Annotated in this window: 98 protein-coding genes and 1 pseudogene (2 of these 99 running past the window's edge); 55 read left to right on the forward strand and 44 right to left on the reverse strand. The window is 70.2% G+C overall.

Annotation, left to right across the window (positions count from 1 at the left end; all coding sequences use genetic code 11):
* A protein-coding gene (gene trpA / locus AMYBE_RS0102340; protein WP_020657723.1) for a tryptophan synthase subunit alpha crosses the window boundary here: on the forward strand, positions 1–193 show its final stretch. It extends 599 nt beyond the left edge of the window; only the last 193 of its 792 coding nucleotides appear in the window; its start codon lies off the left edge, out of view; it ends in the stop codon at positions 191–193.
* 151 nt (positions 194–344) lie between these two features.
* Positions 345–1,004, forward strand: a complete 660-nt coding sequence (locus tag AMYBE_RS0102345) for a peptidoglycan recognition protein family protein (RefSeq protein WP_027927307.1) — start codon at positions 345–347, stop codon at positions 1,002–1,004.
* 48 nt (positions 1,005–1,052) lie between these two features.
* On the opposite strand, the gene AMYBE_RS0102350 is transcribed toward AMYBE_RS0102345, so the two are convergent.
* A complete protein-coding gene (locus tag AMYBE_RS0102350) occupies positions 1,053–2,423 on the reverse strand; it encodes a type I glutamate--ammonia ligase (protein WP_020657725.1) in 1,371 nt (456 codons plus the stop codon).
* A 227-nt stretch (positions 2,424–2,650) separates the two neighbouring features.
* On the opposite strand from AMYBE_RS0102350, the gene AMYBE_RS0102355 reads away from it, so the two are divergent.
* The 3 genes from AMYBE_RS0102355 (at position 2,651) to lgt (ending at position 6,038) form a co-directional block, all read left to right on the forward strand.
* Complete coding sequence (locus AMYBE_RS0102355) at positions 2,651–3,772, forward strand: amidohydrolase family protein (protein ID WP_020657726.1); 1,122 nt, start codon at positions 2,651–2,653, stop codon at positions 3,770–3,772.
* Positions 3,769–4,965 (forward strand): M20 metallopeptidase family protein, encoded by a 1,197-nt coding sequence (locus AMYBE_RS0102360; RefSeq protein WP_020657727.1) that lies wholly within the window; start codon positions 3,769–3,771, stop codon positions 4,963–4,965. Before AMYBE_RS0102355 ends, AMYBE_RS0102360 begins: the two co-directional genes overlap by 4 nt.
* A 68-nt stretch (positions 4,966–5,033) precedes the next feature.
* Positions 5,034–6,038, forward strand: coding sequence for a prolipoprotein diacylglyceryl transferase (gene lgt, locus AMYBE_RS0102365; protein ID WP_020657728.1), 1,005 nt, complete (start codon positions 5,034–5,036; stop codon positions 6,036–6,038).
* 127 nt (positions 6,039–6,165) lie between these two features.
* On the opposite strand, the gene AMYBE_RS0102370 is transcribed toward lgt, so the two are convergent.
* Positions 6,166–6,996 carry a hypothetical protein gene (locus AMYBE_RS0102370; RefSeq protein ID WP_020657729.1) on the reverse strand — a complete coding sequence of 277 codons (831 nt, stop codon included), beginning with the start codon at positions 6,994–6,996 and terminating at the stop codon, positions 6,166–6,168.
* A gap of 21 nt (positions 6,997–7,017) precedes the next feature.
* Positions 7,018–8,085, reverse strand: a complete 1,068-nt coding sequence (locus AMYBE_RS43215; protein WP_020657730.1) for a hypothetical protein — start codon at positions 8,083–8,085, stop codon at positions 7,018–7,020.
* A gap of 510 nt (positions 8,086–8,595) precedes the next feature.
* Between AMYBE_RS43215 and AMYBE_RS43220 the strand changes: the two genes are divergently transcribed.
* Entirely contained in the window at positions 8,596–9,456 is an 861-nt protein-coding gene (locus AMYBE_RS43220; protein WP_154676105.1) for a hypothetical protein, read from the forward strand.
* On the opposite strand, the gene AMYBE_RS0102385 is transcribed toward AMYBE_RS43220, so the two are convergent.
* Entirely contained in the window at positions 9,375–9,716 is a 342-nt protein-coding gene (locus tag AMYBE_RS0102385) for a hypothetical protein (protein WP_020657731.1), read from the reverse strand. The genes AMYBE_RS43220 and AMYBE_RS0102385 overlap by 82 nt on opposite strands.
* Before the next feature lie 416 nt (positions 9,717–10,132).
* Here AMYBE_RS0102385 and gltB point away from each other — a divergent pair, with 416 nt between their 5' ends.
* The 3 genes from gltB (at position 10,133) to AMYBE_RS0102400 (ending at position 17,794) form a co-directional block, all read left to right on the forward strand.
* A complete protein-coding gene (gene gltB / locus AMYBE_RS0102390) occupies positions 10,133–14,674 on the forward strand; it encodes a glutamate synthase large subunit (RefSeq protein ID WP_020657732.1) in 4,542 nt (1,513 codons plus the stop codon).
* Between the two features lie 68 nt (positions 14,675–14,742).
* Positions 14,743–16,251, forward strand: coding sequence for a glutamate synthase subunit beta (locus AMYBE_RS0102395; RefSeq protein ID WP_020657733.1), 1,509 nt, complete (start codon positions 14,743–14,745; stop codon positions 16,249–16,251).
* Between the two features lie 151 nt (positions 16,252–16,402).
* Positions 16,403–17,794: a class II 3-deoxy-7-phosphoheptulonate synthase gene (locus AMYBE_RS0102400; RefSeq protein WP_020657734.1), complete on the forward strand. Its 1,392-nt coding sequence runs from the start codon at positions 16,403–16,405 to the stop codon at positions 17,792–17,794.
* A 57-nt stretch (positions 17,795–17,851) separates the two neighbouring features.
* Here the strand turns inward: AMYBE_RS0102400 and AMYBE_RS0102405 are convergent, their stop codons facing one another.
* The 5 genes from AMYBE_RS0102405 to AMYBE_RS0102425 all read right to left on the reverse strand — a co-directional run bounded on the left by AMYBE_RS0102405 (position 17,852) and on the right by AMYBE_RS0102425 (position 23,706).
* Positions 17,852–19,132, reverse strand: coding sequence for a wax ester/triacylglycerol synthase domain-containing protein (locus AMYBE_RS0102405; RefSeq protein WP_084469856.1), 1,281 nt, complete (start codon positions 19,130–19,132; stop codon positions 17,852–17,854).
* Between the two features lie 103 nt (positions 19,133–19,235).
* Positions 19,236–19,928 carry a hypothetical protein gene (locus AMYBE_RS0102410; protein WP_020657736.1) on the reverse strand — a complete coding sequence of 231 codons (693 nt, stop codon included), beginning with the start codon at positions 19,926–19,928 and terminating at the stop codon, positions 19,236–19,238.
* Entirely contained in the window at positions 19,928–21,415 is a 1,488-nt protein-coding gene (locus tag AMYBE_RS0102415; protein ID WP_020657737.1) for an SPFH domain-containing protein, read from the reverse strand. The genes AMYBE_RS0102410 and AMYBE_RS0102415 overlap by 1 nt, the downstream gene beginning before the upstream one ends.
* Before the next feature lie 54 nt (positions 21,416–21,469).
* The gene (locus AMYBE_RS0102420; protein WP_020657738.1) at positions 21,470–21,679 is read right to left on the reverse strand and encodes a hypothetical protein; all 210 of its coding nucleotides are present in this window, start codon (positions 21,677–21,679) and stop codon (positions 21,470–21,472) included.
* Positions 21,676–23,706, reverse strand: coding sequence for a Stk1 family PASTA domain-containing Ser/Thr kinase (locus AMYBE_RS0102425; RefSeq protein ID WP_020657739.1), 2,031 nt, complete (start codon positions 23,704–23,706; stop codon positions 21,676–21,678). Before AMYBE_RS0102425 ends, AMYBE_RS0102420 begins: the two co-directional genes overlap by 4 nt.
* Before the next feature lie 92 nt (positions 23,707–23,798).
* Between AMYBE_RS0102425 and AMYBE_RS45380 the strand changes: the two genes are divergently transcribed.
* On the forward strand, positions 23,799–24,167 hold the full coding sequence (locus AMYBE_RS45380) for an Rv2175c family DNA-binding protein (RefSeq protein WP_020657740.1): 369 nt from the start codon (positions 23,799–23,801) through the stop codon (positions 24,165–24,167).
* Here the strand turns inward: AMYBE_RS45380 and AMYBE_RS0102435 are convergent.
* Positions 24,136–25,290, reverse strand: a complete 1,155-nt coding sequence (locus AMYBE_RS0102435) for an MFS transporter (RefSeq protein ID WP_034287784.1) — start codon at positions 25,288–25,290, stop codon at positions 24,136–24,138. The genes AMYBE_RS45380 and AMYBE_RS0102435 overlap by 32 nt on opposite strands.
* A 22-nt stretch (positions 25,291–25,312) precedes the next feature.
* Here AMYBE_RS0102435 and AMYBE_RS0102440 point away from each other — a divergent pair, with 22 nt between their 5' ends.
* Entirely contained in the window at positions 25,313–25,861 is a 549-nt protein-coding gene (locus AMYBE_RS0102440) for a CGNR zinc finger domain-containing protein (protein ID WP_020657742.1), read from the forward strand.
* A gap of 150 nt (positions 25,862–26,011) precedes the next feature.
* Here AMYBE_RS0102440 and AMYBE_RS0102445 read toward each other — a convergent pair whose 3' ends face one another.
* The 4 genes from AMYBE_RS0102445 to merB all read right to left on the reverse strand — a co-directional run bounded on the left by AMYBE_RS0102445 (position 26,012) and on the right by merB (position 30,206).
* Positions 26,012–26,926 carry a phytoene/squalene synthase family protein gene (locus tag AMYBE_RS0102445; RefSeq protein ID WP_020657743.1) on the reverse strand — a complete coding sequence of 305 codons (915 nt, stop codon included), beginning with the start codon at positions 26,924–26,926 and terminating at the stop codon, positions 26,012–26,014.
* A complete protein-coding gene (gene crtI / locus AMYBE_RS0102450; RefSeq protein ID WP_020657744.1) occupies positions 26,923–28,398 on the reverse strand; it encodes a phytoene desaturase family protein in 1,476 nt (491 codons plus the stop codon). Before crtI ends, AMYBE_RS0102445 begins: the two co-directional genes overlap by 4 nt.
* Positions 28,398–29,489: a polyprenyl synthetase family protein gene (locus AMYBE_RS0102455; protein WP_020657745.1), complete on the reverse strand. Its 1,092-nt coding sequence runs from the start codon at positions 29,487–29,489 to the stop codon at positions 28,398–28,400. The genes crtI and AMYBE_RS0102455 overlap by 1 nt, the downstream gene beginning before the upstream one ends.
* A 72-nt stretch (positions 29,490–29,561) precedes the next feature.
* Positions 29,562–30,206, reverse strand: coding sequence for an organomercurial lyase (gene merB, locus AMYBE_RS0102460; RefSeq protein WP_020657746.1), 645 nt, complete (start codon positions 30,204–30,206; stop codon positions 29,562–29,564).
* A gap of 92 nt (positions 30,207–30,298) precedes the next feature.
* Here merB and AMYBE_RS0102465 point away from each other — a divergent pair, with 92 nt between their 5' ends.
* The 3 genes from AMYBE_RS0102465 to AMYBE_RS0102475 all read left to right on the forward strand — a co-directional run bounded on the left by AMYBE_RS0102465 (position 30,299) and on the right by AMYBE_RS0102475 (position 34,181).
* Entirely contained in the window at positions 30,299–31,183 is an 885-nt protein-coding gene (locus AMYBE_RS0102465; RefSeq protein WP_020657747.1) for a methylenetetrahydrofolate reductase, read from the forward strand.
* Positions 31,184–31,225: 42 nt separating this feature from the next.
* Positions 31,226–32,905, forward strand: coding sequence for a DUF885 domain-containing protein (locus tag AMYBE_RS0102470; RefSeq protein WP_020657748.1), 1,680 nt, complete (start codon positions 31,226–31,228; stop codon positions 32,903–32,905).
* Between the two features lie 346 nt (positions 32,906–33,251).
* Positions 33,252–34,181 (forward strand): DMT family transporter, encoded by a 930-nt coding sequence (locus AMYBE_RS0102475; RefSeq protein WP_020657749.1) that lies wholly within the window; start codon positions 33,252–33,254, stop codon positions 34,179–34,181.
* On the opposite strand, the gene AMYBE_RS0102480 is transcribed toward AMYBE_RS0102475, so the two are convergent.
* Both AMYBE_RS0102480 and AMYBE_RS0102485 read right to left on the reverse strand, forming a co-directional pair.
* Positions 34,120–34,692, reverse strand: coding sequence for a GNAT family N-acetyltransferase (locus AMYBE_RS0102480; protein ID WP_020657750.1), 573 nt, complete (start codon positions 34,690–34,692; stop codon positions 34,120–34,122). The genes AMYBE_RS0102475 and AMYBE_RS0102480 overlap by 62 nt on opposite strands.
* A complete protein-coding gene (locus tag AMYBE_RS0102485) occupies positions 34,689–35,213 on the reverse strand; it encodes a YbaK/EbsC family protein (RefSeq protein WP_020657751.1) in 525 nt (174 codons plus the stop codon). Before AMYBE_RS0102485 ends, AMYBE_RS0102480 begins: the two co-directional genes overlap by 4 nt.
* 211 nt (positions 35,214–35,424) lie before the next feature.
* Here AMYBE_RS0102485 and AMYBE_RS45990 point away from each other — a divergent pair, with 211 nt between their 5' ends.
* From AMYBE_RS45990 to AMYBE_RS0102500, 3 genes are all read left to right on the forward strand, one after another.
* On the forward strand, positions 35,425–36,801 hold the full coding sequence (locus AMYBE_RS45990) for an SAV_6107 family HEPN domain-containing protein (protein ID WP_020657752.1): 1,377 nt from the start codon (positions 35,425–35,427) through the stop codon (positions 36,799–36,801).
* A complete protein-coding gene (locus AMYBE_RS0102495; RefSeq protein WP_020657753.1) occupies positions 36,791–37,558 on the forward strand; it encodes a maleylpyruvate isomerase N-terminal domain-containing protein in 768 nt (255 codons plus the stop codon). The genes AMYBE_RS45990 and AMYBE_RS0102495 overlap by 11 nt, the downstream gene beginning before the upstream one ends.
* 615 nt (positions 37,559–38,173) lie before the next feature.
* Positions 38,174–38,518: a VOC family protein gene (locus AMYBE_RS0102500; protein ID WP_020657754.1), complete on the forward strand. Its 345-nt coding sequence runs from the start codon at positions 38,174–38,176 to the stop codon at positions 38,516–38,518.
* A 75-nt stretch (positions 38,519–38,593) separates the two neighbouring features.
* On the opposite strand, the pseudogene AMYBE_RS45995 reads toward AMYBE_RS0102500, so the two are convergent.
* Positions 38,594–38,770, reverse strand: a pseudogene (locus AMYBE_RS45995) (UTRA domain-containing protein); the annotation flags it as partial.
* Positions 38,771–39,116: 346 nt separating this feature from the next.
* On the opposite strand from AMYBE_RS45995, the gene AMYBE_RS43225 reads away from it, so the two are divergent.
* Positions 39,117–40,598 (forward strand): GNAT family N-acetyltransferase, encoded by a 1,482-nt coding sequence (locus tag AMYBE_RS43225; protein WP_020657755.1) that lies wholly within the window; start codon positions 39,117–39,119, stop codon positions 40,596–40,598.
* Here the strand turns inward: AMYBE_RS43225 and def are convergent.
* From def to AMYBE_RS0102520, 3 genes are all read right to left on the reverse strand, one after another.
* A complete protein-coding gene (gene def, locus AMYBE_RS0102510; RefSeq protein ID WP_020657756.1) occupies positions 40,531–41,031 on the reverse strand; it encodes a peptide deformylase in 501 nt (166 codons plus the stop codon). The genes AMYBE_RS43225 and def overlap by 68 nt on opposite strands.
* Positions 41,032–41,277: 246 nt before the next feature.
* Positions 41,278–45,939, reverse strand: coding sequence for an ATP-dependent helicase (locus AMYBE_RS0102515; protein ID WP_020657757.1), 4,662 nt, complete (start codon positions 45,937–45,939; stop codon positions 41,278–41,280).
* A 78-nt stretch (positions 45,940–46,017) separates the two neighbouring features.
* Positions 46,018–47,226, reverse strand: coding sequence for a glycosyltransferase family protein (locus AMYBE_RS0102520; protein WP_020657758.1), 1,209 nt, complete (start codon positions 47,224–47,226; stop codon positions 46,018–46,020).
* Positions 47,227–47,367: 141 nt separating this feature from the next.
* On the opposite strand from AMYBE_RS0102520, the gene AMYBE_RS0102525 reads away from it, so the two are divergent.
* The 4 genes from AMYBE_RS0102525 (at position 47,368) to AMYBE_RS0102540 (ending at position 51,485) form a co-directional block, all read left to right on the forward strand.
* Positions 47,368–49,191 (forward strand): Hsp70 family protein, encoded by a 1,824-nt coding sequence (locus AMYBE_RS0102525; protein WP_020657759.1) that lies wholly within the window; start codon positions 47,368–47,370, stop codon positions 49,189–49,191.
* Positions 49,192–49,225: 34 nt separating this feature from the next.
* On the forward strand, positions 49,226–49,420 hold the full coding sequence (locus AMYBE_RS0102530) for a DUF3046 domain-containing protein (RefSeq protein WP_020657760.1): 195 nt from the start codon (positions 49,226–49,228) through the stop codon (positions 49,418–49,420).
* Between the two features lie 229 nt (positions 49,421–49,649).
* The gene (recA, locus tag AMYBE_RS0102535) at positions 49,650–50,693 is read left to right on the forward strand and encodes a recombinase RecA (protein WP_020657761.1); all 1,044 of its coding nucleotides are present in this window, start codon (positions 49,650–49,652) and stop codon (positions 50,691–50,693) included.
* Between the two features lie 246 nt (positions 50,694–50,939).
* Positions 50,940–51,485 (forward strand): regulatory protein RecX, encoded by a 546-nt coding sequence (locus tag AMYBE_RS0102540; protein ID WP_020657762.1) that lies wholly within the window; start codon positions 50,940–50,942, stop codon positions 51,483–51,485.
* A gap of 61 nt (positions 51,486–51,546) precedes the next feature.
* On the opposite strand, the gene eda is transcribed toward AMYBE_RS0102540, so the two are convergent.
* Together eda and edd are read right to left on the reverse strand one after the other, a co-directional pair.
* The gene (eda, locus tag AMYBE_RS0102545; RefSeq protein ID WP_020657763.1) at positions 51,547–52,173 is read right to left on the reverse strand and encodes a bifunctional 4-hydroxy-2-oxoglutarate aldolase/2-dehydro-3-deoxy-phosphogluconate aldolase; all 627 of its coding nucleotides are present in this window, start codon (positions 52,171–52,173) and stop codon (positions 51,547–51,549) included.
* Positions 52,170–54,110, reverse strand: coding sequence for a phosphogluconate dehydratase (gene edd / locus AMYBE_RS0102550; RefSeq protein ID WP_020657764.1), 1,941 nt, complete (start codon positions 54,108–54,110; stop codon positions 52,170–52,172). The genes eda and edd overlap by 4 nt, the downstream gene beginning before the upstream one ends.
* Positions 54,111–54,450: 340 nt before the next feature.
* Here edd and AMYBE_RS0102555 point away from each other — a divergent pair, with 340 nt between their 5' ends.
* Entirely contained in the window at positions 54,451–55,299 is an 849-nt protein-coding gene (locus AMYBE_RS0102555; protein WP_020657765.1) for an SAM-dependent methyltransferase, read from the forward strand.
* A gap of 158 nt (positions 55,300–55,457) precedes the next feature.
* Here AMYBE_RS0102555 and AMYBE_RS0102560 read toward each other — a convergent pair whose 3' ends face one another.
* Complete coding sequence (locus AMYBE_RS0102560) at positions 55,458–55,787, reverse strand: DUF6401 family natural product biosynthesis protein (protein WP_020657766.1); 330 nt, start codon at positions 55,785–55,787, stop codon at positions 55,458–55,460.
* An 811-nt stretch (positions 55,788–56,598) separates the two neighbouring features.
* On the opposite strand from AMYBE_RS0102560, the gene AMYBE_RS0102570 reads away from it, so the two are divergent.
* The 8 genes from AMYBE_RS0102570 (at position 56,599) to AMYBE_RS0102605 (ending at position 63,682) form a co-directional block, all read left to right on the forward strand.
* Complete coding sequence (locus AMYBE_RS0102570; RefSeq protein ID WP_020657768.1) at positions 56,599–56,937, forward strand: helix-turn-helix domain-containing protein; 339 nt, start codon at positions 56,599–56,601, stop codon at positions 56,935–56,937.
* A 1,190-nt stretch (positions 56,938–58,127) separates the two neighbouring features.
* Positions 58,128–58,331, forward strand: coding sequence for a cold-shock protein (locus tag AMYBE_RS0102575; protein ID WP_020657769.1), 204 nt, complete (start codon positions 58,128–58,130; stop codon positions 58,329–58,331).
* Between the two features lie 229 nt (positions 58,332–58,560).
* Complete coding sequence (locus AMYBE_RS0102580; RefSeq protein ID WP_020657770.1) at positions 58,561–59,019, forward strand: DUF6292 family protein; 459 nt, start codon at positions 58,561–58,563, stop codon at positions 59,017–59,019.
* 475 nt (positions 59,020–59,494) lie between these two features.
* Complete coding sequence (locus AMYBE_RS0102585) at positions 59,495–59,785, forward strand: hypothetical protein (protein ID WP_020657771.1); 291 nt, start codon at positions 59,495–59,497, stop codon at positions 59,783–59,785.
* On the forward strand, positions 59,782–60,612 hold the full coding sequence (locus AMYBE_RS0102590; RefSeq protein ID WP_020657772.1) for a hypothetical protein: 831 nt from the start codon (positions 59,782–59,784) through the stop codon (positions 60,610–60,612). Before AMYBE_RS0102585 ends, AMYBE_RS0102590 begins: the two co-directional genes overlap by 4 nt.
* Positions 60,613–60,668: 56 nt before the next feature.
* Positions 60,669–62,585, forward strand: coding sequence for a fumarate reductase/succinate dehydrogenase flavoprotein subunit (locus tag AMYBE_RS0102595; protein WP_020657773.1), 1,917 nt, complete (start codon positions 60,669–60,671; stop codon positions 62,583–62,585).
* Complete coding sequence (locus tag AMYBE_RS0102600; protein WP_020657774.1) at positions 62,582–63,334, forward strand: succinate dehydrogenase/fumarate reductase iron-sulfur subunit; 753 nt, start codon at positions 62,582–62,584, stop codon at positions 63,332–63,334. The genes AMYBE_RS0102595 and AMYBE_RS0102600 overlap by 4 nt, the downstream gene beginning before the upstream one ends.
* 15 nt (positions 63,335–63,349) lie before the next feature.
* Positions 63,350–63,682 carry a VOC family protein gene (locus AMYBE_RS0102605; RefSeq protein ID WP_020657775.1) on the forward strand — a complete coding sequence of 111 codons (333 nt, stop codon included), beginning with the start codon at positions 63,350–63,352 and terminating at the stop codon, positions 63,680–63,682.
* Positions 63,683–63,902: 220 nt separating this feature from the next.
* Here AMYBE_RS0102605 and AMYBE_RS0102610 read toward each other — a convergent pair whose 3' ends face one another.
* The 4 genes from AMYBE_RS0102610 to AMYBE_RS0102625 form a co-directional block, all read right to left on the reverse strand.
* The gene (locus tag AMYBE_RS0102610; protein WP_020657776.1) at positions 63,903–64,808 is read right to left on the reverse strand and encodes an amino acid ABC transporter permease; all 906 of its coding nucleotides are present in this window, start codon (positions 64,806–64,808) and stop codon (positions 63,903–63,905) included.
* A complete protein-coding gene (locus tag AMYBE_RS0102615) occupies positions 64,805–65,491 on the reverse strand; it encodes an amino acid ABC transporter permease (RefSeq protein WP_020657777.1) in 687 nt (228 codons plus the stop codon). The genes AMYBE_RS0102610 and AMYBE_RS0102615 overlap by 4 nt, the downstream gene beginning before the upstream one ends.
* Before the next feature lie 73 nt (positions 65,492–65,564).
* Positions 65,565–66,407 carry a glutamate ABC transporter substrate-binding protein gene (locus AMYBE_RS0102620; protein WP_027927311.1) on the reverse strand — a complete coding sequence of 281 codons (843 nt, stop codon included), beginning with the start codon at positions 66,405–66,407 and terminating at the stop codon, positions 65,565–65,567.
* A 27-nt stretch (positions 66,408–66,434) separates the two neighbouring features.
* On the reverse strand, positions 66,435–67,163 hold the full coding sequence (locus AMYBE_RS0102625) for an amino acid ABC transporter ATP-binding protein (protein ID WP_211226909.1): 729 nt from the start codon (positions 67,161–67,163) through the stop codon (positions 66,435–66,437).
* 282 nt (positions 67,164–67,445) lie between these two features.
* On the opposite strand from AMYBE_RS0102625, the gene AMYBE_RS0102630 reads away from it, so the two are divergent.
* Entirely contained in the window at positions 67,446–68,114 is a 669-nt protein-coding gene (locus AMYBE_RS0102630) for a response regulator transcription factor (protein WP_027927312.1), read from the forward strand.
* A 3-nt stretch (positions 68,115–68,117) separates the two neighbouring features.
* The gene (locus AMYBE_RS0102635; RefSeq protein WP_020657781.1) at positions 68,118–69,518 is read left to right on the forward strand and encodes a sensor histidine kinase; all 1,401 of its coding nucleotides are present in this window, start codon (positions 68,118–68,120) and stop codon (positions 69,516–69,518) included.
* Between the two features lie 30 nt (positions 69,519–69,548).
* Here the strand turns inward: AMYBE_RS0102635 and AMYBE_RS0102640 are convergent, their stop codons facing one another.
* The gene (locus tag AMYBE_RS0102640; RefSeq protein WP_027927313.1) at positions 69,549–70,466 is read right to left on the reverse strand and encodes a TAXI family TRAP transporter solute-binding subunit; all 918 of its coding nucleotides are present in this window, start codon (positions 70,464–70,466) and stop codon (positions 69,549–69,551) included.
* A 23-nt stretch (positions 70,467–70,489) separates the two neighbouring features.
* Positions 70,490–71,236: a heparin lyase I family protein gene (locus tag AMYBE_RS0102645; protein WP_020657783.1), complete on the reverse strand. Its 747-nt coding sequence runs from the start codon at positions 71,234–71,236 to the stop codon at positions 70,490–70,492.
* A 668-nt stretch (positions 71,237–71,904) separates the two neighbouring features.
* Here AMYBE_RS0102645 and miaB point away from each other — a divergent pair.
* Both miaB and AMYBE_RS0102655 read left to right on the forward strand, forming a co-directional pair.
* On the forward strand, positions 71,905–73,386 hold the full coding sequence (gene miaB / locus AMYBE_RS0102650; RefSeq protein ID WP_020657784.1) for a tRNA (N6-isopentenyl adenosine(37)-C2)-methylthiotransferase MiaB: 1,482 nt from the start codon (positions 71,905–71,907) through the stop codon (positions 73,384–73,386).
* Positions 73,383–73,859, forward strand: a complete 477-nt coding sequence (locus AMYBE_RS0102655; protein ID WP_020657785.1) for an Rv2732c family membrane protein — start codon at positions 73,383–73,385, stop codon at positions 73,857–73,859. The genes miaB and AMYBE_RS0102655 overlap by 4 nt, the downstream gene beginning before the upstream one ends.
* Before the next feature lie 131 nt (positions 73,860–73,990).
* Here the strand turns inward: AMYBE_RS0102655 and AMYBE_RS0102660 are convergent, their stop codons facing one another.
* Positions 73,991–75,304, reverse strand: coding sequence for a DUF349 domain-containing protein (locus AMYBE_RS0102660; protein ID WP_020657786.1), 1,314 nt, complete (start codon positions 75,302–75,304; stop codon positions 73,991–73,993).
* 222 nt (positions 75,305–75,526) lie between these two features.
* Between AMYBE_RS0102660 and miaA the strand changes: the two genes are divergently transcribed.
* Both miaA and dapF read left to right on the forward strand, forming a co-directional pair.
* Entirely contained in the window at positions 75,527–76,447 is a 921-nt protein-coding gene (gene miaA / locus AMYBE_RS0102665; RefSeq protein WP_034286713.1) for a tRNA (adenosine(37)-N6)-dimethylallyltransferase MiaA, read from the forward strand.
* Positions 76,448–76,456: 9 nt separating this feature from the next.
* Positions 76,457–77,284 carry a diaminopimelate epimerase gene (gene dapF, locus AMYBE_RS0102670; RefSeq protein ID WP_020657788.1) on the forward strand — a complete coding sequence of 276 codons (828 nt, stop codon included), beginning with the start codon at positions 76,457–76,459 and terminating at the stop codon, positions 77,282–77,284.
* On the opposite strand, the gene valS is transcribed toward dapF, so the two are convergent.
* On the reverse strand, positions 77,285–79,786 hold the full coding sequence (gene valS / locus AMYBE_RS0102675) for a valine--tRNA ligase (protein WP_020657789.1): 2,502 nt from the start codon (positions 79,784–79,786) through the stop codon (positions 77,285–77,287). It lies immediately after the preceding gene.
* Positions 79,787–79,795: 9 nt separating this feature from the next.
* A complete protein-coding gene (locus tag AMYBE_RS0102680; RefSeq protein ID WP_027927315.1) occupies positions 79,796–81,049 on the reverse strand; it encodes an MFS transporter in 1,254 nt (417 codons plus the stop codon).
* 62 nt (positions 81,050–81,111) lie between these two features.
* On the opposite strand from AMYBE_RS0102680, the gene AMYBE_RS0102685 reads away from it, so the two are divergent.
* The 3 genes from AMYBE_RS0102685 to AMYBE_RS0102695 are packed head-to-tail and all read left to right on the forward strand — an operon-like array spanning position 81,112 to position 84,177.
* On the forward strand, positions 81,112–81,618 hold the full coding sequence (locus AMYBE_RS0102685; protein WP_027927316.1) for a winged helix-turn-helix domain-containing protein: 507 nt from the start codon (positions 81,112–81,114) through the stop codon (positions 81,616–81,618).
* Between the two features lie 43 nt (positions 81,619–81,661).
* Positions 81,662–83,107: a GTPase HflX gene (gene hflX / locus AMYBE_RS0102690; RefSeq protein ID WP_020657792.1), complete on the forward strand. Its 1,446-nt coding sequence runs from the start codon at positions 81,662–81,664 to the stop codon at positions 83,105–83,107.
* A 56-nt stretch (positions 83,108–83,163) separates the two neighbouring features.
* On the forward strand, positions 83,164–84,177 hold the full coding sequence (locus tag AMYBE_RS0102695; RefSeq protein WP_020657793.1) for a hypothetical protein: 1,014 nt from the start codon (positions 83,164–83,166) through the stop codon (positions 84,175–84,177).
* Between the two features lie 245 nt (positions 84,178–84,422).
* On the opposite strand, the gene lexA is transcribed toward AMYBE_RS0102695, so the two are convergent.
* Positions 84,423–85,082 carry a transcriptional repressor LexA gene (lexA, locus tag AMYBE_RS0102700; RefSeq protein WP_027927317.1) on the reverse strand — a complete coding sequence of 220 codons (660 nt, stop codon included), beginning with the start codon at positions 85,080–85,082 and terminating at the stop codon, positions 84,423–84,425.
* A 454-nt stretch (positions 85,083–85,536) separates the two neighbouring features.
* Here lexA and AMYBE_RS46000 point away from each other — a divergent pair, with 454 nt between their 5' ends.
* The 4 genes from AMYBE_RS46000 (at position 85,537) to AMYBE_RS0102720 (ending at position 91,208) form a co-directional block, all read left to right on the forward strand.
* Positions 85,537–86,640, forward strand: coding sequence for a LysM peptidoglycan-binding domain-containing protein (locus AMYBE_RS46000; RefSeq protein ID WP_020657794.1), 1,104 nt, complete (start codon positions 85,537–85,539; stop codon positions 86,638–86,640).
* Between the two features lie 473 nt (positions 86,641–87,113).
* The gene (gene nrdR / locus AMYBE_RS0102710; protein WP_020657795.1) at positions 87,114–87,605 is read left to right on the forward strand and encodes a transcriptional regulator NrdR; all 492 of its coding nucleotides are present in this window, start codon (positions 87,114–87,116) and stop codon (positions 87,603–87,605) included.
* Between the two features lie 35 nt (positions 87,606–87,640).
* On the forward strand, positions 87,641–90,445 hold the full coding sequence (locus tag AMYBE_RS0102715; RefSeq protein WP_020657796.1) for a vitamin B12-dependent ribonucleotide reductase: 2,805 nt from the start codon (positions 87,641–87,643) through the stop codon (positions 90,443–90,445).
* A gap of 175 nt (positions 90,446–90,620) precedes the next feature.
* Positions 90,621–91,208 (forward strand): TetR/AcrR family transcriptional regulator, encoded by a 588-nt coding sequence (locus AMYBE_RS0102720; protein WP_027927318.1) that lies wholly within the window; start codon positions 90,621–90,623, stop codon positions 91,206–91,208.
* A gap of 5 nt (positions 91,209–91,213) precedes the next feature.
* On the opposite strand, the gene AMYBE_RS0102725 is transcribed toward AMYBE_RS0102720, so the two are convergent.
* From AMYBE_RS0102725 to AMYBE_RS0102735, 3 genes are read right to left on the reverse strand one after another with little or no spacing between them, the layout of a single operon-like run.
* On the reverse strand, positions 91,214–91,594 hold the full coding sequence (locus AMYBE_RS0102725) for a tautomerase family protein (RefSeq protein WP_020657798.1): 381 nt from the start codon (positions 91,592–91,594) through the stop codon (positions 91,214–91,216).
* 11 nt (positions 91,595–91,605) lie between these two features.
* A complete protein-coding gene (locus tag AMYBE_RS0102730; RefSeq protein ID WP_020657799.1) occupies positions 91,606–92,136 on the reverse strand; it encodes a DUF4865 family protein in 531 nt (176 codons plus the stop codon).
* 13 nt (positions 92,137–92,149) lie between these two features.
* The gene (locus AMYBE_RS0102735) at positions 92,150–92,704 is read right to left on the reverse strand and encodes a TetR/AcrR family transcriptional regulator (protein ID WP_027927319.1); all 555 of its coding nucleotides are present in this window, start codon (positions 92,702–92,704) and stop codon (positions 92,150–92,152) included.
* 69 nt (positions 92,705–92,773) lie between these two features.
* Here AMYBE_RS0102735 and AMYBE_RS0102740 point away from each other — a divergent pair, with 69 nt between their 5' ends.
* Together AMYBE_RS0102740 and AMYBE_RS0102745 are read left to right on the forward strand one after the other, a co-directional pair.
* Entirely contained in the window at positions 92,774–93,316 is a 543-nt protein-coding gene (locus tag AMYBE_RS0102740; RefSeq protein ID WP_020657801.1) for a hypothetical protein, read from the forward strand.
* Between the two features lie 53 nt (positions 93,317–93,369).
* Positions 93,370–93,930 carry a hypothetical protein gene (locus AMYBE_RS0102745; protein WP_020657802.1) on the forward strand — a complete coding sequence of 187 codons (561 nt, stop codon included), beginning with the start codon at positions 93,370–93,372 and terminating at the stop codon, positions 93,928–93,930.
* Here the strand turns inward: AMYBE_RS0102745 and AMYBE_RS0102750 are convergent.
* On the reverse strand, positions 93,927–95,936 hold the full coding sequence (locus AMYBE_RS0102750) for a prolyl oligopeptidase family serine peptidase (protein WP_020657803.1): 2,010 nt from the start codon (positions 95,934–95,936) through the stop codon (positions 93,927–93,929). The genes AMYBE_RS0102745 and AMYBE_RS0102750 overlap by 4 nt on opposite strands.
* Before the next feature lie 108 nt (positions 95,937–96,044).
* On the opposite strand from AMYBE_RS0102750, the gene AMYBE_RS0102755 reads away from it, so the two are divergent.
* The gene (locus AMYBE_RS0102755; RefSeq protein ID WP_020657804.1) at positions 96,045–96,950 is read left to right on the forward strand and encodes a neutral zinc metallopeptidase; all 906 of its coding nucleotides are present in this window, start codon (positions 96,045–96,047) and stop codon (positions 96,948–96,950) included.
* Here the strand turns inward: AMYBE_RS0102755 and AMYBE_RS0102760 are convergent.
* A complete protein-coding gene (locus AMYBE_RS0102760; RefSeq protein WP_020657805.1) occupies positions 96,943–97,521 on the reverse strand; it encodes a TIGR03086 family metal-binding protein in 579 nt (192 codons plus the stop codon). The two genes, AMYBE_RS0102755 and AMYBE_RS0102760, sit on opposite strands and share 8 nt — an antisense overlap.
* A gap of 81 nt (positions 97,522–97,602) precedes the next feature.
* Between AMYBE_RS0102760 and pdxR the strand changes: the two genes are divergently transcribed.
* Both pdxR and AMYBE_RS0102770 read left to right on the forward strand, forming a co-directional pair.
* Complete coding sequence (pdxR, locus tag AMYBE_RS0102765; RefSeq protein WP_020657806.1) at positions 97,603–99,021, forward strand: MocR-like pyridoxine biosynthesis transcription factor PdxR; 1,419 nt, start codon at positions 97,603–97,605, stop codon at positions 99,019–99,021.
* A gap of 132 nt (positions 99,022–99,153) precedes the next feature.
* On the forward strand, positions 99,154–99,585 hold the full coding sequence (locus AMYBE_RS0102770) for a CBS domain-containing protein (RefSeq protein ID WP_020657807.1): 432 nt from the start codon (positions 99,154–99,156) through the stop codon (positions 99,583–99,585).
* A gap of 4 nt (positions 99,586–99,589) precedes the next feature.
* On the opposite strand, the gene AMYBE_RS0102775 is transcribed toward AMYBE_RS0102770, so the two are convergent.
* Positions 99,590–101,110, reverse strand: coding sequence for a DUF4139 domain-containing protein (locus AMYBE_RS0102775; protein ID WP_020657808.1), 1,521 nt, complete (start codon positions 101,108–101,110; stop codon positions 99,590–99,592).
* A gap of 50 nt (positions 101,111–101,160) precedes the next feature.
* Here AMYBE_RS0102775 and AMYBE_RS0102780 point away from each other — a divergent pair, with 50 nt between their 5' ends.
* Entirely contained in the window at positions 101,161–102,966 is a 1,806-nt protein-coding gene (locus tag AMYBE_RS0102780; RefSeq protein ID WP_084469859.1) for a Xaa-Pro dipeptidyl-peptidase, read from the forward strand.
* Here the strand turns inward: AMYBE_RS0102780 and AMYBE_RS0102785 are convergent.
* Together AMYBE_RS0102785 and AMYBE_RS0102790 are read right to left on the reverse strand one after the other, a co-directional pair.
* On the reverse strand, positions 102,942–103,583 hold the full coding sequence (locus tag AMYBE_RS0102785; protein WP_020657810.1) for a response regulator: 642 nt from the start codon (positions 103,581–103,583) through the stop codon (positions 102,942–102,944). The two genes, AMYBE_RS0102780 and AMYBE_RS0102785, sit on opposite strands and share 25 nt — an antisense overlap.
* Entirely contained in the window at positions 103,580–104,707 is a 1,128-nt protein-coding gene (locus tag AMYBE_RS0102790) for a sensor histidine kinase (protein ID WP_020657811.1), read from the reverse strand. The genes AMYBE_RS0102785 and AMYBE_RS0102790 overlap by 4 nt, the downstream gene beginning before the upstream one ends.
* 92 nt (positions 104,708–104,799) lie before the next feature.
* Between AMYBE_RS0102790 and AMYBE_RS0102795 the strand changes: the two genes are divergently transcribed.
* Together AMYBE_RS0102795 and AMYBE_RS0102800 are read left to right on the forward strand one after the other, a co-directional pair.
* Positions 104,800–105,651: a M23 family metallopeptidase gene (locus tag AMYBE_RS0102795; RefSeq protein ID WP_020657812.1), complete on the forward strand. Its 852-nt coding sequence runs from the start codon at positions 104,800–104,802 to the stop codon at positions 105,649–105,651.
* A 225-nt stretch (positions 105,652–105,876) separates the two neighbouring features.
* Positions 105,877–107,016: a DUF4192 domain-containing protein gene (locus tag AMYBE_RS0102800; RefSeq protein WP_020657813.1), complete on the forward strand. Its 1,140-nt coding sequence runs from the start codon at positions 105,877–105,879 to the stop codon at positions 107,014–107,016.
* A gap of 141 nt (positions 107,017–107,157) precedes the next feature.
* On the opposite strand, the gene galE is transcribed toward AMYBE_RS0102800, so the two are convergent.
* From galE to AMYBE_RS0102815, 3 genes are all read right to left on the reverse strand, one after another.
* Entirely contained in the window at positions 107,158–108,138 is a 981-nt protein-coding gene (galE, locus tag AMYBE_RS0102805) for a UDP-glucose 4-epimerase GalE (protein ID WP_020657814.1), read from the reverse strand.
* An 87-nt stretch (positions 108,139–108,225) separates the two neighbouring features.
* Positions 108,226–109,410 carry a galactokinase gene (gene galK, locus AMYBE_RS0102810; protein WP_020657815.1) on the reverse strand — a complete coding sequence of 395 codons (1,185 nt, stop codon included), beginning with the start codon at positions 109,408–109,410 and terminating at the stop codon, positions 108,226–108,228.
* Complete coding sequence (locus AMYBE_RS0102815; protein WP_020657816.1) at positions 109,407–110,129, reverse strand: iron-dependent transcriptional repressor DtxR; 723 nt, start codon at positions 110,127–110,129, stop codon at positions 109,407–109,409. Before AMYBE_RS0102815 ends, galK begins: the two co-directional genes overlap by 4 nt.
* 110 nt (positions 110,130–110,239) lie before the next feature.
* On the opposite strand from AMYBE_RS0102815, the gene AMYBE_RS0102820 reads away from it, so the two are divergent.
* The 3 genes from AMYBE_RS0102820 to AMYBE_RS0102830 all read left to right on the forward strand — a co-directional run.
* Positions 110,240–111,079, forward strand: a complete 840-nt coding sequence (locus AMYBE_RS0102820) for a sulfurtransferase (protein WP_020657817.1) — start codon at positions 110,240–110,242, stop codon at positions 111,077–111,079.
* Between the two features lie 747 nt (positions 111,080–111,826).
* Positions 111,827–112,999: an acetoin utilization protein AcuC gene (locus tag AMYBE_RS0102825; protein WP_020657818.1), complete on the forward strand. Its 1,173-nt coding sequence runs from the start codon at positions 111,827–111,829 to the stop codon at positions 112,997–112,999.
* A 168-nt stretch (positions 113,000–113,167) separates the two neighbouring features.
* Positions 113,168–113,816 carry the 5' portion of a bifunctional acetate--CoA ligase family protein/GNAT family N-acetyltransferase gene (locus AMYBE_RS0102830; RefSeq protein ID WP_020657819.1) on the forward strand. It continues 2,213 nt past the right edge of the window, so 649 of the gene's 2,862 nt are visible here — the first part of the coding sequence; it begins with the start codon at positions 113,168–113,170; its stop codon lies beyond the right edge, outside the window.

The following is a 113,816-nucleotide window of genomic DNA, read 5'->3' on the forward strand; positions in this document are numbered from 1 at the left end:
GCACACGGAGCTGCCGATCGGCGTGGGCCTCGGAGTCCGCTCGCGCGAGCAGGCCGCGCAGGTGGCCGGGTTCGCGGACGCGGTGATCGTGGGATCCGCGCTGGTCACCGCCGCGGCGGACGGTCCGGCTGGCGTGGCGAAGCTGGCTGGGGAACTGGCGGAAGGCGTTCGCGGGGCAGTAGCACCCGCCTGATCTTCAGGTCCGTGAAGGGCCCCTTGCGGGACTTGGATTCCCTCAAGGTCCCCTTCACAGACAGCGCACCGGCTCCCGCCGACCGACCGGGGCTCCCGCGTGACCGGCCGGTTGTACGCATCGTGTACGCGGTCCGCGCACGCTGCCGCGCATGGCTTTCGACATCGGACACCTGCCCCGGAGGACATTCCTGCGCGGAGCGGCCGGCTTGAGCGCTGCCGCGGCAGCGGGGCTCCTGCTGCCCGGCCTCTCGCAGGCCGCGACCGCGCCGCGCATCTACAGCTGTGCCGAATGGGGTGCGCGCCCGCCCGCGGATCCGCTCACCACGCTCGACCATCCAGCCAACCGGGTGCTCGTGCACCACATCGACTGTCCCAACAGCACCGATTACTCGCTCCAGCACGCGTTCCAGGTCGCGCGCGACGACCAAGCCGACCACATCGACAACAACGGCTGGTCTGACACCGGCCAGCACTTCACGGTCTCCCGCGGTGGCTACACGATGGAGGGTCGGCACGGCAGCCTCGACGCGCTGCGCAGCGGCAAGAAGATCGTCCGCGCGGCGCACTGTCCCGGCCAGAACGACAACGCGATCGGCATCGAGAACGAGGGCACTTACATGCAGGTCGCCCCGCCGAAAACGCAGTTCGACGCGCTGGTCGTGTTCGTCGCGTACGTCTGCGGCCAGTACGGCATCCCGGTCACGGAAATCAAGGGACACCGCGACTACTACAACACCGACTGCCCCGGCGACAAGCTGTACGCGATGCTTCCCGAGCTGCAGTCCCGGGTCGCCGCGCTGCTCGGCTGACCTCGTGCGAACGGGCCTTCTCCGCCAGCGGAAGGCCCGTTCGCACGGTCAATGCAACCAGCGCATCACTCGGCACAACTCCGCGTCCGGCAACGCCCCCAGTTCCGCCGCTTCGGCGCGCCGGACGTCCAGCAAGGTGGTCCCCAGCTCCTCCCCGAACGCTTTCGGCAAGACGTCGTCCGCCTCGAACGCGGCGATCGAATCCGGCAGCGACGTCGGCAACCGCACTACTCCCGCCGCGGCGGCCTCGTCCGGGGACAGCGAACCCGGATCGACGTCGATCGGGGGCGGCAGCCGCTCTTCCGCGTCGATGCCGGCAAGTCCGGCGAAGATCAGCCCGGCCAGCACCAGGTACGGGTTGGCAGTGAGGTCGAAGCACTTCACTTCCCAGTTCGCCGCCGTGCTGCGCTGCCCGGCCGCCCCGCGGATCAGCCGCAGCTGCGTTTCGCGGTTTTCGCAGCCCCACGCGGTGAAAACGCCGGCCCAGTGATGCGGCGTCAACCGCAGATAGCTGATCACTGACGGGGCGCCTACCGCGAGCAGCGCGGGCAACCGCCGGAGAATGCCCGCCCCGAACGCTTCCCCGGCTGGGGTGAGCTGGAAGGGGCCGTTCCCGGCGGAGCAGAGCGGCTGGTCGCCGTGCCACAGGCTCAGGTGCACGTGCCCGCCGTTGCCGACGCCACCGGGCTGGAACTTCGGCGTGAAAGACGCGCGCAACCCGCACGCTTCGGACACCCGTCGCACGGTTTCCTTTGTCAGTACGGCTAAATCCGCCGCACGCACCGGATCAGCCGCCGCCACCGACAGTTCGAACTGGCCCGCCGCGTACTCCGGGTGGATCTGCTCCACCTCCGCCCGCTGACTGTCCAAAGCAGACACCAGCTTGCGCAGATAGTCGTGGTGCCTGCTCAACCGCGCGTATCCGTAGGCGGGGCCAGGTACTGGCACTTCGTCCGGGTCAGTCACGACCCATTCCAGCTCGAACGCCGCCCGCACGCTCAGCCCGCGCTCGGCGAGCTGTCCGACCGCCGCCGCGGTGAGCGCGCGCGAGTCCTGTGGGTGGGCACGTCCGTCCTGGTCGTATCGCCATGCCGGCGCCCACGCCCAGCCCGGCTGGGCCGCCAGGACGGTGAGCGCGTCGAGGTCGGGGTGCAGCCGGAGGTCGCCGACCGGGCCGAGGGAGTGCGCGCCGCTGGCGATCGAGTCGGTGGCGAGGAAGAAGTCGAACGAGTTCGACGCCCCGACGCCCCACGCCGCGACCGACGCCAGCTTTCCGGCCGGGACCGCTTTGACCCGCGAAATGCCCGAGTTGTCGACGAAACTCAGCGCGACCAAGTCCACCCCCGCCCGCAGCAGCCGTTCGGCCGCCGCCGCGCCGAGGTCGGCGAGCCGCTCCCGGTCGAGCCGCGTGGAGAACATTTCGGGATGAGCCTGCACGAGCCTCTCCTCTCCTCCGCTGGAGTCCGTGAAGGGAACATTGAGGGACTCCGATTCCCTCAAGGAGCCCCTCACGGACTCCAGCATCGCGTACCGCGTGCCCTCGAGATAGCGGGCGGGCGTCCGTATCCACCGCACTTGGTCGTCGCGATGGAGGAGCCGGATTCCGTGTCTATTCTCGACCCGTCGGGACGAGCAGAAGGAGGGGCATGACCGCACTGCTGGATTTCGTCGCCGAGCTGCCGCTGGTCGACCACCACTGCCACGGCGTGCGGATCAGCGGCCTCGACCGGCTCGGCTTCGAGCAGCTGCTCACCGAAGCGGACACTGTCTCCCCGCTCGGCACCTCGCTGTTCGACTCGCTCATCGGCCTGGCCGTGCGCGAACGCTGCGCACCGCTTCTCGACCTGCCGAAACACGTACCGGCGGACGAATACCTCCAACGCCGCGCGGAACTCGGGGCAGCCGAGGTGAACCGGCGCTTTCTCCGCGGTACCGGCATCACCGACTACCTCCTCGACGGCGGCTTCCTCCCTGAATCCCTCACCGCGACCCCCGAGTTCGCCGAGCTGTCCGCCGCTCGCGCGCACGACATCGTCCGGCTGGAACAGGTCGCCGAGGACGTTTTCCGCGCCGGAACCACCGGCGCCGGATTCGCCGCCGACTTCGCGGCCGAGCTGGACCGGCGCACTGCCACCGCGGTCGGCGTGAAGTCCGTCGCGGCCTACCGGGTCGGTCTCGAACTGTCCGGCGACCGCCCCGGCCCCAGCGAAGTGACCGCGGCCGCCGGCCGCCAGCTGGCCCGGGGCGAGCCGTTCCGGCTGGCCGACGAGGTCCTGCACCGCCACCTGATCTGGGCCGGCCTGGACCGGCGGCTGCCGGTGCAGTTCCACGTCGGCTACGGCGATTCCGATGTCGATCTGCACCGCTGCGATCCGTTGCGGCTCACCGGTTTTCTGCGCGCGACTCGCGATCTCGGCGTCCCGGTCCTGCTCCTGCACAACTACCCGTTCCACCGCAACGCCGCCTACCTCGCGCAGGTTTTCGAGCACGTCTTCGCCGATGTCGGCCTGATCACGCACAACGCGGGCCTGCGTGCTCCCGCGATCCTGGCCGAAACTCTGGAGCTGGCCCCGTTCGGGAAGCTGCTGTTCTCCACCGACGCGTTCGGCCTCGCCGAGCTGTATCACCTGGGTGCGGCGCTGTTCCGGCAAGGACTGTCCGACTTCCTGCGTGCCGGGCTCGCCGCCGACGCGCTGTCCGAAGTGGACGCGGTCCGGCTGGCGGCCTTGGCCGGACACGAAAACGCGACGAGGATCTACCGGTTATGAACGATCTCGCACAGCAGTGGCGCGCGGCGCTGGCCGACGAACTCCCGGATGCGATCGAGCTGCGGCGGCGGATCCACGCCGATCCCCGCGGCTCCGGCGACGAGGACGACACCGCCCGGCTGGTGGCCGGCGCGATCGGCGCCGGCGAGGGGGAACGGGTCGCGCGAACCGGACGGCTGATCGAGTTCCCGTCCGAGCACCCCGGTCCGGCCGTCGCGCTCCGCGCGGAACTCGACGCGCTGCCGATCGTCGAGCGGACTGGCGTGCCGTGGGCGTCGGCCAACGGGCTGATGCACGCCTGCGGCCACGACGTCCACCTCGCCGCGCTGACCGCGGTCTGCCGGGCCGCGCGCCGGGTCGGCCTCCCTCGGCCGCTGGTCGCGATCCTGCAGCCGCGCGAGGAAACGTCGCCGTCCGGAGCGCTGGACCTGGTCGAATCGGGCATTTTGGAAGACCTGGCAGTGGACACGGTGATCGGCGCGCACGTCCAGCCGCGGCTGCCGTACGGCGTGGTCTCGGCCGCGCCCGGCCCGGTGAACGCCTCGACCGACGAATTCGAGGTCGTGCTGCACGGGCAGGGCGGGCACGCCGGGTATCCGCAGCTGCTGCGCGACCCGGTGCTGGCGATCAGCCAGCTGGTGGTGAGCCTGCAGCAGATCGCGAGCCGCCGGATCGACCCGGTGCACGGAGCGGTCTGCACGATCGGACGGCTCCGCGCGGGCAGCGCCGCGAACGTGGTGCCGAACAGCGCGTCGGCGTTCGGTTCGCTGCGGCTGATGCGCGCCAGTGACCGGGACAGCGCGCTCGCCGTGCTCGACGAGATCGTGCACGCCACCGCCCGCGCCTATGGCTGCACCGCCGACCTGCGGATCAGTCCGTGCGAACCGGTGCTGGTGAACGATCCGGCGCTGGCCGCGGCCGCGCAGACCTGGCTGGTGCGCGGCGACGCGGACGTCGACGTCGATTTCCGGTCGTTCGGCGCGGACGATTTCGCGCACTACTGCGGCAGCGGCAGGCGAGGCCTGATGCTGTTCGTCGGCCTCGGCGAAACGGCCGGCGCCTCCAGCCTGCACGACGAGATCTTCCTGCCCGAGGACGACGCGGTCGGCCAGGTCGCGCATGCGCTGCTCGCCGGATACCTGGCCGCGGTGTCCGACGCGGAGTACCCGGAGACCGCCGTGACCGGGCTGTGACCAGGTCTTGACTAAGGGTTCGACGGCACCGCGGCCACGGCGGACCCGCGACGCGCTACGGTGGCCGCGTGTACTCCGCAGCATTCCTGGCCACGATCCCGAGCCCCGACCAAGGCGTCTGGCACTTGGGCCCGATCCCGATCCGGGCATACGCGCTCTGCATCATCGCCGGCATCATCGTCGCGATCTGGTGGAGCGAGCGGCGCTGGGAGGCGCGGGGCGGCACCAAGGGAGCCATCCTCGACGTCGCGGTGTTCGCGGTGCCGTTCGGCCTGGTCGGCGGCCGGCTCTACCACGTGATCACCGACCCCGAGCTGTACTTCACCGAGGGCAAGAACCCGTGGAACGCGTTCGCCATCTGGGATGGCGGGCTCGGCATCTGGGGCGCGGTCGCGCTCGGCGCGGTCGGCGCGCTGATCGCCTGCCGCCGCAAGGGGATCCCGCTGCCCGCGGTGGCCGACGCGATGGCCCCCGGCATCATCACCGCACAGGCGATCGGCCGGGTCGGCAACTACTTCAACCAGGAGCTCTACGGCGGGCACGCCGACCTGCCCTGGGGCCTGGAGATCTACCAGCGCTTCGACCCGGCCACCGGCGCGCCGGACGCACTCGGCGGCGTCGCCACCGGGCACATCCCGCTGCCGGACAGCCCGGTGCACCCGACGTTCCTGTACGAGCTGATCTGGAACCTGCTGATCGCGCTGCTGGTCGTCTGGGCGGACCGCAAGTTCAAGCTCGGCCACGGCCGTGCGTTCGCGCTCTACGTCGCCGGTTACACGGTCGGCCGCTGCGGCACCGAACTGCTGCGCAGCGACCACGCGAACCACATCCTCGGCCTGCGGGTGAACGTCTGGGTGTCGATCCTGGTGTTCCTCGGCGCGATGGCGTACCTGATCCTCGCTGCCCGGCGCGGGCCGCGGGAAGCGCCGGAGACATTGCGCGGCAAGGACGCGGTGGTCGTGGAGTCCACCTCGGACGTTGCGGGACCGGCGGCCGGGGAGAAGCAGGCCGACGCGGAGGAGACGGTCGACGCCGGGGTGCCGGGGGAGAACGGCAAGTCCGAGAAGTCCTGACCTGAGCTGAACGAACGGCTCCTGCCCGGGTGGGCAGGAGCCGTTCGTCGTCGCCGGGACTGTTCGGCCGCCGAACGACGAGAGGTCCCCGCCGCACCGGGCAGGGACCTCTCGTCGTGTTTCGAAGCTACCGGAGGAACGACCCGCCGAAGTAGTCGTCGTCCTCACCGGGCTCGTCGCGCCGGGCACGACGGCCGGACGACGGCGGAGCGGACCGGGGAGCCGACGGGGGCTCCGGTCGCGACTGGCCGCGATCGGTCAGCGGATTCGCGAAGTCGTCCTCCACCTCCTCCGCGCGGTGGCGCGACGCCCGCGGCGCGGCCGGCGGCACCTCCGGTTTGGCAGGCGGCTCCTCCTCTTTCTCCTCCTTCGGCGGCTCCGGACGCGGGTCGCGCACCGCGAGCGGGTCGTCGTTCGAGTACTCGGCGGGCTCCGGCTCGGCCGGGGCCGGGTACGCCGGGCTGCTGCTGCTCGCCAGCGGGTCCGCCGACGAGTAGCCGGCGGGCTCGTCCTGTGCGGGGGCCTGGTACGACGATCGCCCGTTGTCGGCCAACATGCTGCCGCTGCCGCCGGTGCGGGCCTCGAGAATCTCGTCCGGGGACTGGCCCTCTTCGAGTTCCTCCATGATCTCTTTGGCCTCGCCGAGCTTCTCGTCGGCGAGGGCACGGACGTCCGGATCGGCGAAGGCTTTTCCGGAGGCGACGTCCTCCCAGGTCAGCTTGCCTTCGTCGACCTTCTTCTTGATCAGCCGCAGCTGAGCGGGCGCGTCCGGCTTCGCCGCGGCCTTCTTGATGGAGTCGATCCGTGCCTGGATGTCGACCTTGGGCAGCGGCGGGATCTTGATCTTCTCCAGATCCTTCAGCAGCTGCTGGGACTTGCGGACGGTCCGGTCGAGAGCGGCCTCGGCCTCCCGCAGTTCCGGCGTCTTCCACGAGTCGTCGTCGATCGGAGTGGACATCTCGGTGCTTTCTCCTCAGGCCTACAGGTGGCCGTGAATAGTGCCGGTGCGGTGATGCCGCGGGAACGGCCGCGTCGGGTCGTGCGGCTCGGTCGGCGGCTGGCTCGGCGGCGGGGTCCGAGGCGGCGTCGGCGGAGTACGCGGCGGAGGCGGCGTCTGCTGCTCCGGCGGGCGCGGCGGCCGGTTCGGCGGCGTCGACGGCGGCTGCGACGGCCGGGGCGGCGTCGTCGGCGGCGTCTGCTGCTGCGGCGGCTGCTGCGGGTGCTGACCATTCTGGTCGGTCCGGTGGTGCTCCTGCTGGTTCCCGCCGTTGTCCTGGCCGTGGTGCGACCGGTTGTCCTCGGCGCTGGACGAGCTGGTGCTCTCGTCACCCTCGTGCGAGTGCCGGCCTTGGTTGTGCGCGTCCTTCGCGCCCTCGACGCCGTCCTTGGCCGCGCCGACCGCGTCCTTCGCGTCCTGGCCGATGCCCTTGGCGTTGTCCTTGATGTCGCCGACGTCGCCGCCGACGTTCTTGGCGATGTCCACCAGGTCGCCGATGCTGCCGACGTCCTTGATCTTCTGCAGCTGCGACCCGATGTCCTTGATCGAGTTCCAGATCGCCTGGACCTTGCTGATCACGTCCTGGACCAGCTCGACGATCGAGATCAGCGCGTCGATCAGCGGGATGATCGTGCTGACCGCGGTGATCGCGTCGGCGACCCATCCCGCGATCGGGACGCACGCCTCGGCAGCCATCACCAGCAGCCGGTCGATCAGCTTCTTCAGCAGTTCGAGCGCCTTGTGGGCGAGCTTCTTCGACGTGTCGGACAGCACCTCGAAGCCCTTGGCGATGAGCTTGGCGATGCCCGCCTCGGCGGCGAGCCCAGCGCGCCAGCCTGCCTGGACGTACGCCTTGTGCTCGAGCGAGGCAAGGCCGTCCCAGGACGAGCTGATCGCCTTCTCGTTGGCGACCATCACCTCGGAGAACGCCTTCATCGCGTCGGCGATGTAGCCCCATGCCACGGCGTCGGCGGACATCTTCGAGAAGTTGCCCGTCAGCGGCTCGATGAACTGCTGGGTCAGCGTGGTCCCGGTGATCTTCTGATACACCCACTCGACCGCGTAGACCTCGGCGCCGACGTCCTTGGCCAGGTCGATGGCGTCCGCGCCGGAGGTGTCCTCCGGCTGCTGGAGGGCCTCGACGATCGATTCGCCGGTGTCGAAGTCGCCGGTGTCGGCGCCGCCGGAGTTGGAGTCGCCGCCGGTGGAGCCGGAGTCGCCGCCGGTGCCGGACGGGATGGTCGTGCCGGGATCGCCGGGGGCTTGGCCTCCGTCGCCGCCTTCTCCGCCGTTCCCGGAGTCGCCTCCGTCGCCCCCGCCGCCGTCGGGACCGTTGCCGCCTCCGCCGCCGCCGTCGGGGCCGTTGCCGCCTCCTCCGCCGCCGTCAGAGCCGTTGCCGCCGCCGCTGTCGGAGCCGTCGCCGCCGTGGTCTCCGCCCTTGTCTCCGCCCTTGTCGCCGCCGCAATTGCCGTTGCAGTTGTCGTCGTCACAGCAGCGGCCGTTGCCTTTGCCCTCTCCGCCATCGGGCGGATTGCCGTTGCCGCCTCGGTGCTCGCCGCCGTGGTCGCTGCCGCCTTCTCCGCCGTGCTCGCCGCCGTGGTCGCTGCCGCCTTCGCCGCCGCCGTGCTCGCCGCCGCCTTCGCCGCCGCCTCGGCGGTCGTGTCCGCCGTCGCCGCCGCCGTGGTCGCCGCCGTGCTCGCCGCCGTGGTCGGTGCCGCCTTCGCCGCCGCCGTGCTCGCCGCCGCCTTCGCCGCCGCCTCGGCGGTCGTGTCCGCCGTCGCCGCCGCCTTGCGGGTCATGTCCGCCGTCGTTCGGAGGCTGGGGTCCTGGGTGCGGACCAGGACCAGGGTGCGGGCCGGGGCCGGGCTGGGGTCCGGGCTGCGGGCCGGGGCCGGGGTGTGGGCCGGGCTGGGGTCCGGGGTGTGGTCCGGGGTGTGGGCCGGGCTGGGGTCCGGGGTGTGGGCCGGGCTGGGGTCCGGGGTGTGGGCCGGGCTGGGGTCCGGGGTGTGGGCCGGGCTGGGGTCCGGGGTGTGGGCCGGGCTGGGGTCCGGGGTGCGGTCCGGGCTGGGGTCCGGGGTGCGGGCCAGGCTGGGGGCCCGGGTGCGGTCCGGGCTGCGGTCCGGGGTGCGGGCCAGGCTGGGGGCCCGGGTGCGGGCCGGGCTGAGGTCCGGGGTGCGGGCCAGGCTGAGGACCGGGATGCGGACCCGGGTGCGGTCCAGGGTTGTGCGGTGGGTTGTGCGGCCCCCCGTTGTGCGGTGGGTTGTTATGCGGGCCCCCGTGGTTCCCGCCGCCGCCTCGCCGTGCCATGTCTTATTCCCCCTTGCCAGAAACGTGGTGGCTCATCGACCCGACGATCCGGAGTCGATGCCTTCGAACTCGGCGATGAACTTCTCCAGCAACTTCGCGGAGTTCGCGTCGTGATTCGTGTACGCCTCCGCCGCCTGCTTGACGCCCTCGGTGAGCGACGTCAGCCGCGAGTGGCCGAACTTGAGCGTTTCGCCGTACAGGTTCGAGACGAGGTCCACCACCGGCTGCAGCACGATGAACAGTCCGGTGAATCCGGTCTTGTCGCACGCGGTCGACTTCATGTAGTCGTCGATCTTGCTGATCTTCTCGTGCAAGCCCTCGAGCGTCGCGGCGTACTGATGCAACTGCTCCGTGCTGACTTTTATGCTGGACATGGCGGTGCGCCCTCCCCGTCGTCATGTGGTTGCCGAACACTATGGCAACTGACGATCACCGACGGTGGGTGGTTCCCGGAAATTTCCGCCTCGACCTGCGGATATCGGACTAATAAGCCCTAATCGGGCAAACGTTCGCCGCGGCCTGCCGGCCGACTGCGTCACGTGACGGTGCGCGGGGCCGCTTCCGGGCTTATGCTTCGAAGACCGAAGCATCTCGGAACCCATCCGGAACTATGTCGTTCCGCGCTGCCGGATCGTTACCGTTCCTCCCTGTTCAGGGAGCTCCAAGGCGCTGCTGGGGTGTTTCCCAGGTGTTAAAGTCGCGCTAACAAGCGGGCCATCGTCGTCCCGTGCGCTCCCCTCGGCCGGTTCGCCGGCCACCGCACGAAAACGACGAAGGAGGTCCCTTCTTCATGATCTTCTCCGCCATCCCCGGCAAGCAGGGTCTGTACGACCCGGACACCGAGCAGGATTCCTGTGGTGTGGCCATGGTGGCCGACGTCCTCGGGCGTCGCACGCACGGCATCGTCGCCGATGGTCTCGCCGCGCTGACGAACCTCGACCACCGCGGTGCCGCAGGGGCCGAGCCGACCAGCGGCGACGGCGCCGGGATCCTCCTGCAACTGCCCGACGAACTGCTGCGCGCCGAGGCCGGCTTCCCGCTGCCGGAGGACGGCCGGTACGCCGCCGGTCTCGCGTTCCTGCCTGCCGACGCCGAGCAGCGCCGCAAGGCGGTCGGGCTCGCCGAGCAGATCGCCGCCGAAGAAGGCTTGACGGTGCTCGGCTGGCGCGAGGTCCCGGTGGACACCGACGGCGCGGAAATCGGTCCCACCGCCCGTTCGGTGATGCCGCACTTCGCGATGCTGTTCGTGTCCTCGCCCGGCGGAGAGACCGGCCTGGAGCTGGACCGGCTGGCGTACTGCCTGCGCAAGCGCGTCGAGCACGAGAGCCTCGCTTCCGGCTGCGGCAGCTACTTCCCGTCGCTTTCCGCGCGCACGATCGTCTACAAGGGCATGCTCACCCCGGAGCAGCTGCCGCGGTTCTTCCCGGACCTGCGCGACTCCCGGCTCGTCAGCGCGATCGCGCTCGTGCACTCCCGGTTCTCCACCAACACCTTCCCCTCGTGGCCGCTCGCGCATCCGTTCCGGTTCGTCGCGCACAACGGCGAGATCAACACGATCCGCGGCAACCGCAACCGGATGCGTGCCCGCGAGGCGCTGCTCGAATCCGACCTGATCCCCGGCGACCTGACCCGGCTGTTCCCGATCTGCTCGGCCGACGCGTCCGACTCGGCGTCCTTCGACGAGGTGCTGGAGCTGCTGCACCTGGCCGGCCGCTCGCTGCCGCACGCGGTGCTGATGATGATCCCGGAGGCGTGGGAGAACCACGCCACGATGGATCCGGAGCGGCGTGCGTTCTACCAGTTCCACGCGAGCCTGATGGAGCCGTGGGACGGCCCGGCGTGCGTCACCTTCACCGACGGCACGCTGGTCGGCGCGGTGCTGGACCGCAACGGTCTGCGCCCGGCGCGCTGGTGGCAGACCGCCGACGGCCGTGTCGTGCTGGCCAGCGAGGCCGGCGTGCTCGACGTTCCCGCGGGCGAGATCGTCGCGAAGGGACGGCTGAAGCCGGGCCGGATGTTCCTGGTGGACACCGCCGCCGGCCGGATCGTGGACGACGAGGAAGTCAAGTCCGCGCTGGCGCGCCAGCAGCAGTACGGCGACTGGCTGCACGCCGGCCTGCTCAAGATCGCCGAGCTGCCCGACCGCGACCACGTGGTGCAGAGCCACGATTCGGTGCTGCGCCGCCAGCTCGCTTTCGGCTACACCGAAGAGGAACTGAAGATCCTGCTCGCGCCGATGGCCGCGAACGGGGCGGAGCCGATCGGCTCGATGGGCTCGGACACCCCGGTCGCCGTGCTGTCGAAGCGGTCCCGGCTGCTCTACGACTACTTCATGCAGAACTTCGCGCAGGTCACCAACCCGCCGCTGGACGCGATCCGCGAAGAGCTGGTCACCTCGATGAGCCGGATCATGGGGCCGGAGCGCAACCTGCTCTCGTCCGGTCCGGCGTCCTGCCGGCACCTGAACCTGCCGTACCCGGTGATCGACAACGACGAGCTCGCCAAGCTCATCCACATCAACGACGACGGCGACCTTCCCGGCTTCGCCTGCAGTGTCCTTTCCGGACTGTACGAAGTGGACGGCGGAGCGGAGGCGCTGGCGACGGCGATCGAGCGGGTGCGCCGAGACGCGTCCGAGGCGATCGCGGCCGGAGCGCGCACGCTGGTGCTGTCCGACCGCGATTCCGACCACCGGATGGCGCCGATCCCGTCGCTGCTGTTGGTTTCCGCGGTGCACCACCACTTGGTGCGTACGAAGGAGCGGCTGCGGGTCGCATTGGTCGTGGAGACCGGCGACGCCCGCGAGGTGCACCACATCGCGCTGCTGCTCGGCTACGGCGCGGCGGCGGTGAACCCGTACCTGGCTTTCGAAACGATCGAAGACATGATCAGCCAGGGCGCGATCACCGGCATCGAGCCGGGGAAAGCGGTCCGCAGCTACGTGCAGGCGCTCGTTAAGGGCGTCCTGAAGATCATGTCCAAGATGGGCATCTCCACGGTGGGCGCCTACACCGCGGCGCAGGTCTTCGAATCCCTTGGGCTGAGCCAGGATCTGCTGGACGAGTACTTCACGGGCACCTCGTCGAAGCTGGGCGGCGTCGGGCTGGAAGTGCTCGCCGAAGAAGTCGCGGTGCGGCACCGCCGTGCCTACCCGGACAACCCGACCGACCGGGTCCACCGCGGGCTCGAGACCGGCGGCGAGTACGCGTACCGCCGCGAAGGCGAGCTGCACCTGTTCACGCCGGAGACGGTGTTCCTGCTGCAGCACGCGTCGAAGACCGGCCGCGACGAGGTGTACCGGCAGTACCGCGACGAGGTGCACCGGCTTTACCGCGAGGGCGGCACGCTGCGCGGGCTGTTCAAGTTGCGCGACGGCGTGCGCGAGCCGATCCCGCTGGACGAGGTCGAGCCCGCGTCGGCGATCCTGCGCCGATTCAACACCGGGGCGATGTCGTACGGCTCGATTTCGGCCGAGGCGCACGAAACCCTGGCCATCGCGATGAACCGGATCGGCGGCCGGTCGAACACCGGCGAAGGCGGCGAGGACCCGGAGCGGCTGTACGACCCGCAGCGGCGCAGCGCGATCAAGCAGGTCGCCAGCGGCCGGTTCGGCGTCACCAGCGAGTACCTGGTGAACGCGGATGACCTCCAGATCAAGATGGCGCAGGGTGCGAAGCCGGGCGAAGGCGGTCAGCTGCCGCCGAACAAGGTGTACCCGTGGATCGCGCGCACCCGGCACTCGACGCCGGGCGTCGGGCTGATCTCGCCGCCGCCGCACCACGACATCTATTCCATCGAGGACCTGGCGCAGCTGATCCACGACCTCAAGAACGCCAACGAGCGGGCCCGCATCCACGTGAAGCTGGTGTCCTCGCTCGGCGTTGGCACGGTCGCCGCGGGCGTGTCGAAGGCGCACGCGGACGTGGTGCTGATTTCCGGGTACGACGGCGGCACCGGCGCTTCGCCGATGAACTCGCTCAAGCACGCCGGCACGCCGTGGGAGATCGGGCTGGCCGAGACGCAGCAGACGTTGCTGCTGAACGGTTTGCGCGACCGGATCACGGTCCAGGTGGACGGTGGGATGAAGACCGGCCGCGACGTGGTGGTCGCGGCGCTGCTCGGTGCCGAGGAGTACGGGTTCGCCACCGCGCCGCTGGTCGTCGCGGGCTGCGTCATGATGCGCGTGTGCCACCTGGACACCTGCCCGGTCGGCGTCGCGACGCAGAACCCGCTGCTGCGCAAGCGCTACACCGGGCAGGTCGACCACATCGTGCGGTACTTCGAGTTCGTCGCCGAAGAGGTGCGCGAAACCTTGGCACAGCTGGGTTTCCGCACCATCGACGAAGCGGTCGGGCACGCCGAGATGCTGGACACCGACGAGGCCGTCCAGCACTGGAAGGCGTCCGGGCTCGACCTCCGGCCGGTTTTCGACATGCCGGAGGAGACCCCGTACGGCGGCGCGAAGCGGCGGGTCCGCGAGCAGGACCACGGCCTGGAGCACGCGCTGGACCGCACGCTCGTCCAGCTTTCCGAAGCGGCGCTGGAAGACGCGCACCCGGTGCGCCTGGAACTGCCGGTGCGCAACGTGAACCGCACCGTCGGCACACTGCTGGGCTCGGAGATCACCCGCCGCTACGGCGGCGAGGGCCTGCCGGACGGCACCATCCACGTGACGCTCACCGGTTCGGCCGGGCAGTCGCTCGGCGCGTTTCTCCCGCGCGGCATCACGCTGGACATGGTCGGCGACGCGAACGACTACGTCGGCAAGGGCCTGTCCGGCGGCCGGATCGTGGTCCGCCCGGACCCGGCCGCGAAGTTCGTGGCCGAAAAGCAGACCATCGCGGGCAACACGCTGGCCTACGGCGCGACGTCCGGCGAGATGTTCCTGCGCGGCCAGGTCGGCGAGCGGTTCTGCGTCCGCAACTCCGGCGCGACGGTGGTGGCCGAGGGCGTGGGGGACCACGCGTTCGAGTACATGACCGGCGGCCGCGCGGTGGTGCTGGGCCGGACCGGCCGGAACCTGGCGGCAGGCATGTCCGGCGGCCGCGCGTACGTGCTCGACCTGGACCGGGCGAAGGTCAACCTGGACATGGTCGACCTGCTCCCGCCGGATCCGGAGGATCTGGCCTGGCTCAAGCAGATCGTGCAGCAGCACTACGACCTCACCCGCTCGTCGGTGGCCGCGTCGCTCCTTGGCGACTGGACGCGGCGCTCGGCGGCGTTCACCAAGGTGATGCCGCGCGACTACCAGCGGGTCCTCGATGCGGCCAAGGCAGCGCGCGCTGCCGGCCGCGATGTCGACGAAGCGATCATGGAGGCCGCTCGTGGCTGACAATTGGCGGAGCCCCGGCCGCGAGTGCCGACTGGGCGCGGGTATCCCGCAGAACACGGAGGCCGCTCGTGGCTGACCCGACCGGTTTTCTCAAGTACCAGCGGCAGGAACCGAAGAAGAAGTCTTACGAGGAACGGCTTTCCTCGTGGGGCGAGGTTTATGCCGAAGTCGACCCGGCGGAGCGCAACGAAGCGGTCCGCGTCCAGGCTTCGCGGTGCATGGACTGCGGCATCCCGTTCTGTCATTCCGGTGCCTCGGGCTGTCCGCTGGGCAACCTGATCCCGGAGTGGAACGACCTGGTCCGTCGCGGCGACTGGGCGGCGGCCAGCGACCGTCTGCACGCCACCAACAACTTCCCGGAGTTCACCGGGAAGCTGTGCCCCGCGCCGTGCGAGGCGGGCTGCGTGCTGTCGATTTCGCCGCTGTCCGGCGGGCCGGTGGCGATCAAGCGGGTCGAAGAGACGATCGCGGCCCAGTCGTGGGAAGCCGGTTATGTGCAGCCGCAGGTGTCCGAGGTGTCGTCCGGTCGCAAGGTGGCCGTCGTCGGCTCCGGCCCGGCTGGTCTGGCCGCCGCGCAACAGCTGACCCGCGCCGGCCACGAGGTGACCGTTTTCGAACGCGATGACCGCCTCGGCGGCCTGCTGCGGTACGGCATTCCCGAGTTCAAGATGGAAAAGAAGGTCTTGGACCGCCGCCTCGCCCAGTTGCGCAAGGAAGGCACCAAGTTCGTCACCGGCTGCGAGGTCGGCGTGGACTTGTCGGTGGAAGACCTGCGCGCGCAGTACGACGCGGTGGTGCTCGCCGTCGGCGCCCTGCGCGGCCGGGACGACCGCACCACGCCGGGCCGTTCGCTGGACGGCATCCACCTGGCGATGGAACACCTGGTGCCCGCCAACAAGTTCGTGGAGGGCGCCGGCCCGTCCCCGGTCGACGCGAACGGCAAGCACGTCGTCATCATCGGCGGCGGCGACACCGGCGCGGACTCCTACGGAACCGCGACCCGGCAGGGCGCGCTGTCGGTCACGCAGCTCGACCAGTACCCGATGCCGCCGCAGACCCGCGACGACGAGCGGTCGCCGTGGCCGACCTGGCCCTACCTCCTGCGCACCTACCCCGCGCACGAGGAAGCCGGCGAACGGAAGTTCGCGGTGGCGGTTCGCCGATTCGTCGATGACGGCAACGGCCGGGTCAAGGCGGTCGAGCTGCAGGAAGTCCGCGTGCAGAAGGACCCGGCAACGGGCCGTCGCGAGGTGCGGCCGGTCAACGACCACGTCGAGGTGCTGCCCGCGGACCTGGTTCTGCTGGCGATCGGGTTCGAAGGCGTGGAGGAAATGCCGCTGCTGGAAGACCTGAACCTGACGCTGACCCGCCGGGGCACCCTGTCGTGCGGCGCGGACTGGCAGACCGAGACCCCCGGAGTCTTCGTCTGCGGCGACGCGCATCGAGGCGCTTCGCTGGTGGTGTGGGCGATCGCGGAAGGCCGCTCGGTCGCCGCGGCGGTGGACGCGTTCCTGACCGGCGCTTCGGACCTGCCGGCACCGGTGCACCCGACGGCGCTGCCGCTCGCGGTGGTGTGACCCGCCGCTGATCTCCGGCCCCGGCGCAATGGCGCGCCGGGGCCGGCTTCTTTTCCCGCCCGCGGCGCCGTCGATCACCCGAACGACACCGAAGCGTGACCCTGCCCGCCCACGCCCCCGTCCACCTGTCGGAACGCCTATCCTGAACCTCGTGAACTGGACAGTCGACGTTCCCGTAGACACGCTTCCCGAACTGCCGCCGTTGCCCCCTGAGCTTCGGGAGCGCCTCGACACGGCTCTGGCGCTGCCTGCCGCGCAGCAGCCGGAGTGGCCGGACGTCGCGCTGGCGCAGCGGGTGCGCGGGGTGCTGGAAAGCGTGCCGCCGATTACCGTTCCCGCCGAGATCGACCGGTTGAAGAACCGGCTCGCGATGGTGGCTCGCGGCGAGGCGTTCCTGCTGCAGGGCGGCGACTGCGCGGAGACCTTCGAGTCCAACACCGAACCGCACATCCGGGCGAATCTGCGCACGCTGCTGCAGATGGCTGTCGTGCTCACCTACGGGGCCAGCCTGCCGGTGGTGAAGGTCGGCCGGATCGCCGGGCAGTACGCGAAGCCGCGCTCGTCCGGCACGGACGCGCTCGGGCTGCCGGTCTACCGCGGCGACATCATCAACTCGCTGGTGCCCAAGCCGGAGCTGCGGGTGCCGGACCCGGGCCGGATGATCCGCGCCTACGCGAACGCCGGCGCGGCGATGAACCTCGTCCGCGCGCTCACCGGGGCCGGGATGGCCGACCTGCACCAGGTGCACGACTGGAACAAGGACTTCGTGTCCTCCTCGCCCGCCGGGGAGCGGTACGAGGCGCTCGCCGCGGAGATCGACCGCGGGCTGCGGTTCATGAACGCGTGCGGGGTCACCGACGCGTCGCTGCAGTCGACTGAGATCTTCGCCAGCCACGAGGCGCTGCTGCTCGACTACGAGCGCGCGCTGCTGCGTCTCGACAGCTCGGACTCCGCCAACCCGAAGCTCTACAACCAGTCCTCGCATTTCCTCTGGATCGGCGAGCGCACCCGGCAGCTGGACGGCGCGCACATCGCCTTCGCCGAGCTGCTGGCCAACCCGATCGGGCTCAAGATCGGCCCGACCACCACCCCGGAGCAGGCGCTGGAGTACGTCCAGCGGCTCGACCCGCGCAACGAACCGGGCCGGCTGACGCTCATCTCGCGGATGGGCAACGGCAAGGTCCGCGAGGTGCTGCCGGCGATCGTGGAGAAGGTCGAATCGTCCGGGCACAAGGTCATCTGGCAGTGCGACCCGATGCACGGCAACACGCACGAGGCGTCCACCGGCTACAAGACCCGGCACTTCGACCGGATCGTCGACGAGGTCCAGGGCTTCTTCGAGGTGCACCGCAAGCTCGGCACCTACCCGGGCGGCATCCACGTGGAGCTGACCGGCGAGGACGTCACCGAATGCCTCGGCGGCGCGCAGGAGATCTCCGACGTCGACCTGGCCGGTCGCTACGAAACCGCCTGCGACCCGCGGCTCAACACCCAGCAGTCGCTGGAGCTGGCGTTCCTGGTCGCGGAGATGCTGCGCGGCTGACTTGCCGCTCAACGTCCGGGCAGAGCCTCAAGGGGCCCTGCCCGGACGTTGACGCGGTTACGAAGCGAGCAGGAGTTCCGCTGCCGACTTGGCTACCGCGTCGCGCAGCGAGCCCAGATCGCCGACCGCCTCCGCGTTGGCTTGCAGTCCGATGTGGACCGAGTCGCGATAGGGCGCGATCGCGATGCCGACCGCTTGGCGCGGAGCCAGCGGCACGAACGGGTACACCTGCGTCAGCGGCGCGCCGTCGAGCTCGAGCCGGGCGGGCGGTACCGGCACCGTCGTCACGACCAGATCGAACAGCAGGGGTGCGGCCAGCCCGGCCGTCCGCGTGCCCAGCCGGTGCAACACCGTCGGCATGCGATCGGCCAGCAGCGGGAAGGCGCCCGCGCCGCGGGCCGGTCCCGCCGCCTTGTTGCGCGCCATCGCGGCCTTCACCACGGCGAGCCGCCGTACCGGATCGTCGACGCCGACCGGCAGATCGCACAGGTAGCCGGACAGCTTGTTCCCGCCCACCTGCTCCGCTGCCCTGCCGCGCACGCTGACCGGGATCAGCGCGCGCAGCGACCGCCCGTCCGGCCGGACTCCGCGGTTGACCAGCCAATCCCGCAACGCGCCGGACAACACCGCGAGCACCACGTCGTTCGTCGTACCGCCATGGGCGCGGCGGATCTGTCGTAGGTCAGCGGCGCACAGCCGGGAGAATCCGAGGGACCGGCCAGCGGTAGCGGGCGCGGACAGCGGCGTCCAGGGCGGCCGGGCCGCACGTACGACCGACGAAGCGATCCCGGCGGTCTCCAGTGTGTCGCGCATGGTGCTCAGCGGAGTTCGCGGCCGGGGGACTGCCGGAGCAAGCGGCCGGGCCGCGATGCCGTCGAGCAACCCGACGGCCACGGCGTAGGCACCGGCTCCGTCGGTGAGCGCGTGGTGAAGCTTCAACAACACCGCGAAGCCGCCGTCCGGCAATCCGGTCACCACAGTGAGCTCCCACAGCGGCCGGCGCGGGTCCAGCGGTTCGGCGATCCACCGCGCCGCGAACTCCGGCAGCGGGTCCGGGTCGTACAACGTGCTCAACCGGTGTTCGTGAATGTGTTTCAGGGCAGCGAAATCCGGGTCGCGCACCCATTCCGCGGACCCGGGCGGGAACAGTCCGGCGCGGATTTTCCGGCGCAGCTGCGGGATTTTCTCCGCGCGGCTCGCCAGCAGTGCGGTCAGCCGCGCCGGATCGACCGGCCGCTCCGGCGCGAAAATCAGCACCGCGCCCATCTGCATCGGCGAGGTTTCCCTGGAAAGACAGAGAAAAGCGACATCGAGGGAGCTGAGCGGCGTACGCGTCATGGCGGGCCTTTCGCGGACGGCTGCGAGGGAGACAGTCACCACACCACTCCGATATGACCGGTGGGTGGTCGCTGTGTTTCGCGGGCGCTAACTACCCGCGGTTTCACTCGCCTGGGGCACGCCGGGGGAGCCGCTGCGGCAGTTCGCTCGCCCCGTTGTGCTCGGCCGCGCTGATGTCCGCGGCGACCTGCCGCATCGCGACGCCGTTGCCCGGCCGCTTCGGCAGGCCCGGCCACAGCTCGCCGGCTTCGAGCGAGGCGGCGCGGAGCAGGGCTCCGTCGAGCTTGGTGTGCGTTTCCTCGATGCCGCGGTCGAGCCACTGCACGATCAGCTTCACCGGACCGGCGCTGGGCAGCGGCCAGACGAACACCGGGTGCTCCTGGTGGAACGCGGAACCGGTGCCGTCCCCCACGCGCAGCACCGGTTCGTGCGGTTCGCCCGCGGTGGGCACCGAAATCGTCTCCGAGCTGGCCCGGCTCCCGTCCGGGAACAGCACCCCGACCAGCAGCGCGTTGTAATCGGGGATGCGCCGGTGCGCGACCAGGGGACCGTGGTCCATCCGGTCTCGCGAGTACACCGCGATCCGCAGCGTCATCGCCTCCGGCCACACTTCCACGCCGCGCAACGCGACGATGGTGCGCTCGGACCGGCCGAGCGGCATCGCCCACGGCAGCAACGCCGGCACGATGTGCTCGTTCGGCGGGCCTGTCCACGGACGGCCCTCATAGCCGAACAGCTCCTGTTCCCGGACCGGAAACAGGGGGCGTTCGCGAGGACCGTCCGTGAAGAAGCTCATCAGTCCTCGCGCGGGGCCAGGCCACCGTCGGACTCGGACGAGGAACCGGACTGCTTCGGCCCCATGGCGTCCATCAGCTGGCGCGCCAGGCCGAGGCCGGTGCCGCCGAGGGACAGCGCCTTGGTGAACATGTCCGACATCCCGTCCGCGCCGTTCAGGACCACCATGTGGTCGATGTTGCCGAATGCCTGTGCCCCGGCTTCGACGATTTCCGGCCAACGCTCAGCCAACTGCTGTGCTACCACAGCTTCCTGGTTCTCCGCCAGTGCGGCGGCCCGCGCCTTGATCGCCTCAGCTTCGGCGAGACCCTTCGCCTTGGCCGCTTCGGCCTCCGCGAGCCCCTTGGCCTTCGCCGCTTCGGCCTCCGCCAGGCCCTTGGCCTTCGAGGCCGCCGCTTCGGCCTCACCGGTGGCCTTGGTCGCGCTCGCGCTGGCTTCCGCCCGCGCCTTGGTGGCCTGCGCTTCCGCGTCGGCGGCGGTCTTCACGCGGGTCGCGTCCGCGCCTGCCCGAAGCTCGGTCTCCTTCGCCTGGGCCTGCGCGCGGGCGATCTGCGCGTCGCGCTCCGCGTCCGCGGTCGTCCGGGTCTCGTACGCCTTCGCGTCGGCCGGCTTGCGGACCTGGGACTGCAGCCGCTGTTCGGACAGCGCCGCTTCCAGTTCGGCCGCGCGCGTCTCCTGGACCACGACCTCCTGACGCGCGGTGGCCTCGGCCAGCGGACCGGACTGGCTTGCCTTGGCCTTCGCCTGGTCGACCTCGGCCTGGTAGCCGGCCTGCTGGATCTGGCTCTCCCGGATCGCGCCCGCCTTGCGCGCGGCGGCGACCTGCTCGGCCTCGGTGGCCTCCTGGTCGCGCTGTGCTTCGGCGATCCGCGCGGACGCGGCGATGGCGGCCGCGTGCGGCTTGCCCAGGTTGAGGATGTAGCCGGACTCGTCGTCGATCTCCTGGATCTGCAGCGAGTCCACGATCAGCCCGAGCTTGATCATCTCGGTCGCCGACGACTGGCGGACCTCGCCGGTCAGCGCGTCGCGGTTGTGGATCATCTCCTCGATGGTCAGCCCGCCGACGATCGAGCGCAGGTGCCCGGAGAACAGCTCGTGGATGGTGTCGTTCATGCCCTTCTGCTGGTCGAGAAACCGGCGGGCGGCGTTGGCGATCGAGGCGTAGTCGTCGCCGACCTTGTAGATCACCACCGCGCGCACGGTGACCGGCAGCCCCTGCTTGGTCACGCACGAGACCTGCAGGTTCACGCCGCGGGTGTCCAGTGACAGCCGGCGCGCGGTCTGGAAGCCGGGAATCACGTTCACCCCCCGGCCGGTGACGATCTTGAACCCGAGACTGTCCGCGGTCTCGGTCCGCTCCACGCGGATGCCCCATCCGGAGATGATGAGGGCCTCGTTGGGCTCGGCGACCCGGTACAGGATCCGCAGCAGCCCGAACAGCAGGATCACGGCAACGACCGCGATCACCACGATGACCCAGATTTCCATTGCCCCTCGCAGGTGTCAGCACTCGACTGGCATTCAGTCGACACTGCGACGCGCTCAGGCGCGCAGCGGTTGCCACCTTTCCACGTAGACCGTGCGCGGAGGCTCGAAATCGACCACCAGAACGGGGGTGCCGACGGGAAAACTGGTTTCCGGGTCGGCCGGATAGGCGTAAAAGGCTTCCGTGCCGCCGCGGACGCTGAGCAGCACCTCGCCGATCAGCCCGGGCCCGACCGTGCCGGTGACCCGGCCGCGGTTGCCGATCATCCGCCGATCCCCCGAATCTTCACCTTGGTGCCCTTGGGCACGAACGACCCCGGTGCCGGGTCCTGCTGCATGACGAAGTTGATCCCGCCGTGCCCGTGGTCGCCGCCCTTGCGGTCGACGTCGAGCCCGGCCGCCTTGAGGATCTGGGTCGCCTCGTCGAACTGCCGGAACCGCACGTCCGGCACCTGGACCGCGTTGGAGACCCAGACCTTGACCGTCTTGGTGCCCGGCGAATTGGCGGGCGGGTCGGTGCGGGTGACCAGGCCGGCGGCGACCGAGGGCGAGAACTCCTCGCCGCCGTCCACCGGTTGGAAGCCGGCCTGGCGCAGCAGCTGGAACGCCTGGTCCTTGGGCTGCCCGGTGACGTCCGGCACCGCCGGCAGCGGCTCGGGTCCCTTGGACAGCACCAGCGTCACCTGGCCGCCGATGTCCAGCGGGGTGCCCGCGCCGGGGCTGATCCGCACGACGGTGCCCTCGGCCGCCTTGTCGTTGTACTCCGGCGGGCCTTGGACGACGGAGAGCTGCTGGGCCTGGATCGCCTTGGTGGCCTCGTCGAGCGTGGCGCCGACCCGGATGTTCGGCACCGTCGGCTTGCCCTTGGACACCACGACCGAGACGGTGGCGTCCTGCTCCAGCTTGGTGCCCGCCGGCGGGTCCACCTTGATCACCCGGTTCGCGGCGACCGTGTTGCTGAACTCCTGGCTGTACTTCGGGGTCAGCTTCGCCGCGCGCAGCTGGTCGCCCGCCTCGGCCTGGGTCACCCCGGCGAGGTTGGGCACGGTCGTCGTGGTGCTCTTGGTGTCGGTGAGGATGAAGGCGAACGCGCCGATCAGCCCGCCCAGCACCAGCACGCCGGCGACGGCGAGCGCGATCAGCTTCCGCTTGTCGCGCGGCTTCGGCGGCTCGTTCGGCTTCGTCGGCCCTGGGGTGGGAGGGAGCGCCGTGGTCGGCGGACCGGCGGGCAGCGCCGCCGCCGGGGTCGCCCGGGTCATCGCGCGGGTGCCGCGCGGTCCGGCCGGCGGCACTGGCGGCACCTGCTGGGTCTGCGCGGCGTCGGCCGGAACAGCCGGGATGTTCGGCAGCGTCTGCTCCACGTCCGACACCCGATCGCCGTCCGGCGGCGGAGGCACCGGGATCGCGACCGGCCGCAGACCGAGTTCGCCGGCCACGCCCTGCAGTTCGGCGAGGAACTCGCCGGCGTCGGCCGGCCGCTGCTCCGGGTCGCGCCGGGTGGCGCGGAAGATCAAATCGTCCAGCGCCGACGGCAGATCCGGGCGCTTCTCGCCGGCGCGCGGCACGTCGTCGTTCACGTGCCGGTAGGCGACCGAAATCGCGGTGTCGCCGGTGTAGGGCAGCTCGCCGGTGACCATCTCGTACATCAGGACGCCCGCCGCGTAGACGTCGCTGCGGGCCGTGGTGTCGCCGGTGGCGACCTGTTCCGGGGCCAGGTAGCCGACGGTGCCGAGGATGACGCTGGAGCTGGTGGTGCCCGGGCTGGCCACCGCCCGGACCAGACCGAAGTCGCCGACCTTCACCACGCCGCCCGCCAGCTGGCCGCTGCGGCCGATGAGCACGTTCTCCGGCTTCACGTCGCGGTGCACCAGCCCGGCCGCGTGCGCGGCGGCCAGCGCGGCCAGCACCGGCTCGGCGACGCTCAGCGCGAGCGAGACGTCCAGCTGGCCCTGCTCCTCCAGCAGGTCGCGCAGGGTGCCGCCGTCGACCAGCTCCATCACCAGAAAGGCGAGGCCGGAATCCTGGCCGGCCGGGGTGTCGAAGCCCTGGTCGTGCACGGCCACCACGTTCGGGTGATGCAGCTGTGCGGCCGAGCGCGCTTCGCGCACGAACCGGTCGACGAACGACCGGTCGTCGGCGAACCGCGGATCCATGATCTTGATCGCGACCGCCCGGTCCAGCCGGGTGTCCACGCCCCGGTAGACGGCCGACATCCCGCCCCGGGCTAGCAGCCGGTCCACGCGGTAGCGGCGTTCGAGCAGGGCGCCGACGAGACTGGGCTGGGTGCGGGTCACAGTCGGCAATCGTAGAAGAAGGGTGCCCCGCCGGGGCGGGTCACCCGTGCGTACCAGCGAGCGCGCCGGACGAATGTGGCACAGTGTCACGTGTGAGTGGGATTCCTGTCGCCGACGACATCCTCGAAGCCGCGGTCGCGGTCCTGCCGTTGCCGAAGGTCGCGGCCGCGTTGGGCGTGTCGGCAAGCAAGGTGCGCCAGATGCTGAGGGACGGCCAGCTGATCGCCGTGCGCCGTGACGGAGAGTTGTGCGTGCCGAGCGACTTCTTCGTCAAGGACGGCATCGTGAAGGGGCTGACCGGCACCATCACGGTGCTCGCGGACTCCGGGTTCAGCCGCACCGAGATGCTGCGCTGGCTCTTCACCGCCGACGACACGCTGCCCGGCTCGACCCCGATCAACGCCCTGCGCACCTCCCACGGCACCGAGGTCAAGCGGCGCGCTCAGGCGATGGCTTTCTGACGCTCCACCACGGATGCGCGACTGCCGCCAGCAGTTGAATCCCCGCCGCCGCGGCCAGCCCGGCGGCGGGGGAGTGCCCGGCCAGCGGCCCCGCCAGCGCGGTGCCGAGCGCCATTCCCGCGATCTTCACGCTCGCCGCGGTGGTGAACACCTGTGCGCGCACGGCCGGCGGAGCTTCCCGATGCCGGACCGCGAACAGTGCGGCCAGCTGCGGCCCGTCGCCGATCCCGGTGATCGCTGCGGCGGTGACGAGCAGCACCGCGTTCGGCGCCACGGCGGTGCCGGCGAAGCCGAGCGCCAGGACGACGGTGCTGAGCCGGATGACGAGGTCCGGGCTCCACGTGCGCTTGGCGAGCACTGCGTTGGCGGCGAAAGAAGCGATCGACGACGCGACCAGCAGCAGCGTTCCGTAGCCCGCGCCGCCAAGCCGTTGCTCGCCGATCAGCGGGTAGCAGACGAACGCCATCCCGATCCCCGCGAACGACAGCGTGGAGGTCGCCGTCGACTGGCGCAGCGCCGGATTGCGGAGGAGGACCGTGGCTGCGTCGCGCATTCGCGGCCGTTCGGTGCGTTCTTGCTCCGGAAGTCGCCACGCGAACGGCACCGCCACCAGTACGAGTCCGGCGGCGGCGACCATCGCCGTTTCGGCACCGGCGCCCGTCGCCAGTGCTCCGGCCAGCCCAGGCCCGGCAAGGGCGGCCACCGTGAACGTCATCGCGTCGAGCGTGCTGGCCCGCGCTAGCTGTCCGGTCACCGAGGGCACCTGCGCGGTCCATCCGCCCGCGATCGCTGGCCCGAACAGCCCGGTCGCGATCACCACTGCTACCACCAGCGCAAATGGTGCCGTCTTGGCCAGTGCGGTCACCATCGCCAGCCCCGTCGCGTACCCGGCGAGCGCGATCGCGAGCACCCGGCCCGGCCTGCGGGACCGGTCCAGCACCGCGCCCAGCCACGGTCCGCCGACCGCCGCCGCGGCGGTGAGCCCAGCGAGCAACGTCGACCCCGCGACCGCCCCCGCCGCAGTGATGCCGAGCAGCAGCAACGCGGGCCCGGACGCCTCGTCGCCGATGCGTGCCGCGGTCGCCCCGGTGAGATAGGCCGCCAGCCTGTAACGGCTTGTCATCATCTAGATGTTACAGTGGGCTATGCCTGGAACGCAGCCGGATTTCGCGGGCCGCTCCGCTCGGGACGCGGTCCGGCGCGCCGTCGCGCTCCTGGACGTGCTGCTGGCTGAGGCACCGGCTGCGGGTTCGGTAGCCGCGGTCCTGGTCGAACACGGCGAACCGGAGCCCCGGCTTTCCCCGGAAGAGGTCGCCGAACTGCAGGACGCCGCTCGGAAACTGCGCGAGGTTTTCGCCGCTCCGGATATCGCGGCAGCAGCTTCGGTGCTCAACGCGCTGTTCGCGCAGTACGCCGGACCGCCGCGGCTGACCGCCCACGACGACGCGTTCGGCTGGCATCTGCACGCGGACTCGGCGGACGACGGGCCGTGGGGTGCCTGGCTGATCACCTCGTCTGCCTTGGCCCTCGCGACCCTGCTAGCCGACCGGCAGGAGGTGCCCGGCGGCTTGTGCGCTTCCGCTTCGTGCGGCAGGCCATTCGCGCACCTGGGCGGCGGGAGCCCGCGTCGCTACTGTTCAACCCGTTGCGCGACAAGGGAACGCGTCGCCGCTCACCGGGCGCGGAAGGGATGAGGGGAGATCTGTCCGTGAAGGGCCCCTGCACGGACTTGGATTCCCTCAACGGGCCCTTCACGGACAGATCGGCACACACTGGCCGCCGGCCGCCCAGGCGTCACGACAACACCCGGTGCGACCTGCTCTGAGTTCAGCCGGTACCCGGGCTTACTTCCCGCGCCGGGCCAGCACCGCGATCAGACCCGGCAACGCGACCGCTGCCCGACGAGCCTTCCCGACGACGGCGCGCCGGTTGAGCACGTCGTAGTCCATCGCGACGATCTCGTCCAAGATGCCCTCGTACAACGTGATCGCCGTCCGCACGCAATGCCGCGATTCCGGCCGCAGCAACGGAATCCCCGCGTCCGCCCGCCGGTACACCGCCCGGGTCCGCGAAACCGCCACCGCCAGTGCCGCTCGCACTCGCGGGTCCGGCCGGTCGCGTCGGCGCGCCTCGACCAGCCGTTCCCGGTCCACGCCGAACGCGGCCAGTTCCGCGGTCGGCAGATACAGCCGTCCCCGGTCGAGGTCCTCGCCGATGTCGCGCAGGAAATTGGTCAGCTGGAACGCTTCTCCCAGCGCCGCCGCGCTCGGTTCGGCCTCCGGCAGCGGCACCACGGTGCCGAACACCGGCAGCATCTGCAGCCCGATCACGCACGCCGAACCGTAGACGTACTCGGCGAGATCGGCGTACGTCGCATACTCGGTGACCGTCAGGTCCATCCGCATCGAATGCAGGAACGCATCCACCAATTCCCGGCGGATCTCGTAGCGCCGCACGGTGTCCGCGAGCGCCGCGAGCACCGGATCGGCCGGCGCGCCGCCGCCGTAGACCTCGTCGACGAGCCCGGCGACCTTGTCCAGTGCGACGGCCGGATCAGTGCCGGGCTCGGGGTTGTCGACCAGTTCGTCGGCCATCCGCGCGAAGCCGTACAGCGCGTGCGCGAACGGCCGGGCCCGGGCCGGCAGCAGCCGGGTGGCGAGGAAGAACGTGCGGCCGTGGTGCGCGTTGATGCGACGGCATTCCGTGTAGGCAGCCCGCAGCGCCGGCTCGGCGATGCCGGCCGCGTCGAGTTCGGTCACCGTCCGGTGATCCTTTCCGCAGCGAGTCGTCCGGAGATCAGCACCGGCGGAATGCCGACGCCGGGGGTGGTCCCGCAGCCCGCGAGCACCACGTTGTCCGCTGCCCGCACCAGGTTCGCGGGGCGGAACGGGCCAGTTTGGCGGAACGTGTGCGCGAGCGAGAACGGCGTGCCGGCGGCCAGCCCGCGCGCTGCCCAATCCGCGGGCGTGAGCTGTTCGTCCACCACGAATTCGTCGCCGAACCCGGTGAGCCCGCGCGATTCCAGGGTTCGCAGCAGTTCTTCGCGGTAGGCCGGGCCGACCCGCTGCCAGTCGATCGGGCCGGTCCTCAGGTTCGGGGCCGGCGCGAGCACGGACACGATCTCGCCGCCGTCGCCGGCTAGCGTCGGCTCGGTCGCGGTCGGCCGCGTGACCAGCAGCGACGGATCGCTCATCAGCTTGCCTTCGCGCACGATCTCGGCGAACGTGCGTTCCCACGCGTCGCCGAAGAAGATCGTGTGGTGGTCCAGTTCCGGCCACGAGCGGTCCGCGTGCCCGTGCAGCACGAAGGCAGACGGCGAGTACTTCAGCGGCACGACGCGGCGTGGACGCGCACCGATCAGCCGGTACGCCGCCGAAAGCTCGGTCGCGAGCACCACGGCGTCACACTCAATACGCTCCCCGGCGCGCGTGCGTACAGCGCGTACGCGCTGCGACACTCGCTCTAGCCAAGCGGCCTCGGTACCGAACCGCAGTTCGGCACCGGCGCGCGTTGCAGCGTCGCTCATCGCACGGGCGATCGCGCCCATGCCGCCGCGCGGGTAGTACACGCCGCCGACGGTGTCCATGTACGCGATGACGCCATACGCGCCGAGTGCGCGCGTGGGATCGAGACCGGCATACAGCGCTTGGAACGAGAAGAGCCGCCGTACGCGCTCGTCGCGCAAGAAGCTGGCGACGCGCGGCCCAAGCCGTCCGAAGCCGCCTAGCGCGGCAAGCTTCGCCAACTCAGGACGAAGCAGGTTCAGCGGCGAGTCGAAATTCGCGCCGATGAAGTGGTCCTTTTGCGCCGCGTACAGGTCGGTGAGCCACTGCCGCAGCCGACGGTACCCGGCAGCTTCTCGCGGGCCGGAGAACTCGCGAATCTCGGTTTCCATCGCGTCGCCGTCGGTGTGCACCGCGAGCGAGCTGCCGTCCGCGAAACGGGCGCGGTAAGCCGGATCGAGCCTGGTCAGCGGCACCGTGGCGGCCAGCGATTCGCCGACCGCGTGCAGTGCTTCGTCCACCAGCTCCGGCATGGTCAGCACGCTGGCCCCGGTGTCGACCGCGTTCGCGCCGAAATCCTGCTGCCCGGCTCGCCCGCCGGGCATCTTCTGCTGCTCCAGCAACGTCACCCGGCGGCCGGCTCCGAGCAGATGCAGCGTCGCCGACAACCCGGCCAAGCCCGCGCCGACGACCACGACATGGTCGGCATGCCCGTTGACAGTCCGCATCAGAAGGTCCGCTGAGTCGCCAGCCGGATCAGTTCGGTCAGCGCCGACGGGGCAGGCTCGGCCAGGTGCGCGCGCTCCAGCGCGACCTCGGCGGAAGCGGTCAACTCGTCGATCTGCTGCTCGACCGCCGCGACCGCGCCGACCGTGGTCAGCGCGTCACGGACGCGGTCCACGGCGGCACCGGCCAGGTCCGCGGCTCCGATCGCGTCGGCGATCACCCGCGCCGCGGCGGCGTCGCCGCGCTCGGCGGCCAGCTGCAGGCCCAGCGCCACGAGCAGAGTGCGCTTGCCCTCGCGCAGGTCGTCCCCGGCCGGCTTGCCGGTGACCGACGGGTCGCCGAACACCCCGAGCAGGTCGTCGCGAAGCTGGAACGCCACGCCGACGTCGCCGCCGAACTCCAGCAAGGTGGCGATCAGCTGCTCGTCCGCCCCGGCGAGCGCGGCACCGAGGTGCAGCGGCCGCTGGACGGTGTACGCGGCGGTCTTGAGCCGGTCGATCCGCAGCGCGGCCTCCGGCGAAGCGTCGCCGACCGCTTGCGTCCGCACGTCGAGGTACTGCCCGGCGAGCACCTCGGTGCGCATCGCGCGCCAGGCCGGCCGGGCGGCGGCGAGCGTGGCGGCGGGCAGCGGGGCGTCAGCGAACATGTCATCCGCCCAGGCCAGCGCGAGGTCTCCGACCAGTACTGCGCTCGCCAGCCCGAACGTCGCCGGCGAGCCGAGCCAGCCGTGGTCGGCGTGCAGCTTCGCGGACGCGACGTGCACCGTCGGGTTGCCGCGGCGCGAGTCGGAGGAATCGATGAGGTCGTCGTGGATCAGCGCGCACGCCTGGATCAGCTCGAGACTCGACACCACCTGCAGCGCGCCCTCGGCGAGCGGACCGGACGCCGCGCCGCCCGCGCCGCGCCAGCCCCACCAGGCGAACGTGGGCCGGAGCCGCTTTCCCCCGCCCAGCACGAAGCCGGACAGCAGGTCGATGCCTGCCTTGACGCTCGGTTCGACGCGCAGGATCTCGCCGGAGGCCCGGCCGAGGAAGTCGGCCAGCGCACGCTCCACGTGCACGGGGAGATCGGCGTCGAATCCGGGCGCGTCCATGCCGCCCATCCTCCGGGACGCCTGCGTCCGAGGTCACGCCGGGTGCCCCCGGATGTGGCGCACCAGACGTGCTCAGCCGCTCCGAAACGCGCCAGCCTGCCCCTTCGCGACGAAATACTCCTTGGCCGCGGCCGGTCCGCGCATCCGGTAGCCCGGCTCGAGACAGCCCGCGTACCAGTCCTTCGCCAGCTCCCACAACGGCTCGAGCCCGAGCGTGGGCCCCGGACTGTCCACACAGGACTCGCTGCAGTACAACCGCTGCTTGCGCCGGTCTTCCGCCAGCAGGTGCGGCGCGGCCGGGAAGTACGCGACGTGCGATCCCTGCGGCGGCTTGTCCCGCCGCACGACCAGCGCGGACGGCTCGCCGCAGCCAGGGCAGCGCGTCGCCACCAGCACCTCGGGTTCGCCTTCCACCAGGTGCGGGATCGCGAACGAGTCCCAGGCACAGCCGCCCCACCACATGGTGTGCTCGCCCATCACCGCGAACCCGAGCGGGACCGCGGCGAACGGCGCGGCCAGCGCCACGTGCTCGCGGTCGTCCAGCCACAGCCACCTCGGGTCGGCCATCCGGTGCAGTGCCTGCTTCGCCACCGCCAGCGACCCGTGCGCGGCGTCCGCCAGTTCGGGCGCGGTGGGCGGGCGGCCGCGGGAGGAGAACGCGCGGTAGACCGCGAGGCGCACGTCTTCGTCCCAGGCCAGATCGTCGTCACTGCTCATGGCGCGGTACCTCCGTCAATCGACGGTACGCGCGGCCGGGCCTGCCGGACAGCTCTGCACTGCTTTGAGGTGAGGCCACTACGATTCAAGGCATGACGTCGGTGATCGAGCGGCTGCGAGGGGACGCACCCGCGTTCTCCGTCGAGTTCTTCCCTCCTCGCGACGAAGCAGACGAATCCGTCCTGTGGCGGTCGATCCGCGAGCTCGAGCAGCTGGACCCGGCATACCTGTCGATCACCTACGGTGCGGGCGGTTCCAGCCGCGACGGCACGATCCGCAGCATCGCCCGGGTCGCCACCGAGACCACGCTCTGCCCGATGGCGCACCTGACGGCGGTGGACCATTCGGTGGCCGAACTGCGAAACGTGATCGGCTGGTACGCGGCAGTCGGCGTCCGCAACATCCTCGCTCTGCGCGGCGACCCGGCCGGCGACGTCTACGGCGACTGGGTGCCGCACCCGGACGGGCTGACCTACGCCGAGGAGCTCGTCGAACTGGTGCGGTCGCTCGGCGATTTCTGCGTCGGCGTCTCGGCGTTCCCGTACGGCCACCCGCGCTCGGCCGACCTCGAAACGGACACCAAGTACCTGGTGCGCAAGTTCCGGGCGGGTGCCGATTTCGCGATCGCGCAGCTGTTCTTCGAGGCCGAGGACTTCCTGCGGCTGCGCGACCGGGTCGCCGCGGCGGGCTGCGACGCGCTGGTGCTGCCCGGCATCATGCCGCTGACCACGTTGCGCACCCTGCACGCCACCATCAAGCTCTCCGGCGCCCCCGCGTCGCAGCGGCTGCTGGACCGGCTCGAACCGCTGTCCGAGGACCCCAAGGCGTTCCGTGCGGCCGGCCTCGACTGGGTCACCGAACTGTGCGAGAAACTGCTCGCCGAAGGGGTGCCGGACCTGCACTTCTACACCTTCAACCGGGCCAAGGCGACGCGCGAGGTCGTCACCCGGCTCGGACTGGTGCCCGCCCGCGCGTAACTCCGTGGGCTCCGGGCAGCTCCGGCCGGTAGCGTGCCGGACATGGCATCCACCGAACAGAGCGTGCCGGAAATCTGCGACCGGTACGTCGACGACTACGTGGCCGTGGACCCGGTCGCGGCCACCATGCTCGGCGTCGCGGGCTACGACGACCAGCTCACCGACTATTCGCCGGCCGGCCACGCGGCCCGCGCGGACCTGGCGCGCAGCGCGCTGGCCGCGGTCACCGCCGCGGAACCGGCGAACGCGCAGGAACAGGTCGCGAAGGCCGTCTTCACCGAGCGGATCGGCCTCGAACTGGAGATCCACGACGCGGGCCTCTTCGAGTCCTCGCTGAACGTGATCGAAAGCCCGGTACAGGGCCTGCGCATGGTGTTCGACCTGATGCCGACCGACACCCCGGACGACTGGGCGAACATCGCGGCCCGGCTGCGCAAGGTGCCCGAGGCACTGGACAACGTCCGCGCGTCGCTGCTGGCGGCGGCTGGCAAGGGACGCGTTTCGGCGCTGCGGCAGGTTTCGAAGGTCGCCGAACAGTGCGATACCTGGGCCGGCCTCAAGGACGGCCCCGGCTTCTTCGCGACCCTGGTGGCGGACGCCGGCGTCCAGTCGCTGAAGGACGAGCTGTCCGCGGGTGCGCGGATCGCCGAGGAAGCGTTCGCGGAGTTCGCCGGCTTCCTGCGCGCCGAACTGGCCCCGAAGGCGCCGGCGAAAGACGCTGTCGGCGAAGACGTGTACCGGCTGTGGTCGCGCTACTTCATCGGTGCGGAGCTCGACCTGCACGAGGCGTACGAGTGGGGCTGGAACGAGTTTTCCCGGCTGGAAACGGAAATGCGCGCGGTCGCGAACCGGATCCGTCCGGGCGCCACCCCGGCCGAAGCCGCCGCCGTGCTCGACGCCGACCCGCGCTACCGCGTCCAGGGCCGGCCGCAGTTCGAAGCTTGGATGCAGCAGCTGTCCGACGACGCACTGAAGTCCTTGCGCGGCAAGCACTTCGACATCCCGGACCGGCTGATGGCGCTGGAGTGCCGGATCGCCCCGCCGGGCGGCGGTGTCGGCGCGTACTACACCGGCCCGAGCGAAGACTTCTCCCGTCCCGGCCGGATGTGGTGGTCGCTGCCCGCGGACAAGAACGAGTTCACCACGTGGCGCGAGGTCTCGACGGTCTACCACGAGGGCGTTCCGGGTCACCACCTGCAGATCGCGACCGCGGTCAACCAAGCGGAGACGCTGACGAAGTACCAGCGCCTGATGACGTTCATCTCGGCGCACGGCGAAGGCTGGGCGCTGTACTCGGAGCGCCTCATGCAGGACCTGGGCTACCTCTCCGACGACGGCAACCTGCTCGGGATGCTGTCCGAGCAGCTGTTCCGCGCCGCCCGCGTGGTGGTCGACCTGGGAATGCACCTGGAACTGGAGATCCCGAAGGGAACCGGCTTCCACGAGGGCGAGCGGTGGACGCCGGACCTGGGCCTGGAGTTCATGCTGACCCGCACGATCACCGACCAGGCACACGTCCACGACGAGATCGACCGGTACCTGGGCTGGCCGGGCCAGGCCCCCGCGTACAAGCTCGGCGAACGCCTGTGGCTGGCCGCGCGGGACGAGGCGCGGGAACGGCAGGGCGCGGCCTTCGACATCAAGCAGTTCCACACGAAGGCCCTGCAGATGGGCGGAATGGGACTGGACACCCTGCGGGAGCAGCTGGCAAAGCTCGACTGACCGTTCGCGCGCCACCGCGCCGTTGTTCCGTGAAGGGAACATTGAGGGACTCTGAGTCCCTCAATGTTCCCTTCACGGCCGGGCGGCCGGGCGGTCGCGCGGTCGCGCGTGGTCGCGGCGCCGCCCACGGCGCGGCGCAAACCCGTTGGCCGATCCCATTCCTCCGGCTAAACTCCCGCCCGTGCACCGGATCTTCCTCGTCACCCCACCCCCCGCCGCCTGAGCGGGGTAGTTCCCGCCGCGCGCCCCGCCGGGGCCCGCGGCCGGCCAGTGACGCCTTGATCCGGCCGAGCACTGCCCCGCGTCGTCGACGTCCTTGTCCTTCGACGCAGGAGCCCACTTCCGAATGTCTGCACCCTCGCGCGCCCGCTCGTCGGCCGCCCTCATCCTCGCCGGCGTGCTCTGGGGGACCGGTGGCCTCTCCGGTTCCCTCCTCGCCCAACGTGCCGGCCTGCATCCGTTGGCCGTCGCCGCCTACCGCTTGCTCATCGGCGGCACCGCAACCGCGCTCTACGTAGCCCTCACCACCGGACTACGCCTGCCGGACCGGCAAGCTTGGCGCCGTCTCCTCCTGATCGGCGCGCTCTTCGCCTTCTTCCAAGCCAGCTACTTCGCCGCTGTCGCGTTGAGTTCGGTCAGCGTCGCGACCATGACCACCATCGGCAGCTCCCCGGTTGCCCTAGCCGTAGCGTCCGCTGTCCGCACCCGCCGAGCCCCGCGTGTGACGACGCTGATGTCCGTTTGCGGCGCCGTAGGCGGCTTGGTCCTCCTACGCTGGTCTCCCGACGCCGTCGCGCAACCCGCAGGGATCATTTTCGCGCTCCTAGCGGGCGCAGGCTTCGCAGTACTGACGACAGTCACCGCGAGGCCTGGCTTAGACCCGCTGTCCACCACGGCGTACGGCTGTCTCCTCGGCGGCGTCCTGTTGACACCAGCCGCACTGTGGCTGGGCATGGCGCTCCCCATCCACCTGGACGTCCTGCTTACCGCCGCGTACTTCGGCATCGTGCCGACAGCCGCTGCGTACGCTGCGTACTTCCGCGGCCTGTCCGGCGCGCACCCGGTGCTAGGCGCACTGTCTGCACTGCTAGAGCCGCTCACCGCGACAGTGCTGTCCGTCGCCTTCCTGCACGAACGGCTGGGCGTACTCGCGTGGGTTGGCGCGGGACTCCTGGTTGCCGCACTGGCCGTCGGCTACTGGCGCCCCGAGCCGGCTAGCGCGGGTCCAGCGGCAGCGAACGGCCGAGAATCGCGAACGGGCGCGGGTCGCCGGTGAACTGGTAGTCGCGCAGGACGTCGACGAACCCCAGCCGGCGGTACAGCTTCCACGCCCGGCTCGTGCCCTCGGGCGTGGAGAGCAGAACGTTCGTGCTGGGGACGCCGGCGAGCAGGCGGCGCAGCAGGTCCTCGCCGATCTGCTTGCCCTGGTTCTCCGGGCGCACGTGGATCTCGGTGAGCTCGAAGTAGTCCGACAGCCAGCGGTCGGCCTCTTCCTGCCCGGCGCGGCGGGTGAGGCCGTGCCGGACCTGCTCGTGCCACCACTGCCCGGCGCGGCCCTTGTATCCGTACGCGACGCCGAGCAGCACGCCGTTGTCGTCGAGGGCGGCCATGCAACGCCAGCCCTCGCGCAACGCGTGCGTGAGCCACATCGGCGCGCGCTGCTCGGCGGTGCCCTCGGGGTAGCGCATCGCTTTCACGTAGATGGCCAGCGCTTCCGGGAGCCGGGACCGGAACTCGTCGGCGGAAAGCTGCACGTACCGGGAGCACCCGGAGGACATCGCGGTCACAGTCGGCCATCCTCCCCTTCGCCGGCCAGATCGCCCGGGGTGCCCCCGGTGAGCGCGACGAGATCGTCGAAGGTGGTCGGGAAGACCGACTTCGGGTGCCCCGCCGCGGCCCACACCTCCGGATGCGCGCGCAGCGCGGTGTCCACGAGCGTGACGAGCTTCGCGGGATGCCCGATCGGCGCGACGCCCCCGATCGGCTGTCCGGTGTGCGTCCGGACGAACTCCGCGTCCGCCTTGCCTATCTCGGCCAGCCCGGCGAATGCGGCCAGCCGGGACTCCTTCGCCCGATGCGCGCCTGAGGTGAGCGCGAGCAGAGCGGTCTCCCCGCCGTCGGCGGTGCGGGCGCGGAAGACGAGGCTGTTGGCGATCGCGCCGACCGGCACGCCGAGCGCTTCGGCAGCCTGCGCCGCGGTGCGCACTTCGGCGGGCAGTACCCGCACTCCGTCGGCGGCGGCCTGCTGCCCGGCTTCGGAAAGCGCGGCGGTGACCTTGGCGACAGCGGGATGGTCGTGGGTACTCACCCTGTTATCAGACCACGACAGGGAGGCCGTGTCCCGCACCACGTGCCCGGATTCCACCGGCGGGGTTGAGCGGACCCGCCGGGGCGGCTACTCTGGAAAACAGATCGAACAGATGTTCGATTCCGGTGGGAGCGCACCGGCCGGTCCCGGGGTGGGGGAAGCACCTCGGGCCTCCGGCCGGGCTCGCCCGAGCAGCAGGAGGAGGGTCGCCATGTCCGTCTCGGCCGTGTTTCCCGCGGGCCGTGCGTCCGAGGGCGGCCCTGTCCTGGGCCGGTCGCCTGTCCCTTCCGAGGGCACCGCTGAGCAGCTGTCCTTCGCCGTGCCCGAAGAGCCGTCCGGCGAAGCGTCGTCCGAGGTCCCGGTCCAGCTGGCTTTCGAACCGGCAAGCCAGCCAGTCGCCGACGCCAAGCTCGCGGCCGCACCGCAGGCCGCCGCACCGCAGGCCGCCGCACCGCAGGCCGCTGGGGCCGCACCGCAAGCCGCTGGGGCCGCACCGCATGCCGCCGCGGCCGCACCGCATGCCGCCGCACCGCAAGCCGCTGGGGCCGCACCGCATGCCGCCGCACCGCAAGCCGCTGGGGCCGCACCGCATGCCGCCGCGGCCGCGCCGAGCCCCCGCCAGATCCTCCACCGCCGCCGCACCGACGACCCGACGCGGCGGACGATCTCGGCCAAGCCGCCCGTGCGGCACGTTCCGGCCAGCCGTTCTGACGTTGATCAGTCGTCCTCCGCCCAGCGCCGCCCTCACGAAAGCCGACGCGCCATGGACCGGTCACCAGTCCCGTCCGCCGCTCACCGCACTTCCCGGCTCCCGTCGACGGGAGCCTCGGCGACCCGTTCGTTCCGCCAGCCTCAGCTCCCGCTGGCGGAGCCGGCCGCAGACCAGCTCCCCGAGGCAGTTCGCCCGGCCGCGGCGGTCGACTCGGCAACCCGCCGCAGCTCAGCCGAGTCCGGCCAGCCGTGGCTTCCGCTGGCCGAGTCGTCGGCGCACCGGCTTCCGGATGCTGTTCGGCCGCCGGTCGCGGCTGCCGAACCTGCCGGCCGCCGATCCGGCAACTCCGTCGAGTCGCGGCTCTCGCAGCCTGAGCACCAGCTCCCCGCCGACATTCGCACACCGGTCGCGGCCACCGAATCGGCTGCCCGCCCCGGCGACCCCAGCCAGTCCCAGCTCCCGCTGTCCCTGCGCCCACCGGCCCCGCCCGCCGCGGAGGCGTTGCTGGCCCAGGCCAAACGCGGCCTCGACCAAGCAAGCAAGGAACGAGACCCGGCCGAGTGCTTCATCGGCGCCTACCTCGCCGCCTTGCGCGGGGCGGCCGCGGTGCTCGCCGTGCGCGGGCGGCCCCGCCGTGGCCGCGGGCGTCCGGCCAGTGGCTGGGTGCTGCTCGACGCGGTAGCTCCCGAGCTGCGGGAATGGTCCGCGTTTTTCGCTGCCAACTCCGAAACCCGCGCCGCCGCCGAAGCCGGCATCACCGGCCGGGTCACCGCGGAACTGGCGTCCGGTCTGCTGCAGGCGACCGCGCAGTTCCTGGAACTGGTCCGCCGAGTCGTGCATGGCCAGCCGATCTCCGGGAAAGCCCATGTCGCCTGAACTCGGCACGGTCGACCACGGCCGGCTGCTCGAGGCGTTCTCGGTGGAAGCGGAGCTGCTGGGCGAGGCGGCCCACTCGGCTTCCCCCGATTCGCCGGTGCCCACCGCGCCCGGCTGGACGTTGAGCGACCTGGTCCAGCACGTCGCCAGCCGGTACCGCAAGACCTTGGGCTGGCTCCGCGAAGGCCGCCGTCCCGAACATTGGCAGCGCGATCCGTTGCCCGGCCAGCCGGTGTCGGAGTGCTACGCCGAGGCCCGTGCCGAGCTGGCCGCCGAACTCGCCGCCCACGACCCGGCCGACCGGGCCGCCACCTGGTGGCCCGCTGACCCGACCCACGGGTTCTGGCGCCGCCGAATGCTCCACGAAACCCTGGTGCACCGGGTAGATGCCGAAAACGCCGCCGGAGCAGGTGATTCGTCCGTCCCGGAGGATCTGGCCGCCGACGGTGTCGACGAAGCCCTCACTCTCTACTATGGACACAAGCTCACCGTCATGGGCATCTCCGGAACCCGAAACGGCACCGTAGGTTTCCATGCTGGCGACTACAGCTGGACAGCCCGGGCCGGCCCAGGCGAAACCGAAGCCTGGCGCTGCTCGGCCCGCGAAGCCGGCGCGGCGGACGCTGTGGTGAGTGGCTCGCCCGCCAGCGTGTACCTCTGGCTCTGGGGCCGAGTCCCGGTGACCATGGTGCACACCGACGGGGACCACGAGCTGTCCGCCCAGACCTGGGCCCTGCTGCGCTTGGCGACTCGCTGACTCCCCTCCGGCCCGAACCGAAAGCGGGGAAGCTTCCCGGTTCACCCGTCGCCGGAGATAGCGACCGCCTGGTTTCGGCAACGAGCACTCCGCGCTTGCCGAAACCAGGCCTGTCGAGTTGTCCTTGCGGCTTCGGCTGCCGGAATCCCTTTCGCGACAACGGACTTCCCGGAAGCTTTGTGGTGGCAGCGTTGAGCTGGCGCCACAAACTCTGTCCGCCAATGAGGATCATCTCCTTGGGGCAGGTCTCACCTGGTGCGGTCGTGCTGCCTGGTCGGCCGCTGGCCAGGTTGCTCTCTGTCCGTGAAGGGCCCCTTGAGGGAATCCAAGTCCCTGCGGGGTCCCTTCACGGACAGACCAGCGGATGCCGGAAGCTTCAACGGGAGACGCAATCTTCACCGCAATGGCCGACTACGTGTGTTCCGGGTGCCCTGGGGTGAGTCGTTGAGGCGGCCTGGCAGTGGGTCTGCCGGGTACCTGTGCACGGCCTGGCCATGGCTCGCCGTGCCGCGTTGATCCGGGACCTTCGTCACGGCCCCGAAGACGTTCGGCCCCCGTCGCGACGTCCTCTTCCTCGTTACGGTGCGGCGGACCGGAAGACAACGAGGAGTGGCCATGGCTCATCCCGTCGTGCATTTCGAGATCGGTATCCGCGACAGTGAAAAGTCGATCGCTTTCTACCGGGACCTGTTCGGCTGGGACGTCCAGGACGCCGGCCCGGACTACTGGCTGGTGAGTCCCGGGAACGGTGGCATCGGCGGTGGCCTGATGCGGGGGCGCGAGGACATCCCGCCCTACGTGACCGTCTACGTCGCTGTTGACGACCTGCAGCCCAGCTTGGACCGCGTAGTCGAACTTGGCGGCGAGGTGCTCGTCGGGCCGACGCCCATCCCGGACATGGGGTCGTTCGCGCTGTTCCGGGACCCTGACGGCAACGTCATCGGAATCATCCAGCAGTAGTTCGTCAGCTCGTACCCGGAGGACGGCGTCCCGGGGCGGGCAACCGCACGGTGCCCGCGGCTATTGACTACGCGCTCAGTCGGCAGCCCACTCGTAGGACAGCTCGTAGCGGGTCTGCGGCGAGGACCATGTCGTTCATCTCCAAGGGCGCACCGTCCTCGCCGCGAGCAACGCGCGTGACGGTCACGACCGGCACGCCTTCGCGAGCTGCAGCAGTGACGCCTCACCCGGGGTGGGCATCCGCGCGCCGACGACCCCGCGATCTAATCGCGCCGTCTTCGAGCTGCTGGTGCCCGAACTTAGCCAAGGCGACGTCCCCTGGGGCGACTTCGCCAGGCGGAAGGCAATGAGTTCTGCCTGCTCACCCGCGCTGAGCGGGGATGTTTCGCACAGATCACCGCGACTGAAGGATCTCTGACGCACTCGAAACACCAAGCGCGCCCTCCGGTTACCTGCGTCGGGAACGGTAGCCGTCATGGAGATATCTCGCAGCCACCGCGCCGTTCCGCACTGCCCCTCGTTCGCCCAGCCAGGTCCCCACCCGGAACCGAATGCATCGCGCTCCGCCGAAAGACCCGCGACGAAGCGCCTCTTGCGAGTGCGGATAAAGACCGACGACCTCCCGGAAACGCTGGCCCGCCTGACAATCCGCCTGGCCGACCTGGAATGCCGAATCCTGGCCTTCACCAGACATTCGACTCCGGAAGGCATCCTGGACGACCTGGTGCTGTGCCCGGCAACCGGGCTGCCCCCGCACCTCGTAGTCGATGCCATCAACGACGAAGGCGGCGAATGCCTGGGCCTCACCGAAACCACGGTCCCGGACGCGCCGGTGGCGACTGCCAACGCATCCGCTGCGAACGGCCGCACCTCGGCCGCTGTTCGATCCGACGGCTACGGATCTGCCTCTCACCCAGCGGTGTCCGCCCGAACTGGCGGCGACCCAGCGGTGTCTGCCCTAACTGGCGGCGACCCAGCGGTGTCCGCCCTAACTGGCGGCGACGAGTCCGCCATCAGGCCATCGGCCGCCGATCTTCCCGCCAGCGAGGCCCCTGATGCCCAGCCAGCGGCGGCTTCGCCCAGCGACTACCGGGTTGCCATGCCGGAAACGGTGGCGGAGCTGCTTTCCAGCTGTGACGCTGCCGCTCACCCAGCCGACAACGCGCCCGCCGACGAGTCGGGTGCATCCGCGGAGACCGACGCTCGCGTATTCCACGACGCAGCCAGCTCCGCCCTCGTCGCCGCCCGGCAAGCGATCGCCGATCCTGATCGCCGGGCTCAGATGCTGCAGCAGGTGCTAGCGGCCGACTTCGTCACGCTCGTCCCTGCCGTCGAAGCCAACCCGGGACGCACCGAAGGCGGCCACCGCGCCGTTTTTCGCTTCGGCGACCGGCAAGCTTTCGTCGCCCGACGTCGATGGGCACCGTTCGCCGGCCATGAAATCGTCCAGGGGAAGGCATTTCTCGACGTGCTGGCCGAAGCGAAACAGAACCTGGCCGGCCCAGTCGTTCTCAGCCGACCGGACGGAGCAGCGATCGTTTTGCGGCTGGGCACGCCACGGGACGTCGACGCGATCGGCGCGCTGCACAGCCGCTGTTCGGCGAAGACGTTGTTCAGCCGCTACCACACCGGTTTGCGCACAGTGCCACGCCGATGGCTGCACCGGCTCCTCTTGCCGCCACGTGGTTCGAGTTTGCTCGCGGTGTGCGGCCGCGACGTGGTCGGCTTCGGCCAGCTGATCTTTCTGGGCGACCGGACAGCCGAGGTATCGCTTCTCGTCGAAGACGCTTGGCAGCGCCAAGGAATCGGTACCGCGTTGCTCGCCCGGCTGGCCGACCTGGCCGCGGCCAGCGGGATCACCGAACTGTCCGCGGTCCGGCTGCCCAGCAACGACGCCATGATCCGCACTGCCCGGTGCGCCGGTCTGCGGGCCGAACCGGATCCAGCCGACAGCACCGTCCTTCGGCTCGTCGCCGCCGACGACTTTGCCGTTGTTCCGCGAACCGGGTCGGTCAGCGGTTCCAGAACCAGTCTTTGCCCCGAGCCTCGCGCAGCGCCTGCTTCTTCCGCTCAGCAGTGAGCCGGTCGAGGTAGAGCATCCCGTCGAGGTGGTCGGTTTCGTGCTGAAGGCACTGAGCCATCACGTCGACGCCCTCGACCTCGATCGGCTCGTTGCGCAGGTCGACGCCCCGTACGACCGCGTGCTTCGCGCGGACGGTCGGGAACCACAGTTCCGGCACCGACAGGCAGCCCTCGCCGATCTCGTGCGTCTCGTCGGAGAGGTGGACGATCTCCGGATTGATCACGTACCCGGTCTGCTTGCCGACGTCATAGCTGAATACCCGCAGCCCGACCCCGATCTGCGGCGCGGCGAGCCCGGCTCGACCGTCCGGCTGGACGCTGTCCAGGAGATCTTTCACCAGCGCCTCGATCTTGCTGTCGAACGTGGTGACCGGGTCGCACACGGACTTGAGCACCGGGTCACCGAAGTAGCGCAACTCGCGCATCGCCATGATCGAAACGTCCTTATGTCCATCGAGGGGCCACGCGAAGTCTAGTAACACGCCCGGGTTCCCCGACGCGGGTCTGCCGACCACGGCCCGGCGCCGGGCTGGCCGAGGCCCCGAGCCCGGCAGCGGCCACATCGCGAGTGCTCGACCTGCGCGAGCGCCCGAAAGCCCGCACGGGAGCAGGCGTGCGCGTCCTCGACGGTCAGCCGGCCGCCAGCGCCCCTTGCCCGGACCGCGCGGTGCGCAGTGTCAAGCTCGCAACCGGAGTCCCTTCGGGGTCGCGCGGAAACCGGCTTCCCGCAGGATCTCGGCCAGTTCCGACGTCAGGGCATGCTCTCCGTCGGCGCGTTGGACGGCCAGCTGGCCCAGCCACCCTTCCCGCACCGCGGTCGACAGTGCGGAGGCGGCGGCTTGCAGCGAGCTGCGTTCCTCGGTGAAGCTCAGCAAAGAACGACCGCCGCGCTCGACATAGAGGGCGGGGGTTCCGTCGACCAGGACTGCTAGTGCTCCGGCTTTGCGCGCTGGGCGATGTTTCGTGTCGCCGGTGGCGGCGGGCCAGGGCAGGGCTGCACCGTACGGTTGTGCCGGGTCTGCGGCAGCGAGCACGACGGCGCGGGCGCTGTCGGCGCGGGTGGCCGTTGCTGGTGCGGAGTTGGACAGCGCGCGGAGCCGGTCCACTGCGCCTTTCGCGGCGAACTGCGCCGCGCCCAGCCCCTCCACCACGTAGCCGCGGATGACTTGACCGGTGTCCTCCATGCCGCGCAATACCTTGTAGATGCCGGAAAACCCACCAGTTACGCGTTCGGCGTCGAGGGCGCCTCGAGTGAGCACGCCATGCCGTTCCAGGAATGCTTCGGTGCGGGCATGAGCGCGACGGGTCGGGTCGGTCTCGCGAACGGGAGTGAGCGCCCAGCGGCCAGCGGCGGTGGGCGGGCCGGTGCGCGCGGGTATGGCTGGGCGGCTCGCACGCATCCGGGCGTATCGGCCACGCGGTGCCTGCCGACGGGGTTTGTGGGCGCCATGGCCGGCTACCTGTGCGCGCAGCGGGGCGAGAGTGTCGCCGGTGACCAGACCGGCCCACACCAGATCCCACAGCGCGGCCACGACGTCGCCGTCGTTTGGCGATTGTTCGAGTCCGGGCGTCACGCGTTCGACGATCTGCCGGAAGAACAGTGCGCCGCCTGCCAGCGCCGCCATGATCGCGTCGTGCAGCGGGCTGGTCGGCGGGTTCTCTTCGACCTCCGGCAACAGCAGGTCCGCGACGTCGGACGGGGCCAGCGCCAGCCAGCCGTCTCCGCCGGCGAGTGAACCGCAGCCTGCCCAGGTGACTTCGCCCGCGGCGGTGAGTTCGTCCAGCAGCGCGGGGGAGTAGCCGGGCAATCGGCTCGGCAGGATCAGCGACTCGACCGCGCTGGCGGGCAGCGGCGCGCCCGCCAGTTGTTCGACCACCGACAGCACGTCGTCGGCGGTGGGCGCGGACCGCAGCCGTGCGCCGATTCCGTGCCACGCGGGAAGGAAACGGCCCAGTGCCGCGGGTTCTACCGGTTCGACCTCGGCGCGCAGCCGGGCGAGCGAAGCTCGCCGCAACCGCCGCAGCACGGCCGAGTCGCAGTATTCGACGCCTACGCCGTGGGTTTCCGGGTGACCGACCGGGCTCAGTTCGCCGCGCACCAGCCTGCCCTCGCCGGTGAGCCGGTCGAGGACACCGGTGACGACCGCGTTGCCCAGCCCGAACCGGACGGCGGCCGCTGCCGCGGTGAACGGGCCGCGCGATCGCGCGTAGCGGGCGAGCAGGTCTCCCAGCGGATCCGGGACAGGTTCGGTGAAGGCTTCGGGCACGCCGACCGGCAGCGCGACGCCCAGCGCGTCCCGGACTCGTCCGGCGTCCTCGATCGCCAAATAGCGTTCTTCGCCGCCGATCCGCACCCGGATCGCGCGGCGGGCCGATTCGAGTTCGGCCAGCCATTCCGGCTGGATTCCCCTGTGCGCCGCCTCCGCGACGGACAGGTCGCCGAGGAACCGCAGCAGGTCGGCCGCGTCCTCGGCGGACCGGGCGTGCCGGTCCGCCGCGAGCCGCTGCAGCGACTGCTCGACCTCCGCCACCGCTTCGGGATCGAGCAGTTCCCGGATCGCCTCGGTGCCCAGCAGTTCGGCCAGCAGCGCGGAATCGAGCGACAGCGCCGCGGCCCGCCGTTCGGCCAGCGGTGCGTCCGTCTCGTACAGAAACATCCCGACGTAGCCGAACAGCAGGCTCCGCGCGAACGGAGACGCGGCCGGTGTCTCGACCTCGACCAGCCGGACCTTGCGCGCCCGGACGTCGGCCATCAACTCCCGCAGCCCGCCGACGTCGTAGACGTCCTGCAGGACTTCGCGCATCGCCTCCAGCACGACCGGGAACCGCTCGTACTTCGCGGCCACCGACAACAACTGCGACGCTCGTTGCCGTTGCTGCCACAGCGGGGTGCGCCGGCGAGGGTCCCGTCGCGGCAGCAGCAAGGACCGCGCCGCGCATTCCCGGAACCGTGCGGCGAAGACGGCGGAACCGCCGACCTCGGCCACGATCAGCTGCTCGACCTCCTCCGGGTCGAGCAGGACGTCGTCGGCGCCGATGGTGATCTCGCCGCCGTCGGCGTCGAGCGCGTCGGGCAGACGCAGCACGATGCCGTCGTCGGAATGCGCCACCTGCGCGTCGACTCCGCGGTTTTCCCGCAGCCGCGCGGCGATCGCCAGCGCCCACGGCGCGTTCACCTGCGCGCCGAACGGGGAGTGCAGCACGATGCGCCAGTCGCCCAGTTCGTCCCGGTAGCGCTCGAGCAGGATGACCCGGTCGTTGGGCACATGCCGGGTCGCGGCCTTCTGTTCTTCCAGGTACGCCAGCAGGTTGTCGCACGCGCGCTGGTCGAGTCCGGCCGCGGCGGCCCGTTCCCGCGCGACCGCGGAGTCCGAAGTGGACAGTTCGCGGACGAACGCGCCGAGCGCCCTGCCCAGCTCCAGCGGCCGTCCGGCGGCGTCGCCCTTCCAGAACGGCATCCGGGCCGGCTGCCCGGGTGCGGGCACGACGATCACCCGGTCGTGGGTGATGTCGGTGATCCGCCACGACGAGGTGCCGAGCAGGATCGTGTCGCCGACCCTCGACTCGTACACCATTTCCTCGTCGAACTCGCCGACCCGGGACCCGGGCTTGCCCTCCGAGCCCGGCGTCATCACGGTGAACAGGCCGCGATCGGGGATGGTGCCGCCGGACGTGACCGCCAGCCGCTGCGAGCCCGGCCGCCCGCGCAGCTCGCCGCTGATCCGGTCCCAGGTGATCCGCGCGCGCAGCTCGCCGAACTCCTCGCTCGGGTACCGGCCGGCGAGCATGTCCAGCACCGCGTTGAGCGCGTCGTCGGGCAACGAGCTGAACGGGGCGGCCCGCCGGACCAGCGCCGCCAGCTCCGGAACCGTCCACGGTTCGAGCGCCACCATCGCGACGATGTGCTGGGCCAGCACGTCGAGCGGATTGCGCGGGTAGCGCACCGCCTCGATCGCCCCGCTCGCCATCCGCTCCGCGACCACCGCACAGGACACCAGATCGCCGCGGAACTTCGGGAACATCACGCCGGTCGACACCGCGCCGACCTGGTGCCCGGCCCGGCCGACGCGCTGCAGCCCGGACGCCACCGTGGGCGGCGCTTCGATCTGCACCACCAGGTCGACCGCGCCCATGTCGATGCCGAGCTCGAGCGACGACGTGGCCACCACGCACGGCAGCCGCCCGGACTTCAGCTCTTCTTCGACGTGCGTGCGTTGCTCGCGGGACATCGATCCGTGGTGCGCCCGCGCGATCACCGGAGCCGCGCCCGTGGACACGCCGGACTGCCCGACCGCCTCGGCGGGGAACGCGTCGCCCGGGGCCAGGCCGGTTCGTTCCAGTGCCAGTTCGTTCAGCCGCGCGGTGAGCCGTTCGGTGAGCCGGCGCGAGTTGCCGAACACGATGGTGGAGCGGTGCGCGCGGATCAGTTCCAGCACCCGCTCTTCGACCGCCGGCCAGATCGACGGCCGCTGCACCGCGGCCCCGGACACCTCTTCCTGAGTGCCGATTCCGCCCTCCGACGGCAACTGCGACAGCGACGTGAGGTCGTCGAGCCGTTCCATCGGCGAGGGTGCCGGCCCGTCGAGGTTCGCCATGTCCTCGACCGGCACCTCCACCCGCACTTGGATGGTCTTGGCGAGCTTCGGCTGCACCACCTTGACCGGGCGGCCGCCGGCCAGGAACGCGCTCACCTCGTCGATCGGCCGCACGGTGGCCGACAGGCCGATCCGCTGGGCGGGCTTCGGCAGCAGCGCGTCGAGCCGTTCGAGAGACAGCGCCAGGTGCGCGCCGCGCTTGCCGCCGGCGACCGCGTGCACCTCGTCCACGATCACCGTTTCGACGCCCTTCAGCGATTCGCGCGCGGAGGACGTGAGGATCAGGAACAGCGATTCCGGCGTGGTGACCAGCACGTCCGGCGGTGTCTTCCCGAACGACCGGCGTTCGGCCGCCGTGGTGTCGCCGGTGCGCATTCCGACTTCGATCTCCGGCACCGGCAGACCGAGCCTGCGCGCGGCCTGGGAGATGCCGGCCAGCGGTGCGCGCAGGTTCCGCTGCACGTCGACGGCAAGCGCCTTCAGCGGCGAGACGTAGAGGATGCGGCACCGCTCGCGCGGATTCGCCGGGACCGGCTCCACCGACAGCCGGTCCAGCGCCCACAAGAACGCGGACAGCGTCTTGCCGGACCCGGTGGGCGCCACGACCAGGGCGTGCTGCCCGGCGTGTGCGGCCCGCCAGGCCCCTTCCTGCGCAGCCGTCGGGGCGGCGAAGGCGCCGGCGAACCAGGAGCGGGTCGCCGGGGAGAAGAGGTCGAGGACGTCGGTTGCCACGGGATCCATCATGCGCGGCGCCTCCGACAATTTCGGCGGGCCGTCCGGGTCAGCTCGTCCCGGATCCCCTCGGGTGGGTGACCGCCCGGGTCAGATCGCGTACTTCCACACGGTCAGCGAATAGGCCGAAAACCACGACCCGACCAGCACGAACGCCACGGTCGCGATGATCATCGTGGACGTCTTGCGCCGCGCCAGCCCGATCGCGATCGGCAGCAGGAGCGCGAAGGCGGGGAGCAGGAACCGCGCCTTCAGCGCCGGCAGCCCGGCGCTGCACAGCACCAGGAGCACGACGCCCGCCGCGTAGGCGGCGAGCGGCCAGGGCATCCGCTTGCCAGTGCAGCAGACGATCGCCAGCGCGATCGCCGCGATCGTCACGAACGCGACCATGGTTTCCCAGGTATTGCCGGGCCCGAACAGCGTGTTCGTGATCCAGTCCCAGGCTTCGGCCCCGCCGTCGAACCGGGTGTTCCAGCCGCGCAATTCGACGTCTTGCCAGCCGGTCAAGCTGCCGGTTTCGGCGGCGACGACGGCCCAGTACCCGAGCAGTCCAGTCGGAGCGACGACCGCACACATGATCGCGGTGCCGCGCTGTCTGCCCCGCCACGCGTCAATCACCGCAGCAACCACTACGACGGCGATGAGTACGCATGCGGTGGACCGGGTGAGGCCGGCGAACAGCGTCGCGATAGCAGCGAGTTGCCAGTTCCGTTCGAGCACACCGACGAGCGCCCACGCCGCGAAGGCGGTGAAGAGCGCCTCGGTCATCACCATGCTCTCGGCGATCGCCATCGGCGCCGCACCCCACAGCACGACCAGCAGCAGCCCGGTACGCGGACCGTTGACCAGCCTGCCGATGCGGTACAGCGCCGTGGCCGCGGCGATCCCCGCGAGGGTCGAAACGAGGATGCCTGCCGCGAAGTACGACACGCCGGGCAGCCTCTGCAGCAGGCCGGTCAATGCCGGGTACAGCGGGAAGTAACCGTACGACGCCGCTGGGTAGGGCAGCCCGGCGGCGTCCAGGGGATTGCTTACGCCGGTGTAGTTGTGCTCCGCGATCTGCAGGTACCACCAGCCGTCCCAGGATCGCAGCCGTTCGCCCAGGGACAGGTCCCTGGGCGCAGCCATCGCGGCTAGGGCACCGATGCCGACCAGTCTCACCGCGAGAAACAGCGCCGCCGCGCGTACGTAGCCTGAGCTGGCCCATTTGCCGGTGACGACCTGAAAAAGGCGCGCTGGGCCCTCTGGTACTGCTTGCGCGAACGGCTCCGGGCGCGACTTGTCCGCGAGTTCTGTCATGATCTCCTCGTCCTCGTGGGGAAGGACGTGCCGCTGGCTGGGAAAGTTGCGTGCGTCGCGAGTTTCGCGGGTCCGCACGCACGGTGACCGGCCGCATGGCAGCATCTCCGCCAGCGCTGCTTGAGCTGAGGGGAAATTACTGTGCGGATCCTGTCGGTGGACCTCGGGACGTCCAACACCGTTGCCGTCCTTTCCGCGCACGGTAGGCCGCCCCGCGTCGTAGAGGTGGACGGCTCGGCCAACATGCCGTCCGCCGTCTTCGCCGGCGAGGACGGCACGCTCATGGTCGGCCGCGACGCGGAGCGTCGCGCGCGGCTCGACCCGACTCGCTTCGAGCCCAACCCTAAACGGCGCATCGACGAGCAGACACTGCTGCTCGGTACCGATGTGGTGCCGGTCAACGAGGCGCTGGCCGCGATCCTGCGCCGGGTGCTCGAAGAAACCACCCGTCAGCTCGGCGGCGAACAGCCGGACGAAGTGCGGCTCACTCACCCCGCGCAGTGGGGTCCAGTGCGTCGCAACGTGCTGTTGAGCGCCGCGCGGCTCTCCGGGATCCGAGGGAAGGTCGTCCTCGTCCCGGAGCCTGTCGCGGCTGCGGCGCACTTCGCGTCCTTCCCCGACCGCGCGCTGGCCCCAGGCCAGGCTCTCGCGGTGTACGACCTTGGCGCGGGCACGTTCGACGTCGCTGTCGTCGGTGCCAACCAGAACGGCTACACCGTGCTCGCCGAGGACGGCCTGCCCGACCTCGGCGGCCTCGACGTCGACCAGGCGCTGATGGTGCACGTCGGCCGCGAAGTGTCGCACTCCGACCCGCAGCGGTGGCAGCGGCTGCTTCGCCCCGAGTCGACGGCAGACCGGCGTACGCGACGCGCGCTGCAAGAAGACGTGAAGGCGGCGAAGGAGGCACTGTCCCGGCACCCGCAGACCGAAGTGCCGATGCCGGAGCCGTTCAAGGACGTGCTCGTAACGCGCGGAGAGCTCGAGGGCTTGGTCCGTCCGGCGATGTTGCGCAGCGTGGAGCTGCTGTCGCGGACGCTGCGTTCGGCTGGGCTCACCCCGGACCGCCTCGCCGGCATCTACCTGGTCGGCGGTTCGAGCCGGTTGCCGCTGGTCGGGTCGATGATCGCGGAGAAGCTCGGTGTCGTGCCTGCGAGCCTCGACCAGCCGGAGACGGCTGTCGCGCTGGGAGCGCAGCACGTCGCCCAAGACGGGCTCTCGATGCGCACGCAGAACGTCGAAGGCCAGGTGGCGGCCGGTGCTCCGTACCAGCCTCCGGCGGCCCCTCAGGGCAACTACCAGGGGTACGCGCCGACGCCGCAGCCCATGCCGGCGTTCCAGGCTTCGCCCGCGCCGTCCAACTTCCCGACGTACACGCCTTCTGAGCCGGAGAAGAAAAGCAAGAAGAAGCTGTGGATCGGGATCGCGGCAGCGGTGGTCGTCGTGCTCGCCGCGGGGCTGACGGTGTTCCTGACGCAGGGCTCTTCGGCGAAGACGTACACCGCTGATGAGTGCCGTACACCGGGCCAGGCGGACTCTTCGGGCTTGACCGGCTGTATGCGTCAGCTGGCCGGCAAAGTCGCCGACAGCGGCAGCTGCGCGGCAGGCTTCGGCAACGGTCCGGCTGCGCCCGCGAAGAAGCTCGGAACCGCCGCTACGTGCGCCGCGCCCGGGCGCGCGGGTACTCAGGTGACGTACGTGCAGGGAGAGTCGGCAGCGGATCTGAAGCAGTACACCGACGGCCTGCTCAGCTCCGCGGGCGGCGACCGTACCGAAGCGGACTGGAAGGGCAACGGCCTCGAAGGGCACTATTCGTCGGCGGCCGGGCAGTCGTCGGCCGTTCTCGTGTTCACGGTGAAGGACCGGCCTCTCGTCGGGTTCCTCTATCAGGTGAATTCCGGCGGACAGGCAGCCGCGCCGGGAGCGCTGGCCGACTACTTCGAACAGAACGTGCAGCCGGGGGAGTGACCCCCGCGCGGGCGGGAAAGCTAGCATTCGCCCGATGCGTATCACGGTTTTCCGACGGCTGATGGCCGAGGAGTTCGGGGCCGGCCGGGCCGACGTCCTCGCCAAGGACCACGTGTTCAGCGGGCTCGGCGGCCGCACGGTCGAAGAGGCGTTGACCGCCGGGATGCCGGCCAAGGAGATCTGGCGCGAGGTCTGCGTGGCCTTCGAGGTGCCGCCCGAACGGCGCTGACCGGCGGTTTTCTCGGAAACTCCGGCGAACGGCGTGTCGCTGCGCGCCTCGAACACTTGTTCGTCTATGGTGTTGTGCACAACGGGGCCAGCGATCCACAGATCGGTCGCCGTGCCTGGAATTGTCGGTCCCTCCCCGTAGCGTCGGACCGGACAGAGCTTGGACCCCCGGGCGAGCTTGAACTGGACAACCGAACACACACAGGCCCCAACCAGCGAGGTGGACTTCCATGGCAGCAGCACCCGACAAGGACAAGGCGCTCGAGCTCGCCCTTGCGCAGATCGACAAGCAGTACGGCAAGGGATCGGTGATGCGCCTCGGCGAGGACAGCCGTCCGCCCATCTCGGTGATCCCCACCGGTGCGATCGCCCTGGACATCGCGCTCGGCATCGGCGGCCTGCCGCGCGGCCGGGTCATCGAGGTCTACGGCCCGGAGTCCTCCGGCAAGACCACGGTCGCCCTGCACGCGGTGGCGAACGCGCAGCGCGCCGGCGGCATCGCGGCGTTCATCGACGCGGAGCACGCGCTGGACCCGGAGTACGCCAAGAAGCTCGGCGTGGACACCGACGCGCTGCTGGTCTCCCAGCCGGACACCGGCGAGCAGGCGCTCGAGATCGCGGACATGCTGATCCGCTCCGGCGCGCTCGACATCCTGGTCATCGACTCGGTGGCCGCGCTCGTGCCGCGCGCCGAGATCGAGGGCGAGATGGGCGACTCGCACGTCGGCCTCCAGGCCCGCCTGATGAGCCAGGCGCTGCGCAAGATGACCGGTGCGATGAACAACTCCGGCACCACCGCGATCTTCATCAACCAGCTGCGCGAGAAGATCGGCGTCATGTTCGGCTCCCCGGAGACCACCACCGGTGGCAAGGCGCTGAAGTTCTACGCGTCGGTCCGGCTGGACGTGCGCCGCATCGAGACGCTCAAGGACGGCGGCGAGCCGGTCGGCAACCGGACCCGGGTCAAGGTCGTGAAGAACAAGATGGCCCCGCCCTTCAAGCAGGCCGAGTTCGACATCCTGTACGGCCACGGCGTCTCCCGCGAGGGTTCGCTCATCGACATGGGCGTCGACCAGGGCATCCTGCGCAAGTCCGGTGCCTGGTACACGTACGAGGGCGACCAGCTCGGCCAGGGCAAGGAGAACGCGCGGAAGTTCCTGCGCGACAACCCGGACATCGCCAACGAAATCGAGAAGCGCATCAAGGAGAAGCTCGGCATCGGCCCGCAGGTCGACGCCGAAGCCGAAGCGGTGCCGGCTCCGGTCGACTTCTGATCCGGGGAGGGGAGGGGATCGGCTGATTCCCTCCCCGGCGCCCGGTGGCAGTCGCTCCGGGCCCGCCGGGGAAACCGGCGACCGGCAGCGGCGGCGGTCCCGCCGGTGCGGAGCAAGATCGGAAAGCCGACCCAGCGATCCGGACGGCAGATGAGCCGGACGGCGGCCGGGCCGGGGTTCCGGCAGAAGCGGATGTCGAGGCAAGGTGCCGCTGTTCGCGGTGGCGCGGGAAACAGGAGTGCGGTCGTGGCCAGGGCACCGAAGGTCGAGCCGGCGGAGCTGTCGCCGGAGGAACGGGCCAAGAAAGCCAAAGAAATCTGCTTCGATCTCCTCGCCGCACGACCGCGGGCGGTCGAGGAGCTGCGACAAGCGTTGCAGCGCAAGGGTTTCGACAGCGAGACCGCGGAAACCCTGCTCGGCAAACTCGACCGGGCCGGGCTGGTGAACGACGCCGAGTTCGCCGAAGCCTGGGTCCGGAACCGGCACGCCGGCCAAGGTTTGTCACGCACCGCGCTCGTCGCCGAGTTGCGGCGGAAAGGCGTCGACGGCGAGATCGCGGCCCAGGCCGCCGAAGAAGTCGACCGGGACGCCGAGGAACAGCGGGCCCGCGAGCTCGTGCGCAAGCGGCTGGGGTCGCTTGGCAACGTCGACGAGCAGACGGCGATCCGCCGGCTGCTGGGGTTCCTTGCCCGGAAGGGCTATCCGCAAGGGCTGGCGTACACGGTGATCCGCGAAGAGCTCCGGGAGTTCGGGGCGGAATCCACGCTGCTCGACGACGCGACGATCGACTGAACCCGGGCCGGCAAGGAACCCGCCGCCTCCGGCCAGGAGACGACGGGCTTCCGGGAAGAACTCAGCCGCGCAGTGCGGCGGCCTCCGCGGCCAGCTTCTCGACCGCGGCGAAGTCCTTGGCGGCCAACAGTTTCGCCGGTGTCAGCCACGAACCGCCGATGCAGCCGACGTTCGGCAGCGCCAAATAAGACGGTGCCGACGTCACCGTGATGCCGCCGGTCGGGCAGAACCGTAGCTGCGGCAACGGGCCGGCGATCGACTTCAGGAACGCGGCACCCCCGCTGGCCTCCGCCGGAAAGAATTTCAGCGCACTCAGCCCCCGCTCGGCCAGTCGCATGGCTTCCGACACGGTGCTCGCGCCGGGCAGGAACGGCAGCCCGGTGCCGAACGCCGCGTCCAGCACGGCGTCGGTGCAACCCGGCGTGACCAGGAACTTCGCGCCCGCGTCCGCTGCCTGCTTGGCCTGCTCCGGCGACGTCACCGTGCCGGCGCCCACGACGATGTCCGGCACTTCCGCGGCCACCCGCTCGATCGCGGCCAGCGCGACCGGCGTGCGCAGCGTCAGCTCGATCACTCCGATCCCGCCGGCATGGAGGGCGCGGGCGGTCGGCACCGCGTCTTCCACGTCGTCGATCACCACGACGGGCATCACGGGGGACAGGGCGAGCAGGTCCGTGCCGGTGGTCACTGACCAACCTCCTGAGTCTGGAGAGCGTAGCGGGACGAATCCATTGTCCCGCTTCCGTATGGCGGGAAGCCCCGGGCGAGGTCCAGCTCCGGAGTGAGCGCCCCGAACACACTCGCGCCCTGGTCGGCGGGACCGACCGCACGGCGCAGCGCGCCGAACAGCTCCCTTCCGGTCCCGGTCCACGCCGCCTCCGACGGCGGTGCGTCCACCAGGTCGCGGCGGGCCAGCTCCTCGTCGGCGACCAGCACGTCGAGAGTGCCGGACCGGGCGTCGAACCGGACGAGGTCGCCGTCGGCGATCCGCGCGATCGGCCCGCCCATCGCCGCTTCCGGCGTTACCTGGATCGCCGCCGGGACCTTGCCGGACGCTCCCGACATCCGGCCGTCGGTGAGCAGCGCGACCTGGAAGCCGCGGTCCATCAGCACGCCCAGCGCGGGCGTCAAGCCGTGCAGCTCCGGCATTCCGTTCGCCTGCGGTCCCTGTTGCCGCAACACCACGACCAGGTCCCGGTCCAGTTCCCCGGCCTCGAACGCGGCCCGGAACGCCTCCTGCGACGTGAACACCCGAGCGGGCGCCTCGACCACGCGGTGCTCCGGCGCGACCGCCGACACCTTCGTGACGGCGCGGCCCAGGTTCCCGGACACCATCCGCAGCCCGCCGTCCGGTGCGAACGGCCGCCGAACCGGGCGAAGCACTTCCTCGTCGAGGCTGCGGGTCGGGACGTCCCGCCACACCAGCTCGCCGTCCGACAGGATCGGCTCCTGCGTGTACCGGCGCAGCCCGAAGCCCGCGACGGTGTGCACGTCCTCGTGCAGCAAACCCGCGTCGAGCAGCGTGCCGACCAGGAACTGGATGCCGCCCGCCGCGTGGAAGTGGTTGATGTCCGCGCTGCCGTTCGGGTACACCCGCGCCAGCAACGGGACGACGGCCGACAGATCGGAGAAATCGTCCCAGCTCAGCACGATCCCCGCCGCCGCGGCGATCGCCACCAGGTGCATCGTGTGGTTCGTGGATCCGCCGGTCGCCAGCAACGCCACGATGCCGTTGACGAACGCCTTCTCGTCCAGCACCCGGGAAACCGGTGTGTAGTGCTCGCCGCGCGACAGTTCGACGACGCGACGTCCGGCCTCTTCGGTGAGCGCCTTGCGCAGCGGAGTGTTCGGCGGCACGAAGCTCGCGCCGGGCAGGTGCAGGCCCATCACCTCGACCACCATCTGGTTCGAGTTGGCGGTGCCGTAGAACGTGCAGGTGCCAGCCGAATGGTAGGACGCGGCTTCGGCGTCGAGCAGGTCTTCGCGGGTGGCGAGGCCCTCCGCGTACAGCTGTCGCACCCGCGCTTTTTCCTTGTTCGGCAAGCCCGAGTTCATCGGCCCGGCCGGCACGAGCACCGCGGGCAGGTGCCCGAACGACAGCGCGCCGATCAGCAGACCCGGCACGATCTTGTCGCACACGCCCAGCAGCAGCGCGGCGTCGAACATGTCGTGGGACAGCGCGATCGCCGTCGCCATCGCGATGACTTCGCGGCTGAACAGCGACAACTCCATGCCCGGCCGGCCCTGCGTGATGCCGTCGCACATCGCGGGCACGCCGCCGGCGAACTGGGCGACCCCTCCGGCGGCGCGGACGGACTTCTTGAGCCAGTCCGGGTACTCCTGCATCGGCTGGTGCGCCGAAAGCATGTCGTTGTAGGAGGACACGATCGCCACGCCCGGTGCGCGAAGCTGGCGCAGCGCCTGCTTGTCGACACCGTCCATCGCGGCGAAACCGTGGGCGAGATTGCTGCACGCGAGGCCGCGACGGACCGGCCCTTCCTCGAAGGCGGCCTCGCTTCGTGCGAGGTGCGCTGCTCGCGTCGCCGCGCTGCGCTCGACGATCCGGGCGGTGACCTTCGCGACTACGGGGTGCACCGCGACGGTCGGGTTCGGGCTGCTGCTCATCTCCGGCTCCCGGCTCACAAATCGTGCTGGGTTCGCGAGACGGCGGCTCTGGCGTCGCGGGAACGTGACGGCTGCCACGGTAACCCGAAATCTCCGGGAAACAAAATCGATTCAGACGGTCGGCAGAAGTGACCCCGGTCACTTCTGGGTCTGCCTGGAAGTCGCACCGGCCGAGTGGATCTTCGCGCTTCGCGGCATCGTGGCTCGCTGGAAGGCACCTTGCGATCGACGGACGCGAGCCTGCGCGGCCCGCGAGCGAACAGCATCGCGCCGGAAGCGGTTTCGGTGCCCGGGACCGCGCCAAGATCGATACGATCGGTGGCGACGGGCGGGAGGCGTGATGGCGGAGGATCCTCTGCCGGGGGTAGACCTGGAGCGGCCGAACGTCGCCCGGGTCTACGACTGGTATCTCGGCGGCACGGCCAACTGGGCGGTCGACCGCGAGTTCGGCAAGAGGGTGCTGGCGACGTTTCCGGCCGGAATGTACTGCGCCAGAGCGAATCGCGCGTTTTTGCACCGCGCGGTCCGGCACCTGGTGGCCCGGGGAGTGCGCCAGTTCGTCGACATCGGTTCGGGCGTCCCGACGATGGGCAACGTGCACCAGGTCGCCGACGAGGTCGCCCCGGATTCCCGCGTCGTCTACATCGATTGCGAGCCGGTCGCGGTCGCGCACTCCCGGATCCTGCTGGAGCGGCACGGAGATCCCGCTCGACACGCGGTCATCCAGGGAGACCTGCGCGAACCGGACGGAATCTGGGCCGCTGTCGCGGAAACCGGCGTGGTCGATCTCGCCGAGCCAGTGGCGCTGCTCGTCACCGCGGTGCTGCACATCCAGCAGGCCGGCCCGGACGGGGAGGACATCGGGCCGGCCGCGATCGCGCAGTACCGGGAGCTGCTGGTCCCCGGCTCGTATCTGGTGCTGTCGCAGATCACCCACGAAGGCTTGCCAGCGGACCTCGCGGGCCAGCTGCACGCGACCATCCAGCTGTACGACGACAACGTGAACAAGCACGTCCTGCGGTCGAAGGCCGAGTTCGGGGCGTTGTTCGGCGACTTTGAACTACTGGCGCCTGGGGTCGTGTGGACGGCGTCGTGGCGGCCGGAGGAGAGCGGGCCGAACACGCCCGCTGTCGACTTCGACGATCCCAGCGAGGCGGTCATGCTGGCGGGAGTCGGCCGGAAGCGCTGACCCGGCCGGGCAGGCCGCCGAGCGCGGTCGCACCCGCCGTCACAGTTCGTAAAGACGACGGAACTCTCTGCCCCGGCGCCCGTGTCAAGAGGTGCCGGCCGGTGCGCCCGCTAGGCGAGAACATCGCCGTGCTCGTCGAACTCGCCCGGAACCGCGGCTCAGGTGGCGAGTCCCTCGCTGATGGCGAGCTGGCAGGTGGCGGCGATCCGGACGGTGAACCAGTCCATTCCGGTGTCGTGGACGCGCGCGAGCGGCAGCGCGTCGCCGGGAATGTCCGTGCCGACGTAGTCCATCGCGCGGCTGAGCACGTGCAGGTAGAGGGTCAGGGTGGCCCGGTCGAGCGGTGCACCAGCCGCGGAGAGTTCGGCGCGAACCTCGTCCTGGTGATGGTCGAGCACGGCTGATCGCCAGGGATCGGCTGCCATTTTCGCGATGGTGGCGCGGATCGGTCCGGTCGTCCAGGTCTCCAGCGCTATCGGCTCGCACATGCGTACGCGCTCCTCTCGTCGCCGGATTGCCGGGCCGCGTCGTACGTGGCGTCTGCCCGCACCGGTCGCGGGCGACCCGCGGGCCAGCGAGCTCGCGGGACCGCTGGCACTCCGCCGCCGGCGGAGTAAATCTATGCCGAAGGGGGTAGACATTCGCGTCCAGGGGTGGGTAATGTTCTCCTTGTTCGGAGAGAGACAACGTCAGATGGCGCGGGAGATGACGTAACTGCCCGCGAAGAGTCAAGCAAGGCCGGCACGCGGAACGGAGCCGATCACGAGAAGGGGTTCCGGCTGGTGGCGGACGGGGCTGGGGGTCACGACGAACCCGCTTTCGGCCCCGGTGCAGCAAGGCGCGGACGGAGCAGAAGCGTTCGCGCAGAGTGATGTCAGTACGCAGTGAAAGTTCGCAGTACGCAGTGAAGAAGACGGGGTGCATGCGGGGCAGGGCAAGCGTGACGGCTCCGCATCCCCCGCGCGGCGTCAGGCGTGGTGGGACCGATTTCGGTAAGGGGTTCCATCCGGTGACGATCGCGGCGGTACCGAGTAAGAGTGAAACACCGGAAAGAAGGGATAGGGCACATCATTGGATCGCCCGCAGCGGCTGTGCAGCAATGCCGCGCGGGTACCGCAGTCCCATCGGATTGGAGGGTGGTTCTCGGTTACGACTCAGCGATCCCCGCATGGTTCGCGCGTTGAGCGGATGCGGGTACAACAGGCCGGCGGTCACGCCGGTTGGCAATGATGAAACCCAAACCCCTGGGACCCCGGGTGCCGTGATGGCACCCGGGGTCCCTTGTGATGCGGAGGTGGAATGATCCCTGGCCAATACGACCCGGCAGCGCCTGACGGCGGAGCCGACAAGTTCGACGACGAGCACTATCCCGCCTACACCATGGGCCGCGCCGCGGACATGATCGGTGCCAGCCAGAACTTCTTGCGAGGCTTGGACGAAGCCGGTCTGATCGAGCCGCAGCGTTCCGCCGGCGGGCACCGCCGCTACTCCCGCCACCAATTGCGCATCGCCGCGAGGGTGCGGGAACTGGTCGACCAGGGCACCGCCGTCGAGGCGGCGTGCCGCATCGTGTCTCTCGAAGATCAGCTGCACGAAGCGAGGCAGCAGAACAACGCTGAACGCCGGCAGCCGGGCTGACGCACGGTGGGTGTGCCGCCATCGCCGGCGGTGCACCCGCATCCGGCTCTGCGAGGGGTCGAAAGGCTGGCCGGGCTGGGAGCCCCTAGTTCAGCCGTCGCTTGCCCGACCCGTCTGCTTCGTTTTCGTGGCGGCAGCCGCTTACTCGCTTTGATGGCGCGCGGCCACCTTGCTCGGTGCGGTCATCAGATACGCGGCCGCGCGCCGAGTCGGTGCGAGCAGCCGAGGATGTCGTGGCGGGGAGTGCCCTAGAATGGTGCGGACGTAACGGGAGTTGTCGTAGCCGCGGGCCGCGCAAGTGCTTCGCCCGGAGCGATTTCGGCTCGTCGCGCCACACCGCTCGGATGCCGGACACGCGCCTGGTCAGGATTTCTCGGCTGAGCGGGTTTATCCCCTGAGGGCGGACGCCTGGGAGGTCGAGATCGGAATCGCGTCCTCATTGTCGACGCGCTTGGTCGGGAAAACCCGCGTGCGACGGGCAAGACGCGATGAGCGCTTCTGCCTGGCGTGCCGTGTCAACCGCGCAGTCACCCGGGTTTCGCGGACTTCGGCGAGATGACCGCCAGCTGCCTCTGGAGCGTGGTCGTTCATCGGTGCCGCGACGCGGGCATTCCGTCAGGAGAAGACGAAAACCGAATGCCGCGGCTACGGTGCTGGTCGGCGTCGGAGAGCACGCGGCCAGCGGAGTGCGAGACGGGATGGCTGAACAGCACCGGCGATACCGAGGACCGGGCGATGCGGGAATACGCGGGCAGGCGCAATGGAATAACTCCTTACCGGGGCCGGACCGCGAATACGGCCGGCGATGACACTTGAGGACCGAACGGCGACGTCGAATGCCTGTCGGTGCGTTGGGTCCGGAACGTAGTGGTCGCAGACTGGGCGGCATCGTCGAAGCTCTTGGCGGCCAGTTCGGAAGTACAGCGCAAGCCTGCGAGGTCCGACGCTACGCGCACCGGAACGCGACCACTCGCACGGGTCGGGACGCGGGTCCTTGCTTGACAGTCGGCCTGCCGGCATGTTCCACTTCCCCTGGTTAAAGATTTTTGTGCTCGTTGTTGTTGACGCCCGCAGAGGTTTTTGGCGAGCGTCGTCTCGGTGCCTCTTCCGGCTTCCTTGATTTTCTGCTCGCAGCCCGGCTGCCTCGATCGAGGTTGCGCCGCATGTTCGAAGCGACAAGGAATAAGCGAATGTCCCAGGGCACTGTGAAGTGGTTTAATTCCGAAAAGGGATTTGGTTTCATCTCCCCCGACAACGGCGGCAGCGACCTGTTCGTCCACTACTCGGAGATCAACGGCGGAGGCTTCCGCAGCCTCGACGAGAACGCCCGCGTGCAGTTCGAGGTCGGCCAGGGCAACCGCGGCCCGCAGGCCACGGCGGTGTCGGTCCTCTGACCACCGCCGCGCCAGCTGGGCGTCTACAACGTCGTGGACGCCCAGCGGCACTTGCTCACCAGCCCGCGTTCCCGCCGCGACCGACTCTCCGGGCCTCGTCGTGCCCGACCTGACCTCGACTCGCGCCCAGCCGCGCGCGGGCACCGCGGCGCATCTCGATTCCTGTCGGACGAGCCACCTGCGTGAGCACCAGCAACGCCGTGTGCGCGCAGCTCGTACGGTCGCGCGGATGGCGCGCGATCCGCAGGACGAGGACCTCTTGCTGTCCATTCTGGACCTCGAACTCACGGGCGGCGCCACGACGCCGGACCTGGAGATCGTGCTGGCGGACTATGTTCGTGCGGTGGCCCAGCGAGCCGGTATTCCTCTCCATGCGGTGACGCACGAGGTCACCGACACCGCGACCGCGTACCTCGGGCTCGCCCGCGGCACCGCTGACTCCCCGCGGCGCGACCTGATGCTGGTCTGGGACGAACGACTCGGCTGGTCCATCGCGATCGAACCCCGCGGCAACGACCACCCGCCGGTGATCTGCCACCTCAGCGGTCACGTCGCTCCGCCGCCCGGCACTGTCGCACAGTTTGTCGCCGACGTCCTCGGCGGACGCCTCAGCGGCCAGCTGAGCCCAGTGCCAGCCCGGCTCGACCGGCCCGCGCTGGCCGCCCACCTCAGCGGAATCCTGGCCTGACCCGCCGACCTCCGAGTGGTTCGGACCATTGCCGACGGTGGACATTGCCTGACCTGGTGCCGAGGCGCGGTGCGGGCGCCCACGTCCAACGCCGGGTAGTCCAGTGGCGTCGATGACCGGGACAGCAGCCTGCCGCGGATGTCGTCACATGGAGCGAGCAGTGCGGCACTCTGTGCTTACCGGGGTCATTCGGCCGAGGCTTTCACTCTCCGTGTCTGCGCTGTCATGGAGACCAGTCATGGCCCGGCGACAGCGTCTTCTGTCTCTCCGGTCAGCTTGTCGTTGGCGGCCTGACCTGCGCGGCTTGGTCTCCGGTGTCCCAGTTGGGGCCGGGCAACGGCCCTCGGCTCCAAGGTCGAGAGGCACCTCCCTGGCAAATGTGCTACTTGTCACATTGCGCAGACCGAGGCAGAGTCGTGGGTGACGACAGTGATCGTCGCTCGAACTGCCGGCCCCACCATCAGGGAGGCTCCCGATGTCCACCACCACAGAGATCGCCGAACTGCGGCGCACGATCGGTCAGTTGCGGCAGTGCGTGGGCGCATTGCGGTCCCGCTACGGCGACGCTTCCGCGGTGCGCCGGCTGGCCAACGACGTCGAGCGCCTCGACATCGACAGCGCCGATCTCGACGGTCATCCGCCGGCTGTGCCCGCTCAGGCGAAGGCGGCTGAACGCGTGCCTGTTCCAGACACTCCCTACGACCCGGCGCTGTGGAGCGGCGCCGACGACGAAGGCGTCGGTGGCTACAAGCGCGACCAGCGGTGAGCGCGCCCGCTGACAACGACGTCAGCCGCGCCCGCACCGGCGTCCGATCGCCGGGGCGGGCGCTTCTCGCCGCCCGGACCCTGCGTACTGACCGGTGGTGGCTGCAACCCCTGCTCACCGTGCTGGGGCTGGCCACTTTCGTCGTCTACGCGACGGTCCGGGCGTTCGTGCGCACTGCCTACTGGGTGCCCGAGTATCACTATCTGACGCCGTTCTACTCGCCTTGCGTGTCCACCTCGTGCGTCCCGGGATCGAGCCATTTCGGGCACTGGTTCGGCGAAATGCCGTCCTGGCTGCCGCTCGGCGTCCTGGTGCTGCCGTTCCTGCTCGGATTCCGGCTGACCTGCTACTACTACCGCAAGGCGTACTACCGCTCGGTCTGGTTCTCGCCGCCGGCTTGCGCGGTCGCGGAGCCCCACCCGCGCTACTCCGGCGAGACGCGGCTGCCGCTCATCGTGCAGAACGTGCACCGCTACTTCTTCTACGTCGCGTGCGTTGTCTCGCTCGTCAACACCTACGACGCCATCGTCGCGTTCCAAAGCCCCACCGGGTTCGGGTTCGGGCTGGGCAACGTGATCCTGGTGGTCAACGTCGTGCTGCTGTGGGCGTACACGCTGTCGTGCCACTCGTGCCGGCACGTCACCGGTGGCCGGCTGAAGCATTTCTCGAAACATCCCGTCCGGTACTGGATCTGGACGCAGGTCACGAAGCTCAACACCCGGCACATGGCTCTCGCCTGGACGACGCTCGGCACGCTCGTGCTGACCGACTTCTACGTGATGCTCGTGTCGAGCGGCGCGATCCCGGACCTGCGATTCGTGGGCTGAGCCCCGAAATCCAGCAGCGCAAGACAGTTCTCCCAGCTCGTGAGGTGGCGTATTCCATGACCGAGGTCGAACGGCACAGCTACGACGTGGTGGTGATCGGTGCCGGCGGCGCCGGTCTGCGCGCGGTGATCGAGGCGCGCGAACGCGGGTTCAGCGTCGCGGTCGTGTGCAAGTCCCTGTTCGGCAAGGCGCACACCGTGATGGCCGAGGGCGGGTGCGCGGCGTCGATGGGCAACGTGAACTCGAACGACAGCTGGCAGGTCCACTTCCGTGACACCATGCGCGGCGGGAAGTTCCTGAACAACTGGCGGATGGCCGAACTGCACGCCCGGGAAGCACCGGACCGGGTGTGGGAACTCGAGACCTACGGCGCGCTGTTCGACCGGACCGCGGACGGCCGGATCAGCCAGCGCAACTTCGGCGGGCACACGTATCCGCGGCTCGCGCATGTCGGCGACCGGACCGGGCTCGAGCTGATCCGCACGATGCAGCAGAAGATCGTTTCGTTGCAGCAGGAGGATTTCAAGGAGTACGGCGACTACGAGGCCCGGATCAAGGTCTTCGCCGAATGCACGGTCACCGAGCTGCTGCTCGACGACGGCGCGATCGCCGGGGCCTTCGGCTACTGGCGCGAGAGCGGGCGGTTCGTGCTCTTCGAAGCCCCCGCGGTGGTGCTCGCGACCGGCGGCATCGGCAAGTCGTTCAAGGTGACGTCGAATTCGTGGGAGTACACCGGTGACGGCCACGCGCTGGCCCTGCGGGCCGGGGCGAAGCTGATCAACATGGAGTTCGTGCAGTTCCACCCGACCGGGATGGTCTGGCCGCCGAGCGTGAAGGGCATCCTGGTCACCGAGGGCGTGCGCGGCGACGGCGGAGTGCTGAAGAACTCCGAGGACAACCGGTTCATGTTCGAGTACGTGCCCGAGGTGTTCAAAGGCCAGTACGCGGACAGCGAGGACGAGGCCGACCGCTGGTACAGCGACCAGGAAAGCAACCGCCGCACGCCGGACTTGCTGCCGCGCGACGAGGTGGCGCGCGCGATCAACACCGAGGTCAAGGAGGGGCGCGGGTCGCCGCACGGCGGAGTGTTCCTCGACATCGCGAGCCGGCTGCCCGCCGAGGAGATCCGGCGGCGGCTGCCGTCGATGTACCACCAGTTCAAGGAACTCGCCGACGTCGACATCACCCAGGAGCCGATGGAGGTCGGCCCGACCTGCCACTACGTGATGGGCGGCGTCGAGGTCGACCCGGACACCGGGGCGGCCAGCGTGCCCGGCCTGTTCGCGGCGGGCGAATGCTCGGGCGGGATGCACGGGTCCAACCGGCTCGGCGGCAACTCGCTGTCCGACCTCCTGGTGTTCGGCCGTCGTGCTGGTCTCGGTGCCGCGTCCTATGTGGATGGTCTGGCGGCCCGGCCGGTGGTCGCCCAGTCCGATGTGGACGCCGCGGCGAAGCTGGCGGTCGCGCCGTTCGACCCGCCGGCCGAGGGCACGCCGGAGAACCCGTACACCCTGCACACCGAGTTGCAGCAGTCGATGAACGACCTGGTCGGCATCATCCGCAAGGCCGGCGAAATCGAGCGGGCGCTGGAGAAACTCGCGGAGATCCGGCAGCGGATCGGACGGATCGAGGTGGAGGGGCACCGGCAGTTCAATCCCGGCTGGCACCTCGCGCTCGACCTGCGCAACATGCTGCTGGTCAGCGAATGCGTCGCCCGCGCGGCGCTGACCCGCACCGAAAGCCGAGGCGGCCACACTCGCGACGACTACCCGTCGATGGACGCGGAATGGCGCCACCGCCTGCTCGTCTGTTCGGCGCGGTCCGGCGGCAATCCGCTGGTCCCGGACGTCGACGTGGTCGTCGAGGAACAGCTGCCGATGCGGCCGGACCTGCTGGAGCTGTTCGAACTCGACGAGCTGGGCAAGTACTTCACCGACGGCGAGCTGGCAACGCACCCCGGGAGGACCGCGTGAGCTACCAGGCGAAGTTCCGGGTGTGGCGCGGCGACGCGGCCGGCGGCGGCCTGCAGGACTTCACGGTGGAGGTCAACGAGGGCGAGGTGGTCCTCGACATCATCCACCGGCTGCAGGCCACCCAGGCCGCCGACCTGGCCGTGCGCTGGAACTGCAAGGCGGGAAAGTGCGGCTCCTGCTCGGCGGAGATCAACGGCAAACCGCGGCTGCTGTGCATGACGCGGATGTCGACGTTCACCGAGGCCGAAGTCGTGACGGTCACGCCGATGCGCACCTTCCCGGTGATCCGCGACCTCGTGACCGACGTGTCGTTCAACTACGCCAAGGCCAGGGAGATCCCGTCGTTCACGCCGCCGGAGGGGCTGAAACCGGGCGAATACCGGATGCAGCAGGTCGACGTCGAGCGCTCGCAGGAGTTCCGCAAGTGCATCGAGTGCTACCTGTGCCAGAACGTCTGCCACGTCGTGCGCGACCACGAGGAGAACAAGCAGAGCTTCGCCGGCCCCCGGTACCTGATGCGGATCGCCGAACTGGAGATGCACCCGCTGGACGTCGCCGACCGCCGCGACGGCGCCCAGGAAGAGCACGGGCTCGGTTTCTGCAACATCACCAAATGCTGCACCGAGGTGTGCCCGGAAGGCATCCACATCACCGACAACGCGCTGATCCCGATGAAGGAACGCGTCGCCGACCGAAAGTACGACCCGATCGTGTGGCTGGGGGACAAGCTGTTCCGGCGCGGAAAATGATCACCGGGTGCGCACGTGATCGTGTACAGCGACGACGCCGCGGCGGACCGGGAGTTCCTGCGGGACGTACTGGACTTCGGCAGCGTCGACGCCGGCGGCGGCTGGCTCATTTTCCGGTTGCCGCCCGCGGAAATCGCGGTGCACCCGGCGGAAGGGGAGCCGCGGCACGAGCTTTACCTGATGTGCGACGACCTCGACGAGACGGTGCGGCACCTGACTGCGAAGGGTGCTGAACTGGCAGGCGAAGTCACGGCGGCGGCCTGGGGCGATCGGATTTCGCTTCGCTTGCCGAGCGGGTCGGTGCTGCCGCTGTATCAGCCGCGGCATCCGGTCGCGCACGAGCAGTAGGGCGGTCGCATCCGGGCGGTCTCCCAAGGGGGCCGCCTCGGCTGTCGCGGGCGAATCCGGTGCCGCACGTCGCGAAACACGTCAAGGTGTCCGTGACGTTCAACGCGCCGCCGCCGCGAAGGCGTCGATGTCCATCGAACAGGATTTCACCTACGACCCGGAATACTGAGAAACGGCGGAGGGGCGGCACGCGAGTCGCGTGCCGCCCCTCCACCGGCTTTCAGGCTGCCCGACCGGTATCGAGATCCGTCGGGATGTGCAGCGTCGTCGGTTCGGCGCCGTCGCCGCCGACGGCTCGCGGAGCTTTGCGCCGCCGGGACAGACGACGTTCCAGCCAGCTAGCGAAGGCGGACAGGAGGAGGTTCAGCGCGATGTAGATCAGCGCCACCACGATCAGCGTCGGGATCGTATTGCCGAAGTTGGCGGTGATCGTGCCGGAGGTCCGGATCAGTTCGGTGTAGCCGATCGTCAGCTGGCCCGCCAGTGCGGTGTCCTTGAGCACCACCACGAGCTGGCTCACGATCGCCGGCAGCATGAGCGTGATCGCCTGGGGAAGCAGGATCGAAACCAGCAACTGCGACTTGCGCAGGCCCAGTGCCGAAGCGGCCTCCGTCTGCCCCTTCGGCAGCGCCAGGATCCCGGCGCGGAACACCTCCGCCAGCACCGATCCGTTGTAGAGCACCAAACCGGTCACGGCCGCGAACAGCGGGCGGGTGTCGGAGCTGATGTCGGTGTAGTAGGAGTACAACGAGGCAGCGAAGACCATCAGCATCAGCACCGGGATGGCGCGGAAGAACTCGACCACGACGTTCGCGGGCAGCCTGATCCACTTGTGGTCGGACAGTCGCGCGATGCCCAGCAGCGCGCCGACCGGCAGGGCGATCACGATCGAGAGCGCGGCCGCTTCCAGCGTCTTGACGAGACCGGGCAGCAAGAACTGGGTCCAGGTGGTGCCTTCCGCGAAGGGCTTCCACAGCGCGCCCGCCCACTGGCCCTTCTTCGCGAAGCCGTCGTAGACGAACCACGCGACGGCCAGCACGGCTAGCACGAAAATCACGGAGTAGAGGAGGTTGCGGACCTTGGCCTTCGGCCCCGGCGCGTCGTAGAGGACGTTCTGCGTGCTCATCGCTTCACCTCCGCTTTCTTGGCGACCCAGCCGAGGAACAGGCCGAGCGGCAGCACCAGGATCACGAACCCGAGCGCGAAGATCAGGAAGACCAGGAAGAGCGAGTCGGACTCGTTCTCGATCATCGACGACATCAGCAGCGCCGCCTCGGCGACGCCGATGACGGCGGCGACGGTGGTGTTTTTCAGCAGCGCGATCAGCACGTTCGCCAGCGGCGCGATCACCGCGCGGAACGCCTGCGGCAGCACGATGAGCCGCAGCACCTGGCCGAAGCCGAGGCCGAGCGCACGCGCCGCCTCGGCCTGGCCGACCGGCACCGTGTTGATGCCCGAGCGCAGCGACTCGCACACGAACGTCGCGGTGTAGGCGATGAACCCGATGACCGCCAGCCGGAACGAGTTGTCCGCCAGCGACGTCGCCGAGTTCGCCGCGGCCAGCTTCAGCCCGAGCGTCGAGGAAAGGCCCAGCGACGTGAACACGATGATGACCGTCAGCGGCGTGTTGCGGAAGACGTTCACGTAGGCCGTGCCGAACGCCCGCATCAGCGGGACCGGGCTGACCCGCATGGCGACCAGCAGTGTGCCCCAGATCAACGACCCGATCGCCGCCCAGAAGGTGAGCTGGATCGTCGTCCAGAACGCGCCCAGGAGGTCGTAGTCGGGATTGCTCAGAAAGTCGAACACCGTTCCTGCCCTTGGTGTCACGACGGTGCGCCGCGGCGGGCGCGGCGCACCGTCGAGGTGGTCGGATCCGCGATCAGGAGGCGATCGGCGGCGGCGCGGACGGGAGGTTGTACTTGGCCTGGCCGACGTTGTCCTTCAGCGCCTTGGCCCAGCTGCCGTCCTGCTCCATCTTCAAGATGGCGTCGTTGATGGCCTTCTGGCCGGCGGTGTCGCCCTTCTTGAGGCCCACGCCGTACTTCTCGTCGGTGAAGCCCTTGCCGACGACCTTGAGCTTGTCGGGCTGCTGCAGCGCGTAGCCCGCCAAGATGATGTCGTCGGTGGTCACCGCGTCGACTTCACCGTTGAGCAGCGAGGTGATGCAGTCGGTGTACTTGCCGCGCTCGAGCAGCTGCACGTCCTTCGCGTACTTCGCCTTCACGTTCTGCGCCGGCGTCGAACCCTTGACCGAGCAGAGCTTCTTGTTCCCGTTCAGCGATTCCGGGCCGGTGATGCTGGTTTCGTTCGAGCGGACGAGCAGGTCCTGGTGCGCCACGAAGTACGGGCCGCCGAACGAGACCTCGTTCTTGCGCTTGTCGGTGATCGAGTAGGTGGCGACGATGAAGTCGACCTCGCCCTTCTTGATCAGGTCCTCGCGCTGCGCGGACTGCGATTCCTTCCAGGTGATGTTCTTCTCGTCGACGCCGAGCTGCTTCGCGATGTACTTCGCGACGTCCACGTCGAATCCGGCGTACGTGCCGTCCGGCTTCTTCAGGCCGAGGCCCGGCTGGTCGAACTTGATGCCGATGGTCAGCTTCTTGTCGTTCTTGGCCTTGTCGACCAAGTTGCCGGAGGCGCTGCTCCCGCCGCCGCATGCGGTCAGGGCGAGGCCCAGGGCCGCGACGGCTGCGCCGGCGCGCACAAATCGGCTCCACTGCATGGTGTCGTCCGTTCCCTTCGAATTCGTTCAGTGCGTCAAGATCTTGCCGAGGAAGTCCTTCGCCCGCTCGCTCTTGGGCTGGGTGAAGAACTCGTCGGGAGTGCTGTCCTCGACGATCTCGCCGTCGGCCATGAAGATGACCCGGTCGGCCGCGCGGCGGGCGAAGCCCATCTCGTGGGTGACCACGAGCATCGTCATGCCTTCCTTGGCGAGGCCGGTCATCACGTCCAGCACTTCCTGGACCATCTCCGGGTCCAGCGCCGAGGTCGGCTCGTCGAACAGCATCACCTTCGGCGTCATCGCGAGCGCGCGGGCGATCGCCACCCGCTGCTGCTGGCCGCCGGACAGCTGCGCCGGGTACTTGTCCGCCTGGTTCGCGATGCCGACCCGCTCGAGCAGTTCCATCGCGGTCTTGCGGGCCTCGGCCTGGGCGATCTTGCGGACCTTCTGCGGCGCCAGCATGACGTTCTCGAGGATCGTCTTGTGCGCGAACAGGTTGAACGACTGGAAGACCATCCCGACGTCGGCGCGCAGCGCGGCCAGCGCTTTGCCCTCCGAGGGCAGCGGCACGCCGTCGACGGCGATCTCGCCGGAGTCGATAGGCTCGAGCCGGTTGATCGCCCGGCACAGCGTCGACTTGCCCGACCCGGACGGACCGAGCACCACGACGACCTGGCCGCGCGGCACCTCGAGGGTGATGTCCCGCAGCACGTGCAGCTCGCCGAAGTGCTTGTTCACGGCGGCCGCCTTGATCATCGGCGTCGCCACCTCGGTGGTCATGTGGCCTCCAGAGCTCCGTTGGTCGTCCGGCGTCCGGCGGGACAGGGGCCCGCCTCGCTGGCGGGAAACCTACCCCGGGGACACGCCTTGTAAAGACGGCTTGAGCAATACTTAGGGTTTCAACTACGTATCGGGTCCGAGCCGTCGGGGACAGCGATCAGCCTAGTCCGGACTGTGGCCGCCGCCACTCGCCGTGTCCGCGCGGCGTGGCACCCTAGAGTGCCCGCTACCGTGGTCTGGATCACCGGGAGGCTGACTTTGCGCGTGCTGCTGGTCGAAGACGACGACCGCGTCGCGGGTGCGCTGGTGCCCGCGCTGACCCGGCGCGGGCTCACGATGCAGCGGCTGCCGTCCGGGGCCGGGGTGCTCGACCGGGTGCACGACGTCGACGTGATCCTGCTGGACCTGGGCCTGCCCGACGTCGACGGCGTCGTCCTGTGCCGCCAGATCCGCGCGGTCAGCGACGTCGCGGTGATCGTGGTGTCCGCGCGCGGCGAGGTGGACGACCGGGTGCACGGCCTGCGCGCCGGCGCCGACGACTATCTGGTCAAGCCCTACGACGTGGAGGAGCTGCTCGCGCGGGTGGAAGCGGTGCGCCGCCGGCGCGGCGAGCGGACCGCGCCGGCCGCGGCGGTGGTCGAGGTCGGCGACGTCCGGATCGACCTGGCTCGGCACGAGGTGATTGTCGCGGGGGAGCCGGTCGCGCTGTCCCGCAAAGAGTTCCAGGTGCTGGCGCTGGTCGCGGGGGCGGGCGGCGCGGTGTGCTCGCGCGAGCAGGTGCTGAACGAGGTCTGGGGGCATCGCAGCGCCGCCGAGAGCCGGTCGCTCGACGTGCACGTCGCCACCCTGCGCACCAAGCTCGGCCGTCCGGCGCTCATCGAGACGGTCCGCGGCGTCGGCTACCGGCTGGGCAGCGGACGGGACTGAGCGGTGCGCGTCCGCCTGCAGGGCATCGTCGTCACGCTCGTGGCGCTGCTCGTGTTCGGCCTGGGCATCCCGCTGGCGCTGAGCGTCGCGAGCAGCCTTCAGCAGCAGCTGTTCCTCGACCGGCTGACCGACACCTCCCGGTTCGCCTCCCTCGCCCAGCGTCCGCTGCTGGACAACCATCTCGGCCTGCTGGAGCCCGAACTGCGCCGGTACACCGAGGTGTACGGGGTGAAGGTGATCGTGGTGAACCAGGACGGCGCGGTGGTGCTGAGCTCGCTCGGCGGCACCGACGCCGAACGCGTCGACCGGGCCGCGATCGACACGCCGGTGAACAAGGCACTCGCCGCGCGACCGCCGGAGGCCGGGTCGCTGCTGATGCCGTGGGCGAGCGCGCCGCTGGTGCTGGCCGAGCCGATCCTGATCGACGGCGAGGTACGCGGCGCCGTGGTGACGGAATCGGCCACCGACAGCATCCGGACCCGGCTGCTGTGGCAGTGGCTGCTGCTCGCGGCGGCGTCGCTGGTCGCGTTCGGGCTCGCGTTGCTGGTCGCGCTGCCGGTGGTGCGCTGGACACTGCGCCCGGTGCGCCGGCTCGACGAGGCGACCGGTGCGCTGGTCGCGTCCGTGGTCAGCGGCCGCGAGGCGGAGCCGGTGGGGGAGAGCGGAGGCCCGCCGGAGCTGCGCCAGCTCGGCCGGTCCTTCGACCGGATGGCGGCCAGTGTTTCCGAAGCGCTCGCCGCGCAGCGCGCGTTCGTCGCCGACGCCTCGCATCAGCTGCGCAATCCGTTGACCGCGCTGAAGATCCGGCTGGGCAACTTGAACGGCCAGGTCACCGACGAAGCCGCGGCCGCCGACCTCGAAGCGGCGCAGGTCGATGCCAAGCGGCTGAACCAGATCCTCGACGAGCTGCTGTCGATGGCCCGCGCCGAGGCGGCGGGCGGGGAACTGGTTTCGGTGGACCTCGCCGAGGTGATCGCGGACCGGGTCGCGGACTGGTCGGTCGTCGGAGCCGCCCGTGAGGTCGCGTTGACCAGCACGGTCGACGTGCACGGCGCGCATGTCCTGGTGCCGCCGCGCGGGCTGGAGGTCATCCTCGACGCGTTGCTGGACAACGCGCTCAAGTTCAGCCCATCGGGTACCGCGGTCGAGGTCTCCGCGACGGTCGACGGCGGGCGGGCCGCGCTGTCGATCCGCGACCACGGCCCCGGCTTGCGCGAGGACGAGCTGGAGCGCGCGACCGACCGGTTCTGGCGCAGCCCAGCGCACCAGAACGTGCCCGGGTCCGGCCTGGGCCTGGCGATCGTGACCGAGATCGTCCGGCATTCCGGCGGCGACGTGCGACTGTCCCTGCCCGAGGGCGGCGGGCTGCGGATCGTTATGGACTTCCCGGTCGAGGAGCGCTGACGGGAACGCGCATCCGGGAATCTGCCGAAACTAGACCTTCTCCGCGCGGTAATACGCCAGCGCGCCCGGGTGCAGCGGGAGCGGCTCGGTCTCGATCCCGGGATGGACGTCGATCGACAGCGCGGCCCGGTTCACCGCCGCGAGCTGCGGGCGGGCGTCGTAGAGACCCTTGGTGAGCGCCTCGGCGACGTCGGCCGGCATCGACGTGGGCACGACCAGGAAGTTCGGCACGACGAGCGTCGTGACCGGGCCGGGCTGGTCGTACGTGCTGCCCGGGATGGTCGCGGTGCCGTACACCGTGCTGAACCGCTGCATGCCCGGCATCAGCGCGGACAGGTCGAGCAACCGCAGGCCGATCTCCCGGTTGTACTGGGTGATCAGCGGGGTCGGCAGGCCGCCGGACCAGAACAGGGCGTCGATCTTGCGGTCGCGCAGCGCGGCGAGCGACGCTTCGAGCCCGAGCGGGGTTACCGGGCTGATCCCTTTCAGCCCGGCGACCTGCAGGACCCGGTCCGCGATGTACTCGACCCCGGACTCCGGCGAGCCGACCGCGATGGGGTGCCCCTTGAGCATCCCGACCGAGGTGTAGGGCGAGTCCTCGCGGACGACGACGTGCAAGTAGTCGTCGTGGATGCGGGCGAGCGCGGCCAGCTTCCCGGGATGCGCGGCCGCCGCGTCCGCGGCCAGGTCCGCGGCGACGAACGCGACGTCCGCGCTCCCGGAAAGCACTCGGTTGAGGTTGTCCCGCGACCCTTGGGTGGCGAGCACGGCGGGCTGTTCGATGCCCAGTTCGCCGGCCCAGGCGGTGGCCAGCGGCGCGGCGAGATCGTGGTAGACGCCGCCCACCGATCCCGCCGCGACCCGCAGCCGCAGGCCCGGGAAGCTCGGCCCGCACCCGGTCAGCAGCACCATCAGCACCGCTAACGCCGCCGGCAGCCTCCATCGCATGCAGCGATGGTGCCAGATCCGGCTCAGCCGGTGACGTCAGTCAGGCTGGTGCCCATCCGGATCGTGCTGAACGTCTGGGTCGCGGCCTGGTCGGCCTGGTGGTAGACGCCCCACTTCAGGTAGTCGCGGGTGCCGTCGTAGGTGGTGCCGGTGTAGCTGGTCGACCCGTTGGCGAACGTCTGCTGCTTGCCGCCGAACCAGAATTGGATGGTGCCTTTGGTGCGGTCGGCGGAGACGTGAAGCGCGAAGTCATACCACTTGTCGTTCTGGAACGGCGTGCTCCACAGCGGGACATTGGTGTGGTCGGTGGTCCACTCGTCCAGCCGGAGTTTGCCGCCGATCACCTCCAGGACGATCGGGTGGTTCGCGGTGCCGGTGCTCGGGCTGCATTTCAGCTGGAACACGTACCGGCTGGTGGAATCGGTGATGTGGTACTTCGAGGACCAGCCGAGGTAAAACGTCTGGCCCTGCTTCACGTCCGGGCCCTCGACCTCGCACCGTTCGGCGCCGGCGGCCTGCTTGGCCACCCACACCTTTCCCTTGGCCGTGTCGCTCGCGGTGGTGAATTGGCTGCTGCCCTCGTCGCATTGGACCGACTGGAACGCCGATGGCCCCTTGGCCGGGTCTGCGGACCAGGTGACCGAGGCCGGCGTGACGGCGGCGGACGGCGAAACCGGCGCGGCGGTCACCGGAGCCGCGGCGAACGCCGCCGCGGCAAGGGCGGCCACGCCCGCGAACGCTGTCGCGGAGCAGGCGAAAACTTTGTTCACTTTTCCTCCTGAGCGGCGGCGGTCAGAGTGGAAACAATGCTGGGGAGCATATCGGCTGGAGATTCCGGAAAACAATCGGGAGTTTCTCCGCGGAGTCGGGGTCTCTGGGCAGGGCCGGGTCGGTGGTCGCGGTGTCCGCCCGGACGAGTCGGGCTTTCGTCGCTCCCACAGGACCTTTGCTTCGAGAAGTCCGTGGAGGGCCCCTTGCCGGAATGAGATTCCCTTCGGGGTTTCTCGCGGACTTGTCGCGCTCAGTGAGATACCTCTTTGTTCCGGATGGTCGATTCGACGCCATTTCTTTCCCGGTCAATGGGTATCTTTCCCGGTTATCGGAATGGGTGGCGGCATAACGGGAATCCGGCTGACGTTCCCGGTCCGACGCGACGACGCCGTCGCGGTGCGCCGGGACACCCGCTCGGTTCTGTCGTCCCCGCGGAGGAGGACGGCGGGTGGTCGCTGTCCGACGACGCGGCAGACGAGATGGTCGGCGCGCTCCGCGGCCGTCGGCACGGGTCGGCTGTGCGCTGATCCATCAGGCGGGCAATCCGGAGATCGAGCTCGCGGCGCTGTCCCGGGACGAGGCGATGGACGGCTCGGCCGGTTTGGGGCCGAAGGCGTCGAGCGGGCCTCGGCAAGGCAGAAGAAGCGCGAGGCTACCCTGGACCGCGATGAACGCGAAAACGTACCAGATCCGCACGTTCGGCTGCCAGATGAACGTGCACGACTCCGAACGGCTCGCCGGCCAGCTCGAGGAAGCCGGCTACGTCCCCGTCGCCGGGGAGACGAAGCCGGATCTGGTCGTGTTCAACACCTGCGCGGTGCGGGAGAACGCGGACAACAAGCTGTACGGCACGCTCGGCCACCTGCGCCCGGACAAGGTCGCGAACCCGGACATGCAGATCGCCGTCGGCGGCTGTCTCGCGCAGAAGGACCGCGGCGACATCGTCAAGCGCGCGCCGTGGGTCGACGTCGTCTTCGGGACGCACAACATCGGCTCGCTGCCGACGCTGCTGGAGCGCGCGCGGCACAACGCCGAGGCCGAGGTCGAAATCCTCGAATCGCTCGAGACGTTCCCGTCCACGCTGCCCGCCCGCCGCGAATCGTCGTACGCGAGCTGGGTGTCGGTTTCGGTCGGCTGCAACAACACCTGCACGTTCTGCATCGTGCCGTCGCTGCGCGGCAAGGAGCGCGACCGCCGCCCCGGCGAGATCCTCGCCGAGGTCGAGGCGCTGGTCGCGGAGGGCGTGCTCGAAGTGACTTTGCTGGGTCAGAACGTCAACTCCTACGGCGTCGAGTTCGGCGACCGGCTCGCGTTCGGCAAACTGCTGCGCGCGACCGGCGGGATCGACGGGCTGGAGCGCGTGCGGTTCACCTCGCCGCATCCGGCCGCGTTCACCTCCGACGTGATCGAGGCGATGGCCGAGACGCCGAACGTCTGCCACCAGCTGCACATGCCGCTGCAGTCCGGTTCGGACCGGGTGCTGCGCGAGATGCGCCGCTCGTACCGGTCCACGCGGTTCCTGAACATCCTCGACGAGGTGCGCGCCGCGATGCCGGACGCCGCCATCACCACCGACATCATCGTCGGCTTCCCCGGCGAGACCGAGGAGGACTTCCAGGCGACGCTGGACGTCGTGCGCGCCGCCCGGTTCTCCAGCGCGTTCACCTTCCAGTACTCGAAGCGCCCCGGGACGCCCGCCGCGGAGATGGTCGAACAGCTGCCGAAGGCGGTCGTGCAGGAGCGCTACGACCGGCTGGTCGAGCTGCAGAACGAGATCTCCTGGGAAGAGAACCGCAAGCTGGTCGGCAGCCGGGTCGAGCTGCTGGTGGCCGCGGGAGAAGGCCGCAAGGACGCCGAGACGCACCGGATGAGCGGCCGCGCCCGCGACGGGCGGCTGGTGCACTTCACGCCTTCGGGCCCGGCGGTGGACCGCGCGGTCCGGCCGGGCGACGTCGTGGAGACGGTGATCAGCTACGGCGCACCGCACCATCTGGTCGCCGACGGCGACCTCCGGACGCACCGCCGCACCAAGGCGGGCGACAACGCCGAAGCCGGTCTTCGGCCCAAGACGAGCGGGGTCACCCTGGGGCTGCCGGGCTTCGGCGCCCCGGCGGCGCAGCCGGCCCCGGTGAGTGGGTGTGCAGGATGAGCGAACCGGGAACGCCGGCCGAGGTCGAGCGGCAGCTGGGCGAAGAGATCGACAGCGTCGGCCGGGTCTGGTCGCGGACGATCGAGCTGGGCAGGCGCGGATTCACCATCTCGGTGCTGATCTTCGTGCTGCTGATCATGCAGCTGCTGCCGTGGGCCGAGGGCCGCGCGGGCTGGGAAACGCTGGCCGGGCACGCCGGCGGCGTCCCGCAGCTGTTCGCGGCGACGTCGACCGGCATCGGCGTGTTCGTGGGTGCGGTGGCCCTGGTGTCGCGGCGCTGGTGGATCGCCTGGTGCGCCGCACTGGGCGGCTGGTTCGCTTCGGTGGACGGCCTGCTGGCGATCTGGTCGCAGCAGTCCGCGCACGCGAGCGGCGCGGTCGGCGGCGGCCCGGGGATCGGCATGATCGTGGCGTGGATCGCGACGATCGTCCTCGCGACGATGTGGATGCGGACGGCGTTTTCCCGCGCCTGATCCCTTCCGTCCAGGTTCGGGACGGGCCCGTTGAGGGAATCTGATTCCCTCAACGGGCCCGTCGCGGCTTTCGGGGGCAGGCAGCGAAAACGGCCGGCACCCCAGGGGCACCGGCCGTCTCGTTCCAACCCTCAGCGATCCGCGACGGCGGCCTCCGCTGCCTGCATCCATTCGCGCCACTGCGCGGCCTGCTCCTCGGCCTTCTTCGCCCGTCGCTCGTCGCCGGCCGCTCGGGCCTTCGCCGCCTGGGACTCGAACTGCTCCACGCGCTCGCGGAACTGGGCGGCCCGGGCCATCGCCTCCGGGTCGGTGCGGCGCCAGAGGCTGTCCTCGGCCGACTTCACCGCGTCCTGCACGGCCTTGAGCCGGCCGTCCAGCTCGCGGATGCGTTCGCGCGGGACCTTGCCGATCTCGTCCCACTGCTCCTGGATCCGGCGCAGCGCCGACTTGGCCGCGTCCAGGTTCGCCGCGACGTCGATCTTCTCGGCCTCGGCCAGCAGCTCTTCCTTGCGCACCGCGTTGCCGGCGAACTCCGCGTCGCGCTCGGAGAACACCGCCGAGCGGCGGGCGAAGAAGGCGTCCTGGGCGGCGCGGAACCGCTGCCACAGCGCCTCGTCGCTGTCCTTCGGCGCGCGCCCGGCGGCCTTCCACTCGGCCATCAGCTCCTTGTAGCGGCCGGCGGTGGCGCCCCAGTCGTCCGACTCGGACAGCGCTTCCGCCTCGGCGATGAGCTCTTCCTTGCGGTGCTTCGCGCTCGCCCGCTGCTTGTCCAGCTCGGCGAAGTGCGAGCCGCGGCGGCGGTTGAACGCCTCGCGGGCTTTCGAGAACCGCTTCCACAGCTCGTCGTCGGTCTTGCGGTCGACGCCCTTGACCGTCTTCCACTCGTCGAGGATCGCGCGCAGCCGGTCGCCGGCGACCTTCCACTGGGTGGAGTCGGCGGCGATCTTCTCCGCCTCCTCGGCCAGCGCCTGCTTGCGTGCGACGGCAGCGGCGCGGGCTTCTTCGCGCTCGTGCTTGACGTTGACCAGCGCCTTCTCCGCCAGGCCGATCACGAACTCGAGCCGCGCGGCCAGCGCCGCGAGGTCGCCGACCACGGCTGCCTCGCCGAGGCCGTCGCGGATCTGGGTCGCGCTCGAGAGCGCGTGCTTCGGGTCGCCCGCGCCGGAGTTCAGCCGCGTTTCGAGCAGTTCGACCTCGGTGCGCACGTCGTCGAAGCGGCGCGCGTAGTGCAGCAGACCCTCTTCGGGAGTGCCGGCCTGCCAGACCCCGACCTCGCGCTCGCCGTCCGCGGTGAAGACATAGACGGTGCCTTCGTCGTTGACCCGGCCCCAGTTGGCGGGGGCGGGTTCGGCCGGCGGCACCGGCGGTGCGGCAGGGCCCGCGCCCTGCGCGTGCGGCACCGGGTGCGGTGCCGGAGTGCCGGGGGACGTGTTCTCCTGGGCCATCGCAGGCTCCTTATCGCCTGTACGCCCGCGGCTGCGGGCGCCCCGCCGCGTGAGCGGGGCCGGGTTACGCTGTCGTGCTTCTCCAGGGGCATGGGGCCCCAGCGGCATTGAAGCAGCTCAGCGCCCGCCGTGGTACTCCGATGAGTTCCCTGAAGCCGTTGATCCTACTTCTCCTTGACGCTCTGTGCCCGTGCCTGGCCCGGCCGGGTACCGTTCGCCAGCGTGATCAGCCCTGTTCAACCGCTCCGTCCAGTGGCTGTCGTCGGCCCTACCGCGACCGGCAAGACGGCGCTCGCGGTCGAGCTGGCGCTGGCGTTGGACGGCGAAGTGGTGAACGCCGACGCGCTGCAGCTCTACCGCGGCATGGACATCGGCACCGCCAAAGCGACCACGGCGGAACGGCGCGGCGTCCCGCATCACCTGCTCGACGTGCTCGACGTGACTGAGACCGCGTCGGTCGCCGCCTATCAGCGCGACGCCCGCCGCACGATCGAGCGGATTCTGGCCACCGGCCGGGTACCGGTGCTGACCGGCGGCTCGGGCCTGTACGTCCAAGCTGTCCTGGACGATCTCAAGTTCCCCGGCACTGATCCGGCGGTGCGCGCCCGGCTCGACAGCGAGGCCGCCGAGCTCGGCACCGCCGCGCTCTACACCCGGCTGCAGCAGCTCGATCCGGCGGCGGCGGTGGCGATCCTGCCCACCAACACCCGGCGCATCGTGCGCGCGCTGGAGGTCATCGAGATCACCGGAGAACCGTTCTCGGCGAACCTGCCCAAGCCCGGGCCGGCGCGCTGGGACACCGTGCTGATCGGTGTCGACCGCGAGGTCGCCGAGCTGGACGAGCGCGTCGACCTGCGGGTGGAGCGGATGTTCGAGGCGGGTCTGGTCGACGAGGTGCGCGAGCTGATCAAGCACGGCCTGCGCGAGGGGAAGACCGCTTCGCGGGCGCTCGGCTACCAGCAGGTGCTCGCCGAACTGGACGGCGAGGGGGACTTCGCGGCGGCTGCCGCGGCGACCGCGCAGGCCACTCGGCGGTTCGTGCGCAGGCAGCGTTCGTGGTTCCGCCGGGACAAGCGGATCCAATGGTTCGACGGCGGATCGGACGCGCTGGCCGCGCGGGTCCTCGCCGCGCTCGACCAGTAGCCTGGTCACATGGGCGGCATCGAATTCCTCAAGGGCCACGGCACGCAGAACGACTTCGTGCTGCTGCCCGACCCGTCCGGCCGCCTGGACCTCACCGTCGCCCGGGTCGCCGCGCTGTGCGACCGCCAGCGGGGCATCGGCGCGGACGGCGTGCTGCGGGTCGTGCGCGCCGCGGCGATCGGCGAGAAGTCCGCCGGCGAGTGGTTCATGGACTACCGCAACGCGGACGGCTCGATCGCTGAGATGTGCGGCAACGGCACCCGGGTCTTCGCGCGCTACCTCGTCGATTCGGGACTGGCTGGCGAGGGCGAGTTCGTGATCGGCACCCGGGCGGGCGACCGGCCGGTCGTCGTGCACCCGGACCGCTCGGTCACCGTCCAGATGGGACCGGCGACCATCACCGGGACCTCGGTCACCGTGGTGGCCGGGCAGCCGTTCTCCGGGGTCGCCGTCAACGTCGGCAACCCGCACCTGGTGTCGGTGACCGACACCGACATCGCCGGGCTCGACCTGCGCGACCAGCCGGACTTCGACCACGACGTGTTCCCGTCCGGGGTGAACCTGGAGTTCGTGAACGTGCTCGGCGAGGGCGCGCTGCGGATGCGCGTGCACGAGCGCGGCGTCGGCGAGACGCACGCCTGCGGCACCGGCACGGTCGCCGCGGTGGCCGCTTCGCTGCACCTGGCAGGCCAGGACGCGGGGGAGTCCACTGTGGACATACCGGGCGGGCGGGTGTCGGTGACGGTCGGGCGCGGCGAGTCCACGCTGACCGGTCCGGCGGAGATCGTCGCCCGCGGCGAGCTGGACGAAGCCTGGTGGCTCGCCGCGGGCGAGTGATCAGCCGATCGTCACGTCGAAGGCGAGATCGCCTTCCCGCGTCGACACGGAGGTGACCGCGCCGGCGATCCGGACGTCCGCGGCGACCTCGGCGAAGCCGGCCAAAACGTCCGCCGGAGCGGTCACCGACAGAGTCTCGACGGCGGTCCGCATCGACACCTTCGCGTCCGTCTTCGCCCGGCGCACCGCCGCGATCACCGAACCGGCCAGCGGCAGCAACGCGGCGTCCCCGTCCGTTTCCGGCGCGGTCGGCCACGCGGCCTGATGCACCGAGCCCTCCTGCCACCACGACCAGATCTCTTCGGCGGCGAACGGCAGCACCGGGGCGAACATCCGCACCAGCGCGGACAGCGCAGTGCGCAACGCCACCTGCGCTGATTCGGCCGCCGCCGGGCCGCGGTCGCCGTACGCCCGGCCCTTCACGAGTTCCACGTAGTCGTCGCAGAACGTCCAGAAGAACGTCTCCGTCACTTGCAGCGCCCGAGCCTGGTCCAGCGATTCGAACGCCGCCGTCGCTTCCTCGACCACCGTCGCCAGCGTGGCGAGCACGGACCGGTCCAGCGGTTCGGTCGCGGCGGCTTCCGGCGACGGGAGACCGAGGCCGAGCACGAACCGGCTGACGTTCAGCAGCTTCGTCGCCAGCCGACGGCCGACCTTCATCTGGCCCTCGTCCACCGCGGTGTCGACGCCCGGCCGCGCGCTCGCCGCCCAGTAGCGGACGGCGTCGGAACCGTGCCGGTCCAGCAGGTCCGCGGGCGTGACGACGTTGCCGACCGACTTCGACATCTTCTTGCGGTCCGGGTCGAGCACCCAGCCGGAGATGACCGCGTCCCGCCACGGCAGCACGCCTTCCTCCAGTTCGGCGCGCACCGTGGTGGAGAACAGCCAGGTCCGGATGATCTCGTGCGCCTGCGGCCGCAGCGAGTACGGGAACACCCGGCGGAAGAGGTCGTCGTCGATGCTCCAGCGGCCGGCGATCTGCGGCGTCAGCGACGAGGTCGCCCAGGTGTCCATCACGTCCGCTTCGGCGGCGAACCCGCCGGGCACCCCGCGCTGGTCCCCGGTGTAGCCGGGCGGCACGTCGCTGCTCGGGTCGACCGGCAGGCTCGCGTCGTCCGGCACCAGCACCTTGTCGTGGTCCGGCTCGCCGTCGGCGTCGAGTGGGTACCAGACCGGGATCGGGACGCCGAAGAACCGCTGCCTGCTGACCAGCCAGTCGCTCGTCAGGCCCTCGACCCAGCTGCGATAGCGCACCTGCATGTGCGGCGGCACCCAGTTCAGTTCCTCGCCGCGGCGCAGCAGTTTCGCGCGCAGGGCGTCGTCGCGGCCGCCGTTGCGCAGGTACCACTGGCGGCTGGTGACGATTTCGAGCGGTTTGTCGCCCTTTTCGTAGAACTTCACCGGATGCGTGATCGGCCGCGGCTCGCCGCGCAGCGCGCCCGCCTCGCGCAGCAGGTCGACCAGGATCTGCCGTCCAGTGTGGACAGTCTTGCCGGCCAGCGGTGCGTACGCGTCGGCGGGCACGCCGGGAGGCGGCTCGGACCGGAACCGGCCGTCGCGGCCGAGCGCCGGGCGCGTTTCCAGCCGCAGCGCCCGCCACCAGGTGACGTCGGTGGTGTCGCCGAACGTGCAGACCATCGCGATGCCGGTGCCCTTTTCCGGATCGGCGAGATGGTGCGCGTGCACCGGCACCTCGACGCCGAACACCGGCGTGCGCACGGACTTTCCGAAGAGACCCCGGTACCGCTCGTCGTCCGGATGCGCCACCAGCGCGACGCACGCGGGCAGCAGTTCGGGCCGGGTCGTGCAGATCAGCACTTCGGTGCCGTCGTCCGCGGCGAAGGCGAGATCGTGGTACGCGCCAGGGCGTTCCCGGTCTTCGAGCTCAGCCTGGGCGACCGCGGTGCGGAAGGTGACGTCCCAGAGCGTCGGGGCTTCGGACTGGTACGCCTCGCCGCGTGCGAGGTTGCGCAGGAACGCGCGTTGCGAGATCTCCGTGGTCGCCGGGTCGATCGTCTGGTACGCCAGCGTCCAGTCCACCGACAGCCCGATGCTCCGCCAGACCTCCTCGAACACCTTCTCGTCGGTTTCGGTCAGCTGCCGGCACAGTTCCACGAAATTGCGCCGGGACACCGGAATCGCGTTCTTGCCGGGCTTCTCCGGCGGCGTGAACGCGGGGTCGTAGGGGAGCGAGGGTTCGCAGCGCACGCCGAAGTGGTTCTGCACGCGGCGTTCGGTGGGCAGGCCGTTGTCGTCCCAGCCCACCGGATAGAACACCGAACGGCCGCGCATCCGTTGGTAGCGCGCGAGAACGTCGGTGTGCGTATAGGAGAAGACGTGGCCGATGTGCAGCGAACCGCTCGCGGTCAGCGGCGGCGTGTCGATCGAGTAGACGTCCGGGCGGGACCGGTCGAACCGGTATACGCCTTCGCGCTCCCACACCGGTGCCCATTTGGCGGTCAGGCCGTCGACGCTGGTCTGGTGCGGGATCTTCTCGTCCATGTCCGCACTTTACGGCGCGGGCACAACCATTTTCGCGCTGGTCGGCAGGTCGCGCATCCGCCGCAGCGGCGAGCAGACCACCCACAGCGCGCCGAGCAGTTCGCCGGCACTGGCCATCCAGAACGCGCCGGTGAGCCCGAACCATTCGCCGAGCCCGCCGCCGAGCAGCCCGCCCAGCGGCAGCGAGCCCCACACGATGAACCGGACGCTCGCGTTCATCCGGCCGAGCAGCCGGTCCGGCGTGATCGCCTGGCGGTAGGACACCTGCGCGATGTTGTAGAGGATCACGCCGAAGCCGAACGCGGCCAGCCCGAACCCGGCGAGCGCGAGCCGCCAGCCCGGTGCCGCGAGCGGGACCAGCAGCCCGCCCGGCCACACCGTCGTCGGCACCAGCCAGATCGACCGGGCCTGCCCGATCTTCCGGATGATCGGCCCGGCGCAGAGCGCGGCGATGATGCCGCCGATGCCGCCGACCGCGAGCAGCCCGCCGACTTCGGCCGGCTTCAGCCCGGCGGTGCGGGTCAGGAACAGCACCTGAACGGCCTGGGCCGCGCCGTTGAAGAAGTTGGACGTCGCGGTGCAGGCGACGATCGCGCGCAGCGGCCGGTCCGAGACGACGAACTTCAGGCCCTCCAGCATCTGCGGCAGCAGACGCTCGTGTTCGGCTCGCTCGGGCCGCTCTTCGACGGTGCGGATGCGCCAGAGGCACAGTGCGGAGGTGAGGTAGCCGAACCCGGTGACCAGGATCGTGCTGGCCGCGCCGAGGAACTGCACGAGCACACCGGCGAGGCTAGGCCCGGCGATCTGCGCCGAGGACTGGACTGCCTGCAGTTTGGCGTTGCCTTCCAGCAGCTTCTCGCGGCCGACCAGTGCGGGCAGATACGCCTGGTAGGAAACGTCGAAGAACACCGTCGCCAGGCCGGTGAACAGGACCACTACGAGCAATTGCGCCATCGTCAGCACGCCGGCCCACCAGGCCAGCGGGACGCTGAGCAGCAGCACGCCGCGGACCAGGTCGGCGGCGAGCATCAGCGACCGCTTGCGCATCCGGTCCACCCACACGCCCGCGGGCAGGCCGATGACCAGGAAGCCGAGCGTCTCGGCCATGGTCAGCAGGCCCATCTCGAACGGGGTAGCCGCCAGCACGCCCGCGGCGAGCAGCGGGATCGCCGTGATGCCGACGAACATCCCCAGCTGGCTGGCGGTGTCCCCAGCCCAGAGCCGCCGGAAGTCGGCGTGGAAGAAGAGTGAGTCTCGACGCACCCGATCGAGTGTTGTCGAGTGATTGGAAAGAGTCAATCACTTTGCCCGCCTAGGCTGGCGGGGTGTCGGGAAAACTGCGTCGGTCCACGGAAGCGGAGGCGGCCGCGCTCGCGTCCGGAATACGCCTGCGCATTATCCGGTTGACCACCTTCGAGGCGATGACGAACAAAGAGCTGTCGGACCGGCTCGGCCGCGATCCCGCGACCACCCTGCACCACGTGCGACGGCTGGTCGACACCGGTTTCCTGGTCGCGCAGGAGCCGCGGCGCGGCGCGCGCGGGGCGAAGGAGATCCCGTACTTGTCCACCGGCTTGTCGTGGCGCTTGGACAACGACGACACGCACGCGGTGGCGGTCAACGAGGCGATGCTGGAGGCCTATCTGGCCGAGATCGCCGAGGCCGACCTCACCCGGACCGACGCCACCCGGCTCGTGGTGCAGGTGCCCGACCAGGACGTCGGGGAGTTCAAGCGGCGGCTCGCCGAACTGCTCGAAGAGTTCAAGTCCCGGCCCCGCGACCAGGCCGCCGAGCGTACCGCGGTGTACGTCTCGATTTATCCCAGCGGGTAATCCGCTCGGCTCCCGCGCCGAATCGTGGGACCATGGAGACACGATGACAGAACAGACACACGAAGACCTTTACGACTACGACAACGACTACGACCCCTCGGTCGGGGAGATGGAGCTCGAGGACCGCGCGTCGCTGCGCCGGGTCGCGGGCCTGTCCACCGAGCTCGAGGACGTCACCGAGGTCGAGTACCGGCAGCTGCGGCTGGAACGCGTTGTGCTGGTCGGCGTGTGGACTGAGGGCACCGCCGCGCAGTCCGAGGCGTCGCTGGCCGAGCTGGCGCGACTGGCCGAGACAGCGGGCTCGGAAGTGCTCGAGGGCCTCGTCCAGCGCCGCCAGAAGCCCGACCCGGCGACCTACATCGGGTCCGGCAAGGTGCGCGAACTGCGCGACGTGGTGGTGGCGACCGGAGCCGACACGGTGATCTGCGACGGCGAGCTTTCGCCCGGCCAGCTGCGCCAGCTGGAGGAGAAGGTCAAGGTCAAGGTGATCGACCGGACCGCCTTGATCCTGGACATCTTCGCCCAGCACGCCAGCTCGCGGGAGGGCAAGGCCCAGGTCGAGCTGGCCCAGCTGCAGTACCTCGTCCCGCGGCTGCGCGGCTGGGGTTCGGCGCTGTCCCGGCAGGCCGGTGGCCGTGCCGGCGGCGCGAACGGCGGCGTCGGCCTGCGCGGGCCTGGTGAAACGAAGCTGGAAACCGACCGGCGGCGGATCAGCAAGCGCGTGGCGAAGCTGCGCCGGGAGATCGCCGCGATGGACACCATCCGCGAGACCAAGCGCGGCAGGCGGGTGGCCAACGAGGTGCCGAGCGTGGCGATCGTGGGCTACACCAACGCCGGCAAGTCGAGCCTGCTCAACGCGCTGACCGGTGCGGGGGTGCTGGTGGAGGACGCGCTGTTCGCCACCCTGGACCCGACGACCCGGCGCGCCCAGACCGCCGACGGGCGCACCTTCACGCTGACCGACACCGTCGGGTTCGTGCGGCACCTGCCGCACCAGCTGGTGGACGCGTTCCGCTCGACGCTGGAGGAGGCGGCCGACGCCGATCTGCTGCTGCACGTCGTGGACGGTTCCGACCCGGCCCCGGAGGACCAGGTCAACGCGGTGCGCGAGGTGCTCGCGGAGATCACCAGCCGCCGCAAGGAGCCGCTCCCGCCGGAATTGCTGGTGATCAACAAGGCCGACGCGGCCGACCCGGTCACGCTGGCCCGGCTGCGGCACGCGCTGGCGGGCTCTGTGCAGATCTCGGCGCGCACCGGTTCCGGCGTGGCCGAGCTGGCCGAGGTGCTGGCCGAACGGCTGCCGCGCCCGGAAACGGTGATCGACGTGCTGGTTCCGTACGCGCGGGGAGAGCTCGTGTCCCGTGCACACGCGGAAGGCACCGTGCTGGAAGAAGAGCACGTCGCCGACGGCACCCGGCTGCGGGTGCGGGTCCGTCCGGACCTGGCGGCCGCGCTGCGCGTGTTCGAGACGAACGCATCGGCGCTCTGAACGTCTTCCGTAGTGCACGGCCCGGATTCGGGTCGTGCACTACGGAGGTGACGCGGGTGCGGGCAGTGCTGGCCATGACGGCGGCGTTCCTGGCGGCCGGCACAGTGCCGGCGGCCGCTGCCCCGGCCGCTCCGGAGACGGTCTGCCGCGTCACGGACAAGCGCCTGAACGAACTGTCCGGCCTGGTTTCCGACGGCGAGCACTGGTACGCCACCAACGACGGCGGAAAACGGGTCGAGGTTTTCGTGCTGGACCGGAAGTGCCAGGTCCAGCAGGTACTGACGGATGCCGCGGACCCGTACGACGTGGAAGACCTGGCCCGGACCGCGGACGGAACTCTGTGGCTCTCGGACACCGGCGACAACCGCGCGAAGCGCGACACGGTGGCCCTGCTGGAGAGGAAACCGGCGGGGGGACCGGTGACGGTGCACCGGCTGACGTATCCGGACGGGCCGCACGACACCGAAGCGCTGATCATGGACCCGTCGGGTACGCCGTTCCTGGTGACGAAGGACGTGCTGGGCGATTCGAAGGTCTACAAACCGGTGGGGCCGCTGGCCGCGCCCGGACCGACGAAGCTGGAGAAGGTCGGAGACCTGCGGCTGCACAGCACGGACACGCAGGGCGGACCGGTGGGCGGCTTCGGCACGGTGCTGGTCACCGGCGGTGCGACGAGCGCGGACGGCAAGGTGATCGCCTTGCGCACCTACACGGACGCATATGTGTACGCGGCACCGGACGGCGACGTGGCGGCGGCGCTGCAGCGAGCGCCGGTGCGGGTTCCGTTGCCCGGGGAAAAGCAAGGCGAGGCCATCGCGTTCGAACCGGACGGGACATTGCTGTCCGGCAGCGAAGGGGTCGGCGAACCGGTGCGCGCGATCAAGAACGCCACGTCATTGGTGACAGCCAAAGCGGTTGTGCCAGAAGGTAAGCCGGGTTCGGCTCCGCAGCCTCAGCCGGCCTCGCCGGCGGAGGACACGGATACCCCGCTGCTGCCGATCGCCGGGGTGGTCGCGGCGGGTGTGCTGGGAGCCTGGGTTTTCACGGTGCGGAAGCGGCGCCGTTCTTGAAGTTTCGTCCGCGCGGGTGAAGGACGCCCGTTGCGGCTGAATTCCTTGAAGTCAGTGAAGGGCCCATTGAAGGAATCAGATTCCCTCAATGGGCCCTTCATGAACTTCGGTTTCCCCGATGCCAGGCGATCGGACGGGGAAGAACCTTCCGCGAGCAGCTCGCAGCCGCGCCGTCGAGTGCTCGGCCGGTCCCCGCGGCGTTCCCTCTCCGAATCCCGAGACTCGGAGAGGGAAGCCGCGAATCCTCACAGCCGCCGCAGGACCGCCACCACCTTGCCGAGGATCGACGCGTCGTCGCCGGGGATCGGTTCGTAGGCTTCGTTGTGCGGCATCAGCCAGACGTGGCCGTCCTTGCGCTTGAACGTCTTCACCGTGGCCTCGCCGTCGATCATCGCCGCCACGATGTCGCCGTTCTCCGCGGCGGGCTGCTGACGGACGACGACCCAGTCGCCGTCGGTGATGGCCGCGTCGACCATCGAGTCGCCGGTGACGCTCAGCAGGAACAGTTCGCCCTCGCCGACGATCTCGCGCGGCAGCGGAAAGACGTCTTCGACGGACTGCTCGGCCAGCACCGGGCCGCCGGCCGCGATCCGGCCGACCAGCGGCACGTACGCCGCCTTCGGCATGGACGGCTGCTGGTCGATGTCGATGCCCATCGGGTTGTCGTCGGTGACCGCGAGCACGCCGACCGCGCGGGGGCGGTTGGCGTCCCGTCGTAAGTACCCCTTGCGCTGCAGGGCGCGCAGCTGGTGCGACACCGACGACGTGGACGTGAGCCCGACCGCTTCGCCGATTTCGCGGACACTCGGCGGGTAGCCGAACCGGCTCACCCAGGTGCGGATGACGTCGAGTACCTGCTGCTGGCGGACGGTCAGCGTCTCGTCCACGTCGTACACCTCGGGCATGGCGGTCACCTTTCCCGTGCTTTCCTGGCCGGATTCGCGCGCGGACTTCGCGGACCCCTTGGCCCGCGCGGCCGTCTTGGCCCCCTTCGCCGCGGTGCCCTTTACCGTGTCCTTCTCCAACGCTGCGTCGCCTCCAGCCGTCCCGCGGTCGCCGTTGGTGGCGCTCCGCGCGTGTCCGCGTGCGCCGGTCCGCGCCTCGCGTGACCGCGAACGCCCGACCGGCGGCACCTGCCGGAGCCGGTCCGGCAGATGTCCTGGTCACCGACGTTAGTCACCGGGCGCGACGATTTCAAACATCTGTTCGATCGACACGCCGTGTCCTCTCGATTTTGTCGGTGCGGGGTGGTAGACCTTCGCACGGACGTTCGATAGAACGCCTGTTCGATCCGGATCGCATCGCCGCAGATGTGCCGCCCGGACCGGACGGATCAGCAGGTCACGAGGAGGTTCCGCCATGTCGGTCCTGGCAGACCGCGGGCTCGTCAGCCCGCTTCGGCCCGTCCCCGCCGGTCGCCCCGAGGCGGACGGTGTCGCTCCGGGCGAGACGATTCCGGTCCGCGGCGAACCCGGGTCGGCGGGTTCGAACGGAGGCCTGGCGCGCCGCCGCCGGCCGGAATCCAGCCCTGGCCAGTCCACCCGAACGGATGATCTTCGAGACGAATCCGGAGGCGAGGTCGTCGAACTGCGCCGCCGGACCGGTTCCCGCCGCGCGCCGACTCGGCTCCGCGACGCGTGGTGGCTGGCGGCGAAGCCGACGGATCGGCAGTCCGCCCTGGGCTCGAGCGGGCCGAAGGCCGCTGCGCGGCCGACGGACGGCACGCGGAGCGGTGCCCCGGCGAGCGCCGGCGGCGGGCTCGAAGCGCGGCACGCGGGGGCGTTCGCCGAGGCGGCCGGGTCCGCCGTGTCCGAGGCTGGTTCGGTGGCCGTGGACGACCCGATCCTGATCAAGAACGGCGAATGGGTGTCCACGGGCGCCGACGCCGACCTGGGCTCGCTCAAGATCACCGGCGACGGCGCGCGGGTCGGATGCCCGGCCCCCGCCGGAGCCGGCGCTCCCGCTCGCGAAAGCCGCCCGGCGCGGCAAGCGCGCGGTCACACCCCGGTCCGGCACCGGCCCGCCGCGGTCCCGGCCAACCCGGGTCGCACGGCCGGCGACCGGCGCGGCGAGTCGTTGCGGCCGCCGTCTCGCGCACAGGTCGCCGAGGCGCGCCAGGGCGGAACCGCTTGCCGGCCCGAGGCGCGCCCGTCGGTGCGGTGGCCGTGGCTTTTCGCGATCGCCTTCACCGCCTGCCTGTTCGTCACCGGCCTCGGCGTCTTCGGCGCCGGCATGTCCGACGGTCCGGTGCCGTCCCGCACGGCCGCGGTTTCCGTTCAGCCCGGCGACTCGTTGAGCGCGCTCGCCGCCCGGTTCGCCCCGCACGCCGACCAGGGCGCGGTCGTGGAGCGGATCAAGCAGCTCAACGGCCTGGACGACACCGCGTTGCAGCCCGGGATGCCGATCACCGTGCCGGTCGACTGGCCGGACGCCGGTGCGAACGGGAGCGCTGCGGGACGATGAGGCGAGAACCGGCCCGGCCGCTGAGCCGCCGAGTTCGTCGCTCGGCCGAGCTCCGCCGCCCCATGCCGGTCCGCGGGCCACCCGGGCCGCAGACTTCCGCGCCCGCGAAGTCCTGCGGGATCCGCGCCTTGCCGCGATGATGTCCCGGACCGCGTCACCCGCACGGCTCCCCGGAACCACCCGGACGCCTCTTGTGCCGCCGCAGTTTCACCCTCTCGGGTCGCTTGCGCGCACCGAGGCCGCGATCTAAGGTTTACCCCTATATCTAGTAGTTACACCGCTGTAGTTGGTCCACAGGTAGGGGTAGACTGGCAGCAGTTGTCCACAGCCGGCCGGCAGTTGCCCACCGGATGTCCACAAGTCGATCACCAGGCGCGGGGTCGCGCGCGGTGAACGTTGCCCAGGCCGTAGCGTGGCGGCAGGGGCCGGGCGGGACAGGAATCGACCGGCGCGGAGGGGAAGGTGATCGGCGGATGAGGTGCCCGTTCTGCCGGCATGCGGACTCTCGGGTCGTCGACTCCCGAGAGGTGGACGAAGGCCAGGCGATCCGGCGGCGGCGCTCGTGTGCGCAGTGCGGCCGGCGGTTCACGACGTCGGAGACGATGGTGCTCGCCGTCGTCAAGCGATCCGGCGCCACCGAGCAGTTCAGCCGGGACAAGGTGGTCAACGGCGTGCGGCGGGCCTGTCAGGGCCGGCCGGTCGACGACGACGCGCTGCAGAAGCTCGCACAGCGCGTGGAAGAGTCGATCCGTTCCGCCGGACTGGCGGAGATCCCCAGCCACGAGGTCGGCCTCGCCATCCTCGGCCCGCTGCGGGAGCTCGACGGCGTCGCGTACCTCCGGTTCGCGAGCGTCTACCGCTCCTTCTCCTCGGTCGAGGATTTCGAGAAGGAGATCTCCGACCTGCGGAAGGCCATGGCGGGAACTGCGGAGGACCAGGAAAGCGAGCGCGCCGGCGACGATTGACGCCGTCGGTCGCGGGGAGCGAGGGACAGGACCGCATGACCGAAACCGTGGGAGCCGGCGCGGCGGCCGGACAGAGCAAGAAGCCGAACAAGGGCCTCACCGTCCGGCGGGTCTTCACCACCGAGGGGACCCATCCGTACGACGAGGTCGCGTGGGAAAAGCGCGACGTCGTCATGACGAACTGGCGGGACGGCAGCGTCAACTTCGAGCAGCGCGGGGTCGAGTTCCCCGATTTCTGGTCGGTCAACGCCACCAACATCGTCACCAGCAAGTACTTCCGCGGCGCGGTCGGCAGCCCGCAGCGCGAGAGCAGCCTCAAGCAGCTCATCGACCGGGTGGTGCGCACCTATGTGAAGGCCGCCGCCGAGCACGACTACTTCGCCGGTCCGGCCGACCTCGAAGTCTTCGAGCACGAGCTCACCTGGATGCTGCTGCACCAGGTGTTCAGCTTCAACTCCCCGGTCTGGTTCAACGTCGGCACCTCGTCCAAGCAGCAGGTGTCCGCCTGCTTCATCCTCGCCGTGGACGACACGATGGAGTCGATTCTCAACTGGTACCGCGAGGAGGGCCTGATCTTCAAGGGCGGCTCCGGCGCCGGGCTCAACCTGTCCCGCATCCGCTCCTCCAAGGAACTGCTGACCTCTGGCGGCACCGCGTCCGGCCCGGTTTCGTTCATGCGCGGCGCCGACGCGTCGGCGGGCACCATCAAGTCCGGCGGCGCCACCCGGCGCGCGGCGAAGATGGTCGTGCTCGACGTCGACCACCCGGACATCGAGGAGTTCATCCAGACCAAGGCGCGCGAAGAGGAGAAGATCAAGGTCCTCCGCGACGCCGGGTTCGACATGGACCTCTCCGGCGCCGACATTTCCTCGGTGCAGTACCAGAACGCGAACAACTCGGTCCGCGTGTCCGACGAGTTCATGCAGGCCGTCGAGAACGGCTCCGACTTCGGTCTCCGTGCCCGGCTCACCGGCGAGGTCATCGACCGCACCGACGCGAAGAAGCTCTTCCGCTCGATGGCGCAGGCCGCGTGGGAATGCGCCGACCCGGGCATCCAGTACGACGGCACCATCAACGACTGGCACACCTGCCCCGAATCGGGCCGGATCACCGCGTCCAACCCGTGCAGCGAGTACATGCACCTGGACAACTCCAGCTGCAACCTCGCGTCGCTCAACCTGCTGAAGTTCGTCTCCGAGGACGGCACGTTCGACGCGCCGCTGTTCGCGAAGGCCGTCGAGTTCGTCATCACCGCGATGGACGTCTCGATCTGCTTCGCCGACTTCCCGACCGAGCCGATCGCCGACACCACGCGCAAGTTCCGCCAGCTCGGCATCGGCTACGCCAACCTCGGCGCGCTGCTCATGGCGCTGGGCCACGCGTACGACTCCGAAGGCGGTCGTGCGCTCGCTGCGGCGATCACTTCGCTGATGAGCGGCGTGTCCTACCGGCGTTCGGCCGAGCTGGCCGGCGTCGTCGGACCGTACGAGGGCTACGCCCGCAACGCCGAGGCGCACCAGCGGGTCATGCGCAAGCACGCCGCCGCGAACGAGCTGATCCGCACCTATCACGGCAACGACGCGGCAGTCCGCGCGCTCGCTTCGCAGGAATGGCGTGCGGGCATCGAGATCGGCACTCGCAACGGCTGGCGCAACGCGCAGGCGTCGGTGCTCGCGCCGACCGGCACCATCGGCTTCATGATGGACTGCGACACGACCGGCATCGAGCCGGACTTCTCGCTGGTCAAGTTCAAGAAGCTGGTCGGCGGCGGGTCCATGCAGATCGTGAACCAGACTGTGCCGCGCGCGCTGCGCGTGCTGGGCTACCAGGCTGAGCAGGTCGAGGCGATCGTCGAGTACGTCGCGCAGCACGGCCACGTGGTCGACGCGCCGGGCCTGCGCCCCGAGCACTACGAGGTGTTCGACTGCGCGGTCGGCGACCGGTCCATTGCGCCGATGGGCCACGTCCGGATGATGGCCGCGGTCCAGCCGTTCATCTCCGGCGCGATCTCGAAGACCGTCAACATGCCGGAGTCGGCAACGGTCGAGGACGTCGAGGAAATCTACTTCCAGGGCTGGAAACTCGGCCTCAAGGCGCTGGCGATCTACCGGGACAACTGCAAGGTCGGCCAGCCGCTGTCGACGGCGAAGAAGAAGGAAGCCGAGGCGGAGCCGGCGAAGGTCATCGAATACCGGCCGGTGCGCCGCCGGCTGCCGAAGAAGCGGCCGAGCCAGACGGTGTCGTTCACCGTCGGCGGCGCCGAGGGCTACCTGCATGCCGGTTCGTACCCGGACGACGGTCTCGGCGAGATCTTCGTCAAGCTCGGCAAGCAGGGCTCGACGCTGGCCGGCGTGATGGACGCCTTCTCGATGTCGATCTCGGTCGGCCTGCAGCACGGCATTCCGCTCGAATTCTACGTCTCGAAGTTTTCCAACCTGCGCTTCGAACCGGCGGGCATGACCGACGACCCGGACATCCGGATCGCCACCAGCGTCATGGACTACCTGTTCCGCCGCCTCGCGCTCGACTACCTGCCGTACGAGAAGCGGGCCCAGCTGGGCATCTTCACCGCGGACGAACGCTCGGCCGAAGTCGAAGCCAGCTACGGCGGGCAGAACCTCGACCTGGAAGCGCTGAGCAGCAGCGTCGACGCGTCGCCGGCTCGCGCCGAGGAGAAGCAAGCGCCCGCCCAGGATGCGCACAGCACCGCGGAACTGATGGAACTGCACCTCGGCAAGGCAGCGGACGCGCCGCTGTGCATGACCTGCGGGACCAAGATGCGGCCCGCGGGCTCGTGCTACGCCTGTGAAGGCTGCGGGGCGACCTCCGGCTGCAGCTGATCGCTCACCACCGCTTTTCCTGAGGGGTGCCAGTCATTGTCGGCTGGCGCCCCTCGGGCTTGGCAGGGCCGCGCGAAGTCACCGGGGCAAGCGACTGCCGACCGGGCGCTGCTTGCCCGCAAGCCCGCGAGACCTGAGGTCTACGCCGTAGATAACCGAGCGGTACGGTGTGGACATGGTCTCGCCTTCCGCTGCCCGGATCGCCGCCGCGGCCCGGGAATTGCTGGTGGCCGAGGGATCTTCGGCGGTTACGATGCGCCGGGTCGCGGCGGCGGTCGGGCTCACGCCGATGTCCATCTACCGGCATTTCCCGAATCGGGAAGCACTGCTCGGCGCGCTCGCCGACGAGAGCTGCGCCGCGCTGGAGGAGGAGTGGGGCGAGCGGGAGTGGCCGTCCGAGCCCGAGGCGTACCAGCGCGAGTTCGATTCGATGCTCGCCAAATACCTGGATTTCGCGGTCGGTCAGCCGAACGTCTACTCGCTGCTGTTCATCGAAAAGCGGGAAGGCGTCCGTCAGTTCCCGGAAGACTTCCGGGCGGGTACATCGGCCACGCTCACTGCCCTCGCCGACGCGCTCTCGGCCGGCATGAAGGCAGGCATCTTCCGCGAGGACGACGTCTGGGAACTGGCTATCGCGATCTCCGCGCTGTTGCACGGGCTGGTCCAGTTGCGGGTCGGCAACCGGCTTGCGTTGGGGGAGAAGGAGTTCCGGGAGCTGTGCCGGGTTTCGGTCGGAAGAGTGCTCGACGGCATCCGGTGCTGAGCCGGTCACCGCATCTGCGCGACGCCTTCGCCGAACGACCAGTCCACGTCGTGGTTCTCGGTCAAGCTGAACAGCACGTTCCGCGGTTCGATCCCGGTGGCTTCGGTGACCAGTTCGGTCGCGCGCCGGTAGAGCGCGGTTTTCTGGTCGTCGGTGCGGCCAGCGCGCAGGGTGATGGAGACGAACACGATGTCGTCGTCGCGGCGGACGCCGAAGTAGCCGGGGTCGTAGCGCAACCGGCCCTCGGCGTGGCTGGTGTGGATCTGGAACACGTCATCGGGTGGGACGCCGATGGTTTCGGTCATCGCCTGGTGCACGGCTTCGCCGATGGCGGGCAGCTTGCCGGCGTTGGGTTCGGACAGCACGTCGATGCGGACGAGCGGCATGGGAGGGCCTTTCAGCTCAGCTGGTCGAGATGCGGGCGGGACAGGTGAAGCACCTGGTAGCGGACGCCGTTGTCCTCGCCGGGGTCGGCGGTCCAGAGAGTGAAGTGCACGGCCTCCCAGCGCCGGGGATCGATAGCCAGCGCCGTGGTGTGGACGGCCGGGTGCTCGGCATGGCGCGGGAATTCGGCGAGTTCGTGCTTCAGCCGCCCTTCGGGCAGCAGTTGCCTGCGCTTGGTCGCGAACGTCGGCGTTGCGCCGCGCGCAGGACCGGCCAGACAGTTGGCACCGGTCCAATGCTGGACGGACGGGCGGCCGAAATCCTGCACGATCCCGTCGAAACCGCCGCCGCCCCACAGGAATCGGCTCATTCCGGCGGTGTCGGCCCAAAGGTAGAACGGCGCGTACTGGTTGGCCGGGGTGCGGATCAGGTACGCCTTGAGCGCCAGGCCGGGGAACTCGTCGGTCCGGTGCCCGCGGGTGGCGACCCGCTCGCGAATGATCTCCATGTCGTAGTCGGCGGGCAGGTTGATCTCGTACTGCATCGCGTACCTCGGATCACGCGCCGAGCAGCGCGAGCGCGCCTCGAACGGCCTGGTCGAACGGCTCGGCGGTACCGGCGGACCTGGCCAGCACGTAACCGCCCTGCACCACCGCGACCAGTGCGGTCGCGGTCGCGGCGGGGTCGAGGTGGGCGGAGAGCTCGCCCTTCGCCGCCCCCTCGGCGAGCACCTCGGCGAGCCGGCTGCGCAGCCAGTCGAAGGTTTCCTCCAGCGGGGCGCGCAATTCCGCACTGGTCACGATGTCCGGGTCCAGCGCGAGCCGTCCGATCGGGCAGCCGCGCAGGACGTCGCGTTCGCGGTGCAGGTAGGCGGAAATCTGTTCGATCGCGGTCGATCCTTCGGCCAGCGACGCTTCGGCGGACGCGCGCAGCTCCTCGGCGCTTTGCCGGATCGCGGCCAGCGCGAGATCAGCCTTCCCCGCGAAGTGGTGGTACATGCTGCCCTGTCCGGCGCCGGCGCGCTGCTGGATCGCCTTTGGGCTGGTGCCGATGTAGCCGCGTTCCCAGAGCAAGTCCTGGGTGCTCGCGACCAGCTGGTCTCTCGTGGACATGAGCTCACCGTACATACTAGTAGGTACAGACACAATACCGCTCGACGGACGGGGCCTTCACCAGCGAAAATGGACGTCGTGAGTTTCGTGTCGGCGGGCTACCGCGTTGTGCAGCGTCCGTACTCGACGGACGGCTCTCGCGACGGCCTCGTCTCGATCAGCGAGTGCGTTGTCACCGTCCTGGAAGAGGAATGGGGAGACTGGTTCCGCGACCCGGACCGCGCCCGGCACCGGGCCGCCGAGTCCCGGCTCCAGGTGCTCGAAGTCGGCTTCACGATGGAGGAAGCCGCCCCGATCCTCCGTGCTCTGCTCGCCGAAGGCTACGACCGCGAGACGCACGCCGTTGCCGGACGGCTGGCCGAGGGCATTCCGATCAACGGCACGCCGCTCGGCTACGAGCTGGTCGGCTACGACTTCGGGACCTGGCACAGCTGGGCCTGCCTCGGCGGGCTGATCGACGACGTCCGCCTCGGCACCGGCATCGAGCCCGGCCCGCACGGCCTGATTCGCTCCGCCGACGCCGCGCACACCGCCGCCCGCTGGCTCACCGGCTCCGGACTCGGCGACCCCAAGGTGTCCGACTGGGCAGCCGCCGCCCTGTTCGCCCGGTAACTCCACCGAATCTCCACGTCGTCCCCGCCGGACCGGCACATCCGGGCGGCAGCATGGCCGCCGTGGAGTGGAATACCGAAGAGCGGCGGCGGAAGGTCCGGCCGCAGCCGGCGTGGGAGCGCGGCGTGCGGCTGGATCCGGTGGTGGCGCGCAGCGTCCGGCGATTCCCGGCCGGGCCTGGCGAAGAATTGGTTGAACGGCTGCTCGGCGCGGCGGACCCGCCGCCGGGGGCGCGCGAGGCGATGGACCGGCTGGTCTCCGACGTGCTCGCGCTCGGCTACTACCAAGCGCTGCGCGATGGTGCCCGCGACCCGGTCACCGCAGATGTCGCCGCGCGCGTGCTCGCCGGGCTGGAGCGGCGGCTGCGTAACCACGTGGACCGGTTGCGGCGCTTGAAGATCCGCGCCGCGCTCAAGTGGCGGGCGCGGGCCGTGCTCGAAGTCAACAAGGTCCTGCTCGGGCACGGTCGCGCATTGCGCAGGCTCGGCGTCCCGTGGCTCGCGTTCGTCACCGAAAGCTGGGCGCGCTACGAACACGCGCTGGCGGAAGTCCGCAGAGGATCGGGAGTGGTCGCGGGGCCGCGCGTCCGGGCGCGGCCCCGCGGACTGTTCTAGGAAAGCTTCGACCAGAGGAACTCGTACGCCACCGCCGAACGGAACGCCAGCTGCTCGTTGTCCGCGGCCGCGCCGTGCCCGCCTTCGATGTTCTCGTAGTACTCCACGTCATGTCCCTGCTCGATCATCCGCGCGGCCATCTTGCGCGCGTGCCCCGGATGCACCCGGTCGTCGCGGGTCGAGGTGACGAACAGGATCGGCGGGTACTTCGCGTCCGCCGAAACGTTCTGGTACGGCGAGTACTTCGAGATCCAGGCCCACTCCTCCGGGACGTCCGGGTCGCCCCATTCGGCCATCCACGACGCGCCGGCCAGCAGCAGGTGGTAGCGCTTCAGGTCGAGCAACGGGACCTGGCAGACGATGGCCCCGAACAGCTCCGGATAGGTGGTGAGCATGACGCCCATCAGCAGCCCGCCGTTGCTGCCGCCCTGGATGCCGAGCCGTTCCTTCGTGGTGATGCCCCGCGCGACGAGATCGCGTGCCACCGCGGCGAAGTCCTCGTACGCCCGGTGCCGGTTGGCTTTCACCGCTTGGGTATGCCATTCCGGACCGTATTCGCCGCCGCCGCGGATGTTCGCGACCACATACGTGCCGCCGCGCGTCAGCCAGGCACGGCCGATCGACCCGCTGTACGCCGGCGTCAGCGAGACCTCGAAGCCTCCGTACCCGTAGAGCAGCGTCGGGCCGTCCTCCGCGCCGGGCGGCCGGACCACGAAGTACGGGATCTTCGTGCCGTCGTCCGAGGTCGCGAAGTACTGGCTGACCTCCATCCCGGCCGGGTCGAAGAACGACGGCGCCTGCTTCAGCGTCTCGACGTCGCCGCCGACGACCCCGCGGGTGAGCGTGGACGGTTGCAGGTAGCTGGACGAATCGACCAGGTACTCGTCGTCGACGTCCGGTTCGGTGTCGACGATCTGCGCGCTGCCGAACTCTGGCGCGCCGCCGAGTTCCGCCTCGGCCCAGTCTTCCGGCCCGGGCGTCAGCACTCGCAGCTCCGACTTCACGTCGTGCAGCGTCGCGAGCAGCAGATGGTGGCGGGTCCACGTGTAATAGTCCAGCGACGTGTGCGCGTCCGGCGTGAACAGCGCGGTGAAATCGCGTGCGCCCGCCATGAAGGCGTCATAGTCGATCGCCAGCAGCGAACCTGCCGGGTGCTCGGCGCCGTTGACGGTCCACGCGCTGCGCGGTTGCACGAGCAGCCATTCGCGGTGCACCGAGGCGTTGACGTCCTGCGGCAGGTCCAGCTTGGTCAGCCCGGCAGGGGTCCGCGCGAAGTATTCAGTGCGGTAGAAGTCGAGCCAACGGTAGGCGAAGTCGCGTTCGAAACCTTCGGTCGGATCGTGCGAAGCCATCACGCCGACGTCGTCCGGCTTGCCCTCGAACACGGTCACCGCTTCTTCGATCGGCGTGCCGCGCTGCCACTCCTTGACGATCCGCGCGTAGCCGGCCGTGGTGAGCGTGCCCGGGCCGAAGTCGGTCCCGACGTAGATCCGGTCCTGGTCGATCCAGCCGATCCGGTGCTTGGCCTCGGGCAGCGAGTAGCCGTCCGGCACGAACTCGTGCGCGTCCAGGTCGAACTCGCGCACGACGGTCGCGTCCGCGCCGCCCCGCGACAGCTGGATCAGGCCGAGCCGGTGGCCGGGACGCAGCACGGCGGCGCCCTTCCAGACCCAGTTCTCGTCTTCGGCGGCGGCGAGCGCATCGACGTCGAGCAGGATCTCCCACTCCGGTTCGGCGGTGCGGTACTCCTCCAGCGTGGTGCGCCGCCACAGCCCGCGCGGGTGCTCGGCGTCCTGCCAGAAGTTGTAGAGGCGCGGCCCCCGGCGCACCACGTACGGGATCCGGCCGCCCGCGTCGAGCACCTCGCGGATCGAGTCCCGCAGCTGCCCGAACCTCTCGCCCGCGGTGAGCACGTCCAGCGTCTCCGCGTTGCGCGAACGGACCCAGTCGAGCGCCTCGTCGCCCGTTACGTCTTCCAGCCACAGGTACGGATCTTCGACAGTCATGCGCCCCAGTCTTCCCGCCCGTCGCAGGTCCGGCCAGCGGGTTCGGCGTTCCCGTTTCGTGATCTGCACGGCGGGCAGTCTCCGTATGCTGTCCACGGAGGGGGAAAGATGACGGATGTCGGCGGCAGTTCGTGGCCGCAGCTGCCGCCGCCGGTTCCGCCGCGCCGCGGTCCGGGCCGTGCGCTGGGCGCGGTGACCGCGGTCGCGGTCGTCGCGAGCACGCTCGCGTTGATGGGCGCGGTGCCGCACGAGGTTGCCGGGCACGCGATGGCCGCGTCGGGTTCTCCCGCGCTGTCGGATCGGCAAGCGGCGCGACCGGTGCGCAAGACCAGCGGAAATCCGTTGCTGGCCAAGGATGTTTCGCTCGCCGCGCCGGAGTCCTGCGACCTGCCGGAGCTCAGCCGGGACGGCGAGCAGCTCAAGAAGTTCTACACCGTGCTGGCGGACTGCTTGAAGCAGTCGTGGCAGCCGGCGCTGGAAAAGGCGGGCGAGCCGAACCTGCCGGTGAAGATATCGGTCACGCTGCCGAAGACCAGCGCTTGCGGCAACGCGCCGTCGCGCGACCAGGCGGTCGCGTACTACTGCGGCGGTGACGAGACGATCTACGCGCCCACCGACTGGATGCTGTCCGATGCGGGGCTGAACCGCGCCCGGCACCTGGCGACCATCGCGCACGAATACGGCCACCACGTGCAGCGCGAGAGCGGCATCCTGGACGCGGCCAGCGCGGAAATGAGTTCGCCGGAGCCGGCCAGCGACAAGGACAAGGCCGTGGTGCGCCGGATCGAACTTCAGGCCAACTGCTTCGGCGCACTGTTCCTCGCGGCCGCCGCCGGGCACGGCTCGATCAGCCGGGCCACCGCGAACGCCGCGGTCGCGGACTACGGCCGGGCGGACGACAGCGGCGACCACGGCACCCGGGAGAACCAGCTGGCCTGGGCGAAGGCCGGCTACTCCGGAGCCGGCCCCGCCGCCTGCGACACCTGGTCGGCGCCTTCGGACCAGGTCAGCTGACCTGCCAGCCCGGGTCGCGGCCGAGCAGGGCGAGGAACCGGTCGAGTTCGCTCGCGTCGTCCGAGACGGGCACCACCGGCGCGAACGTTCCCCGCTCGACGCGCTCTTCGGGATCGGTCGGGATGTTGAGCGCGAACTGCAGCGCGGCGTGCACAGCTTCGGGCACTGGCTCATAGGAGACGCCGAGCGTCTTCGCCAGGTCCCAGCCGTGCGCGACGGAGTCGACGAGGTGCATCGCCATGGCGATTTCGCCGGGGAAGGCACCGAAGGTGTTGATGGCGATCTGGCGTTTGGCGACGCCTTCTTCGCTGTACGCGGAGAGGAAGTCCGTCACCGACGCGGCGTACGCGGCGTACGCGTCTTCGCCGAGCTGGCCGCCGTGCCAGTCTTTGGCAGCTCCGTTACGGGCGGCTTCGGCGAAGCCGTGGTTTTCGCTGACTTGGTGGCGGAGCAGATCGGCGAGGGTCCAGCCTTCGCACGGGGTGGGCCGGTCCAGGTCGGCGGCGGTGGTCTTCGAGACGATCAGGTCGAGCACTTGCAGCGACTGACGGTCTAGGTCGAACGTGGTCATGCCTTGACGCTAACCGGAAGATCGGTCCAGGAAGAGAGCCAAAACCAGACCAATCGTGGTGGACCAATCTAGGCTGGACCGGTGGACCTGCACCTCGACCTCAGCGGCAGCCGCGGGCATCGCGACGAGATCTACCGCCAGATCCGCGCCGCGGTGCTCGACGGCCGCCTTCGCGACGGCGACGTGCTTCCGCCGACCCGGGAACTGGCGCACCAGCTCGCCGTCTCGCGTACGACGGTCACCGCGGCCTACGAACGCCTCACCGCCGAGGGGTTCTTGACCGGCCGGGTTGGCGCCGGCACGTACGTGCGCTCGGGCGCCGCGCCCCGGCCGGTGGAGCCGAGCGGTTCCGCGGAAGGCGTCCAGCCGCGTCCGGAGTGGACCGCCGTGCCCGCGCCGCCGCCGCCGTTCACCGATCCGCCCGAGTTCGATTTCCGTGCCGGCGTACCGGATGTGCGGCTGTTCCCGTTCGACACCTGGCGTCGTCTCACCGCACAGATCCTGCGCAGCTCCCAAGCCGAGCGGCTGACCTACGGCGAACCGCAAGGCGATCCCCGGCTCCGCGAGGAGCTGGCGCGGCACCTCGCGGTGTCCCGCAACGTGCGGGTCTCCCCGGACCAGCTGGTGATCAGCTCCGGCGCCCAGCAGACGATCGACCTCATCGCCCGCGTCCTGCTGCGGCCGGGCGACCTGGCCGCGGTCGAGGATCCCGGCTACCCGCCGCCGCGGCTGCTGCTGGGCACGCTCGGCGTGCGCGTCGCGCCGGTGCCGGTGGACGACGACGGCATCGTGGTCGACGCGATTCCGCCGCACACGCGTTTGGTGTACGTGACGCCGTCGCACCAGTACCCGCTCGGTGTCGCGATGTCGCCGTCCCGCCGGCGAGCGCTGCTGGACTGGGCCGAGGACAGCGGCGCGGTGGTGGTCGAGGACGACTACGACACCGAGTTCCGCTACTCCGGCCGGCCGCTGGAACCGTTGCACAGCCTGGATTCCCACGGTCGGGTGATCTACGTCGGCTCGTTCTCGAAGGTGCTGCTGCCGGCGCTGCGGCTGGGCTACCTGGCCGCGCCGCCGGCGTTGGCGCAGGCGATCGTGAAGGCGAAATACCTCGCCGACTGGCATTCGCCGACCATCGAACAGGCGGTCATCGCGGAGTACCTGGCCGAGGGCGGGTTCGCCCGGCACGTCCGCCGGATGCGCGGCATCTACCGCGCCCGGCACGACCTGTTGCTGGACGGTCTGCGCGCGGAGTTCGGGGATCTGCTGGAGCCGGTGCCCGCGGCCGCCGGGCTGCACCTGAGCGCCTCGTCGGACGTTGATCTGCGCGGGTTCGCGCGCCGGGCGGTCAGCGCGGGCGTGCGGCTCTATTCGCTCGCCGACTTCTCAGTCGCGGCTCGGCGGCACGGGCTGCTGTTCGGCTACGGCGCGATCGCGGACGACCGGATCGGCCCCGGGCTGGCCCGGCTGCGCGGCCTGTTCGACGACCTGGCGGCCTGACTCCCCGCGACGGACCGCGGACCCGACCGGCCGAGCGCATTACCACGATCGGACGCGTCCCGCCGGACTTTCGCACTCGGCGACCTGGCCCTAACCTGAGGTGACCCGACTCACCGAGGAGAGGGGCTCGCCATGCGGATCGCGGATGTGCTGCAGCGGAAGGGCGCGGCCGTTGCCACCGTGTCCCCGGGAACCACGGTCACCGAGCTGCTGGCGGGCCTCGCCCGGCACAACGTCGGGGCCATGGTCGTCGTCGGGCCGGACGGCGGGATCGCCGGGATCGTCTCCGAGCGCGACGTCGTACGTCGGCTGCACGACCACGGACCGGCGATCCTCGCCGGGCCGGTCGCGGACATCATGACCACCCTCGTCGCCAGCTGCGCGCCGGGCGACCCGGTGGACCAGCTCAGCGGCCTGATGACCGAACGGCGGATCCGGCACGTGCCGGTGCTCGACGACGGCCGTCTCGTCGGCATCGTGAGCATCGGCGACGTGGTGAAGATCCGGATGGAGCAGCTGGAGCAGAGCCAGGAGCAGCTGGAGGCTTACATCTCCCAGGGCTGACGCGTCATTCGCGCCAGCCGACCAGCTCGGCGCCCTTCGCGACGTCCACCCGGTAGCCGAGCGAGACGGTCGCGGAGGCCCCGGGCGCGATGGCGAGCCGCCAGGAGAGCTGGCCGAGTTCGGTGTGTTCGGCCGGGTCCGGGCTGGTCCGCAGGTCCCGCACGGTGATCGAGTCGTCTCGCGAGACCGGTGCCTGGTCCAGCACGGTCACGACGGCCTCGCGCGGGCTGTGGTTGGCTACGGTAGTCCGGTATTCGGCTTCGCGGCGGCGCTGGCCGGAGAGCGTCGCTTTGCTGGCGGTTCTCCGGACCAGTTCGCGCTCGACGCGGATCCGGTCGTCGACGCCCAGCGCGAGTTCGCGTTCCTCGCCTGGCGCCCACAGCTCCAGCTGCGTAGTGCCGACGAACTCGGTCTCGTTGAACACCGCGGCGCGGCCGGGCCGGAGGGTGTGGTCGGCGGTGTTGACCACCTTTGCGCGCAGGTACGCCTCCTCGCCTCGCGTCGGTGCGGTGACGTAGTCGAGGTCGGCGGTCAGGTCCAGCTGCGCGAGCGTCGTGCGGTGGCCTTGCGCGCCGGAGGGGATCGCCACCGGCCGGGCTGGCCGGAAGGTGACCGCGGTGGCACCTTGCTCCACCTGAGCGACGAATGACGCGAAGCCGGCTCGGCCGCCCGCGCCTGGGGCGGGTGCCGCCGCACCGTACGCCGCGGCCAGATCGCGGGCCTTCGGCGCGGGCGGTTGCCGGTCCAGGTACCACGGTGCGAGTTCCGGGATCGTGACGGTGTTCGCCGGCCGTGCGGTGGAGAGCGTCAGCTCGCACTCCGGCCAGTCTTCGCCGGTGTGCTGGCTGACCAGACCGTACGAGGTGACTGTGACGTCGGTGCTGCGCACTCGCACGTCGTACCCGGACTCCCAGGATGCACCGGGGACCACATAGGACAGTTCAATTTCGGCGGTGGCAGGTGATTCCAGGTCGACTGCAATGGTGGAGCTGTCCTGTTCGGACTGCGCGCCGCGAGTTTCGATCTGCCGGTCGAGCGCGGCGAGATCATCGCGCAGCTGTGCCAGCCGCGTGGTGCGCGCGCGGCGTTCCTTGAGGGCGGCGGCCAGCTGGGTACTGAGTGCTTCGCTCACTTCTTCGACGCGACTGGGGTTGGCGCTGCCGTCGGCCAACGCCTTAGCGAAGCTATTGCCGCTTCGCCGGGCGAGGCCGGTGAGAAGCTCGACGCGCGCACCTGCGGCGCTCTCGTCGTCCACGACCGCGTCGATCGTCGCCTGATCCGCTTTCCGCTGTTCGACGAGCGCGCGCAGCGTCGCGTCCGCGGGTGCGGCATGTTGCGCGTACTCGACGTCGACGCCGGTGACGAGTGCGTCTCCGGTACCGCTTACGCGCACCGATGCAGCGTCCAGCGAGACGGGCAGTCCGGTGATCTCGATACGTGTGCCGTCAGCTGGCGTGACGTGACAGCGGCGGGTTACGCGCGCTTGTTGGGGATAGACAGTGACCGCGGTGATCGGTGCGTCCATGGCTCCGACGTTAGTCGGTTGACGCGGGCTGTGGTTGCCGGAAGTGTCTGATGGGCTTGCCTGCTTCGTCCGAGTTGGGGGTTCTGGTGCGCGTTGCAACTCGGGTTGCTGCCGTGTTCGTCGCAGTGGCCACTTTGACCGTGCCTTCGATCGCTGAAGCCGCGACGCCGCCCGCGCCGGTCTTCACCGGCGGACAGGCGCAGCCGGTCTTCGACCCGAAAGACGTCGTGCGTGAAGACGTCTGGGTCACCGCGCCGGTCGACAGCGACCACGACGGCAAGCCTGACCTCGTCCACGCGCAGGTAGTGCGTCCGCGCGCGACCGAGCAGGGCATAAAGGTCCCGGTCGTGTACGAGGCGAGCCCGTACTTCGCGGGCGGCAACGACGTAGCGAACCACAACGTCGACACCGAGCTGTACGTGCCGGGTCCGCACGCCGCACCGCCGATCGGGTGGAGCTACCAGGACTACTTCACCGCGCGCGGCTTCGCGGTCGTCTACGGCGAATCGCTCGGCACCGGCCTGTCCACCGGCTGCCCGACCACCGGCGACGTGAACGAGACGATCGGCGCGCGCTCCGTAGTCGACTGGCTCAACGGCCGCGCTGCCGCGCGCAACGAGGCCGGAGCGCCCGTCGCGGCGAGCTGGACCACCGGAAAGACCGGCATGATGGGCGTTTCGTACAACGGCACTCTGCCCAACGCGGTGGCCAGCACCGGAGTCGATGGGCTCGAGACGATCGTGCCGATCGCCGCCATTTCGAACTGGTACGACTACTACCGCAACGACGGTGCGGTCGTCGCGGCCGGCGGCTATCAGGGCGAGGACGCGGACGTCCTCGCCGAATACGTCTACTCGCGGGCTGACCGGAAGATCTGCCGTCCGGTCATCGACGGGCTCACCGCTTCGCAGGACCGAGTGACCGGCGACTACAGCAAGTTCTGGGACGTCCGGAACTACCGCAACGACGTCGGCAAGGTGCACGCGTCGGTCCTCGCGGTGCACGGTCTGAACGACTGGAACGTGAAGACCGAACAGGTCGCGACCTGGTACGAAGCGCTGAAGAAGCACGGCGTCGAGCACAAGATCTGGCTGCACCAGTCCGGCCACGCCGACCCGGTTTCGCTGCGCCGCGACGTCTGGCTCGCAACGCTCAACAAGTGGATGTCGCACTACCTCTACGGCATCGACAACGGCATCGAGCGCGAGCCGAAGGCGACGATCCAGCGCGAGGACAAGTCATGGGTCGACGAGGCCGACTGGCCCGCTCCGGGCACCTCGGACGTCACGGTGCACCCGTGGCCCGGCGGCCGCGCGACCGGCGCTCTCGACCGGCAGCCAGTGCCGGGAAAGCCCGCCGTCGAGACACTGTCCGACGACGCGAGCAAGGCGATCGAACAGCTCTCCGACGCTGCTTCGTCCGGGAACCGCTTGCGCTACCGCACTTCTGCCGCGACCGCGCCGGTGCGGCTGTCCGGCACCGCGAGGGCCGAGCTGCGGCTTTCCTTCGATCGTCCGGCGGCCAACGTGACCGCGGTGCTCCTGGACCGCGCGCCGGACGGCAGTTCGCACGTGATCAGCCGGGGCTGGACGGACCCGCAGAACCGGGTCAGCGCGGCGGTGACCTCGCCGATCACGCCCGGTCAGCGGTACCGCATCGAGGTCTCGCTGATGCCGAAGGACTACGTCCTGGCCGCCGGGCACCGGCTTGAGTTCGTGCTCGCCTCCAGCGACCACGACTTCACGCTGCGACCGCGTCCGGGCACCGGGCTGGCGCTGGACTTGACCGGAACGACAGTGACGCTGCCGATTGTCGGTGGGAAGAAAGCGTTCTACTCGGCGATCCCCGCGCGGTAGGCGAACGCGACAGCTTGCGCACGATCGCGAAGCCCGGCCTTGGAGAGCAGGTGATTGATGTGCGTCTTCACCGTCGCTTCGCTGACCACGAGGGTGCGCGCGATCTCCGTGTTCGACAGCCCGGCCGCGATCAGCCGCAGTACCTCGACCTCGCGCGCAGTGAGTCCTTCGAGTTCCTTCGTCCGCACCGGCGTCCGGCTGGCCGCGGCCGCCACCAGCCGTTGCTGCAACGCGCCATCCACAGTGGACTGTCCGGCCGCGGCGGACTTAAGAGCGCGAGCGATCGCTTCGGCGTCCGCGTCCTTCGTGAGGAACCCGCGCGCGCCCGCCTTGAGCGCGGCGAGCAGGGAGCCGTCGTCGGCGTACGTGGTCAGCACGACGACCTCGGTCCCCGGGTGCTGCGCGCGGACCATCTCGGTGGTCTCGACGCCGTCGCGGTTCGGCATCCGCAGGTCGACGAGCAGCACGTCCGGCTGGTGCTCCGCGACGAGATCGAACGCCTGCACGCCGTCCGCCGCCGCACCGACCACCTCGATGCCGGGCAGCAGCTTGAGCAGCGTGACCAGCCCTTCGCGTACGACGGCCTGATCGTCGGCCAGTACGACGCGCAACGTCACGCCGGCACCGTCAGATGAATCCGCCATCCGTCCTCCCCAGGCCCGCATTCGAGCATCCCGTTCAGCAACGCGACCCGCTCGCTCATGCCCCGCAAACCGTATCCCGGCGCGGGCGGGTCCGGCGGGCGACGGCCTTGTCGGTCGGCGATGGTCAGCTCGACGTCGTTGTCCGCGTACGCGAGTTTGACGTCGACAGCAGCGCCACCAGCGTGTTTACGCGAGTTCGCAAGGGCTTCTTGCACTGCGCGGACGAGCGTCGTGCCGAGCGTCGCGTCCAGGTCACGCGGCTCGCCTTCGATCACCAGGTCGGCACGAGAGCCGGTGTCGAGCCGGTACGCGGCGAGAAGGTCCGACACTGCGCGCTCTACGGGTACGGCATCTTCGCGGAGCGCGGCGACCGCCTTGCGCGCTTCGGCGAGACCGTCCGACGCGAGCCGCTGTGCGCGCTCAATCTGCGCGAGAGACTCTTCGCTGGCACCGTCGCGGACCATCATCAATCGTGCGCCCTGAAGGTTGAGCGCGAGACCGGCGAGAGAGTGCGCGAGTACGTCGTGCAGCTCGCGAGCGATCCGCGTGCGCTCGGCGAGAGCAGCCGCGCGAGCGTGCTCCTCGCTGGCAGTCTGCGCGCGGGCCAGGGCGAGCTCGGTTTGCTCCAGCCGCTCCGCGCGGCCCCGCCGGTTTGCCGCCAACAGGATCATCACGGCGAGGACCCCGAAGAGGGCGAGAGTGTTGAGCAAGTCGAGCGAGTGGACGATCGCCCAGATCGCGACCGCGACCGCCGACGCCCCCAACGCCAGCGACGCCGCGACCCGGCCGCTCACCCGCAAGGTGTAGAAGGCGCCGCCGAACATCGTCGCCGAGGTCCACGCGCCCGACTGGATGATCCAGAGCGTGCCCGCCGCGGCGACGATGACGATCATGACCGTCGGCAGCAGCCAGCGCGGCTGCGACTCTTTGGTGAGCAGGAGCGCGGGCACGGACAGCGCGAGAAGCAGCACGATCAGCGGCCAGGCCACCGGCCGCGCGTGCGGGATCGCGAAGACGGTCGGGATCGCGAGCACGCCCCAGCGCACCCAGTCGGCGCGCTCGAACCGCCGCCGCGCCGCGGCGAACGGTGTGCTCATGGATCCCTCCCCGCGTCCTTGTACGGAAAATGTACTGGCTCGGGCTTGGCTGGGCCGTGTCGGACATTTCGCCCCCACAGGAGGTACGTCCCATGTCCAGGTTGAGACGGCTCGCGGCGGTCGCCGCCGCGGTGGCACTGCCCGCGTGCGGCTTGACGCTGGCCGCCCAGTCGACGGCGTCCGCGGCGCCGAACTTCCAGGTGCCCTTCAAGTGCGGGGTGACCGTCACCGCGGCGACCTTCAGCGGGCACAACCCGGCGAACTCGGTCGACTTCCAGAAGTCCGGCATCACCGGCATGCCGGTGACCGCGTCCGCTCCGGGCACCGTCACCCGCGTCGCGAACGAGGGCAGCACCAGCTACGGCCGCTGGATCGAGCTGGACCATGGCGGCGGCTGGCGGACCCGGTACGCCCACCTGTCCGAGCAGGAAGTGTCGGTGGGCCAGAGCATCGGACAGGGGCAGGAAATCGGCAAGGCGGGCGCGACCGGCGGGGTGACCGGACCGCACCTGCATTTCGAGGAGAACTTGAACGGCGTGACGCAGAAGGCCGTGCTGAACGGCGTCGCTGTCCCGTACTACGGCAAGAAGGACTTCACGAGCAAGAACGGCTGCGGTGGCAACCCGTATTCGGCGACGCAGGTCTGCGGGTCGGGCTTCTCGGTCATCGACCAGCAGGGTCTCGGTTCGGCCGGCACGACGTACCTGCTGTACAACGCGTCCACTAAGGAGAACTGCGTGACGACGCTGAAGGCGACGTCGCTGGGCACGGCCAGCGCGGCGTCGGCCTTCCTGGAAGTGCAGGGCTCGACGCGGGTCACCGACAGCGGGAACTTCACTTATTACGCGGGCCCGGTGAAGAAGGCGGCCGGCGCGAAGTGCGTGCAGTGGGGCGGTTCGGTCGGCTCGTCGGCGTACACGAGCCCGTTCGAACACTGCGGCTGACACTGCGGTTTCTCTCTTAGGTCTGACGGCGGTGCCGGGCGGGGTCCATCCCGTTCCGGCGACGCCGTTTCTTTTGTCCGCTGGGTTTTCCGCCGATGCACACCCCACCGACATTTTCGCCGCCGAGTTCCTTCCGGGCCCCCGTTTTGTCCACAACGTCTTGATGCGTCCACAGATTTGTCCGGGAAGCCGTTTCGGCCCATTTCCGCGGCGCAGAGTGGACGCGTGACCACCTCGACGCAGCCCGGCACGGTCCGGGCCACCCTCCGCAAGCCCGCCGACCTGCTCGCTTCGCTGCCGTACCTGCTCGGTTTCCGCCCCGCCGATTCGCTCGTGCTGCTCGGCAACCGGACGCCGGGGACCTCGATCGGCCTGATCCTGCGCGCGGACCTTCCGCCCCGGGAACTCCAAGCGAGGCAAGCGGACGCGCTGGTGCCGCGGTTCGCCGACTCGGAACACGACGGCGTGACCGCGGTAGTCGTCGGCGGCTCAGCTGACGAAGACGGTCCACCGCACGCCGATTTCGTCGAGGAACTAGAGCGAGCGTTGTCCGAGCATCAGCTGCGCCTGTTCCATGCTCTCTGGGTCCCCTCCATCGACACCGGCGAGCCCTGGGCGTGTTATCGACATGCCGACTGCACCGGAACTCTGCCGGATCCGAAGGAAACCGTCGTCGCAGCCGCGACAACCGAGGCCGGCTTCGTCGTCTTCCCGAGCCGCGACGACCTGGCCGCGGTGCTGGCACCCCGGTCCGCGGATGCCCTGACTCGACGCACGGAGATGCTGGCGTCGTCTCCCGAACCGTTGCGCCTGCCCGGCATGGCTCCCAGCGACGTTTTAGCCGCTGCCGCAATGGAAATCCGAGCCGCCTTCGTGCGCCAGCGCCGGGGAGAAGGCCCGCCCGACGACGATCAGGCACTCTGCCTCGCACATGCTTTGACACTCGCACCGATCCGCGAGGCGTGCCTCGCCCTGGCGGTCCCGGCGCACACGCCGTTGGCGCGCGAAGCCGAGGAGGTGTGGCTGTCTCTGGTGCGGGAACTGCCCGCACCGCACCGTGCGGAAGCCGCGCTGCAACTCGGTTACGTCGCGTTGATGAGGGGAGAGGGAGCGTTGGCCGGGATGGCGCTGGCGAACGCAGTCGAAGCTGACCCCGCCAACCTGGCGGCATGCCTGCTGCACACGGCGTGGAACATCGGGACGGATCCGGCGAAACTGACCGGTCTGGCCAACTCCGACACCGCGGCGGACCTTGGTCTCACGCCGCCTGATTCGGCTCGCGGTACCGCTGGACCGGCGGGCGATCCCGGGGCGGGTGTCGCCGCGCGGGAACGAAGACCGGAACCGCCGTCCGGCTTGAGGTGACCCGGTTCGGCGTTGTTTCTGCCGGTTTGATCCCGTCAGGCTGCCGAGAGTGGTCCATTGTGCTGCGACGGACCTCGATGCGGACGGGGCGGCGGCGAGGACCGAACCTCGCCGCCGCCCCGCGATCGTCAAGCGGCCCGTTCAGGAGCGTCGCGACTGGGTGAACTGCCAGGCATCCGACACGATCCCGTCGAGGTCGGTTCGCTTGGGCGTCCAGCCGAGTTCGGCGTTGGCCTTGTCGCTCGACGCGACCAGCACCGACGGGTCGCCGGCGCGGCGCGGGGCCACCTCGGCGGGGATGGCGTGCCCGGTCACCCGGCGGCACGCCTCCACGACCTCCAGCACGGAGAACCCGGTGCCGCTGCCGAGGTTGTAGATGCGGTGCTCGCCCTCCGTCGCGTGGCGCAGGGCGAGGAGGTGGGCGTCGGCGAGGTCGACGACGTGGATGTAGTCGCGGACCGCGGTTTTGTCCGGCGTCGGGTAGTCGTCGCCGTAGATCGAGATGTGCGCCCGGTCGCCGGTGGCGACCTGCAGGACGAGGGGGATGAGATGGGTTTCGGTGGTGTGCCGTTCGCCGAACGCGCCATAGGCGCCGGCCACGTTGAAGTAGCGCAGGCTCACCGCGGCGATGCCGTGGGCGCGGGAGAAGCTGGTGATCGCGTGGTCGATCGCGAGCTTCGTGGCGCCGTAGGTGTTGGTCGGCTGAGTCGGCGCGGTCTCCTCGATCGGCGACACGTCCGGTTCGCCGTAGGTCGCCGCGGTGGAGGAGAACACCAGGCGCGGCGTGCCGTGCGCTTTCATCGCCTCCAGCAGTCGCAGCGAGGTGACGACATTGCCTTCCCAGTACTTCGCCGGGTCGCTCATCGACTCGCCCACCAGCGACTTCGCCGCGAAGTGCAGCACCCCGTCGAAGCCTTCGCCGAGGAGGTCCGCGGCGACCTCGGCTGCGTCGCCCTCGACGAAGCGCGCCTGCGGGTGCACCGCGTCCGCGTGCCCGGTCGACAGGTCGTCCACCACAGTGACCTGGTGACCGGCCTCGATGAGGCGGGCGGCGCACACGCTGCCCACGTACCCCGCGCCGCCTGTCACGATGAGTTTCAGGGGGCTCTGCTGGTCCGTCACGTCATGGCCTTTCTGCTGAGGGGAGACTGTGCGGCCCAGTCTTCCCTCAGTGCGACGCGACGGAACCTCCGGGGGTTGCTCTGGCGCTCAGGCGCTGTCGCGGCCCGCGCCCCGCGAGGGCACCGCCGTGAACATCCGCGGGCGACGGAAGCCGGCCCGCTCGCACGCGGTTTCGACCGCGGCGCGCACAGTGTCCAGATCCCTCTCGCGGACCAGCGCGATCGCCGAGCCGCCGAACCCGCCGCCGGTCATCCGCGCGCCGAGCGCGCCGGCCGCGCGGGCGGAATCGACCGCGAGGTCCAGTTCCGGCGTGGAGATGCGGTAGTCGTCGCGCATGCTCACGTGCGAAGCGTCGAGATACGGCCCGATCTCGGCGAGCTTCTTCTCCCGCAGCAACGCGACCACGTCCAGCACCCGCTGGTTTTCCGTCACCACGTGGCGGACGAGCGGGACCAGCTCTTCGGGCAGTTGCGCGAGCGCTTCGCCGAGCCCGTCGAGCGAGACGTCGCGCAGCGCTTTCACCCCGAGCAGTTCCGCGGCCCGTTCAGTCCCCGCCCGGCGTGCGCCGTAGCCGCCGTCGGCGTGGGAGTGCTTGGTGCGAGTGTCCATGATCAGCACCTTGAGCCCGGCCTCGCCGAGCGGGAACGGCACCTGTTCCATCTCTCCCGAGCGGACGTCGAGGAACAGCACCCGCGAGTCCTCGCAGCACAACGAGGCGGTCTGGTCGAGCAGTCCGGTGGGGGCGCCGACGAAGTCGTTCTCCGAACGCTGCACCCAGCGCGCGATCTCCGGCCGGGCCGGAGTGGTCGCGGCGCCGTCGTCCAGTTCGACGCCGGCTACGCCGAGCAGCGCCAGCGAGACCGCGCACTCCAGCGCGTGCGAGGAGGAGAGCCCGGCCCCGGAGGGGACATCGCCCGCGACGACGATGTCGGCGCCGTCGGCGAATCCCTGATCGCGCATGACCCACGCCACTCCGGCGGGATAGGCGGCCCAGCCGTCGACTGTGCCCGGTTCGAGCGCGGCGATGTCGTGCGGGCCGGACTGCTGCAGCTGGCCGTCGTCGCCGAGGGTGGCGACCTGGAGCTTGCCGTCGGTGCGCGGGGACGCGGCCGCGGCGAGCCGGTGCGGCAGCGCGAACGGCAGCACGAAACCGTCGTTGTAGTCGGTGTGCTCGCCGATCAGGTTCACCCGGCCGGGTGCGGACCAGATCCCGGCCGGGGCCCGCCCGTGGACGTCCCGGAACGCGCGGGCCGCGTCGGTCGCCGGGGTCACTTGGCGAGCGCCAGCACGGCGTGCAGGGCCGCGGTGGACACCTGCGCGGCACCTTCGGTGCCCTGGACCTCGACCGTGGCACTGCCGCCGGACGCCTTGCCGATCGTGACGATCCCGCCCGGCACGATGCCGACCGTGCGCAGCTCGGTGAGCAGCGACTCGTCCAGCTGGACGTGCTCGGCGATACGGCGGATCTCGACGTCGCCGCCGCCGGTGCGGGCGAACTCGTCCAGGCGGATCAGCCCGTCCTCGGCGCGCGGCGCGGGGTCTCCGTCGCCGAGCTTGTCGAGCCCGGGGATCGGGTTGCCGTAGGGCGAGGTGGTCGGGTGGTCGAGCAGCTTCACCAGCTTGCGCTCGACGGCCTCGCTCATGACGTGCTCCCAGCGGCACGCTTCGTTGTGCACGTGCTCCCATTCCAGGCCGATGACGTCGACGAGGAGGCGTTCGGCGAGGCGGTGCTTGCGCATGACGGCGACCGCGAGCTCGTGCCCGTGGTCGGTCAGCTGCAGGTGCCGGTCGTCGGCCACCACCACCAGGCCGTCGCGTTCCATCCTGGCCACGGTCTGGCTCACCGTGGGCCCGCTCTGCTGCAGGCGCTCCGCGATCCGGGCGCGCAGCGGAACGACCCCTTCCTCTTCGAGTTCGTAGATGGTGCGCAGGTACATCTCGGTGGTGTCGATGAGATCGTTCACGCTGTCCCCTTCGTCCGCGTAGCTCATCGTAGTCGTTGGCCCCGACAGCGACGGCACGCCTCGGCGTAACGACCCGGTGGCGCGGAAAAGTCCGCTCCCGGTGCGCGAACCGCGTCCGGACCTGCAGGATGGGGTCCATGCGACCGTTGATCTCGCCCGCTGAGCTCGCCGCGTTCGAAGACCGCGAGCGCCCCGTCGTGCTGGACGTCCGCTGGCGGCTGGGCGGCCCGCCCGGCGAAGCGTCCTATCGGGACGGACACCTGCCTGGCGCGGTGTTCGTCGACCTGGACACCGCCCTCGCCGCCCCGCCGGGAGAGGGCGGACGGCACCCGCTGCCCGACCCGGACGTGCTGCAAAGCGAGCTGAGGAAAGCCGGCGTGCGCGCGGGCCGAGCGGTGGTCGTGTACGACGACGCGGACGGTTCGATCGCCGCGCGCGCCTGGTGGCTGTTGCGCTGGGCGGGGCACGACCAGGTCGCGGTCCTGGACGGCGGCTACGCAGCGTGGTCGGCAGAGGGCAGGGAAGTGACGACCGAGGTGCCGTCGCCGGAACCAGGCGACATCGAGGTCCGCCCTGGCGGGATGCCGGTGCTGTCCGCGGACGAGGCCGCGGCGTTGGCACGCGAAGGCGTGCTTTTCGACGCGCGGGCGAACGTCCGCTACACCGGCGAGACCGAACCGGTCGACCCGCGCGCCGGCCACATCCCGGGCGCGGTCAACGCGCCGTCGTCAGAACACGCGGGTCCCGACGGCCGTTGGCGCTCGCCCGCCGAACTGGCCGAGCGCTTCGCCGCGCTGGGCCTGGCTGACGGCGTCCAGGCTGGCGCGTACTGCGGCTCCGGGGTGACCGCGTCGTCAGTCGTCCTCGCACTAGAGGTCGCCGGCCGCACCGAACCCGCCGCGCTCTATGCAGGCTCGTGGTCGCACTGGTCCCGAGATCCGGAACGCCCAGCCGCCACCGGCCCCGAACACGGCTGATCCCCCTCCCGCCTCGCCCCAGACCCCCTGCCAGGAACTAAAGGCGGCGCTATGTGCGGTTTCGCCGCGTCTGCCCAGCTTAACGCCTGGCAGCGCCGGATGGCTCATGGCGGGCGACCCGGACGGCGGAGCGGGAGTTGTGCTCCGTGAGGGGCCCGTTGAGGGACTCAGATTCCCTCAACGGGCCCCTCACGGACCTCAGATACGGTCAAACAGGCGTCAATCAGGCATTTCTGCCCAGGTTGGTGTCCTTTCTGGATAGTCAACAGACTGACGCGACCGCAGCTCAAATTCCTGGCATTGCCCCCCGTCTCCGCTCCGCCCCACCCCTCGCCCACCCCTCGCCCACCCCTCGTCCCTCGCCTCGCCCGCTCCTCGCCCGCTCCTCGCCCACCCCTCGTCCCTCGCCTCGCCCGCTCCTCGCCCGCTCCTCGCCCGCCCCTCGCCCGCCCCTCGCCCCTCGCCTCGCCCTCCCCTCACACCTCCCCGCCCCACCCAGCGATTCCCCCCTCACCCGACCACCCCCGCGGGATCGCGTCGGCGTCTGGAGGGAGCGGCGTGACCGGCCCCCGGCCGGGCGCGCCGCTCCCTCCAGACGCCGACTTAAAGGCGATCCCGCGCGCGACGGCGAAGCCGGCGCCATCCAACACAGCGATCCCGCGCGCGACGGCGAAGCCGGCGCCAAAGATTCGGCGCCAAAAACCCGAGCAAAGACACAATCGGCGCGATCGAACTAGAGTGCATCTCATGTCGTCGCCCGCAGTTGTCTGGGATGCCTCGCTGCTGAAGTACGACCTGGGCGGGGCGCATCCGTTCAATCCGGTCCGGCTGGATCTCACCGTTCGGCTGGCGACTGAGCTGGGCGTGCTCGACGGTGTCGAGCTTCTCGTTCCGACCGCGGCTGGTGACGCGGAGTTGCTGCGCGTTCACGTACCGGAGTATCTTGCCGCGGTGCGGGAGGCTCCGCTGGTCGGCTGGGATGTCGGGCATGGTCTCGGGACGGAGGACAACCCGGTGTTTTCCGGGATGCACGACGCGACTGCTCTGGTCGTGGGGTCGACGTTGCTCGCTGCGCGCAAGATCGCGGACGGCGAGGTGCGGCGGGCGGTGAATATCGCGGGCGGGTTGCACCATGCGATGCGTGATCACGCGTCCGGGTTCTGTGTCTACAACGATTGCGCGGTCGCCATTTCCTGGTTGCTGGACCATGGTTTCGACCGGATCGCCTATGTCGACACGGACGTCCATCACGGTGACGGTGTGCAGGCCGCGTTCTACGACGATCCGAGGGTCCTGACCGTCTCGATGCATCAGCATCCGTTCACGCTCTGGCCTGGCACTGGCTATTCCGCGGAGGTCGGCAGGGGCGCGGCGGCCGGCACGTCGGTGAATGTCCCGTTGCCGCCGCATACGCAAGATCCGGGGTGGTTGCGGGCGTTCCACGCGGTGGTGCCGTCGGTGCTGGAGCAGTTCCGGCCGCAATTGCTGGTCACTCAGTGCGGGGTGGATTCGCACGAGGAGGACCCGATGGCGGACTTGTCGTTGTCGGTCGACGGCCATCGCACGATCTACTCGACTCTCCGCGACCTGGCCGAACGGTACGCGGAGGGCCGCTGGCTCGCGGTCGGCGGCGGGGGGTATCAGCTGATCCGGGTGGTGCCCCGGTCGTGGACGCATCTGATGGCCACGGTGCTGGACCGGGACGTGCCGCCGGAGACGGCGTTGCCGCCTGGCTGGGTGTCCACGATCTCCCGGGCCGCGCCGGGGGCCGAGCTGCCCGCGGCGATGACCGACGGCAAGGACACTTCCTTCAAATCCTGGGGCGACGGCGAGGACGACGCGGTGGACATCGCGATCCGCGACACCCGCCGGGCGGTTTTCCCGCTGCACGGCCTCGATCCGGACGATCCGAGGGACTGACTCATGCCCGACCGACCCCGCACGCCTGGAGAAGACTCCGCCGGGACTTCAGCCGGAAGCTCCGGCCCGTCCGGTGCCGACGGCACGCCGGGAGGTTCTGGCGCGGCCGGCTCGGCGCGGTCCGGGGGGCCGGTGAAGTCCGGCGAGACCGCGGCTGGGGATGGCAGGGTGCCGCGGCCCGGTGCCGAAGGCGCCGCTGCCGTCGAGGGCGCGGCGACGGCCGACCCGAACCCGGCCACCTCGGCGGACCCAGCCGACCCGGCCACTTCGGCCAGCCCGGCGAACCTGGCCAGCCCGGCTGACCCAGCGAACCCGGCCACCTCGGCCGACCCAGCCAGCCCGGAACCGTCAGCTGACGAGCGCGATCCCTACGCGTACCCGCGCGACTGGGAAGCCGACGTCGTTCTCTCCGACGGCGGGACCGTCCACTTGCGACCAATTGTGCCCAGCGACGCCGACGGTCTCGTCGCGTTCCACGGCCGTCTTTCCGATCGCACCCGCTATTTCCGGTATTTCGGCGCCTACCCGCGGATCCCGCCGCGGGATCTCGAGCGGTTCTCCACTGTGGACCATCACGACCGGGTCGCCTTCATCGCCTTGCTGGGCGACGACATCGTCGCGGTCGGGCGGTACGAGCGGCTCGGCGAGAAACCGTCCGCGGAGGTCGCGTTCGTCGTCGACGACAAGCATCAGGGGCGCGGGCTCGGGTCGATCCTGCTGGAGCATCTCGCGGCGGCGGCGTCAGAGTGCGGGCTTCGCCGGTTCGTCGCGGAGGTGCTCGCGGAGAACGCGGCCATGGTGCGGGTTTTCCGCGATG

The organism is Amycolatopsis benzoatilytica AK 16/65, from assembly GCF_000383915.1.
Classification (GTDB): domain Bacteria; phylum Actinomycetota; class Actinomycetes; order Mycobacteriales; family Pseudonocardiaceae; genus Amycolatopsis; species Amycolatopsis benzoatilytica.

Excerpts from the sequence above, each read along its gene's own strand:
- AMYBE_RS0102530 (WP_020657760.1), top strand. The coding sequence starts at position 49,226 with ATGCGTATCACGGTTTTCCGACGGCTGATGGCCGAGGAGTTCGGGGCC.
- AMYBE_RS0102740 (WP_020657801.1), top strand. The coding sequence starts at position 92,774 with ATGGACGTCGTGAGTTTCGTGTCGGCGGGCTACCGCGTTGTGCAGCGT.
- AMYBE_RS0102825 (WP_020657818.1), top strand. The coding sequence starts at position 111,827 with ATGTCGTCGCCCGCAGTTGTCTGGGATGCCTCGCTGCTGAAGTACGAC.
- AMYBE_RS0102720 (WP_027927318.1), top strand. The coding sequence starts at position 90,621 with ATGGTCTCGCCTTCCGCTGCCCGGATCGCCGCCGCGGCCCGGGAATTG.
- AMYBE_RS0102420 (WP_020657738.1), bottom strand. The coding sequence starts at position 21,679 with ATGATCGGCAACCGCGGCCGGGTCACCGGCACGGTCGGGCCCGGGCTG.
- AMYBE_RS0102595 (WP_020657773.1), top strand. The coding sequence starts at position 60,669 with ATGACCGAGGTCGAACGGCACAGCTACGACGTGGTGGTGATCGGTGCC.
- AMYBE_RS0102790 (WP_020657811.1), bottom strand. The coding sequence starts at position 104,707 with ATGAGCACACCGTTCGCCGCGGCGCGGCGGCGGTTCGAGCGCGCCGAC.
- AMYBE_RS0102570 (WP_020657768.1), top strand. The coding sequence starts at position 56,599 with ATGATCCCTGGCCAATACGACCCGGCAGCGCCTGACGGCGGAGCCGAC.
- valS (WP_020657789.1), bottom strand. The coding sequence starts at position 79,786 with ATGGACGAGAAGATCCCGCACCAGACCAGCGTCGACGGCCTGACCGCC.
- AMYBE_RS0102345 (WP_027927307.1), top strand. The coding sequence starts at position 345 with ATGGCTTTCGACATCGGACACCTGCCCCGGAGGACATTCCTGCGCGGA.
- AMYBE_RS0102370 (WP_020657729.1), bottom strand. The coding sequence starts at position 6,996 with ATGTCCACTCCGATCGACGACGACTCGTGGAAGACGCCGGAACTGCGG.
- AMYBE_RS0102350 (WP_020657725.1), bottom strand. The coding sequence starts at position 2,423 with ATGTTCTCCACGCGGCTCGACCGGGAGCGGCTCGCCGACCTCGGCGCG.
- AMYBE_RS0102725 (WP_020657798.1), bottom strand. The coding sequence starts at position 91,594 with ATGCCGCTCGTCCGCATCGACGTGCTGTCCGAACCCAACGCCGGCAAG.
- AMYBE_RS0102405 (WP_084469856.1), bottom strand. The coding sequence starts at position 19,132 with ATGACGCGTACGCCGCTCAGCTCCCTCGATGTCGCTTTTCTCTGTCTT.
- AMYBE_RS0102745 (WP_020657802.1), top strand. The coding sequence starts at position 93,370 with ATGGCCGCCGTGGAGTGGAATACCGAAGAGCGGCGGCGGAAGGTCCGG.
- AMYBE_RS0102355 (WP_020657726.1), top strand. The coding sequence starts at position 2,651 with ATGACCGCACTGCTGGATTTCGTCGCCGAGCTGCCGCTGGTCGACCAC.
- AMYBE_RS45990 (WP_020657752.1), top strand. The coding sequence starts at position 35,425 with ATGTCCGTCTCGGCCGTGTTTCCCGCGGGCCGTGCGTCCGAGGGCGGC.
- AMYBE_RS0102410 (WP_020657736.1), bottom strand. The coding sequence starts at position 19,928 with ATGAGCTTCTTCACGGACGGTCCTCGCGAACGCCCCCTGTTTCCGGTC.
- AMYBE_RS0102660 (WP_020657786.1), bottom strand. The coding sequence starts at position 75,304 with ATGGCCCAGGAGAACACGTCCCCCGGCACTCCGGCACCGCACCCGGTG.
- def (WP_020657756.1), bottom strand. The coding sequence starts at position 41,031 with ATGGCGATGCGCGAGTTGCGCTACTTCGGTGACCCGGTGCTCAAGTCC.
- crtI (WP_020657744.1), bottom strand. The coding sequence starts at position 28,398 with ATGCGGACTGTCAACGGGCATGCCGACCATGTCGTGGTCGTCGGCGCG.
- AMYBE_RS0102625 (WP_211226909.1), bottom strand. The coding sequence starts at position 67,163 with ATGATCAAGGCGGCCGCCGTGAACAAGCACTTCGGCGAGCTGCACGTG.
- AMYBE_RS0102620 (WP_027927311.1), bottom strand. The coding sequence starts at position 66,407 with ATGCAGTGGAGCCGATTTGTGCGCGCCGGCGCAGCCGTCGCGGCCCTG.
- AMYBE_RS0102820 (WP_020657817.1), top strand. The coding sequence starts at position 110,240 with ATGCGACCGTTGATCTCGCCCGCTGAGCTCGCCGCGTTCGAAGACCGC.
- AMYBE_RS0102435 (WP_034287784.1), bottom strand. The coding sequence starts at position 25,290 with ATGACAAGCCGTTACAGGCTGGCGGCCTATCTCACCGGGGCGACCGCG.
- recA (WP_020657761.1), top strand. The coding sequence starts at position 49,650 with ATGGCAGCAGCACCCGACAAGGACAAGGCGCTCGAGCTCGCCCTTGCG.
- AMYBE_RS0102440 (WP_020657742.1), top strand. The coding sequence starts at position 25,313 with ATGCCTGGAACGCAGCCGGATTTCGCGGGCCGCTCCGCTCGGGACGCG.
- gltB (WP_020657732.1), top strand. The coding sequence starts at position 10,133 with ATGATCTTCTCCGCCATCCCCGGCAAGCAGGGTCTGTACGACCCGGAC.
- AMYBE_RS0102585 (WP_020657771.1), top strand. The coding sequence starts at position 59,495 with ATGTCCACCACCACAGAGATCGCCGAACTGCGGCGCACGATCGGTCAG.
- AMYBE_RS0102575 (WP_020657769.1), top strand. The coding sequence starts at position 58,128 with ATGTCCCAGGGCACTGTGAAGTGGTTTAATTCCGAAAAGGGATTTGGT.
- AMYBE_RS0102735 (WP_027927319.1), bottom strand. The coding sequence starts at position 92,704 with ATGTCCACGAGAGACCAGCTGGTCGCGAGCACCCAGGACTTGCTCTGG.
- AMYBE_RS0102775 (WP_020657808.1), bottom strand. The coding sequence starts at position 101,110 with ATGGACGCACCGATCACCGCGGTCACTGTCTATCCCCAACAAGCGCGC.
- AMYBE_RS0102465 (WP_020657747.1), top strand. The coding sequence starts at position 30,299 with ATGACGTCGGTGATCGAGCGGCTGCGAGGGGACGCACCCGCGTTCTCC.
- AMYBE_RS0102755 (WP_020657804.1), top strand. The coding sequence starts at position 96,045 with ATGACGGATGTCGGCGGCAGTTCGTGGCCGCAGCTGCCGCCGCCGGTT.
- AMYBE_RS0102795 (WP_020657812.1), top strand. The coding sequence starts at position 104,800 with ATGTCCAGGTTGAGACGGCTCGCGGCGGTCGCCGCCGCGGTGGCACTG.
- AMYBE_RS0102580 (WP_020657770.1), top strand. The coding sequence starts at position 58,561 with ATGGCGCGCGATCCGCAGGACGAGGACCTCTTGCTGTCCATTCTGGAC.
- AMYBE_RS0102415 (WP_020657737.1), bottom strand. The coding sequence starts at position 21,415 with ATGGAAATCTGGGTCATCGTGGTGATCGCGGTCGTTGCCGTGATCCTG.
- lexA (WP_027927317.1), bottom strand. The coding sequence starts at position 85,082 with ATGCCCGAGGTGTACGACGTGGACGAGACGCTGACCGTCCGCCAGCAG.
- AMYBE_RS0102730 (WP_020657799.1), bottom strand. The coding sequence starts at position 92,136 with ATGCAGTACGAGATCAACCTGCCCGCCGACTACGACATGGAGATCATT.
- merB (WP_020657746.1), bottom strand. The coding sequence starts at position 30,206 with ATGAGCAGTGACGACGATCTGGCCTGGGACGAAGACGTGCGCCTCGCG.
- AMYBE_RS0102520 (WP_020657758.1), bottom strand. The coding sequence starts at position 47,226 with ATGACAGAACTCGCGGACAAGTCGCGCCCGGAGCCGTTCGCGCAAGCA.
- AMYBE_RS0102815 (WP_020657816.1), bottom strand. The coding sequence starts at position 110,129 with ATGAGCTACGCGGACGAAGGGGACAGCGTGAACGATCTCATCGACACC.
- miaB (WP_020657784.1), top strand. The coding sequence starts at position 71,905 with ATGAACGCGAAAACGTACCAGATCCGCACGTTCGGCTGCCAGATGAAC.
- dapF (WP_020657788.1), top strand. The coding sequence starts at position 76,457 with ATGGGCGGCATCGAATTCCTCAAGGGCCACGGCACGCAGAACGACTTC.
- AMYBE_RS0102385 (WP_020657731.1), bottom strand. The coding sequence starts at position 9,716 with ATGTCCAGCATAAAAGTCAGCACGGAGCAGTTGCATCAGTACGCCGCG.
- AMYBE_RS0102515 (WP_020657757.1), bottom strand. The coding sequence starts at position 45,939 with ATGATGGATCCCGTGGCAACCGACGTCCTCGACCTCTTCTCCCCGGCG.
- nrdR (WP_020657795.1), top strand. The coding sequence starts at position 87,114 with ATGAGGTGCCCGTTCTGCCGGCATGCGGACTCTCGGGTCGTCGACTCC.
- AMYBE_RS0102475 (WP_020657749.1), top strand. The coding sequence starts at position 33,252 with ATGTCTGCACCCTCGCGCGCCCGCTCGTCGGCCGCCCTCATCCTCGCC.
- AMYBE_RS0102555 (WP_020657765.1), top strand. The coding sequence starts at position 54,451 with ATGGCGGAGGATCCTCTGCCGGGGGTAGACCTGGAGCGGCCGAACGTC.
- AMYBE_RS0102500 (WP_020657754.1), top strand. The coding sequence starts at position 38,174 with ATGGCTCATCCCGTCGTGCATTTCGAGATCGGTATCCGCGACAGTGAA.
- AMYBE_RS0102495 (WP_020657753.1), top strand. The coding sequence starts at position 36,791 with ATGTCGCCTGAACTCGGCACGGTCGACCACGGCCGGCTGCTCGAGGCG.
- AMYBE_RS0102750 (WP_020657803.1), bottom strand. The coding sequence starts at position 95,936 with ATGACTGTCGAAGATCCGTACCTGTGGCTGGAAGACGTAACGGGCGAC.
- AMYBE_RS0102770 (WP_020657807.1), top strand. The coding sequence starts at position 99,154 with ATGCGGATCGCGGATGTGCTGCAGCGGAAGGGCGCGGCCGTTGCCACC.
- AMYBE_RS0102715 (WP_020657796.1), top strand. The coding sequence starts at position 87,641 with ATGACCGAAACCGTGGGAGCCGGCGCGGCGGCCGGACAGAGCAAGAAG.
- AMYBE_RS0102560 (WP_020657766.1), bottom strand. The coding sequence starts at position 55,787 with ATGTGCGAGCCGATAGCGCTGGAGACCTGGACGACCGGACCGATCCGC.
- AMYBE_RS0102760 (WP_020657805.1), bottom strand. The coding sequence starts at position 97,521 with ATGACCACGTTCGACCTAGACCGTCAGTCGCTGCAAGTGCTCGACCTG.
- AMYBE_RS0102640 (WP_027927313.1), bottom strand. The coding sequence starts at position 70,466 with ATGCGATGGAGGCTGCCGGCGGCGTTAGCGGTGCTGATGGTGCTGCTG.
- hflX (WP_020657792.1), top strand. The coding sequence starts at position 81,662 with ATGACAGAACAGACACACGAAGACCTTTACGACTACGACAACGACTAC.
- AMYBE_RS0102360 (WP_020657727.1), top strand. The coding sequence starts at position 3,769 with ATGAACGATCTCGCACAGCAGTGGCGCGCGGCGCTGGCCGACGAACTC.
- AMYBE_RS0102655 (WP_020657785.1), top strand. The coding sequence starts at position 73,383 with ATGAGCGAACCGGGAACGCCGGCCGAGGTCGAGCGGCAGCTGGGCGAA.
- AMYBE_RS0102455 (WP_020657745.1), bottom strand. The coding sequence starts at position 29,489 with ATGGACGCGCCCGGATTCGACGCCGATCTCCCCGTGCACGTGGAGCGT.
- AMYBE_RS46000 (WP_020657794.1), top strand. The coding sequence starts at position 85,537 with ATGTCGGTCCTGGCAGACCGCGGGCTCGTCAGCCCGCTTCGGCCCGTC.
- AMYBE_RS0102470 (WP_020657748.1), top strand. The coding sequence starts at position 31,226 with ATGGCATCCACCGAACAGAGCGTGCCGGAAATCTGCGACCGGTACGTC.
- edd (WP_020657764.1), bottom strand. The coding sequence starts at position 54,110 with ATGAGCAGCAGCCCGAACCCGACCGTCGCGGTGCACCCCGTAGTCGCG.
- AMYBE_RS0102610 (WP_020657776.1), bottom strand. The coding sequence starts at position 64,808 with ATGAGCACGCAGAACGTCCTCTACGACGCGCCGGGGCCGAAGGCCAAG.
- AMYBE_RS0102780 (WP_084469859.1), top strand. The coding sequence starts at position 101,161 with ATGGGCTTGCCTGCTTCGTCCGAGTTGGGGGTTCTGGTGCGCGTTGCA.